Annotated in this window: 124 protein-coding genes, 1 tRNA gene, 1 pseudogene and 1 riboswitch (1 of these 127 only partly in view); of the genes and pseudogenes, 96 read left to right on the top strand and 30 right to left on the bottom strand. The window is 62.5% G+C overall.

Annotated features, from left to right (window positions below; all coding sequences use genetic code 11):
- From ACQKRQ_RS38660 to dsbD, 32 genes and pseudogenes are all read left to right on the top strand, one after another.
- A pseudogene (locus tag ACQKRQ_RS38660) lies at positions 1-95 on the top strand (elongation factor Tu); the annotation flags it as partial.
- Between the two features lie 132 nt (positions 96-227).
- A complete protein-coding gene (rpsJ, locus tag ACQKRQ_RS38665; RefSeq protein WP_006998489.1) occupies positions 228-539 on the top strand; it encodes a 30S ribosomal protein S10 in 312 nt (103 codons plus the stop codon).
- Between the two features lie 201 nt (positions 540-740).
- A complete protein-coding gene (rplC, locus tag ACQKRQ_RS38670; RefSeq protein ID WP_007180137.1) occupies positions 741-1,400 on the top strand; it encodes a 50S ribosomal protein L3 in 660 nt (219 codons plus the stop codon).
- The gene (gene rplD, locus ACQKRQ_RS38675; protein ID WP_007180136.1) at positions 1,400-2,020 is read left to right on the top strand and encodes a 50S ribosomal protein L4; all 621 of its coding nucleotides are present in this window, start codon (positions 1,400-1,402) and stop codon (positions 2,018-2,020) included. The genes rplC and rplD overlap by 1 nt, the downstream gene beginning before the upstream one ends.
- Entirely contained in the window at positions 2,017-2,331 is a 315-nt protein-coding gene (gene rplW, locus ACQKRQ_RS38680) for a 50S ribosomal protein L23 (RefSeq protein WP_007180135.1), read from the top strand. The genes rplD and rplW overlap by 4 nt, the downstream gene beginning before the upstream one ends.
- 2 nt (positions 2,332-2,333) lie before the next feature.
- The gene (gene rplB, locus ACQKRQ_RS38685) at positions 2,334-3,161 is read left to right on the top strand and encodes a 50S ribosomal protein L2 (RefSeq protein ID WP_132376697.1); all 828 of its coding nucleotides are present in this window, start codon (positions 2,334-2,336) and stop codon (positions 3,159-3,161) included.
- 10 nt (positions 3,162-3,171) lie between these two features.
- Positions 3,172-3,447: a 30S ribosomal protein S19 gene (gene rpsS, locus ACQKRQ_RS38690; protein WP_004199273.1), complete on the top strand. Its 276-nt coding sequence runs from the start codon at positions 3,172-3,174 to the stop codon at positions 3,445-3,447.
- Positions 3,448-3,454: 7 nt separating this feature from the next.
- The gene (gene rplV, locus ACQKRQ_RS38695) at positions 3,455-3,787 is read left to right on the top strand and encodes a 50S ribosomal protein L22 (protein ID WP_007180133.1); all 333 of its coding nucleotides are present in this window, start codon (positions 3,455-3,457) and stop codon (positions 3,785-3,787) included.
- A gap of 11 nt (positions 3,788-3,798) precedes the next feature.
- Positions 3,799-4,605 carry a 30S ribosomal protein S3 gene (gene rpsC / locus ACQKRQ_RS38700; RefSeq protein ID WP_011490053.1) on the top strand — a complete coding sequence of 269 codons (807 nt, stop codon included), beginning with the start codon at positions 3,799-3,801 and terminating at the stop codon, positions 4,603-4,605.
- A gap of 2 nt (positions 4,606-4,607) precedes the next feature.
- A complete protein-coding gene (gene rplP / locus ACQKRQ_RS38705) occupies positions 4,608-5,024 on the top strand; it encodes a 50S ribosomal protein L16 (protein ID WP_007180131.1) in 417 nt (138 codons plus the stop codon).
- Positions 5,025-5,034: 10 nt separating this feature from the next.
- Positions 5,035-5,229 (top strand): 50S ribosomal protein L29, encoded by a 195-nt coding sequence (rpmC, locus tag ACQKRQ_RS38710; RefSeq protein WP_007180130.1) that lies wholly within the window; start codon positions 5,035-5,037, stop codon positions 5,227-5,229.
- A complete protein-coding gene (rpsQ, locus tag ACQKRQ_RS38715) occupies positions 5,226-5,498 on the top strand; it encodes a 30S ribosomal protein S17 (protein ID WP_007180129.1) in 273 nt (90 codons plus the stop codon). Before rpmC ends, rpsQ begins: the two co-directional genes overlap by 4 nt.
- 290 nt (positions 5,499-5,788) lie before the next feature.
- The gene (gene rplN / locus ACQKRQ_RS38720; RefSeq protein WP_006052212.1) at positions 5,789-6,157 is read left to right on the top strand and encodes a 50S ribosomal protein L14; all 369 of its coding nucleotides are present in this window, start codon (positions 5,789-5,791) and stop codon (positions 6,155-6,157) included.
- 9 nt (positions 6,158-6,166) lie between these two features.
- Positions 6,167-6,475 (top strand): 50S ribosomal protein L24, encoded by a 309-nt coding sequence (gene rplX / locus ACQKRQ_RS38725; RefSeq protein ID WP_006052213.1) that lies wholly within the window; start codon positions 6,167-6,169, stop codon positions 6,473-6,475.
- A 17-nt stretch (positions 6,476-6,492) separates the two neighbouring features.
- Positions 6,493-7,032 (top strand): 50S ribosomal protein L5, encoded by a 540-nt coding sequence (rplE, locus tag ACQKRQ_RS38730; RefSeq protein WP_006052214.1) that lies wholly within the window; start codon positions 6,493-6,495, stop codon positions 7,030-7,032.
- A gap of 7 nt (positions 7,033-7,039) precedes the next feature.
- Positions 7,040-7,345, top strand: coding sequence for a 30S ribosomal protein S14 (rpsN, locus tag ACQKRQ_RS38735; RefSeq protein WP_006052215.1), 306 nt, complete (start codon positions 7,040-7,042; stop codon positions 7,343-7,345).
- 14 nt (positions 7,346-7,359) lie between these two features.
- Positions 7,360-7,755 (top strand): 30S ribosomal protein S8, encoded by a 396-nt coding sequence (gene rpsH, locus ACQKRQ_RS38740; RefSeq protein WP_006052216.1) that lies wholly within the window; start codon positions 7,360-7,362, stop codon positions 7,753-7,755.
- 18 nt (positions 7,756-7,773) lie between these two features.
- Entirely contained in the window at positions 7,774-8,304 is a 531-nt protein-coding gene (gene rplF / locus ACQKRQ_RS38745; RefSeq protein WP_132376698.1) for a 50S ribosomal protein L6, read from the top strand.
- Between the two features lie 12 nt (positions 8,305-8,316).
- A complete protein-coding gene (gene rplR / locus ACQKRQ_RS38750) occupies positions 8,317-8,682 on the top strand; it encodes a 50S ribosomal protein L18 (protein WP_006052218.1) in 366 nt (121 codons plus the stop codon).
- A 14-nt stretch (positions 8,683-8,696) separates the two neighbouring features.
- Complete coding sequence (gene rpsE, locus ACQKRQ_RS38755) at positions 8,697-9,215, top strand: 30S ribosomal protein S5 (protein ID WP_006052219.1); 519 nt, start codon at positions 8,697-8,699, stop codon at positions 9,213-9,215.
- Positions 9,216-9,225: 10 nt separating this feature from the next.
- Entirely contained in the window at positions 9,226-9,408 is a 183-nt protein-coding gene (gene rpmD / locus ACQKRQ_RS38760) for a 50S ribosomal protein L30 (RefSeq protein WP_007180126.1), read from the top strand.
- A gap of 29 nt (positions 9,409-9,437) precedes the next feature.
- Positions 9,438-9,872, top strand: a complete 435-nt coding sequence (rplO, locus tag ACQKRQ_RS38765) for a 50S ribosomal protein L15 (protein ID WP_011490050.1) — start codon at positions 9,438-9,440, stop codon at positions 9,870-9,872.
- Between the two features lie 46 nt (positions 9,873-9,918).
- A complete protein-coding gene (gene secY, locus ACQKRQ_RS38770; protein ID WP_011490049.1) occupies positions 9,919-11,265 on the top strand; it encodes a preprotein translocase subunit SecY in 1,347 nt (448 codons plus the stop codon).
- Positions 11,266-11,273: 8 nt separating this feature from the next.
- Complete coding sequence (gene infA / locus ACQKRQ_RS38775) at positions 11,274-11,492, top strand: translation initiation factor IF-1 (RefSeq protein WP_004521905.1); 219 nt, start codon at positions 11,274-11,276, stop codon at positions 11,490-11,492.
- Positions 11,493-11,512: 20 nt separating this feature from the next.
- Positions 11,513-11,629, top strand: a complete 117-nt coding sequence (rpmJ, locus tag ACQKRQ_RS38780; RefSeq protein ID WP_004199844.1) for a 50S ribosomal protein L36 — start codon at positions 11,513-11,515, stop codon at positions 11,627-11,629.
- A 41-nt stretch (positions 11,630-11,670) separates the two neighbouring features.
- Complete coding sequence (gene rpsM, locus ACQKRQ_RS38785) at positions 11,671-12,036, top strand: 30S ribosomal protein S13 (RefSeq protein WP_006052223.1); 366 nt, start codon at positions 11,671-11,673, stop codon at positions 12,034-12,036.
- 28 nt (positions 12,037-12,064) lie between these two features.
- Complete coding sequence (rpsK, locus tag ACQKRQ_RS38790) at positions 12,065-12,469, top strand: 30S ribosomal protein S11 (protein ID WP_006052224.1); 405 nt, start codon at positions 12,065-12,067, stop codon at positions 12,467-12,469.
- A gap of 147 nt (positions 12,470-12,616) precedes the next feature.
- Entirely contained in the window at positions 12,617-13,240 is a 624-nt protein-coding gene (gene rpsD, locus ACQKRQ_RS38795; RefSeq protein WP_106284146.1) for a 30S ribosomal protein S4, read from the top strand.
- A gap of 124 nt (positions 13,241-13,364) precedes the next feature.
- A complete protein-coding gene (locus tag ACQKRQ_RS38800) occupies positions 13,365-14,342 on the top strand; it encodes a DNA-directed RNA polymerase subunit alpha (protein ID WP_028199575.1) in 978 nt (325 codons plus the stop codon).
- Between the two features lie 181 nt (positions 14,343-14,523).
- Positions 14,524-14,916, top strand: a complete 393-nt coding sequence (gene rplQ, locus ACQKRQ_RS38805; RefSeq protein ID WP_006052227.1) for a 50S ribosomal protein L17 — start codon at positions 14,524-14,526, stop codon at positions 14,914-14,916.
- Between the two features lie 172 nt (positions 14,917-15,088).
- Entirely contained in the window at positions 15,089-15,421 is a 333-nt protein-coding gene (gene cutA / locus ACQKRQ_RS38810) for a divalent-cation tolerance protein CutA (protein WP_427483085.1), read from the top strand.
- The gene (dsbD, locus tag ACQKRQ_RS38815; protein ID WP_427482975.1) at positions 15,414-17,291 is read left to right on the top strand and encodes a protein-disulfide reductase DsbD; all 1,878 of its coding nucleotides are present in this window, start codon (positions 15,414-15,416) and stop codon (positions 17,289-17,291) included. The genes cutA and dsbD overlap by 8 nt, the downstream gene beginning before the upstream one ends.
- A gap of 42 nt (positions 17,292-17,333) precedes the next feature.
- On the opposite strand, the gene hemB is transcribed toward dsbD, so the two are convergent.
- Together hemB and yihA are read right to left on the bottom strand one after the other, a co-directional pair.
- Entirely contained in the window at positions 17,334-18,332 is a 999-nt protein-coding gene (gene hemB / locus ACQKRQ_RS38820; protein ID WP_132376702.1) for a porphobilinogen synthase, read from the bottom strand.
- 249 nt (positions 18,333-18,581) lie between these two features.
- Positions 18,582-19,235 carry a ribosome biogenesis GTP-binding protein YihA/YsxC gene (yihA, locus tag ACQKRQ_RS38825; protein ID WP_408179039.1) on the bottom strand — a complete coding sequence of 218 codons (654 nt, stop codon included), beginning with the start codon at positions 19,233-19,235 and terminating at the stop codon, positions 18,582-18,584.
- A gap of 265 nt (positions 19,236-19,500) precedes the next feature.
- On the opposite strand from yihA, the gene ACQKRQ_RS38830 reads away from it, so the two are divergent.
- From ACQKRQ_RS38830 to msrQ, 5 genes are all read left to right on the top strand, one after another.
- Positions 19,501-20,154, top strand: a complete 654-nt coding sequence (locus ACQKRQ_RS38830; RefSeq protein WP_427482977.1) for a c-type cytochrome — start codon at positions 19,501-19,503, stop codon at positions 20,152-20,154.
- A 116-nt stretch (positions 20,155-20,270) separates the two neighbouring features.
- Positions 20,271-22,493 (top strand): cytochrome c biogenesis protein ResB, encoded by a 2,223-nt coding sequence (locus tag ACQKRQ_RS38835; protein ID WP_132376705.1) that lies wholly within the window; start codon positions 20,271-20,273, stop codon positions 22,491-22,493.
- 4 nt (positions 22,494-22,497) lie between these two features.
- Positions 22,498-23,703 (top strand): c-type cytochrome biogenesis protein CcsB, encoded by a 1,206-nt coding sequence (ccsB, locus tag ACQKRQ_RS38840; protein ID WP_408179042.1) that lies wholly within the window; start codon positions 22,498-22,500, stop codon positions 23,701-23,703.
- 200 nt (positions 23,704-23,903) lie between these two features.
- The gene (gene msrP / locus ACQKRQ_RS38845; RefSeq protein WP_427482980.1) at positions 23,904-24,899 is read left to right on the top strand and encodes a protein-methionine-sulfoxide reductase catalytic subunit MsrP; all 996 of its coding nucleotides are present in this window, start codon (positions 23,904-23,906) and stop codon (positions 24,897-24,899) included.
- Between the two features lie 11 nt (positions 24,900-24,910).
- Positions 24,911-25,609 carry a protein-methionine-sulfoxide reductase heme-binding subunit MsrQ gene (gene msrQ, locus ACQKRQ_RS38850; protein WP_427482982.1) on the top strand — a complete coding sequence of 233 codons (699 nt, stop codon included), beginning with the start codon at positions 24,911-24,913 and terminating at the stop codon, positions 25,607-25,609.
- Positions 25,610-25,708: 99 nt separating this feature from the next.
- Here msrQ and lysA read toward each other — a convergent pair whose 3' ends face one another.
- The gene (gene lysA, locus ACQKRQ_RS38855) at positions 25,709-26,971 is read right to left on the bottom strand and encodes a diaminopimelate decarboxylase (protein ID WP_427482984.1); all 1,263 of its coding nucleotides are present in this window, start codon (positions 26,969-26,971) and stop codon (positions 25,709-25,711) included.
- Positions 26,972-26,980: 9 nt separating this feature from the next.
- A complete protein-coding gene (gene lptM / locus ACQKRQ_RS38860) occupies positions 26,981-27,322 on the bottom strand; it encodes an LPS translocon maturation chaperone LptM (protein WP_132376710.1) in 342 nt (113 codons plus the stop codon).
- A gap of 35 nt (positions 27,323-27,357) precedes the next feature.
- Here lptM and cyaY point away from each other — a divergent pair, with 35 nt between their 5' ends.
- Positions 27,358-27,675: an iron donor protein CyaY gene (gene cyaY / locus ACQKRQ_RS38865; RefSeq protein ID WP_427482986.1), complete on the top strand. Its 318-nt coding sequence runs from the start codon at positions 27,358-27,360 to the stop codon at positions 27,673-27,675.
- Between the two features lie 117 nt (positions 27,676-27,792).
- Here cyaY and ACQKRQ_RS38870 read toward each other — a convergent pair whose 3' ends face one another.
- Entirely contained in the window at positions 27,793-30,192 is a 2,400-nt protein-coding gene (locus tag ACQKRQ_RS38870; RefSeq protein ID WP_132376711.1) for a penicillin-binding protein 1A, read from the bottom strand.
- Positions 30,193-30,445: 253 nt separating this feature from the next.
- Here ACQKRQ_RS38870 and pilM point away from each other — a divergent pair, with 253 nt between their 5' ends.
- The 7 genes from pilM to ACQKRQ_RS38905 all read left to right on the top strand — a co-directional run bounded on the left by pilM (position 30,446) and on the right by ACQKRQ_RS38905 (position 37,836).
- Positions 30,446-31,438 carry a type IV pilus biogenesis protein PilM gene (gene pilM, locus ACQKRQ_RS38875; protein ID WP_427482988.1) on the top strand — a complete coding sequence of 331 codons (993 nt, stop codon included), beginning with the start codon at positions 30,446-30,448 and terminating at the stop codon, positions 31,436-31,438.
- Entirely contained in the window at positions 31,435-32,157 is a 723-nt protein-coding gene (locus ACQKRQ_RS38880; protein WP_427482990.1) for a fimbrial assembly protein, read from the top strand. The genes pilM and ACQKRQ_RS38880 overlap by 4 nt, the downstream gene beginning before the upstream one ends.
- A complete protein-coding gene (locus ACQKRQ_RS38885; protein WP_427482992.1) occupies positions 32,154-33,086 on the top strand; it encodes a hypothetical protein in 933 nt (310 codons plus the stop codon). Before ACQKRQ_RS38880 ends, ACQKRQ_RS38885 begins: the two co-directional genes overlap by 4 nt.
- Positions 33,086-34,816: a type IV pilus secretin PilQ gene (locus ACQKRQ_RS38890; RefSeq protein WP_427482994.1), complete on the top strand. Its 1,731-nt coding sequence runs from the start codon at positions 33,086-33,088 to the stop codon at positions 34,814-34,816. Before ACQKRQ_RS38885 ends, ACQKRQ_RS38890 begins: the two co-directional genes overlap by 1 nt.
- Positions 34,817-34,922: 106 nt before the next feature.
- On the top strand, positions 34,923-35,474 hold the full coding sequence (locus ACQKRQ_RS38895) for a shikimate kinase (RefSeq protein ID WP_106284162.1): 552 nt from the start codon (positions 34,923-34,925) through the stop codon (positions 35,472-35,474).
- On the top strand, positions 35,474-36,559 hold the full coding sequence (gene aroB / locus ACQKRQ_RS38900; RefSeq protein ID WP_427482996.1) for a 3-dehydroquinate synthase: 1,086 nt from the start codon (positions 35,474-35,476) through the stop codon (positions 36,557-36,559). The genes ACQKRQ_RS38895 and aroB overlap by 1 nt, the downstream gene beginning before the upstream one ends.
- Positions 36,560-36,630: 71 nt before the next feature.
- Positions 36,631-37,836, top strand: coding sequence for a deoxyguanosinetriphosphate triphosphohydrolase (locus tag ACQKRQ_RS38905; RefSeq protein WP_132376717.1), 1,206 nt, complete (start codon positions 36,631-36,633; stop codon positions 37,834-37,836).
- A gap of 121 nt (positions 37,837-37,957) precedes the next feature.
- Here the strand turns inward: ACQKRQ_RS38905 and ACQKRQ_RS38910 are convergent, their stop codons facing one another.
- Both ACQKRQ_RS38910 and ACQKRQ_RS38915 read right to left on the bottom strand, forming a co-directional pair.
- On the bottom strand, positions 37,958-38,338 hold the full coding sequence (locus ACQKRQ_RS38910) for a DUF883 family protein (RefSeq protein WP_132376718.1): 381 nt from the start codon (positions 38,336-38,338) through the stop codon (positions 37,958-37,960).
- 350 nt (positions 38,339-38,688) lie between these two features.
- Positions 38,689-39,414, bottom strand: a complete 726-nt coding sequence (locus tag ACQKRQ_RS38915) for an OmpW/AlkL family protein (protein WP_342960587.1) — start codon at positions 39,412-39,414, stop codon at positions 38,689-38,691.
- Positions 39,415-39,601: 187 nt separating this feature from the next.
- Between ACQKRQ_RS38915 and ACQKRQ_RS38920 the strand changes: the two genes are divergently transcribed.
- The 3 genes from ACQKRQ_RS38920 (at position 39,602) to ACQKRQ_RS38930 (ending at position 46,899) form a co-directional block, all read left to right on the top strand.
- On the top strand, positions 39,602-40,309 hold the full coding sequence (locus ACQKRQ_RS38920) for a transposase (RefSeq protein ID WP_095418067.1): 708 nt from the start codon (positions 39,602-39,604) through the stop codon (positions 40,307-40,309).
- A 295-nt stretch (positions 40,310-40,604) separates the two neighbouring features.
- Positions 40,605-45,308, top strand: a complete 4,704-nt coding sequence (locus ACQKRQ_RS38925; RefSeq protein WP_132376719.1) for a glutamate synthase-related protein — start codon at positions 40,605-40,607, stop codon at positions 45,306-45,308.
- Between the two features lie 121 nt (positions 45,309-45,429).
- The gene (locus tag ACQKRQ_RS38930; RefSeq protein WP_427482999.1) at positions 45,430-46,899 is read left to right on the top strand and encodes a glutamate synthase subunit beta; all 1,470 of its coding nucleotides are present in this window, start codon (positions 45,430-45,432) and stop codon (positions 46,897-46,899) included.
- Positions 46,900-47,358: 459 nt separating this feature from the next.
- On the opposite strand, the gene ACQKRQ_RS38935 is transcribed toward ACQKRQ_RS38930, so the two are convergent.
- The 3 genes from ACQKRQ_RS38935 to ACQKRQ_RS38945 all read right to left on the bottom strand — a co-directional run bounded on the left by ACQKRQ_RS38935 (position 47,359) and on the right by ACQKRQ_RS38945 (position 51,117).
- Positions 47,359-47,721, bottom strand: coding sequence for an immunity 8 family protein (locus ACQKRQ_RS38935; protein ID WP_427483001.1), 363 nt, complete (start codon positions 47,719-47,721; stop codon positions 47,359-47,361).
- Between the two features lie 847 nt (positions 47,722-48,568).
- Positions 48,569-49,840 (bottom strand): D-amino acid dehydrogenase, encoded by a 1,272-nt coding sequence (locus tag ACQKRQ_RS38940; RefSeq protein ID WP_427483002.1) that lies wholly within the window; start codon positions 49,838-49,840, stop codon positions 48,569-48,571.
- Between the two features lie 17 nt (positions 49,841-49,857).
- Positions 49,858-51,117, bottom strand: a complete 1,260-nt coding sequence (locus tag ACQKRQ_RS38945) for an MFS transporter (protein WP_427483004.1) — start codon at positions 51,115-51,117, stop codon at positions 49,858-49,860.
- A 335-nt stretch (positions 51,118-51,452) separates the two neighbouring features.
- Here ACQKRQ_RS38945 and ACQKRQ_RS38950 point away from each other — a divergent pair, with 335 nt between their 5' ends.
- Positions 51,453-52,403, top strand: coding sequence for a tyrosine-protein phosphatase (locus ACQKRQ_RS38950; protein WP_408286926.1), 951 nt, complete (start codon positions 51,453-51,455; stop codon positions 52,401-52,403).
- A gap of 161 nt (positions 52,404-52,564) precedes the next feature.
- On the opposite strand, the gene ACQKRQ_RS38955 is transcribed toward ACQKRQ_RS38950, so the two are convergent.
- Both ACQKRQ_RS38955 and ACQKRQ_RS38960 read right to left on the bottom strand, forming a co-directional pair.
- Positions 52,565-53,836, bottom strand: coding sequence for an ATP-binding protein (locus tag ACQKRQ_RS38955; protein WP_427483005.1), 1,272 nt, complete (start codon positions 53,834-53,836; stop codon positions 52,565-52,567).
- Positions 53,833-54,573, bottom strand: coding sequence for a response regulator (locus ACQKRQ_RS38960; protein WP_132376725.1), 741 nt, complete (start codon positions 54,571-54,573; stop codon positions 53,833-53,835). The genes ACQKRQ_RS38955 and ACQKRQ_RS38960 overlap by 4 nt, the downstream gene beginning before the upstream one ends.
- Before the next feature lie 418 nt (positions 54,574-54,991).
- Between ACQKRQ_RS38960 and ACQKRQ_RS38965 the strand changes: the two genes are divergently transcribed.
- From ACQKRQ_RS38965 to ACQKRQ_RS38980, 4 genes are all read left to right on the top strand, one after another.
- Positions 54,992-55,174 (top strand): hypothetical protein, encoded by a 183-nt coding sequence (locus tag ACQKRQ_RS38965; RefSeq protein WP_427483006.1) that lies wholly within the window; start codon positions 54,992-54,994, stop codon positions 55,172-55,174.
- A 45-nt stretch (positions 55,175-55,219) separates the two neighbouring features.
- Positions 55,220-55,387 (top strand): DUF6726 family protein, encoded by a 168-nt coding sequence (locus ACQKRQ_RS38970; RefSeq protein WP_308706150.1) that lies wholly within the window; start codon positions 55,220-55,222, stop codon positions 55,385-55,387.
- A 3-nt stretch (positions 55,388-55,390) separates the two neighbouring features.
- Positions 55,391-56,104 carry a hypothetical protein gene (locus ACQKRQ_RS38975; RefSeq protein ID WP_427483008.1) on the top strand — a complete coding sequence of 238 codons (714 nt, stop codon included), beginning with the start codon at positions 55,391-55,393 and terminating at the stop codon, positions 56,102-56,104.
- A gap of 86 nt (positions 56,105-56,190) precedes the next feature.
- Positions 56,191-56,862, top strand: coding sequence for a flagellar basal body L-ring protein FlgH (locus ACQKRQ_RS38980; RefSeq protein ID WP_427483009.1), 672 nt, complete (start codon positions 56,191-56,193; stop codon positions 56,860-56,862).
- Between the two features lie 76 nt (positions 56,863-56,938).
- Here ACQKRQ_RS38980 and ACQKRQ_RS38985 read toward each other — a convergent pair whose 3' ends face one another.
- The 5 genes from ACQKRQ_RS38985 to ACQKRQ_RS39005 all read right to left on the bottom strand — a co-directional run bounded on the left by ACQKRQ_RS38985 (position 56,939) and on the right by ACQKRQ_RS39005 (position 61,818).
- Positions 56,939-57,667 carry a response regulator gene (locus tag ACQKRQ_RS38985; protein ID WP_408179060.1) on the bottom strand — a complete coding sequence of 243 codons (729 nt, stop codon included), beginning with the start codon at positions 57,665-57,667 and terminating at the stop codon, positions 56,939-56,941.
- 91 nt (positions 57,668-57,758) lie between these two features.
- Positions 57,759-58,400 (bottom strand): hypothetical protein, encoded by a 642-nt coding sequence (locus tag ACQKRQ_RS38990; RefSeq protein WP_408179061.1) that lies wholly within the window; start codon positions 58,398-58,400, stop codon positions 57,759-57,761.
- A gap of 79 nt (positions 58,401-58,479) precedes the next feature.
- Positions 58,480-58,950, bottom strand: coding sequence for a hypothetical protein (locus ACQKRQ_RS38995; protein ID WP_427483011.1), 471 nt, complete (start codon positions 58,948-58,950; stop codon positions 58,480-58,482).
- A gap of 310 nt (positions 58,951-59,260) precedes the next feature.
- Positions 59,261-60,070, bottom strand: coding sequence for an SDR family NAD(P)-dependent oxidoreductase (locus tag ACQKRQ_RS39000; protein WP_427483013.1), 810 nt, complete (start codon positions 60,068-60,070; stop codon positions 59,261-59,263).
- Positions 60,067-61,818, bottom strand: coding sequence for an ABC transporter ATP-binding protein/permease (locus ACQKRQ_RS39005; RefSeq protein ID WP_132376733.1), 1,752 nt, complete (start codon positions 61,816-61,818; stop codon positions 60,067-60,069). The genes ACQKRQ_RS39000 and ACQKRQ_RS39005 overlap by 4 nt, the downstream gene beginning before the upstream one ends.
- Positions 61,819-62,198: 380 nt before the next feature.
- A riboswitch (TPP riboswitch) is annotated at positions 62,199-62,322 on the top strand.
- Between the two features lie 216 nt (positions 62,323-62,538).
- On the opposite strand from ACQKRQ_RS39005, the gene ACQKRQ_RS39010 reads away from it, so the two are divergent.
- From ACQKRQ_RS39010 to tatC, 29 genes are all read left to right on the top strand, one after another.
- Positions 62,539-63,669: an FAD-dependent oxidoreductase gene (locus tag ACQKRQ_RS39010; protein ID WP_408179065.1), complete on the top strand. Its 1,131-nt coding sequence runs from the start codon at positions 62,539-62,541 to the stop codon at positions 63,667-63,669.
- 81 nt (positions 63,670-63,750) lie between these two features.
- Positions 63,751-63,948, top strand: coding sequence for a sulfur carrier protein ThiS (gene thiS, locus ACQKRQ_RS39015; protein ID WP_427483016.1), 198 nt, complete (start codon positions 63,751-63,753; stop codon positions 63,946-63,948).
- Between the two features lie 56 nt (positions 63,949-64,004).
- Positions 64,005-64,820, top strand: coding sequence for a thiazole synthase (locus ACQKRQ_RS39020; RefSeq protein ID WP_012434521.1), 816 nt, complete (start codon positions 64,005-64,007; stop codon positions 64,818-64,820).
- Complete coding sequence (gene thiE / locus ACQKRQ_RS39025; RefSeq protein ID WP_427483018.1) at positions 64,817-65,920, top strand: thiamine phosphate synthase; 1,104 nt, start codon at positions 64,817-64,819, stop codon at positions 65,918-65,920. Before ACQKRQ_RS39020 ends, thiE begins: the two co-directional genes overlap by 4 nt.
- A 94-nt stretch (positions 65,921-66,014) precedes the next feature.
- Entirely contained in the window at positions 66,015-66,836 is an 822-nt protein-coding gene (locus ACQKRQ_RS39030; RefSeq protein ID WP_132376737.1) for an ABC transporter ATP-binding protein, read from the top strand.
- Positions 66,833-67,600 (top strand): lipid asymmetry maintenance ABC transporter permease subunit MlaE, encoded by a 768-nt coding sequence (gene mlaE / locus ACQKRQ_RS39035; protein ID WP_132376738.1) that lies wholly within the window; start codon positions 66,833-66,835, stop codon positions 67,598-67,600. The genes ACQKRQ_RS39030 and mlaE overlap by 4 nt, the downstream gene beginning before the upstream one ends.
- A 91-nt stretch (positions 67,601-67,691) precedes the next feature.
- Positions 67,692-68,246 (top strand): outer membrane lipid asymmetry maintenance protein MlaD, encoded by a 555-nt coding sequence (gene mlaD / locus ACQKRQ_RS39040; RefSeq protein ID WP_132376739.1) that lies wholly within the window; start codon positions 67,692-67,694, stop codon positions 68,244-68,246.
- Between the two features lie 11 nt (positions 68,247-68,257).
- The gene (locus ACQKRQ_RS39045; RefSeq protein ID WP_132376740.1) at positions 68,258-69,265 is read left to right on the top strand and encodes an MlaA family lipoprotein; all 1,008 of its coding nucleotides are present in this window, start codon (positions 68,258-68,260) and stop codon (positions 69,263-69,265) included.
- Positions 69,266-69,379: 114 nt separating this feature from the next.
- A complete protein-coding gene (locus ACQKRQ_RS39050; protein ID WP_132376741.1) occupies positions 69,380-70,012 on the top strand; it encodes an MlaC/ttg2D family ABC transporter substrate-binding protein in 633 nt (210 codons plus the stop codon).
- Positions 70,009-70,302 carry an STAS domain-containing protein gene (locus ACQKRQ_RS39055; protein WP_427483019.1) on the top strand — a complete coding sequence of 98 codons (294 nt, stop codon included), beginning with the start codon at positions 70,009-70,011 and terminating at the stop codon, positions 70,300-70,302. The genes ACQKRQ_RS39050 and ACQKRQ_RS39055 overlap by 4 nt, the downstream gene beginning before the upstream one ends.
- A 170-nt stretch (positions 70,303-70,472) precedes the next feature.
- Entirely contained in the window at positions 70,473-71,405 is a 933-nt protein-coding gene (locus ACQKRQ_RS39060; protein WP_132376743.1) for an ABC transporter ATP-binding protein, read from the top strand.
- Positions 71,402-72,157 (top strand): ABC transporter permease, encoded by a 756-nt coding sequence (locus ACQKRQ_RS39065; protein WP_427483021.1) that lies wholly within the window; start codon positions 71,402-71,404, stop codon positions 72,155-72,157. Before ACQKRQ_RS39060 ends, ACQKRQ_RS39065 begins: the two co-directional genes overlap by 4 nt.
- 15 nt (positions 72,158-72,172) lie before the next feature.
- Positions 72,173-72,412 carry a BolA family protein gene (locus ACQKRQ_RS39070; RefSeq protein WP_006052280.1) on the top strand — a complete coding sequence of 80 codons (240 nt, stop codon included), beginning with the start codon at positions 72,173-72,175 and terminating at the stop codon, positions 72,410-72,412.
- A 111-nt stretch (positions 72,413-72,523) separates the two neighbouring features.
- The gene (gene murA, locus ACQKRQ_RS39075; RefSeq protein ID WP_342960588.1) at positions 72,524-73,786 is read left to right on the top strand and encodes a UDP-N-acetylglucosamine 1-carboxyvinyltransferase; all 1,263 of its coding nucleotides are present in this window, start codon (positions 72,524-72,526) and stop codon (positions 73,784-73,786) included.
- Positions 73,783-74,481, top strand: a complete 699-nt coding sequence (hisG, locus tag ACQKRQ_RS39080) for an ATP phosphoribosyltransferase (protein ID WP_132376745.1) — start codon at positions 73,783-73,785, stop codon at positions 74,479-74,481. The genes murA and hisG overlap by 4 nt, the downstream gene beginning before the upstream one ends.
- 53 nt (positions 74,482-74,534) lie before the next feature.
- Positions 74,535-75,857, top strand: coding sequence for a histidinol dehydrogenase (gene hisD / locus ACQKRQ_RS39085; protein ID WP_132376746.1), 1,323 nt, complete (start codon positions 74,535-74,537; stop codon positions 75,855-75,857).
- Between the two features lie 179 nt (positions 75,858-76,036).
- Complete coding sequence (gene hisC / locus ACQKRQ_RS39090) at positions 76,037-77,107, top strand: histidinol-phosphate transaminase (protein WP_408317069.1); 1,071 nt, start codon at positions 76,037-76,039, stop codon at positions 77,105-77,107.
- Between the two features lie 115 nt (positions 77,108-77,222).
- Positions 77,223-77,810, top strand: a complete 588-nt coding sequence (hisB, locus tag ACQKRQ_RS39095; protein ID WP_064267519.1) for an imidazoleglycerol-phosphate dehydratase HisB — start codon at positions 77,223-77,225, stop codon at positions 77,808-77,810.
- A gap of 90 nt (positions 77,811-77,900) precedes the next feature.
- Positions 77,901-78,521 carry a MarC family protein gene (locus ACQKRQ_RS39100; protein ID WP_132376748.1) on the top strand — a complete coding sequence of 207 codons (621 nt, stop codon included), beginning with the start codon at positions 77,901-77,903 and terminating at the stop codon, positions 78,519-78,521.
- On the top strand, positions 78,518-79,159 hold the full coding sequence (gene hisH / locus ACQKRQ_RS39105; protein ID WP_408179073.1) for an imidazole glycerol phosphate synthase subunit HisH: 642 nt from the start codon (positions 78,518-78,520) through the stop codon (positions 79,157-79,159). The genes ACQKRQ_RS39100 and hisH overlap by 4 nt, the downstream gene beginning before the upstream one ends.
- Before the next feature lie 214 nt (positions 79,160-79,373).
- On the top strand, positions 79,374-80,126 hold the full coding sequence (gene hisA / locus ACQKRQ_RS39110) for a 1-(5-phosphoribosyl)-5-[(5-phosphoribosylamino)methylideneamino]imidazole-4-carboxamide isomerase (protein ID WP_042329166.1): 753 nt from the start codon (positions 79,374-79,376) through the stop codon (positions 80,124-80,126).
- A gap of 153 nt (positions 80,127-80,279) precedes the next feature.
- A complete protein-coding gene (hisF, locus tag ACQKRQ_RS39115) occupies positions 80,280-81,053 on the top strand; it encodes an imidazole glycerol phosphate synthase subunit HisF (RefSeq protein ID WP_013589770.1) in 774 nt (257 codons plus the stop codon).
- 1 nt (position 81,054) lies between these two features.
- On the top strand, positions 81,055-81,465 hold the full coding sequence (gene hisI, locus ACQKRQ_RS39120; RefSeq protein ID WP_207915672.1) for a phosphoribosyl-AMP cyclohydrolase: 411 nt from the start codon (positions 81,055-81,057) through the stop codon (positions 81,463-81,465).
- Entirely contained in the window at positions 81,462-81,857 is a 396-nt protein-coding gene (locus ACQKRQ_RS39125) for a phosphoribosyl-ATP diphosphatase (protein ID WP_132376750.1), read from the top strand. The genes hisI and ACQKRQ_RS39125 overlap by 4 nt, the downstream gene beginning before the upstream one ends.
- A 92-nt stretch (positions 81,858-81,949) precedes the next feature.
- The gene (locus ACQKRQ_RS39130) at positions 81,950-82,345 is read left to right on the top strand and encodes a DUF4870 family protein (protein ID WP_408179074.1); all 396 of its coding nucleotides are present in this window, start codon (positions 81,950-81,952) and stop codon (positions 82,343-82,345) included.
- A gap of 81 nt (positions 82,346-82,426) precedes the next feature.
- Positions 82,427-82,792: a histidine triad nucleotide-binding protein gene (locus ACQKRQ_RS39135; RefSeq protein WP_342960584.1), complete on the top strand. Its 366-nt coding sequence runs from the start codon at positions 82,427-82,429 to the stop codon at positions 82,790-82,792.
- Positions 82,793-83,020: 228 nt separating this feature from the next.
- The gene (tatA, locus tag ACQKRQ_RS39140; protein ID WP_132376752.1) at positions 83,021-83,260 is read left to right on the top strand and encodes a Sec-independent protein translocase subunit TatA; all 240 of its coding nucleotides are present in this window, start codon (positions 83,021-83,023) and stop codon (positions 83,258-83,260) included.
- 39 nt (positions 83,261-83,299) lie between these two features.
- Positions 83,300-83,827, top strand: coding sequence for a Sec-independent protein translocase protein TatB (gene tatB / locus ACQKRQ_RS39145; protein ID WP_132376753.1), 528 nt, complete (start codon positions 83,300-83,302; stop codon positions 83,825-83,827).
- A 34-nt stretch (positions 83,828-83,861) separates the two neighbouring features.
- Positions 83,862-84,647 (top strand): twin-arginine translocase subunit TatC, encoded by a 786-nt coding sequence (tatC, locus tag ACQKRQ_RS39150; RefSeq protein WP_132376754.1) that lies wholly within the window; start codon positions 83,862-83,864, stop codon positions 84,645-84,647.
- Between the two features lie 141 nt (positions 84,648-84,788).
- Here the strand turns inward: tatC and ACQKRQ_RS39155 are convergent, their stop codons facing one another.
- The gene (locus ACQKRQ_RS39155; protein ID WP_408179076.1) at positions 84,789-86,009 is read right to left on the bottom strand and encodes a Do family serine endopeptidase; all 1,221 of its coding nucleotides are present in this window, start codon (positions 86,007-86,009) and stop codon (positions 84,789-84,791) included.
- Positions 86,010-86,028: 19 nt separating this feature from the next.
- Between ACQKRQ_RS39155 and ACQKRQ_RS39160 the strand changes: the two genes are divergently transcribed.
- The 8 genes from ACQKRQ_RS39160 (at position 86,029) to ACQKRQ_RS39195 (ending at position 92,684) form a co-directional block, all read left to right on the top strand.
- Positions 86,029-86,775, top strand: coding sequence for a Nif3-like dinuclear metal center hexameric protein (locus ACQKRQ_RS39160; RefSeq protein WP_106284204.1), 747 nt, complete (start codon positions 86,029-86,031; stop codon positions 86,773-86,775).
- Positions 86,776-87,006: 231 nt separating this feature from the next.
- Positions 87,007-87,627: a ubiquinol-cytochrome c reductase iron-sulfur subunit gene (gene petA, locus ACQKRQ_RS39165; RefSeq protein ID WP_012434493.1), complete on the top strand. Its 621-nt coding sequence runs from the start codon at positions 87,007-87,009 to the stop codon at positions 87,625-87,627.
- Positions 87,627-89,006 (top strand): cytochrome b, encoded by a 1,380-nt coding sequence (locus ACQKRQ_RS39170; protein WP_132376756.1) that lies wholly within the window; start codon positions 87,627-87,629, stop codon positions 89,004-89,006. Before petA ends, ACQKRQ_RS39170 begins: the two co-directional genes overlap by 1 nt.
- Before the next feature lie 22 nt (positions 89,007-89,028).
- Positions 89,029-89,784 (top strand): cytochrome c1, encoded by a 756-nt coding sequence (locus tag ACQKRQ_RS39175; protein ID WP_408317076.1) that lies wholly within the window; start codon positions 89,029-89,031, stop codon positions 89,782-89,784.
- Positions 89,785-89,879: 95 nt separating this feature from the next.
- Positions 89,880-90,491 (top strand): glutathione S-transferase N-terminal domain-containing protein, encoded by a 612-nt coding sequence (locus ACQKRQ_RS39180; RefSeq protein WP_006052302.1) that lies wholly within the window; start codon positions 89,880-89,882, stop codon positions 90,489-90,491.
- Between the two features lie 70 nt (positions 90,492-90,561).
- Positions 90,562-91,071, top strand: coding sequence for a ClpXP protease specificity-enhancing factor (locus ACQKRQ_RS39185; protein WP_132376758.1), 510 nt, complete (start codon positions 90,562-90,564; stop codon positions 91,069-91,071).
- 19 nt (positions 91,072-91,090) lie between these two features.
- A tRNA-Thr gene (locus tag ACQKRQ_RS39190) sits at positions 91,091-91,166 on the top strand.
- Positions 91,167-91,559: 393 nt separating this feature from the next.
- Complete coding sequence (locus ACQKRQ_RS39195; RefSeq protein ID WP_427483029.1) at positions 91,560-92,684, top strand: methyltransferase; 1,125 nt, start codon at positions 91,560-91,562, stop codon at positions 92,682-92,684.
- A 44-nt stretch (positions 92,685-92,728) separates the two neighbouring features.
- Here ACQKRQ_RS39195 and ACQKRQ_RS39200 read toward each other — a convergent pair whose 3' ends face one another.
- Positions 92,729-94,009, bottom strand: coding sequence for a TIGR03862 family flavoprotein (locus ACQKRQ_RS39200; protein ID WP_427483031.1), 1,281 nt, complete (start codon positions 94,007-94,009; stop codon positions 92,729-92,731).
- A gap of 381 nt (positions 94,010-94,390) precedes the next feature.
- On the opposite strand from ACQKRQ_RS39200, the gene ACQKRQ_RS39205 reads away from it, so the two are divergent.
- Positions 94,391-94,600, top strand: coding sequence for a DUF1059 domain-containing protein (locus ACQKRQ_RS39205; protein WP_132376761.1), 210 nt, complete (start codon positions 94,391-94,393; stop codon positions 94,598-94,600).
- 90 nt (positions 94,601-94,690) lie between these two features.
- Here the strand turns inward: ACQKRQ_RS39205 and ACQKRQ_RS39210 are convergent, their stop codons facing one another.
- A complete protein-coding gene (locus tag ACQKRQ_RS39210; RefSeq protein ID WP_012434486.1) occupies positions 94,691-95,011 on the bottom strand; it encodes a hypothetical protein in 321 nt (106 codons plus the stop codon).
- Between the two features lie 384 nt (positions 95,012-95,395).
- Here ACQKRQ_RS39210 and ACQKRQ_RS39215 point away from each other — a divergent pair, with 384 nt between their 5' ends.
- A complete protein-coding gene (locus tag ACQKRQ_RS39215; RefSeq protein WP_427483033.1) occupies positions 95,396-96,238 on the top strand; it encodes a class I SAM-dependent methyltransferase in 843 nt (280 codons plus the stop codon).
- Positions 96,239-96,283: 45 nt separating this feature from the next.
- On the opposite strand, the gene ACQKRQ_RS39220 is transcribed toward ACQKRQ_RS39215, so the two are convergent.
- Entirely contained in the window at positions 96,284-96,838 is a 555-nt protein-coding gene (locus ACQKRQ_RS39220) for a DUF1415 domain-containing protein (protein WP_427483035.1), read from the bottom strand.
- A gap of 91 nt (positions 96,839-96,929) precedes the next feature.
- The gene (locus ACQKRQ_RS39225; protein ID WP_427483037.1) at positions 96,930-97,577 is read right to left on the bottom strand and encodes a TetR/AcrR family transcriptional regulator; all 648 of its coding nucleotides are present in this window, start codon (positions 97,575-97,577) and stop codon (positions 96,930-96,932) included.
- A 155-nt stretch (positions 97,578-97,732) separates the two neighbouring features.
- Between ACQKRQ_RS39225 and ACQKRQ_RS39230 the strand changes: the two genes are divergently transcribed.
- Together ACQKRQ_RS39230 and ACQKRQ_RS39235 are read left to right on the top strand one after the other, a co-directional pair.
- On the top strand, positions 97,733-99,016 hold the full coding sequence (locus ACQKRQ_RS39230; protein WP_427483039.1) for an MFS transporter: 1,284 nt from the start codon (positions 97,733-97,735) through the stop codon (positions 99,014-99,016).
- A gap of 177 nt (positions 99,017-99,193) precedes the next feature.
- Complete coding sequence (locus ACQKRQ_RS39235; protein WP_132376766.1) at positions 99,194-99,787, top strand: nitroreductase family protein; 594 nt, start codon at positions 99,194-99,196, stop codon at positions 99,785-99,787.
- 54 nt (positions 99,788-99,841) lie between these two features.
- On the opposite strand, the gene ACQKRQ_RS39240 is transcribed toward ACQKRQ_RS39235, so the two are convergent.
- A complete protein-coding gene (locus ACQKRQ_RS39240) occupies positions 99,842-101,317 on the bottom strand; it encodes an MFS transporter (protein WP_427483041.1) in 1,476 nt (491 codons plus the stop codon).
- A gap of 188 nt (positions 101,318-101,505) precedes the next feature.
- On the opposite strand from ACQKRQ_RS39240, the gene ACQKRQ_RS39245 reads away from it, so the two are divergent.
- Entirely contained in the window at positions 101,506-102,756 is a 1,251-nt protein-coding gene (locus tag ACQKRQ_RS39245; protein ID WP_132376768.1) for an Hsp70 family protein, read from the top strand.
- A 111-nt stretch (positions 102,757-102,867) separates the two neighbouring features.
- Here ACQKRQ_RS39245 and ACQKRQ_RS39250 read toward each other — a convergent pair whose 3' ends face one another.
- Entirely contained in the window at positions 102,868-103,071 is a 204-nt protein-coding gene (locus tag ACQKRQ_RS39250; protein ID WP_007180251.1) for a cold-shock protein, read from the bottom strand.
- 482 nt (positions 103,072-103,553) lie between these two features.
- Here ACQKRQ_RS39250 and ACQKRQ_RS39255 point away from each other — a divergent pair, with 482 nt between their 5' ends.
- Positions 103,554-105,149, top strand: a complete 1,596-nt coding sequence (locus ACQKRQ_RS39255) for an APC family permease (protein WP_408432977.1) — start codon at positions 103,554-103,556, stop codon at positions 105,147-105,149.
- Positions 105,150-105,235: 86 nt separating this feature from the next.
- Here the strand turns inward: ACQKRQ_RS39255 and ACQKRQ_RS39260 are convergent, their stop codons facing one another.
- The 6 genes from ACQKRQ_RS39260 to hemA form a co-directional block, all read right to left on the bottom strand.
- Complete coding sequence (locus ACQKRQ_RS39260; RefSeq protein ID WP_427483044.1) at positions 105,236-106,021, bottom strand: DODA-type extradiol aromatic ring-opening family dioxygenase; 786 nt, start codon at positions 106,019-106,021, stop codon at positions 105,236-105,238.
- Positions 106,022-106,178: 157 nt separating this feature from the next.
- Entirely contained in the window at positions 106,179-106,784 is a 606-nt protein-coding gene (locus ACQKRQ_RS39265; protein WP_427483045.1) for a UbiX family flavin prenyltransferase, read from the bottom strand.
- A 44-nt stretch (positions 106,785-106,828) separates the two neighbouring features.
- Positions 106,829-107,140, bottom strand: coding sequence for a Grx4 family monothiol glutaredoxin (gene grxD, locus ACQKRQ_RS39270; protein ID WP_012434475.1), 312 nt, complete (start codon positions 107,138-107,140; stop codon positions 106,829-106,831).
- A 118-nt stretch (positions 107,141-107,258) separates the two neighbouring features.
- A complete protein-coding gene (gene prmC, locus ACQKRQ_RS39275) occupies positions 107,259-108,110 on the bottom strand; it encodes a peptide chain release factor N(5)-glutamine methyltransferase (RefSeq protein WP_427483046.1) in 852 nt (283 codons plus the stop codon).
- 7 nt (positions 108,111-108,117) lie between these two features.
- Positions 108,118-109,200: a peptide chain release factor 1 gene (prfA, locus tag ACQKRQ_RS39280; RefSeq protein ID WP_427483048.1), complete on the bottom strand. Its 1,083-nt coding sequence runs from the start codon at positions 109,198-109,200 to the stop codon at positions 108,118-108,120.
- A gap of 123 nt (positions 109,201-109,323) precedes the next feature.
- A protein-coding gene (hemA, locus tag ACQKRQ_RS39285; RefSeq protein WP_427483050.1) for a glutamyl-tRNA reductase crosses the window boundary here: on the bottom strand, positions 109,324-109,929 show its 3' portion. The gene runs 681 nt beyond the window's last position; only the last 606 of its 1,287 coding nucleotides appear in the window; the start codon falls outside the window, past its right edge; it ends in the stop codon at positions 109,324-109,326.

Here is a 109,929-nt window from a genome sequence, read left to right on the forward strand (position 1 = left end):
TCAACCCGATCGCGATGGAAGAAGGTCTGCGTTTCGCAATCCGCGAAGGCGGCCGTACGGTCGGCGCAGGTGTGGTTGCCAAGATCCTCGAGTAAAATCGCGGATTGACGTATTTGCTGTAAGTGGTGCCCGGAGCCGGGCGCCGGCCCTCAGCGGGCGCCCCGGCTCTACGTTCTTTTTATTGTCTGGCGGTGCAACACCGCCTCGCTCTTTTCCAAGGAATTGTCATGCAGAACCAGAAAATCCGCATTCGCCTGAAGGCTTTCGACTATCGTCTGATCGATCAATCGGCAGCTGAAATCGTCGACACGGCAAAGCGGACTGGCGCAATCGTTCGTGGTCCGGTGCCCCTGCCGACCCGCATTCAACGCTTCGACATCCTGCGTTCGCCGCACGTCAACAAGACCTCGCGCGATCAGCTCGAAATCCGTACGCACCAACGTCTGATGGACATCGTCGATCCGACGGACAAGACCGTTGACGCACTGATGAAGCTCGATCTGCCGGCTGGCGTGGACGTGGAAATCAAGCTGCAATAAGGCTTCCAGCGGTTATCCGGTCCGCCGGACATCGCTAAGTCATTGATTGCTTGCGGAAAACGAAAAGCCTCGCTATAATGCAAGGCTTTTCGCGCATTGGCGCAAAAAAGTCGGTGTGCTGCAGCATGAATTCATGCCCGAAACGGCACCGGCATTTTGTAAATTAGCCCCGACCAATCGCAGTCGGGAATGGAGAAAACGATGAGCCTTGGACTCGTAGGTCGCAAGGTTGGCATGACCCGTATCTTCACGGCAGAAGGGGATTCGATTCCCGTTACCGTGCTGGACGTGTCCGACAACCGCGTGACGCAGATCAAGACTGTTGAAACCGACGGCTACACGGCCGTGCAGGTTGCATTCGGTACGCGCCGTGCATCGCGTGTAACGAAGCCGTTGGCCGGTCATCTCGCCAAAGCCGGTGTTCAAGCCGGTGAAATCCTCAAAGAATTCCAGATCGATGCTGCCAAGGCTGCCGAGTTGTCGAACGGCACCGTGGTCGGCCCCGACCTGTTCGAAGTAGGCCAGAAGGTCGACGTGCAAGGCGTGTCGATTGGTAAGGGCTACGCCGGTACCATCAAGCGTTACAACTTCGCATCTGGCCGTGCATCGCACGGTAACTCGCGCTCGCACAACGTGCCGGGCTCGATCGGTATGGCGCAGGATCCGGGTCGTGTTTTCCCGGGTAAGCGCATGACCGGTCACATGGGTGACGATACGGTAACCGTGCAAAACCTCGAAATCGCTCGTATCGACGCTGACCGCAAGCTTTTGCTGGTCAAGGGCGCCGTTCCGGGTGCGAAGGGTGGCAAGGTATTCGTTACGCCGGCCGTGAAGACGCGTGCCGTGAAAGGAGCGAAATAATGGAACTTAAGCTCCTGAATGCCAATGGTCAGGAAGGTGCAGGCGTTAGCGCGTCGGACGTCGTGTTCGGCCGCGATTACAACGAAGCCCTGATTCACCAGGTAGTGGTTGCGTACCAGGCGAATGCCCGTAGCGGCAACCGCGCGCAGAAGGATCGTGAGCAAGTCAAGCACACGACCAAGAAGCCGTGGCGCCAGAAGGGTACGGGCCGTGCCCGTGCCGGTATGTCGTCGAGCCCGTTGTGGCGCGGCGGTGGCCGGATCTTCCCGAATTCGCCCGAAGAAAACTTTTCGCACAAGGTCAACAAGAAGATGCATCGCGCAGGTCTCTGCTCGATCTTCTCGCAGCTGGCCCGCGAAGGCCGCATCTCGGTGGTCGACGAGCTGACGCTCGAAGCGCCGAAGACGAAGCTGCTGGCCGAAAAATTCAAGGCGATGGGTCTCGACTCCGTGCTGGTGATTACCGACACGGTTGACGAAAACCTGTACCTCGCGTCGCGCAACCTCGCCCATGTGGCAGTTGTCGAGCCGCGTTACGCCGACCCGCTGTCGCTGATCTACTTCAAGAAGATCCTGATCACGAAGGCTGCGGTCGCCCAGATCGAGGAGTTGCTGTCATGAGCGAGATTCGCAAGAACGATCATCGTTTGATGCAGGTCCTGCTCGCGCCGGTGATCTCCGAAAAGGCGACGCTGGTGGCCGACAAGAACGAGCAAGTCGTGTTCGAAGTCGCGCCCGATGCCACGAAGCAGGAAGTGAAAGCTGCAGTCGAGCTGCTGTTCAAGGTGGAAGTCAATTCCGTCAACGTGCTGGTCTCGAAGGGCAAAGCCAAGCGCTTTGGCCGCTTCATGGGCAAGCGCAAGGACGTGAAGAAGGCGTACGTCTGCCTGAAGCCCGGCCAGGAAATCAACTTTGAAGCGGAGGCCAAGTAATCATGGCAATCGTTAAAGTTAAGCCGACTTCGCCGGGCCGCCGTGCGATGGTCAAGGTGGTCAACAAGGATCTGCATAAGGGCAAGCCGTACGCACCGCTGCTCGACTCGCAATCCACGACCGCCGGCCGTAACAACAACGGTCACATCACCACCCGTCATAAGGGCGGTGGTCATAAGCATCACTATCGTGTCGTCGACTTCCGTCGCAACAAGGACGGCATTCCGGCAAAGGTCGAACGTCTTGAGTACGATCCGAACCGTAGCGCGAACATCGCGCTGGTTCTGTACGCAGACGGCGAGCGCAAGTACATCATCGCTCCGAAGGGTGTGACGGTTGGCCAGCAACTGATGTCGGGTTCGGAAGCTCCGATCCGCGCAGGCAACACGCTGCCGATCCGCAACATTCCGGTCGGTACGACGATTCACTGCATCGAAATGCTGCCGGGCAAGGGCGCGCAAATGGCGCGTTCGGCTGGCACGTCGGCGATGCTGCTGGCTCGTGAAGGCATCTACGCACAGGTCCGCCTGCGCTCGGGTGAAATCCGCCGCGTTCACGTTGAATGCCGCGCGACGATTGGTGAAGTTGGCAACGAAGAGCACAGCCTCCGTCAAATCGGTAAGGCTGGCGCGAACCGCTGGCGCGGTATCCGCCCGACGGTGCGTGGCGTTGCAATGAACCCGGTCGATCACCCGCACGGTGGTGGTGAAGGCAAGACGGCTGCAGGTCGCGATCCGGTGAGCCCGTGGGGCACGCCTGCTAAGGGTTATCGCACCCGCAGCAACAAGCGCACGACGAGCATGATCGTCCAGCGCCGTCACAAGCGTTAAGGAGTAGGCAATGGCACGTTCTGTAAAAAAAGGTCCGTTCTGCGACGCCCATTTGCTGAAGAAAGTTGAGGCGGCAGCAGCTTCGCGGGATAAGAAGCCGATCAAAACCTGGTCGCGTCGCTCGACGATCCTCCCGGATTTCATCGGTCTGACGATCGCCGTTCACAACGGCCGTCAACACGTTCCGGTGTACATCTCGGAAAACATGGTCGGCCACAAGCTTGGCGAGTTCGCACTGACCCGTACGTTCAAGGGTCATGCAGCCGACAAGAAGGCTAAGAAATAAGGGGCTCATGATGGAAGTGAAAGCAATTCATCGCGGTGCCCGCATCTCGGCGCAGAAAACGCGCCTTGTGGCTGACCAGATCCGCGGTTTGCCGGTCGACAAGGCGCTGAACGTTCTGACGTTTTCGCCGAAGAAGGCTGCGGGAATCGTGAAAAAGGTCGTGCTGTCGGCGATCGCGAATGCGGAGCATAACGAAGGCGCCGATATCGATGAGCTCAAGATCACGAGCATCTACATCGACAAGGCTGCGTCGCTCAAGCGTTTTACCGCGCGCGCTAAAGGCCGCGGTAACCGCATCGAGAAGCAATCCTGTCACATCACTGTGACGGTCGGGAATTAAGGGGTCATACGATGGGACAGAAAATTCATCCGACTGGCTTCCGTTTGGCCGTCAGCCGCAATTGGGCGTCGCGTTGGTACGCGAACAACAACAATTTCGCGGCGATGTTGCAGGAAGACATCGGTGTTCGTGAATACCTGAAGAAGAAGCTGAAGAACGCTTCGGTTGGTCGCGTCGTCATCGAGCGTCCGGCAAAAAACGCGCGCATCACGATTTATAGCTCGCGTCCGGGTGTGGTCATCGGTAAGAAGGGTGAGGATATCGAGCTGCTGAAGTCGGAACTGCAACGCCGCATGGGCGTTCCGGTCCACGTCAACATCGAAGAAATCCGCAAGCCGGAAACCGATGCGCAACTGATCGCGGATTCGATCACGCAACAGCTCGAGCGCCGGATTATGTTCCGCCGCGCGATGAAGCGTGCGATGCAAAACGCAATGCGTCTGGGTGCTCAAGGCATCAAGATCATGAGCGCTGGCCGCCTGAACGGTATCGAAATCGCTCGTACGGAATGGTATCGCGAAGGTCGCGTGCCGCTTCATACGCTGCGTGCTGATATCGACTACGCAACTTCGGAAGCGAAGACGACGTACGGCATCATCGGCGTGAAGGTGTGGGTCTACAAGGGCGATACGCTCGGCCGCAACGACGCACCGGTGGTTGAAGAAGTCGCCGAAGAAAAGCGTCCGCGCCGCAACGCACGTCCGGGTGGCGATCGCCGTCCGCGTCGCGATGGTGAAGGTGGTGGCCCGGCAGGTGCACGCCGTGGCGCTCCTCGTCGTGCTGGCGGTGCCGGCGACGGCGGGAAGACTGGAGAATAACGATGCTGCAACCGAAACGCAGAAAGTATCGCAAAGAGCAGAAGGGTCGTAACACCGGTATCGCTACCCGCGGCAACGCGGTGTCGTTCGGTGAGTTCGGCCTGAAGGCTATCGGTCGTGGTCGCTTGACCGCGCGCCAGATTGAAGCGGCACGTCGTGCAATGACGCGTCACATCAAGCGTGGTGGCCGCATCTGGATCCGCATCTTCCCGGACAAGCCAATCTCGCACAAGCCGGCTGAAGTACGTATGGGTAACGGTAAAGGTAACCCTGAGTACTACGTCGCAGAGATTCAACCGGGCAAGATGCTGTACGAAATGGACGGCGTAACCGAAGAGCTGGCACGCGAAGCGTTCCGTCTGGCTGCAGCTAAGCTGCCGCTCAAGACGACGTTTATCGTGCGTCAGCTCGGCGCCTAAGGAGCAAATGATGAAGGCTTCCGAACTTCACCAGAAAGATCAGGCCGCGCTCAACAAGGAGCTGTCGGACCTGTTGAAGGCGCAATTCGGCCTGCGCATGCAACTCGCGACCCAGCAGCTCACGAACACGAGCCAGCTGAAGAAGGTTCGTCGCGACATCGCACGTGTGCGGACCGTCCTGACTGAGAAGGCGAACCAGAAATGAACGATAGCGTAAAAACCTCGCTCAAGCGGACGCTGGTCGGCAAGGTCGTCAGCAACAAGATGGACAAGACGGTCACCGTGCTGGTTGAGCACCGCGTGAAGCACCCGATCTACGGCAAGTACGTTGTGCGTTCGAAGAAGTACCATGCGCACGACGATGCGAACACGTACAACGAGGGTGACCTCGTTGAAATCCAGGAAACGCGTCCGATTTCGAAGACGAAAGCTTGGGTTGTGGCTCGCCTGGTCGAGGCTGCTCGCGTCATCTGACGCCGCAAAGTTGTAGAAGTAATTGAAATCGCAGTAAGTTTCGCTTGCAAGACCGGGATTATTTGTTATAATCTCGGTCTTCCCTCTTTTATGGGAGCCCCGTCGCGGGCGAAGTTGGTGGGGGAAGCGGTTCAGGCGCCAGTCTGTTCCGAAGGATTCACCGGATTGCGATGGCGGGTTTCGTTTGCCGTCGCTGCTGTTCATACCCAAGCAGCCGATTGGCTGACGGGACCAAGACTGACCGGGTACGCCATGGTGGTGTGGCCGGATTAAGTTGGGAAAGATAAACCATGATCCAGACCGAAACTCGGCTTGAAGTGGCCGACAACACGGGTGCGCGTGAAGTCATGTGCATCAAGGTGCTCGGCGGCTCGAAGCGTCGTTATGCCAGCATTGGCGACATCATCAAGGTGACCGTCAAAGAAGCAACGCCGCGCGGGCGCGTGAAGAAAGGCGAAATTTACAACGCTGTGGTGGTTCGCACCGCCAAGGGCGTACGCCGTCAGGACGGCTCGCTGATCAAGTTCGATGGCAACGCCGCTGTGTTGTTGAATGCCAAGCTCGAACCTATTGGCACCCGTATTTTCGGGCCTGTCACGCGCGAGTTGCGCAGCGAACGATTCATGAAGATCGTTTCGTTGGCACCTGAAGTGCTGTAAGGAGTCGCGATGAACAAGATTCGCAAGGGTGACGAAGTTATCGTCATCACCGGCAAAGATAAAGGCAAGCGCGGCGTCGTGCTGTCCGTTGGCGAAGGCAAAGTGATTGTCGAGGGTATCAACCTCGTCAAGAAACACGTCAAGCCGAACCCGATGAAGGGTACGACGGGCGGTGTGGAAGCCAAGACGATGCCGCTGCAAATTTCGAACGTCGCATTGGTCGACGCGAATGGCAAGGCGTCGCGTGTAGGCATCAAGGTCGAAGGAGACAAGAAAGTCCGTTTCCTTAAGACGACCGGTGCCGAGCTGAGCGCCTGACGCTGCGGAGTAAAAAAATGGCTCGTTTGCAAGAGTTTTACAAAGAGAAGGTTGTACCCGGCCTCATCGAGAAGTTCGGTTACAAGTCCGTGATGGAAGTGCCGCGCATCACCAAGATCACCCTGAATATGGGCCTTGGCGAAGCGGTTGCTGACAAGAAGATCATCGAAAACGCCGTCGGCGACCTGACGAAGATCGCAGGCCAGAAGCCGGTGATCACGAAGGCACGCAAGGCAATCGCTGGCTTCAAGATCCGTCAAGGCTATCCGATCGGTGCAATGGTCACGTTGCGTGGTCAGGCAATGTACGAATTTCTGGACCGTTTTGTGACGGTCGCGCTCCCCCGTGTGCGTGACTTCCGTGGCGTGTCGGGTCGTGCGTTCGATGGTCGCGGCAACTACAACATCGGTGTGAAAGAGCAGATCATTTTCCCCGAAATCGACTACGACAAGATCGACGCACTGCGTGGGCTGAACATCAGCATCACGACGACTGCGAAGACCGACGACGAAGCAAAGGCTCTGCTCGCCAGCTTCAAGTTCCCGTTCAGAAACTGAGGTTACCGTGGCTAAACTGGCACTGATCGAACGTGAAAAGAAGCGTGCTCGCCTGGCCGCTAAGTACGCTCCCAAGCGTGCTGAGCTGAAAGCGATTATCGGCGATATGAGCAAGTCGGACGAAGAGCATTACGCAGCACGTCTGGAACTGCAACAACTGCCGCGCAACTCTAACCCGACCCGTAAGCGCAACCGCTGCGCAATTACCGGTCGCCCGCGTGGCACGTTCCGTAAATTCGGGCTGGCGCGTAACAAGATTCGCGAAATCGCGTTCCGCGGCGAGATCCCTGGCCTGACCAAGGCGAGCTGGTAATAGGAGAAACGTAAATGAGCATGAGTGATCCTATCGCCGATATGCTGACTCGCATCCGCAATGCGCAGATGGTTGAGAAAGTCTCGGTGACTATGCCCTCGTCGAAAGTCAAGGTTGCGATTGCGCAGGTCCTGAAGGACGAAGGCTATATCGATGATTTCGCAGTGAAGTCCGAAGGTGCGAAGTCTGAATTGAACATCGTGTTGAAGTACTACGCTGGCCGCCCGGTCATCGAGCGCATTGAACGCGTTTCGAAGCCTGGTCTGCGTGTGTACCGCGGCCGTAACGACATCCCTGTGGTCATGAATGGCCTCGGCGTGGCAATCGTGTCGACGCCGAAGGGCGTGATGACGGACCGCAAGGCGCGCGCAACGGGCGTTGGCGGCGAAGTCATCTGCTACGTCGCTTAAGGCCGAAAGGAGAGAAACATGTCTCGAGTAGGTAAAAGCCCGGTCGCGCTGCAAGGCGCCGAAGTGGCCCTGAGCGACGATCGCATTACCGTCAAGGGCCCGCTGGGTACGATTTCGCAGGCTGCTAACAGCCTCGTGAAGGTGGTGAACGACAACGGCACGCTGAAGTTCGAGCCGGTTGACGAAAGCCGCGAAGCGAATGCGATGTCGGGCACGATGCGCGCACTGGTTGCGAACATGGTGAACGGCGTGACGAAGGGTTTCGAGCGCAAGCTGACGCTGGTTGGCGTTGGTTACCGCGCACAAGCGCAAGGCGACAAGCTGAATCTGTCGCTGGGTTTCTCGCACCCCGTGGTGCACCAGATGCCGGAAGGCGTCAAGGCTGAAACCCCGACGCAAACCGAAATCGTGATCAAGGGGATCAATAAGCAACAAGTTGGCCAGGTCGCTGCAGAAGTGCGCGGCTATCGCCCGCCGGAGCCCTACAAGGGCAAGGGTGTGCGTTACGCCAACGAGGTTGTGATCCTCAAAGAAACGAAGAAGAAGTAAGGGTGCGCAATCATGGATAAGACTCAATCTCGCCTGCGCCGCGCTCGTCAGACGCGTATCAAGATCGCTGAGCTGCAGGTCGCGCGTCTCGCCGTGCATCGCACGAACACGCACATCTATGCGCAAGTGTTCTCGCCGTGCGGCACCAAGGTGCTCGCCAGCGCGTCGACGCTCGAGGCCGAAGTGCGTGCGCAACTGGCTGATCAAACGGGCAAGGGCGGCAACGTCGCCGCTGCTACGCTGATCGGCAAGCGCATCGCAGAAAAGGCTAAGGCTGCCGGCATCGAATCCGTCGCCTTCGACCGTTCGGGTTTCCGTTACCACGGCCGCGTGAAAGCGCTGGCTGATGCGGCGCGCGAAGCCGGACTCAAGTTCTAAGGGAAGAATTCGTCATGGCAAAGATGCAAGCGAAAGTTCAGGCTGACGAACGCGACGACGGCCTTCGTGAAAAAATGATTTCGGTCAACCGCGTGACCAAGGTCGTGAAGGGTGGCCGGATTCTCGGTTTCGCCGCACTGACCGTGGTTGGCGACGGTGATGGCCGCGTCGGTATGGGCAAGGGCAAGGCGAAGGAAGTGCCGGTCGCTGTTCAGAAGGCGATGGAACAGGCTCGCCGCAACATGTTCAAGGTGCCGCTCAAGAACGGTACCCTGCAACACGAAGTGCACGGTAAGCACGGCGCATCGATGGTCCTCCTGGCCCCGGCCAAGGACGGTACCGGTGTGATCGCTGGCGGCCCGATGCGCGCAGTGTTCGACGTGATGGGCGTGCAGAACGTTGTGGCCAAGAGCCACGGTTCGACGAACCCGTACAACCTCGTTCGTGCAACGCTCGACGGTCTGCGCAAGCAGTCCACGCCGGGCGACATCGCGGCGAAGCGCGGCAAGTCCGTCGAAGATATTCTGGGCTAAGGTGGACACCATGTCTGATAAAACTGTCAAGGTCCAGCTCGTCAAGAGCCTGATCGGCACCCGTGAAACGCACCGTGCAACGGTGCGTGGCTTGGGCCTGCGCCGACTCAACTCGGTTAGCGAGTTGCAGGACACGCCGGCTGTGCGCGGCATGATCAACAAGGTTTCGTACCTCGTTAAGGTCATCAGCTAAGCGGCTGACCAGGACTCAAGGAGTTGATAATGGAATTGAATAACCTGAAGCCGGCTGAAGGCGCGAAGCACGCAAAGCGTCGCGTTGGTCGCGGCATCGGCTCCGGCCTCGGCAAAACCGCTGGCCGTGGTCACAAGGGTCAGAAGTCGCGTTCGGGCGGCTTTCACAAGGTTGGCTTCGAAGGCGGTCAAATGCCGCTGCAACGTCGCCTGCCGAAGCGTGGCTTCACCTCGCTGACGAAGGAATTCGTCGGTGAAGTGCGTCTCTCGGATCTGGAAAAACTGCCGGTCGACGAAATCGATCTGCTGGCTCTGAAGCAAGCCGGCCTGGTCGGCGAGCTGATCAAGAGCGCCAAGATCATCGCGACGGGCGAGCTCAAGCGCAAGGTCGTTGTGAAGGGTCTGGGTGCGACGAAGGGTGCGCGCGCTGCTATTGAAGCAGCCGGCGGCTCTTTTGCCGAGTAACGTGCAAGTTATTTGCCGTCACTAGCATTTGCATCGGAGAAGGTACTTGGCTAACAGCCCGAGTCTCGCAAAACCCGGTCGCAGCGCGGCGAAGTTCGGCGATCTGCGTCGGCGAGCAGTGTTCCTGCTGCTGGCGCTGATCGTCTACCGTATCGGCGCGCATATTCCGGTGCCGGGTATTGACCCGGACCAGCTGGCAAAGTTGTTCCAAAGCCAGTCGGGCGGCATCCTTGGCATGTTCAACATGTTCTCGGGTGGCGCACTTTCGCGGTTCACGATTTTTGCGCTGGGGATCATGCCGTATATTTCGGCGTCGATCATCATGCAGTTGCTGGCGATTGTCTCGCCGCAGCTCGAAGCGCTGAAAAAAGAAGGGCAGGCAGGTCAACGGAAGATTACGCAGTACACGCGTATCTTTACGGTCCTGCTGGCAACGTTCCAGGCCTTCGGCATTGCCGTGGCGCTGGAAAATCAGCCTGGCCTCGTGATCGACCCGGGGATGGTTTTTCGGTTGACGACGGTCGTGACGCTGGTGACCGGCACGATGTTCCTGATGTGGCTAGGTGAGCAGATCACGGAACGCGGGCTTGGCAACGGTATCTCGATCATTATTTTCGGCGGGATTGCAGCGGGTTTCCCGAATGCGATCGGTGGTCTTGTTTCGCTGGTGCAAACCGGTTCGATGAGCCCGATATCCGCGATTATCGTCGTCGCGCTGATTGCTGCTGTGACGTATCTGGTGGTGTTCATCGAACGCGGCCAGCGCAAGATTCTTGTGAACTACGCAAAGCGGCAAGTCGGTAACAAGATTTACGGCGGACAGTCTTCGCATCTGCCGTTGAAGCTGAACATGTCGGGCGTGATTCCGCCGATCTTTGCATCGTCGATCATTCTCTTCCCGGCAACTATCCTGAACTGGTTTAGTTCGGGGTCGCGTACCGGCTGGTTCGCAGACACGTTGCACAACGTGGCCGAAGCCCTCAAGCCCGGTCAACCCGTGTACGTGTTGCTGTACGCGTTGGCGATCGTTTTCTTCTGTTTCTTCTACACCGCACTGGTGTTCAACAGCAGAGAGACGGCCGACAACCTGAAAAAGAGTGGCGCTTTCGTCCCAGGCATCCGCCCGGGCGATCAAACGGCGCGATATATCGACCGCATCCTCACGCGTCTGACGCTGGCCGGTGCGATCTACATCGTGTTTGTTTGTCTGCTGCCCGAGTTTTTGGTGCTGCGCTGGAACGTGCCGTTTTATTTTGGTGGAACGTCGCTGCTGATCATTGTCGTCGTCACAATGGATTTCATGGCGCAGGTGCAGTCGTACGTTATGTCGCAACAGTATGAATCGCTGCTGAAGAAAGCTAATTTCAAAGGCGGCGGCGTCCCGATGCGTTGAAAGGACTTATGGCCAAAGACGATGTTATCCAGATGCAGGGTGAAGTCATCGAAAACCTGCCTAACGCTACCTTCAGGGTGAAGCTGGAAAACGGCCATGTCGTATTGGGACACATATCCGGGAAGATGCGGATGCACTACATCCGAATCTTGCCGGGCGACAAGGTGACGGTTGAATTGACGCCTTACGATCTGTCGCGTGCGCGGATCGTGTTCCGGGCGAAGTGATTTGAAAAAAGGGTAATATCATGAAAGTGATGGCATCGGTTAAGCGCATTTGCCGCAATTGCAAGATCATCAAGCGCAAAGGCGTTGTGCGCGTGATTTGCAGCTCTGATCCGCGCCACAAACAGCGTCAAGGCTGAACGCCGCGCTTTTGCTTGCGCTTTTTGTTTGAGGAAAAACAATGGCTCGTATCGCAGGGGTTAACATCCCGAATCACCAGCATACCGAAATCGGCCTGACGGCTATTTACGGTATCGGCCGCACGCGCTCGCGCGACATTTGCGTCGCTGCTGGTGTGGCATTTTCGAAGAAGGTCAAAGACCTGAACGACGCAGACCTCGAAAAGCTGCGTGAAGAAGTCGGCAAGTTCATCGTTGAAGGCGATCTGCGCCGTGAAACGACGATGAACATCAAGCGCCTGATGGATCTCGGCTGCTACCGTGGCGTTCGGCATCGTAAGGGCTTGCCCCTGCGCGGCCAACGTACGCGTACGAATGCCCGTACGCGCAAGGGTCCGCGTCGTGCAGCGCAATCGCTGAAGAAGTAAGCGGAACTGACAGTTACAGGAAAACGTAATGGCTAAGGCTTCGAACAACTCCGCGGCGCAACGCGTTCGCAAGAAGGTCAAGAAGAACGTCGCCGAGGGCGTGGTTCACGTTCACGCGTCGTTCAACAACACCATCATCACGATCACCGATCGTCAAGGCAATGCACTTGCTTGGGCAACGTCGGGTGGTCAGGGCTTCAAGGGTTCGCGTAAATCGACCCCGTTTGCAGCCCAGGTGGCAGCCGAATCGGCTGGCCGCGTGGCGATGGAATACGGCGTGAAGAACCTCGAAGTGCGGATCAAGGGCCCCGGTCCTGGCCGTGAGTCGGCGGTGCGCGCGTTGCATGGTCTTGGCATCAAGATCACCGCGATCTCCGACGTGACCCCGGTCCCGCACAACGGCTGCCGTCCGCCGAAGCGTCGTCGTATCTAAGACGCTAGTATTGCTTGCGCCTGTTGCCGCCCTGCGCGGCGGCAGGCTGCTTGCGCTATTGAATTGACTAAGCCCACCGTTCGGCCCAAAGGGTTCGGACTAGCGCGAGTGCACGCATTCGCGTGATTAATCATTGAAGGAATCAACGTGGCACGTTATATCGGCCCTAAGGCCAAGCTGTCCCGCCGTGAAGGCACTGACCTTTTCCTGAAGAGCGCCCGTCGTTCGCTCGCTGACAAGTGCAAGCTTGACAGCAAGCCCGGCCAACACGGCCGCACCTCGGGCGCACGTACGTCCGACTACGGCACGCAGCTGCGCGAAAAGCAAAAAGTGAAGCGCATCTACGGCGTCCTCGAGCGTCAATTCCGTCGTTACTTCGCTGAAGCCGACCGCCTGAAGGGCAACACGGGTGAAAACCTGCTGCAGTTGCTCGAATCGCGTCTGGATAACGTCGTGTATCGCATGGGCTTCGGCTCGACGCGCGCTGAAGCACGTCAGCTCGTGAGCCACAAGGCGATCGTCGTGAACGGCGTGGTGTCGAACATCCCGTCGATGCAAGTGAAGGCAGGCGACGTCGTCGCGGTGCGCGAAACGAAGAAGAAGCAGGCGCGGATTCTCGAAGCGCTGTCGCTGGCTGAGCAAGGCGGTCTGCCGAGCTGGGTCGCTGTCGATTCGAAGAAGTTCGAAGGCACGTTCAAGCAGAAGCCGGAACGCAGCGACATCGCTGGCGATATCAACGAAAGCCTGATCGTCGAATTGTATTCGCGGTAATCGGATTAACGGCCGGGGCACCCTGATTGCGCTGAGCAAGGGGGCGCCTCGGCTGTTTATTTTCAGGTTGTTACCGGTCAGCCTTATCGGTGTAACGAGCCGAGGGTATTGAAAAGGAAAACCTATGCAAACCAGTTTGTTGAAGCCCAAGATCATCGCTGTTGAATCGCTTGGTGAGAGCCATGCGAAAGTGGTCATGGAACCGTTTGAACGCGGTTACGGCCACACCTTGGGTAACGCGCTCCGGCGCGTGCTGCTGTCGTCGATGGTGGGCTATGCGCCGACCGAAGTGACGATCGCAGGCGTCGTACATGAGTATTCGACGCTCGACGGTGTGCAAGAGGATGTGGTCAACCTGTTGTTGAACCTGAAGGGCGTGGTCTTCAAGCTGCATAACCGCGACGAAGTAACGGTTACGCTGCGCAAGGAAGGCGAAGGCGTTGTCACCGCTGGCGACATCGAACTCGCGCACGATTGCGAAGTGATCAACCCGGATCACGTGATTGCGCATCTGTCGAAGGGCGGCAAGCTCGACGTGCAGATCAAGGTCGAGAAGGGCCGCGGCTATGTGCCGGGCAACGTGCGTCGTTACGGCGAAGAGTCGGCCAAGATCATCGGCCGTATCGTGCTGGACGCGTCGTTCTCGCCGGTTCGCCGCGTGAGCTACGCCGTTGAAAGCGCTCGCGTCGAACAGCGTACCGACCTCGACAAGCTCGTGATGAACATCGAAACCAACGGTGTGATTTCGCCGGAAGAAGCGATCCGTCAATCGGCGCGCATTCTGGTCGATCAACTGTCGGTCTTCGCTGCACTGGAAGGCACCGAAGCAACGGCTGAAGCGCCGTCGCGTGCGCCGCAGATCGATCCGATCCTGCTGCGTCCGGTCGATGATCTCGAACTGACGGTTCGTTCCGCGAACTGCCTGAAGGCCGAGAACATTTACTACATCGGCGACCTGATCCAGCGCACGGAAAACGAGCTGCTGAAGACGCCGAATCTGGGTCGCAAGTCGCTGAACGAAATCAAGGAAGTACTGGCGTCGCGTGGTTTGACGCTCGGCATGAAACTCGAAAACTGGCCGCCGGCAGGGTTGGACAAGTAAGTCGACAAGTAATTCCGGGACAGAACCCGCCGCTGCACTGGCAAAGACGCGGATTTTCCTTTAAAATCCGCGTCTTGTCTTTTTTCACTACCGGCCCGTGCACTCGCTACCATTGGGAAACCGCAGGTAGTTCGAGCGCGATAGAAGAGCTGGACCAAAACTCTGAATCGAAGGAATTAACATGCGTCACCGTCATGGTTTGCGGAAACTGAACCGCACGAGCAGCCACCGTCTGGCAATGCTCCGTAATATGTCCAATTCGCTGATCGAGCACGAAGTCATCAAGACCACGCTGCCGAAGGCGAAAGAACTCCGTAAAGTTGTCGAACCGCTGATCACGCTCGGCAAGAAGCCGTCGCTGGCAAATCGTCGTCTGGCGTTTAACCGCCTGCGCGATCGTGACTCGGTCACGAAGCTGTTCGAAGTTCTGGGCCCGCGTTACGCTACCCGTCCGGGCGGCTACCTGCGCGTTCTGAAGTTCGGCTTCCGCGTCGGCGACAACGCTCCGATGGCACTGGTCGAACTGCTCGATCGTCCGGAAGTTGAAGAAGTTGAAGTGCAAGAAGCTGAGTAAGCTTCGTCGCATCCAAAAAAAGCCAGGCGCCAAGCCTGGCTTTTTTGTTTATAGCGCCAGAACGCAATGGTTGCGGCCATTTGCCGCGTGGCCGCTGCAGAGCCCTCAGCGGTCGGACAAGGCTAGGTGATACGATATCGGCACCTGAATCGTGCCTTTGCTGGAGCCATCTGTGAGCGTGAATGTGACCTTGATTCTGACAACGGTACCGGATGCGGCCGTGGCTCAGAAGCTTGCCGCAGATGCCTTGGCCGCGCGGCTATGCGCCTGTGCCGCGCAGTTAGGCACCGTGCAGTCCAGCTATCACTGGCAGGGCGCGATCGAAACAGCGCAGGAAATCCAGTTGCTGTTCAAGACCAGCGCCGCACGCGCGCTCGAACTCGAGCAGTACATTCAGGCTCGCCATCCCTACGACACGCCGGAAATCCTCTCATGGCAAGCGACGGCATCGGCCGCGTACGGCCAGTGGATCACTGCTGAAACCCAACGTCCTCTTCATGTTTAACGGCCTCGATCGGCGCGCGCGCAATGCACTGCGCACCGTATTCTTCCTGCTTGGTTGCCTGATCTTCGCGCAGTTCGGCACGCTCGCCCGCGCGGCCGACGATTTTCTCGATCCTGCGGTCGCGTTCAAATTCAGCGCGTCGGAGAAACCCGGCGAAGTCGACGTAACCTACAAAATCGCGGATGGCTACTACATGTATCGTGAGCGCTTCGCCTTCGCGACGCGCAACGGCACTACCACGATCGGCGAGCCGCAATTACCGGCTGGCCACGTCAAGTTCGATCAGACCTTTAACAAGAACGTCGAGACGTATCGGAACGAACTGACGATCCGGATTCCCGTTAAACAGGCGGCCGGACCGTTCGACCTGGCGGTGACGTCGCAGGGTTGTGCCGATGCCGGCATCTGCTATCCGCCGATGGAGCGCGTGTATCACGTGAGCGGCGCGGCTCTGCAGTCGGCCGGCAGCGCGGCTGACGCCGGCGCCGAAGTTGCGCAGAAATCCGCTGCCGTGGCCACCTCGTGGTACGACCGCGCCACCAGCGCAGACTACGCGCAGTCGCTGCTACAAGGCGGTGGTTTCTTCGCGATCGTCGGACTCTATTTCGTCGCCGGCGCCGTGCTCAGTCTGCTCCCGTGTTCGTACCCAATGATTCCGATTCTCTCGGCGATCGTCATCGGCGAAGGCGCGCGCGTGACGCGTGCACGTGGATTCGCACTGTCGCTGGCCTATGTGATCGGCATGGCGCTCGTGTACACGGCGCTCGGCATCGCTGCCGCGCTTGTCGGGCAGAGTCTCGGCGCGTGGCTGCAAAACCCTTGGGTGCTTGGCGCTTTTGGCGTCCTGTTGGCCATTTTCGCGCTGACCCTGATTGCAGGTTTCGACATTGCGCTGCCGCAGCGTTGGCAGGACGGCGTCTCGCGTGCATCGACCGGGCGCTCCGGGGGCAAGTTTGCGGCCGTTGCCGTGATGGGCGCTCTGTCCGCGTTGGTGGTCGGCGCCTGCATGACCGCACCGCTCTTTGCGGTGCTGGCGTTCATCGCGCATACAGGCGACGCCGTGCTCGGCGGTGCGGCGCTGTTTTCGATGGGATTGGGATTGGGCGTGCCGCTGCTGATCCTCGGTCTAGGCGCGGGCACACTGCTGCCGCGCGCCGGCGCATGGATGGACAGCGTCAAGGTGTTCTTCGGCGTCGTGCTGCTTGCGGCCGCCCTGTGGATCGTCTGGCCGGTGCTCGGCGCGACTGCGACGATGCTACTGAGCGCGCTCTGGCTGCTGATCGCCGCGGCCTCCCTCGGCTTGTTCTCGGCACCCACAGCGGAGGCTTCCGTGTGGCGCCGGCTCGGTCGAGGCATCGGTGCGGCGTTTGCCATCTGGGCGGCGGTCCTGCTGGTCGGGCTGGCGGCGGGCTCATCCGATCCGCTGCGCCCGCTTGCGGTGTTGGCGGCGCGTGGCGGAGAAGCGGGCGTCGCGAACACTTCGAATAAGCCGGACAGCGAGCCGCAGAGCGATTTGACGTTCGCCCCGGTGCGTTCATCGAATGAACTTGACCAGGCCGTCAAAACGGCTGCACAGCCCGCCATGCTCGATTTTTACGCGGACTGGTGCGTCAGCTGCAAAGAGATGGAGAAATTCACCTTCAGCGATCCACGTGTTCGGGCGAAATTGAAGCAGATGAACCTGTTGCGCGCCGACGTGACCGCCAACAATGTCGACGATCAGATGCTGCTAAAGCGCTTCAGTTTGTTCGGGCCACCGGGGATCATCTTTTTCGATCAGAGTGGCAAGGAGGTGCTGCGCGTCGTCGGCTACGAGTCCGCGGATAAATTTTTGCGCAGTCTGGATCGGGTGAACGCGCCGGGTGCGTAACGCAAACCGGCGGTTCGTCACGGCGCCGGGCGGCGCGTCGCCTTACTTCTGCGAGCGCAAAATCCGCGCGGCATCCAACGCAAAATAGGTCAGCACGCCGTCCGCGCCCGCCCGCTTGAAGGCAAGCAGCGATTCCATCATCGCCTTGTCGTGATCGAGCCAGCCATTCTGCGCGGCCGCCTTCAGCATCGCGTACTCGCCACTCACCTGATACACATAGGTCGGGAACTGGAACTCGTCCTTCACGCGACGCACGATATCGAGATACGGCATGCCCGGCTTGACCATCACCATGTCCGCGCCTTCGTTGATGTCCGCTTGCACTTCGCGCAGCGCCTCATTCGAATTGGCCGGATCCATCTGGTAAGTCATCTTGTTGCTCTTGCCGAGGTTCGTCGCGGAACCGACGGCGTCGCGGAACGGGCCGTAAAACGCCGACGCGAACTTGGCCGCATAAGCCATGATCCGCGTATGGATATGGTCTTCGCTCTCGAGCATTTCGCGGATCGCGCCAATGCGGCCGTCCATCATGTCCGAAGGCGCAACGATGTCGACGCCGGCTTCAGCCTGCGCGCGCGCCTGTTCGACCAGAATCTCGACGGTCTCGTCGTTGATCACATAGCCGGTTTCGTCGAGCACGCCGTCCTGACCGTGGCTCGTGTAGGGATCGAGCGCCACGTCGGTGAGCACGCCCAGCCCGGGGAAGTTCTTTTTGAGTTCGCGAACCGCGCGCGGAATCAAACCGGCCGGGTTGGTCGCTTCGCGGCCATCGGGCGTTTTCAGCGACGGCTCGATCGCCGGGAACAGCGACAGCACGGGCACGCCCAGTTCGACGCATTGTTCAGCCACGCCCATCAGCAGATCGACCGACACGCGCTCGACGCCCGGCATCGACGGCACGGCTTGCCGCACGTTGGTGCCTTCGACGATAAAGACGGGATAAATCAGATCGTTGGTGGTGAGGATGTTTTCCCGCATCAGACGGCGCGAGAAGTCGTCGCGGCGCATGCGGCGCGGACGGTAGTGCGGATAGAAGCTCATAGCGAATCGAAGAAACGTGGATGTGTGGAGTGGACAAGTAACGCCTGCCTCCGCTGCCGGAAACTTTTCGAGACAATGGTATATCATACCGATCGAGCAAGGCGCCTTGCGCTGACCTCCCCGCTTCTCCTCCCTGAGCGGGTGCCTGTCGTTTTTCGATTAGGCTGTTTGACCCGCCGTTAAAGCGGCGGGTTTTTTTATGGGCGGCCGGAATGGCGTTTTTGCCTTGTCCGGCGGTGTTCGCCTCGCTTACTGAGCGGCGTCCGTTTCGCCCTTCGCCTCGGGGATCAGCCAGCTTTCGATCAGCTCGTGCGCTTCATCGATGCCGACGCGTTTGAGCGCCGAGAACAGCTGGGCGGTTAGTTCGCCCTGGTAGCCGGCGGTGCGATACTCAGCCAGACCTTTCTGGGTCGCGCGCAGCGCGTTCACGCTTTCCTGACGCGTCAATTTGTCGCATTTGGTCAGGAGCGTGTGGATCGGCTTGCCGGTCGGCGCGAACCACTCGATCATGCGGCGGTCCAGATCGGTCAGCGGGCGGCGTGAATCCATCATCAGGATCATGCCGCGCAATTGCGAGCGCGATTGCAGGTAGGTGGACAGTAGCGCTTCCCAATGCGCCTTGGCCGCACCCGGCACTTCCGCGTAGCCGTAGCCCGGCAGGTCGACCAGGTGCGCGGTCGGCTCGTCCGCCTTGCCCACCGAAAAGTAATTGATATGCTGCGTGCGTCCCGGCGTCTTACTGGCGAAGGCCAATCGCTTCTGATTGCACAGAATATTAATGGCCGTCGACTTGCCTGCGTTCGAGCGTCCCGCAAAGGCGATCTCGGGTTGCGAAGTGGCCGGCAGATCGCGCAAGTGATTGACGGTCGTGAAAAAGCGGGATTGGTGGAGCAGGAAGGACATGATCAGGCCAGGATTCGAGACGCCGGGGAACCCGGAGTGGGGACGGGTCAAGCCCGACTGGCGTCTTAGCGATTAGCGAGTTATTGTACAATACGATGGTTTACTGAAAACCTGAGGGGGCCAGCCCACGTGCCTTGGCGGCTCCTGGCGGTCACTCGGTCGCCGTCGTATTTTGCAAAACCTTCAAGAAAAACGCCGGGCCTGGCGCGAAGCGGCAGGTTTGGGGGCGCTCTAAAAATCCCACAAGACGAGACAGGGTGTGCGAATGAATCGACTGAGCAAGACTCTGATGGTGCTTCATGTAGCGGCAGGTCTTTCAGGTTTGGCAATTCAGGCACGAGCAGCAGAACCGGCAAAGCCGGACGTCAATCGGGGGCAGGCAATCGCGGTGCAGGTGTGCGCGTCGTGTCACGGGGCAGACGGCAACAGTGCCGGCGGCGCGTATCCGAAGCTGGCGGGCCAGCACCCTGAGTATCTCGTCAAGCAACTCAAGGACTTCAAGACCCAGTCGGGTGCCAAGCAGCCAGCGCGCAACAATGCGATCATGGCGGGCATGGCGGCGGCACTGTCCGATCAGGATATGGTCAACGTCGCAGCTTATTTCGCGGCGCAGACCCCGAAGCCGGGCTACGCGCACAACAAGGACACCGTGCCGCTCGGCCAGAAGATTTATCGCGGCGGCATTGCCGACAAGGGCGTGCCGGCGTGCGCAAGCTGCCACGGGCCGACCGGGCAAGGGATTCCGTCGCAGTATCCGCGGCTGTCGGGGCAGTGGGCGGAATACACGGTGGCGCAGTTGACCGCGTTCACGCAAGGTCCTGGCGCACGTAACAACAACGAGGCGATGCATGCTATTGCAACGCGTCTGTCGGACAGCGAGATCAAGGCTGTAGCCGATTACATCGCGGGCTTGCACTAGGAAGTCCGCACGCAAGTGCAACCGGCCCGGCGAGGCCGGTACAAAACAAGAAAAGGGTGAGGGCGTCGTGCCTACGACAGCCCTTCACCCTTTTTTGCTGTTCAGTCGGAGTATGAATGAGCGTCACCACGTCGGGTTTGCAGTCGAAGTCGGGCAATCGCGTCATGCGCAGCGTCGTCGAAGTCTTGAGTTCGATGCGTTTTGCCATTTCGTTGCTCGTGATTCTGTCGATCGCCAGCATCATCGGCACCGTCCTCACGCAGGACGATCCGTATCCCAACTACGTCAATCAGTTCGGCCCGTTCTGGGCGGACATCTTCCGCTCGCTGAGCCTGTACACGGTGTACAGCTCGTGGTGGTTCATGCTGATTCTCGGCTTCCTGATGGTGTCGGTGTCGCTGTGCGTGATTCGCAATGCGCCGAAAATGGTCGCCGACGCGAAGAGCTGGAAGGACAGGGTTCGCGAAGGCAGCCTGCGCGCCTTCCATCACAAGGGCGAATTCGCGGTGCATGCCTCCCGCGCGCAGACCGCGACGTTGCTCGCCAAGCTCTCGGCGAAGCTCGGCTACAAGTTCGTCACGCGAGAGTCCGAAGGCGCGACCTTGATCGCCGCCAAGCGCGGCGCCTTGACCAAGTTCGGCTACATCTCTGCTCACATTGCGATCGTGGTGATCTGTCTCGGCGGCCTGCTGGACAGCAATCTGCCGATCAAGCTGCAAATGTGGCTGTTCGACAAGTCGCCGATCCGCGCCAACACGGTGATCAACGACATCACGCCGGACCATCGCCTGTCACAGTCCAATCCGACGTTCCGCGGCTACGCGTGGGTGCCGGAAGGCCAGCACGTGTCCACGGCGATCCTCAACCAGCCGGACGGCTCGCTGATTCAGGACCTGCCGTTTTCGATCGAACTGAACAAGTTCATCGTCGATTACTACTCGACGGGCATGCCGAAGCTGTTCGCGAGCGACATCGTGGTGGTGGATCACAAGACCGGCGCGCGCGTTCCGGCGCGCGTTGAAGTGAACAAGCCGTTCACCTACGACGGCGTATCGATTTATCAGTCGAGCTTCCAGGACGGCGGCTCGCAGATGCAGATGACGGCCTACCCGATGAGCGGTGCAAGCGCGAAGACCGCGCCGTTCGGCGGCACGATCGGCGGCAATGCGCCGTTGGGCACGGCCACGCCGCTCGCCGACGGCCAGACGGTCGAATTCACCGATTTCCGCGCGATCAACGTCGAAAACATCCAGAACGGCAGCGGCCAGACCGACGCCCGCGGCGTCGCGGCGCAGCGCACGCTGAAGGAAGCATTCGACGAGCGCCTCGGCTCCGGCGCGAAGACCTCGAAGCCGCTCGATCTGCACAACGTGGGCCCGTCGGTGCAATACAAGGTGCGCGACAAGGACGGCCAGGCGCGCGAGTACAACAACTACATGCTGCCGGTCGACGTATCCGGCGAAAAGATGTTCCTCGCCGGCATGCGCGTGAATCCGGACGATCCGTTCCGCTACCTGCGCATTCCCGCCGACAACGGCGGCACCGTCAAGGAATGGATGAACCTGCGCGCCACGCTCGAAGATCCGGCCATGCGCGCCTCGGCGGCTCACCGTTTCGCGCTGCGCTCGGTGCCCGGTTCGAACGCGGAATTGCAGCAGCATCTCGAAGAAAGCGCGCTGCGGGTGCTGACCCTTTTTGCGGGTGCGGACAACGGCATCAAGATGCCGAACGGCCAGACGGTCGGCGGCTTCCAGGCTATTGCCGGTTTTATCGACCATTCGGTGCCGAAGGGCGAGCAGGAAAAGGCCGCCGGCCTGCTGTTGCGCATGCTCGAAGGCGCGACGTGGGACCTGTATCAACTGTCCCGCCAGCAACTCGGCGAGCCCGAGGCGCCGGCCAATCCGGACGCCAGCCGCTTCATCCAAAGCTCGATCAACGCGATTTCCGACAGCTTTTTGTATGGATCGCCGGTCTATTTACAGCTTGACTCATTCAAGCAGGTGCAAGCTTCGGTATTTCAGTTGACGCGCGCGCCGGGCAAAAAAGTCGTGTATCTTGGCAGCCTGCTCCTCGTGTTGGGCATCTTTTCGATGTTCTACGTCCGCGAACGGCGCCTCTGGTTCTGGCTTAAAGACACCGAGCACGGCACGAACGTCGTAATGGCGATGTCGAGCGCGCGCAAGACGCTCGACTTCGAGAAAGAGTTCGTCCAGACGCGCGACGCGGTAGGCGCCGCGTTGGGCGCCAAACTCGTTGAAGCACCCGACGCCGCCGGCGCCTCCGCTCAATCCGGCAACGCCGGCGCGCCGTCCGCAAGCTCACAAGATTCGACCCGGTAAGATCATGGACTTGACTCAGGTTTCCCAATCTCCCTCTTCGCGGCCCCAAAAGGCGCTGGCAGGCGAGTCACTCAACATCGGCGAGTACGACGAACGGCCGTTCCTGAAGCGGCTCGGCGTTGTCGACTGGCTGTTTGCCGTCGCGATGGTCGCGGGCGCAGGGTTCGCGCTGTCGCGCTATCACCCGTTCATGAATTACTACGACAAGCTGGTGCTCTGCTGCGCGGTGCCGGTTTTTGTGGTGCTCGGCTGGCGCTGGAAACCGGTGCGTCCGCTGATGGTGGGCATCGCTGCGCTGTCGCTGCTGGCCATCCAGATCTATCACGGCGATCTCAGCCGCGCGGATAACGCCTTCTTCCTCAAGTATTTCCTGTCGAGCCAGTCCGCAATTCTGTGGATGAGCGCGCTCTTCGTGTTCGCCACCGTGTTCTACTGGATCGGCCTGCTGTCGCGCTCGCCGACCGGCGCGGCGATCGGCTCAAAAATGACGTGGGCGGCAGTGGTGATGGGCTTCGTCGGGCTGATGGTGCGCTGGTACGAGTCGTACCTGATCGGCGCGGACGTCGGCCATATTCCTATCTCGAACCTGTACGAAGTGTTCGTGCTGTTCAGCCTGATCACCGCGCTTTTCTATCTGTACTACGAGCAGCACTACAACACCCGTGCGCTCGGCGCATTCGTGCTGCTGGTGATCAGCGCCGCGGTCGGTTTCCTGATGTGGTACTCGGTGGCGCGCGACGCGCAGCAGATCCAGCCGCTGGTTCCGGCGCTGCAAAGCTGGTGGATGAAGATTCACGTGCCGGCGAACTTTATCGGCTATGGCAGCTTCGCGTTGTCGGCCATGGTGGCTGTCGCGTATCTGTCGAAAGAGCGCGGCGTGCTGGCCGATCGCCTGCCGGCGCTCGAAGTGCTCGACGACGTGATGTACAAGTCGATCGCCGTCGGTTTCGCTTTCTTCACGATCGCGACGATTCTCGGCGCGCTGTGGGCCGCTGAAGCCTGGGGCGGCTACTGGAGCTGGGACCCGAAGGAAACGTGGGCGCTGATCGTCTGGCTGAACTATGCGGCGTGGCTGCACATGCGTCTGATGAAGGGGCTGCGTGGCGCGGTCGCGGCATGGTGGGCGCTGACCGGCCTGCTGGTGACGACCTTCGCCTTCCTCGGCGTCAATATGTTCCTGTCGGGCCTGCATAGTTACGGCAAGCTGTAAGATCTGCCGTTCTGAACCGACTCAAAACCGCCGTGTGCTTCGCACCGGCGGTTTTTTTACGGCCAATGGAATATTGGCTGCCTCCAGAGTGTTCGCCCTGACAGTACCCATGGATGGCTGAAAGACGGACGCCCGGACGAGCGATCATCAATATGGCCCCTTAAGATGCATAGACCGATGGGCCGGCAAGGAGCAGCACGATGTGGATCAAGCGTAGCGACAGAATTCAACTCACTGGCGACGACATTGCGCGCAGCGAAATCACGCCGCAGCGCGTTTTCCAGAACCGGCGGCGCGTGTTGCAGGCGGCCGGCGCGGTGGCGCTCGGCAGTCTGATCGGGGTGAACGGCGAGGCGCTGGCGGCTTACACGTCGCCGGACCCGAAGGCGCAAAAGCTGGCGGCGAAGACCAACCCCAAATTCGTCGCGCTCGACAAGATCACGCCGTACAAGGACATCACCACGTACAACAACTTCTACGAGTTCGGCACCGACAAGGCCGATCCCGCGCACAATGCCGGGACGCTGCGGCCGCACCCGTGGAAGGTGAGCGTCGAGGGTGAGATCAAGAATCCGAAGGTCTACGATATCGACGAATTGCTCAAGCTCGCGCCGCTCGAGGAGCGCGTGTACAGGTTGCGTTGCGTCGAAGGCTGGTCGATGGTGATTCCGTGGATCGGCGTGCCGCTCTCGGAGTTGATCAAGCGCGTGCAACCGACGGGCAATGCCAAATACGTGCAGTTCATCACGCTGGCCGATCCGTCGCAAATGCCCGGACTGTCGACGCCCGTGCTCGATTGGCCGTACTCCGAAGGTCTGCGCATGGACGAAGCGATGAATCCGCTGACGTTGCTGACGATGGGCCTCTACGGCCAGGTGCTGCCCAATCAGAACGGCGCGCCGGCGCGGGTCGTGGTGCCGTGGAAGTATGGCTTCAAGAGCGCGAAGTCGCTGGTGAAGATCCGCTTCCTCGACAAGCAGCCGCCGACCAGCTGGAATACGTACGCATCGAACGAATATGGGTTTTATTCGAACGTGAATCCGAACGTCGATCATCCGCGCTGGAGTCAGGCGACCGAGCGACGCATCGGCGAAGACGGTTTCTTCACGCCCAAGCGCAAGACATTGATGTTCAACGGCTACGGCGATCAGGTCGCGTCGCTTTATCAGGGCATGGACCTGAAGAAGAATTTTTGAGCGGCGCGAACATGGCTTCCGATACGCAATCCGCTACCCAGGCCGAACGAAAAACGCCGCGCGCACAAGCGTCCGCGTCGGCGGCGGCGAAGCGCCCCGCAGCCGGCGCGCGTTGGATCGTGCCGGCCAAGATCGCGGTGTTTATCGCGGCATGGTATCCGCTCGCGCGCATCGTGCTATTTGGCTTGACCGACCGGCTCGGCGCGAATCCGATCGAGTTCATCACGCGCTCGACGGGTCTCTGGACGCTCGTCTTTCTCTGCATCACGCTGGCCGTGACGCCGTTGCGCCGACTCACCGGCGTCGCCGCGTTCGTGCGTTTTCGGCGGATGCTCGGACTCTATGCGTTCTTCTACGCGACGCTGCATTTCACCACTTACCTGTGGTTCGATAAATGGTTCGATGTCGCTGACATCATCAAGGACATCGGCAAGCGACCGTTTATCACGGTGGGGTTCGCGGCGTTCGTGTTGCTGATCGTATTAGCCGTGACGTCGCCGCGCGCGATGGTGCGCAAGCTCGGGCGCCGCTGGCAGATGTTGCATCGGTCCATCTATGTAATCGGCGCGCTGGCGATCCTGCACTTCTGGTGGATGAAGGCCGGCAAACACGATCTGATCCTGCCGAAGATTTACGGCGCGATCATGTTGGCGTTGCTGGGCTGGCGCTTGATCGTTTGGGCGCGTGACAGGATGTCGAAGACGCGTTGATCGGCGCTGAGCTGACGTAGATCGCGCACAACGACGTAAACACAAAAAGGCGATGCCGCGGTGGCATCGCCTTTTTGATGTTGGGGCAGTTGTTGAAGGTTACGCCGGCAAAACCGTTTCGCCCGCAAACAACTGCTTCACCTCTTCGCGTGCGCGAACCACATGCACCTGTGTACCATCAACCATCACCTCCGCCGCGCGCGGACGTGTGTTGTAGTTCGAGCTCATCACGAATCCGTATGCGCCGGCCGAGCGGATCGCCAGCAGATCGCCCGGTTCGACCGCCAGCAGGCGTTCACGTCCGAGCCAATCGCCGCTCTCGCAAACCGGACCGACCACATCGTATACGTGGGCCGGCACGTCGCGCTCCGCGACCGGGTCGATCGCGTGATACGCCTCGTACATGGCGGGGCGCGCGAGATCGGTCATGGCCGCGTCGACGATAGCGAAGTTCTTTTCCGCGCCCGGCTTCAGAAACTCGACGCGCGTGAGCAGCACGCCCGCGTTGCCGACCAGCGAACGGCCCGGCTCGAAATACACTTCGCGATGGCCGTGACCGCGCGCTTCGATGCGATCGAGCACGGTGCGCACGAACTCGCCGATTTCCGGCGGCGTTTCATCGTCGTACGTGATGCCGAGACCACCGCCCACGTCGATGTGACGAATCTTCACGCCGTCCTGCTCGATCTGCTCGACCAGCTCCAGCACCTTGTCGACCGCGTCGAGATACGGCGCGACTTCGGTGATCTGTGAGCCGATATGGCAGTCGATGCCGACCACTTCGAGATTCGCCATGGCCGCGGCCGCCTGATACGTGGCGCGCGCGTCTTCGAATGCGACGCCGAATTTGTTCGACTTCAGGCCGGTGGAAATATACGGATGCGTCTTGGCGTCGACGTCCGGATTCACGCGCAGCGAGACGGGCGCTTTCTTGCCCATTTTCGCGGCAACCGCATTCAGGCGATCGAGCTCGGGAATCGATTCGACGTTGAAGCATTTCACGCCGGCTACGAGCGCGTCGCGCATTTCGTCCGCGTTCTTGCCGACGCCGGAAAACACGGTGTTTTCCGCTTTGCCGCCGGCAGCCAACACACGCGCCAGCTCGCCGCCCGACACGATGTCGAAGCCGGCGCCCAGGCGCGCGAAAACGTTCAGCACGGCGAGGTTGCTATTGGCCTTCACGGCGACATGCACACTCGCGCGACGCCCGGCGCAAGCACCCGCGTAGGCGTTCCACGCCTCGGTGAGCGCGGCGCGCGAATACACGTACAGCGGCGTGCCGAACTGCTCGGCGAGGGAGACGGCGGACACGCCTTCGGCGTGCAGCACGCCGTCGACGTAGTCAAATGCGGATCGAGTCATGCGAAAGTCTTATTGAACAGGTGTGGCGGCGGAAGCAGGCAGCGGAGCCGCCGTAGCTGATGCAGCGGAGGCGGGCGGCGTGGCGAGTTCGTTTTCCGGCGCCAACGAAAGCGGTGTGCCGGAGGTATCCGGGACGGTGCTCATGTCGGTGGATGTTGCCGAAGCCGGTTGCGCAACGTTCGGCGGCGTTTGCGTGCGATCGATCGGCTTGGCCGGTAGCGGCGGCACGGTGGGCAAATAGAGCGAACCGCGTTGTCCGCAGCCGGCAAGTGCACAACCTGCGAGAATGGCTAAACCCGCTACAATCGCGCGGCCGGGCGCCGCCGCGCGCATCCGAGATACGACTCGCATGACTGTCCCTGAATAAATAATCGATGGAGTTTAGCATGTCCGATAGTGAATACCTGACCCGCGCGGAAGCCGCGCTAGCCGCCATCGAACGCGCGCTCGACGACACGGATGCCGACATCGAACTGGAGCGCAGCGGCAACGTCCTGACCCTCGAATTCGAGAATCGCTCGAAGATCATCGTCAACCTGCAGCCACCTATGAGCGAGATCTGGATCGCCGCGAAAGCGGGTGGTTTCCACTTCCGTTTCGTCGACGGCGAATGGCGCGACACGCGCAGCGGCACGGAGTTTTTTGCCGCGCTGTCGGAGTACGCCACGCAGCAGGCGGGCGAGACGGTTCACTTCGAAGCGTAAGACCCGCCGGTCGGGTGAGGGCCGCCAACGCGGCTGAGTTGATTACCCGAACCGCACAAAAAACGGCCGCGCATTTAGCGCGGCCGTTTTGCTTTCCGCGGGACTTCGGGCGGAGCGTCAGTGTCCGCGGAACAGATTCATGATGTCCTGCTTCTCCTGCTCGCCGACCTGCTCGGGCGCTGCGGCCGACGCGCCGCTCGCCTCGGCGTCCAGCGCCGCCTGACTGATGCCGACCGTAGCGATGAAGCCATGCCCCGGCGTGAAGTCGTCGAAATAAAGCTCCGAGCCGACTTCGGTCACGTCGTCGGGCATCGGCATCTTGTACTCCGGCACGCCCTTGAGCGCACGACCCATGTATTCGACCCACACGGGTAGCGCGAGGCCGCCGCCGGTTTCCTTGTCGCCGAGACTGCGCGGGTTGTCGTAGCCGATCCACGCAATGGCCGTGAGCGTGTGCTGATAACCGGCGAACCACGCGTCGCGCGAATCATTGGTCGTGCCCGTCTTGCCGGCGAGGTCAGTGCGTTTCAGTACGTTGGTCTTCGCGCCCGTGCCGCGTTGCGCCACGCTTTGCAGCAGGCTGTTCATCACGTACGCATTGCGCGGCTCGATCGCGTGCGGCGCGCTTTGCGCGGCCACGAGCGGTTGTGCGTGCGCGACCACCATGCCGCGCTGATCGGTGACTTCAGCGATCAGATACGGATTGATCCGATAGCCGCCGTTGGCGAATACCGAGAACGCGCCCGCCATCTGCAACGGCGTGACGAGACCGGCGCCCAGCGCCATCGGCAGATAGGCCGGATGGCGATCCGCGTCGAAGCCAAAACGCGTGATGTACTGCTGCGCGTACTTCGTGCCGATCTGGTTCAGGATACGAATCGACACCAGGTTCTTCGAGCGTTGCAACGCGGTGCGCATGGTCATCGGGCCGTCGAAGCCGCCGCCGTAGTTCTTCGGTTCCCACGCCTGGCCGCCTGTCTCAGCCGCGCTGAAGAAGAGCGGCGCGTCGTTGATCACGGTTGCCGGCCCAAGCCCCTTTTCGAGCGACGCCGAATAGATAAACGGCTTGAAGCTCGATCCCGGCTGACGCCACGCCTGAGTCACGTGATTGAACTTGTTCTTGTTGAAGTCGAAACCGCCGACCAGTGCGCGAATCGCGCCATCTTGCGGGATGACCGAAACGAAGGCGCCTTCCACTTGCGGCAATTGCGTGATCGACCAGTTGCCGTCGTCGTTCTTGACGAGCCGGATGATCGCGCCGGGCCGCACGCGTTGATTCGGCTGGGCGCGCGGACCGAGCGCAAACTGCGCGAAGCGCAGGCCGTCGCCCTGAATCGTCGCGACATTGCCGTCGATGAAAGCGGCCTGCACCTGCTTCGGACTCGCCGAGGTGACCACGGCGGCAATGATCTCGCCGTTGTCCGGGTGTTCGAGCAGAGCGTCGTCGATGGCCTGCTCGCGATCATCGGCATCGGACGGCAGATCGATGAACGCCTCCGGACCGCGATAACCGTGGCGCCGTTCGTAGTCCATCAGACCTTTGCGCAGCGCCCGGTACGCGACGTCCTGATCCGCCGAATCGATCGTGGTCACCACGTTCAGACCGCGCGTATAGGCTTCTTCACGGTATTGCGCGTACATCATCTGACGCACCATTTCCGCGACGTATTCCGCGTGCACGCTGAATTCCTTGCCCGCGCCCTTGACCACGAGCGGCTGTTTGCTCGCTTCGTCGTATTGTTCCTGGGTGATGTAGTGCAACTCGTACATGCGTTGCAGAATGTACTCCTGACGCACCTTCGCACGCTTCGGATTGACGACCGGGTTATACGCGGACGGCGCCTTCGGCAAGCCGGCCAACATGGCCGATTCCGCCAGCGTCAGATCCTTCAGATCCTTGCCGAAGTACACTCGCGCCGCGCTCGCGAAACCGTAGGCGCGCTGGCCGAGATAGATCTGATTCATATACACCTCAAGAATCTGATCTTTGGACAGCTTCGACTCGATCTTGTACGCCAGCAGCATCTCGTAGATCTTGCGCGTGTAGGTCTTCTCGCTGGAAAGGAAGAAGTTGCGCGCCACCTGCATGGTGATCGTGCTTGCGCCCTGCGTGGCGTGGCCATTGGTCAGCGCGACGAAGCCCGCGCGCGCGATGCCCGTGAGGTCGACGCCGCCGTGATCGTAGAAGCGCGCGTCTTCGATGGCGAGAATCGCCTTCTTCAGATGATCGGGCACGTCCTGAATATGGACGATGTCGCGCCGTTCTTCGCCGAATTCGCCGATCAGCACATGGTCGGCCGTATAGATGCGCAGCGGCACCTTCGGCCGGTAGTCGGTCAACGCATCGAGCGACGGCAGATTGGGCGTGGCGACGACAAGCGCATAGCCGAGCACCAGCAGCACGCACAGAATGCCTGCGACGATCAGACCCACGAAGCCCAGGATGAGCTTCAGCCACAGCGGGCGTTTGCGCTTCTGCGGCGCGGGCGGCGGGGACGTAGGAGACGTGGATTGCATATAGGCACCAAAAAACAGTCCCGCGATTATAGCCGCCTCGCTTTTCAGCTTTCGGCATGCTTACTGACACTTATTGGCAAGTCTGCGCGCCGCGCGGGAATGACTTCACTGTAGCCGCTTTGATGGCATACAGGACGTGCGTTGCTCAACGTTAGCCATTTGGCTGAGTGTCGCGCGGCGGCGCGGCTACGCACAATTCTTCCTCATCACTCGCGTTCGAATGGTTCGTCGCGTGAGTCAGAGGGAGGGCGTCATGGCGTTGAAAAGATCTTGGCTTCAGGCAGTGCAACCCGGTGCGCAGCGTTTTGCTGCGGGGATCGATGTCGGCTCGCAGACCGTGCGTCTGATCGTGCTGAGTCAGCGCGTGCGTTCACCCGGCGCGTTGCACATCGAATATGTGAGCACCGTTCCGCTTGCCGCCGGCGCGATGGCTGGCAGTGAGGTCGCTGACCGGCACGCGGTGGCGCGTGCGTTGCGCGAGGCGTTCGCCGGTCTGCCGTACGCGTGCGCGACACATGCCTTGCGATGCGCGATGGCGCTGCCCGCGTCGGCCACCATGACCACTACGGTGCCGCTCACGCGGCTTGCCGCGCAGAGCGGTTGCGGGGAAGACGGCGGGCATCAACTGGCCGAACTGGAGCCGGCGGTGATGAGCGAGGTCGAGCGCATTGCCGGCCTCGAGCGGCATGCTCTCGCCGTCGACTGGTATCTCGACGAAACGTATTCGCCGGTCCGCTCCGTGACCATTGCCGCTACCGCGCGGCAACATCTCGAAGCGCGAATCGAATGCGCGGCGATTGCGGGTATCTCGCTCACCGTCATCGACGGCGAGCCGCATGCGGCGCTGCGCGCCATGCGCTACGCGGCGAGTTACGAGCTCGATCCGCACGAGCCGTATGTCGCGTTGTGGATCGGTACGGACGGCGTGTATGGCTGGCGGATCGTCGACGACGTCATCTGCTGCGAAATGCGCTATCCCGCACCGGAACACGCCGATCTCGCGGATGCGTTGCGCGACCTGGCCCAAGGCCCGGAACTCGACTGCGCGTTGTTGAGCGGCGAGGTCGATCTGCTCGACGGCGTGGGTTTCTCGAGCGCGGATATCGCCGACGTGTTGAGCTGCGCAGTGCTGCCGTTCGAATGCGCGGCGCTGGGCGGTCTCGTCCGGCCGTTGGACGATTCGCTGTTGCACGAGCCGTCCGGCGCGGTCGCGTTCGGGCTTGCGTTGCGCGGGGTGCTCGAATGACGGGCGGCCTGTTGCACGCAACGGCCTCTAACACCCGAGCGCCGGTACGCGGCACGCGCTTCGCGCGGTCGTGGCTCGGCGGTTTCAATCTGCTCCCGTACCGGCAAACCAACGCGCGGCTCGCGCGCCGACGGCGCGTGCTCGAATGGGTTGCCGCGGTCTGCGCCGGGTTTGCCGCCGTTTTCGCATTGGGCGGTTGGCAGGTAATCGAGAGAGCGCGGCTCGATGCGCAGCGCGTGTCGATCGAACACACGCTCACGCAACTGTCGGCACCGCTCGCGGAGCACGCGGCGTTGCTGCGCGCGCGAGACGAACAGCGCCGTGACGTCGCACGCGCAAAGAGCGTGTCTGAGCCGCTCACGCATCTGCGCGATCTGCTCGACGCGCTGAGTTTCGAACCGGGCGACGGCGTGGTGCTGCAGCAGTTGCGCCACCGTGAGGACGAGACCGAGTTGCTGGCGTCATCGCGTGGACATCTCGCTTCGGCCGAGTGGCTCAAGCGGCTGAGTGCGATCCGTGGCGTGAAGGGGGCGGAGGTGAGCGATCTCCATCGTTCGGTTTCACGCGGCGGTGCGGCTGCTGCGCAGGTGAGCGTTGCCGGTCCGATCGAATTCGGTGCGCATCTGCGGTGGAACGAGCCGGCGCAGAAAGCGGCTCGCCCGGCTGGGTCCACGACGCAGCGTCCTGTGAAGTCTGAACAATCAAGAGGTGCGAAATGAGTACGGTCTTTGTCGAGTTCGGCGGCGCGGCAAACGCGCGGCTTTCTCTTTCCCATTGGATGAAGCGCGTGCGCTTGCCGCTCGATGCATGGAGCCGGCGTCGTCGCTGGGTGGTCGCGTTGCTGATCGCGGCATTGGTGTTCGGTCTTGGCGCGCATGGCTGGGTCGTGGCCGATCTCGGTGGTGTCGAAGCGAGCCGCACTGCGTTGGAAGCCAGTAGCTTGCATCTCGCCAACGCGCGGCGCGCGCTTGCGCAATTGCCCGCGCTGCGCCGTGATGCCGCCGCCGCGCCGGTTGCTGCTTCGACCACGAGCACATCCGCGTCGTGGAGTTCCGCCGACGACGTGCGCATCGTCTCCGAACTGGCCGCGCAAAATAACGTCGCATTGCTGGCGGTGGAACCCGGCGTGGTCAGCGGCGCGGGCGTTGAAAGCATGCGCCCGCTGCAACTGACCGCGCGTACGGACTTCGTTCACCTGATGGCATTTTTGCGCGGACTGTCCGATCTGCCGGTGCTGATCGTGCCGGTCGATGTGACCGTCAAGCGTGATGCCGCGGCGTTGTCGGTGAGCGCTACGCTGCAAGTGTTCGACGCGCTGCGGCCGGCGCCATCGACAACCTCCGCGGACGCATTCGCCGACGACAGCCTTGACTCCGACGACGATGAAGACATCGTTTTCTTCGATCCGTTTTCGCAGCCGCAGATGCAGGCTGCCGGCGATCTGCCTGATGTCTCGCAACTACGTCTGGTCGGATTGCTGAGCGATCGTACGCGCGGGCTGGCCTTGCTCGATACACCGGACGGCGTGGCAACCGTCGAGTCCGGAGAGCGAATCGGCGCCGAGCGAGTCACGAAGCTGGACGCGTCCGGCATTACGCTCGCGAAGGACGGTGCGACACGCATGCTGGCGATGATGGAGGCTTCCTGATGAGACTGGTGAAGCCCTTTCCCTTTGCATTGTCGAGAGTTGATCCGCGTGCGTCGCCTCGCCTCATTGTGTGTCTCGGCCTGTATCTCAGCGCGACGCTGGGCGCCAGCGTCACGCAGGCGTCGACTCCACCACTGCCGCCGTTGCCTGCCTACATGCCGCTCGGCGACGCGGTATCGCCGCGCGACGCTTCGTACAGCGGCACACCGCCGCTGCCACGTGATGTTTCGGCCGAAGTGCCCAACCCGTTTCGTCAAGATTCAACAGACGATCCAGAGGCATCGCGCGGGAGCACTGCGGCGGCCAACGCCGGCACGGACGAGCGTGCCGACGCCGCTGCAACGCAATCCACGGCTCCGGATCTCGGCGATGCCGACGCCGACGGCTCCGTCCCGCTGCGAAGGCAATCCGCCGCTCCGGCTCGCGCCGAAGCCGCCGGCACCGCCGCGCTCGAAGGTCCGCCGGTGCCGCTGCCACCGCTCGCCCGTCTGAGCAACGCGCCACGCAGCGCCGCCGACGCAGCCCTCGCGCCCGACGACAAACCGATCTCGCTGAATTTCCAGCGTGCCGAACTCGGCGCCGTCCTCAATGCGTTCGCCAAGTTCACCGGGCTGAACATCGTCGCGAGCGAAAGAGTGCGCGGCGCGGTCTCACTGAAGCTCGACAAAGTGCCGTGGCGCACTGCCTTCGACACCTTGCTCGACGTCAACGGACTGGCGATGGAGCGCCACGGCAACGTGATCTGGGTCGCGCCGATTGCGGATCTGGCGGCGCGCGAGCGGCAGCGCTTCGAAGCGCACGCCCGAGCCGCCGATCTCGAGCCGCTCGCGAGCCGCACGTTCGAGCTGCACTACGCGCATGCCGAAGACGTCAGACGCCTGCTGACCGGTTCGGGCGCGCAACGCGTCTTGTCCAAGCGCGGTGCCGCGACTGCCGATCCGCGCACCAATCTGCTGTTCGTGACCGATCTCGAAGGGCGCCTCGCGCAGATTGCGGCGCTGCTCGCTTCCGTCGACCGGCCAACGCGCCAGGTGTTGATCGAAGCGCGTATCGTCGAAGGCGAACATGGTTTTTCGCGCAATCTCGGCGTGAAGCTCTCCATGGCGGCCACGAACGCTGATGGCACCGCGAAAGGCTTGACCGGCGCGGGCTATGATCTGTCGGCCCGCCCGATTTCCGGCTTCGACGCCGCGACCGCCGGCCTGACCCTGTTCGCCGCCGGCGCGACGCGGCTGCTGAACATCGAGCTGAGCGCGCTCGAAGCGCAGGGCCGCGGCGAAATCGTCTCGAGTCCGCGCGTGGTCACGGCCGACCGGATGAAGGCGGTGGTCGAGCAGGGCACCGAGCTGCCGTATCAGGCGAAAGTGGGGCAGGGCGTGTCGGGCGTGCAGTTTCGCCGCGCCACGCTCAAACTGGAGGTCGAGCCGCAGATCATGCCGGACGGCCGTGTGGTGCTGGACCTCGACGTCGCCAAGGACAGCGTCGGCGAACAGACCGACGCCGGGCCCGCGATCAACACCAAGCACGTGCAAACACGCGTCGAGGTCGAGGATGGTGGTACGGTGTCGATCGGCGGAATTTATGCGACCGACGACCGGGACGATGTGACGCGAGTCCCGGTCCTGGGCAAAATACCGGTTTTAGGTGCGCTTTTCCGCCATCGGGCTCATCGCGACCAGCGCAGCGAACTGGCTGTTTTCATCACGCCGCGCGTCGTTCAGACAAATTAGGGGCATGCTGCCGCCGCTTGCGAGCGGGGGCGCGCAGGCTCGACAAGGCAGCCGCTTTGCCAGTAAGCTGCGGCACGAACCATACCGGATTAGCCAGAGGACACCGTTGCAAGCGCGGGACGCACACGCCAATGTATTTTTTGTAGGGCTCATGGGGGCAGGGAAAACCACCGTGGGCCGGGCCATTGCGCGCCGTCTCGATCGCCCGTTCTTCGATTCCGACCATGAAATCGAGGCGCGCACGGGCGCGCGCATCCCGGTGATCTTCGAGCTGGAGGGCGAAGCGGGCTTCCGCGAGCGCGAAGCCAGCGTGATTTCCGACCTCACCGGGCGCGACAATATCGTGCTCGCGACCGGCGGCGGCGCGATACTGCGGCCGGAAAATCGCGAAGCACTGCAGAATCGCGGGGTGGTCATCTACCTGCGCGCCAATCCGCACGACCTTTGGCTGCGCACGCGGCGCGACAAGAATCGCCCGCTTTTGCAGACCGAAGACCCCAAAGCGCGCCTCGAAGCACTCTATGAAGTGCGCGACCCGTTGTACCGGGAATGCGCGCATTTCGTGATCGAAACCGGCCGGCCTTCGGTCAACGGACTCGTCAACATGGTTCTGATGCAGCTCGAGATGGCCGGCGTCGCCAAACATCCTGCGTCATAATGGACCGTATGATTACCGTCAACGTTGAACTGGGCGAACGCGCCTACCCCATCCATATCGGTGCCGATCTGATTGGCCAGACGGCGCTGTTCGCGCCGCATATCGCCGGCAGCTCGGTCACCATCGTCACCAACGCCACCGTCGACCCGCTGTATGGCGACAAGCTGCGCGCCGCGCTGGCGCCGCTCGGCAAACAGGTATCCACGGTCGTGTTGCCGGACGGCGAGGCGTACAAGAACCTCGAAACCCTGAACCTGATTTTCGACGCGCTGCTCGGCGGCCGCGCCGATCGCAAGACCACGTTGATCGCATTGGGCGGCGGCGTGATCGGCGACATGACGGGTTTTGCGGCCGCCTGCTACATGCGCGGCGTGCCGTTCATTCAGGTGCCGACCACGTTGCTGTCGCAGGTCGATTCTTCGGTGGGCGGCAAGACGGGCATCAATCACCCGCTCGGCAAGAACATGATCGGCGCGTTCTACCAGCCGCAGGCCGTGATCGCCGACATCGGCGCGCTGCGCACACTGCCGGCGCGTGAACTCGCGGCGGGCGTCGCCGAAGTGATCAAGACGGGCGCCATCGCCGACGCGGGCTTCTTCAACTGGATCGAAGCCAATATCGAAGCATTGAACCGCTGCGAACCCGAAGCGCTAGCTGAGGCGGTCAAGCGGTCTTGCGAAATCAAGGCGTCGGTGGTCGCGCAGGACGAACGCGAAGGCGGACTGCGCGCCATTCTCAATTTCGGTCACACCTTCGGCCATGCGATCGAAGCCGGCCTCGGCTACGGCGAGTGGCTGCACGGCGAGGCGGTCGGCTGCGGAATGGTGATGGCGGCGGATCTGTCCGTGCGCTTGGGCTATCTCGACGAGGCCGCCCGCAAGCGCTTGGTCGACGTAATCGTCGCCGCGCATTTGCCGACGCGGGCGCCCGCTCTTGGCGACTCGCGCTATGTCGAACTCATGCGGGTCGACAAGAAGGCGGAAGCCGGCGCGATCAAATTCATTCTGCTGAAGCGTTTCGGTGAGACGCTGATCACCCAGGCGCCCGACGCCGAGGTGCACGCCACGCTGGCCGCCGCCGTCTGAGTCTCGCGGGGCATCCAGCAACGCAACACGCACCAGCGTCACGAGGCGCCGCCCTTGTTTCGGAGAACCCGGTGACTGACAGGCGCAGCGACGATGTAAAGCATGACCCGGCGGCAGGCGCGTCGACGATCGGCGTGCCTTCGCAGGAAGCACTCGAAGCGCACCTCGCGCCGTACGCGGCGCACTCCGCGCAATCGCGCGGCCGCCGCTATCCGGAAGCCGCGCCCAGCGCGCGCACCGAATTTCAGCGGGACCGCGACCGCATCGTCCATTCGACGGCATTCCGCCGGCTCGAGTACAAAACTCAGGTGTTCGTCAACCACGAGGGCGACCTGTTTCGCACGCGTCTGACGCACAGCCTGGAAGTCGCGCAGATCGCGCGGTCGGTCGCGCGCAATCTGCGGGTGAACGAAGATCTCGTCGAAGCCATTTCGCTCGCCCATGATTTAGGCCATACGCCTTTCGGCCACGCCGGGCAGGACGCGCTCAACGAATGCATGCGCGAGCACGGCGGCTTCGAGCACAATCTGCAGAGCCTGGCGGTGGTCGACGATCTGGAGGAACACTACGGCGCGTTCAACGGCTTGAACCTTTGCTTCGAAACGCGTGAGGGGATTCTCAAGCACTGTTCGCGCGAGAACGCGCGGCGGCTCGGTGCATTGGGCGAGCGCTTTCTGGAAGGGCGGCAGCCGTCCATCGAGGCACAGATCGCGAATGTCGCCGATGAGATCGCGTACAACAATCACGACGTCGACGACGGCCTGCGTTCGGGCCTGCTCACTGTCGAGCAACTCGCCGAAGTGGAGTTGTGGCAAGTGCACTATGAGGCGGCGCGCCGCGATTTTCCGCAGATCGAAGGGCGCCGGCTCATTCACGAAACGGTGCGCCGCATCATCAATACGTTGATCGTCGATCTGATCGACACGACCAAGCTGAATCTGGACCGGCACGCACCGGCCTCGCTGGATGCCGTGCGCTTGTCGCCCGCGCTCGTCGCGCACAGCGACACGATTGCCGCGCAGGCCGCGGCGCTCAAGCGCTTTCTGTTCAAGAACCTGTATCGCCATTACCGCGTGATGCGCATGGCCAACAAGGCACGCCGCGTCGTCGCGGGTCTGTTCGACGCGTTCACGGACGATCCGCGGCTACTACCGCCGAGCTACCAGTCGACCGACGCGACGCAGCAACCGCGCCTGATCGCCCACTACATCGCGGGCATGACGGATCGCTACGCGGTCAAGGAATACCAGCGGCTGTTCGTGATCGACGACAACTGAGCAGCGCGGCGCGAGGCTGCGCCGGCACGGACGGCACGCGAGCCGGCACCAGTGCGCGGCGCCGGTTCAGCGCACCTGCAACAACCGCCGAGCCGACGGCGCGCCCCGCGCTGTAGCCGTCTTAACGCAGCCGCGACGCGAACAACGCGCCCGCAATCAACGCGACGCCGCCGACGATCGCAATCGTCTGCCACGGATTCTCATGCACGTAATCGTCGGCATCGGCGATCGCCACTTCGGCGCGTTCGCGCACGGCTTCGCGCGTGTCGTTCAAGCGGGCGCGCGCGACCTCGAGTTGTTTGCGAAGTTTGCTGCGCAACGCCACCGCGTCGGCCTGGGTGCCGTCCGCCAGCGTGGATTCGAGTTCCGACATTAGCGTGCGCAGTTCGCCTGCGATATCTTCGGCCGCGTGGCGGCTGTGGCGAGCGATACGCCGCGCACGGCGGCTGGTGCTGGTCCAGGATTCGCCGAGGGCGTCTCGCGTATTCGGAAGTGCAGTCATGGTCGCTCCGTCGATGAGGTGAAAAGGGTCCCGCGCGTTGTCACTAAGACGCAGTTTCACGTCGCGACGCGGGAAACACCATGCGAACGCAACTTCGATGCCAAACCCGAGAGGCCCCACCCGTCGTGGTTGGGACGCGGATTCGTCAGCACATATTGCACTGGCTGACGCGAATCCGGGTCAAATTTACAACGCTGACAGCCGGTCGGCGCGTGGCTTCCACGAGCGCCGAACTGGGAGCCATGAAGCGCCCACAAAAATAAAACGCCGCCATTGGATGTATGACGGCGTTGTCCAAGCCACGAAAATTCGACTACCCTAACTCTACGGCCCCTAATTTTCTCGAAGCGTTAGAAACGGTAACCGATGTTGACGTAGGTAACGATCGGGTTCAGCTTGATCTTGGTTTCAGATTGCACGTTCAGCGTGCCGACCGGCGTGTTCGCCGCGGTATTCAGCTTGGCAGTCGTGCTGAGCGGCAGGTAGGAAACGGAAAAGCCGGCGAACCAGTGCTGGTTGAAGGCGTAAGTGAAGCCGGCATTAAACACCGGCTCCCACGAACTATCCGTAGTGACGCTGGTCGGACCATGCAGTACGTTTGCCTCGAATGCGCTGTTGGTGATCTTTTCGTCGGTGAACCAGATGCGGCTCACGCCGACGCCGAGATACGGGCGGAAAGCGGCAGTCGGGGCGTTGAAGTAGTACTTGAACAGCAGAGTCGGGCTCCACTGTTTTGCCTGGCCCAGCTTGCCGAATTGGGCGAGGCTGCCCGAGCCTTCCAGGTCGAACGAAGGCGGGACGCCAATCACGAACTCGGCTGCGATGTGATCGGTGACGAAGTAGCCGGCAGTGAAGCCGATGGTGTCGGCGGAACTGAGTGTTGCACCGGTGTTGGCTTCGGTGATGTTGGTCGGGCTGCCGCCGATGCTTGTCACCTTCAACGGTTCGCTGCTCGATTGAGGCGCTAGATGGAACCAGCCTGATGTGACGAAAAAGCTACCGGCCGATTGCGCATGCGCTGCCGTTGTCATGCAGGCTAGCGCCGCGATCCCCGTTACGGCCTGTTTTAATTTCATATGTGCTCCTCCAAAAAAGGCCCGCTCATTATGACTACAACGTTTGAAACAAACCATACGCGGCGGTTAGAGCTTTCTCCCTAAGCTCCGCGCGGTTTCTGGCTTTGCCGCGCCGCGCCGAACCTTTGGCGCATGCGGTTCTTCGGACCTTCGGGTATGTACCAACGCGACTATCGGATACTCCAGCATGGCACGGCTTGCACGTCTCTATGTCCCTGACCAGCCGCAGCACGTCATCCTCCGCGGGCTCGATCAGCAGCCCGCATTCGTCGACGACCAGGACTACGAGCTCTTCATCGATTGTTTGAAAGCGGCTTCTCGCGACCATCACTTATCCATCCACGCCTATGCGTTGATGCCGGGCGCGGTGCAACTGCTCGTCACGCCCACCGAGGAGTCGAGTCTGCCCAAGGCGATGCAGGCGGTCGGGCGCCGCTACGTGGCGCACTTCAACCGGCGCTACGCGCGCCGCGGCACCTTGTGGGAAGGCCGCTACCGCGCCACGGTGATCGAAGGCGAGCGCTACTTCCTGCTGGCGAGCCGCGTCGTCGAGATGTGCCCGGTGCGCGCGGGGCTCGTGGGCGCGCCGGAAGACTACCGCTGGTCGAGCTACCGCCATCACATCGGCCTCACGCTCGACAGCCTGATTACCGACCATCCGCTGTACTGGTCGCTCGGCAATACGCCGTTCGAACGACAGCGTGCGTACCGCGAACTGTGCGAGCAGCCGCTCGACGAACGCGAAGCCAGCCAGCTTCAACAGGCCACACTGAAGGGCTGGGTTTTGGGGAGCGATACATACCGTGAATGGGCGGCACGGGCCGCCAACCGACGTGTGTCGCCGCTGCCACGCGGACGGCCGCGCAAGGTGCGCGAGACGCCGCAGCAGCAATAAAGCGTTTCGCATCAAAGGGCTGCATCGAAACGGCATCTTCGCATGCCGTTTTCTTTTGCACGATTTTGATGTGGCACCAATAAAAATAAGGTGCAATGCACCAACATGATAATTGGGGTTCGATGATCACGTTTTATTTGCTATTCCATTGATTCGTCGCGTATATTCCGAATTCCGGCGCTTTTTGACGCGCGTAGCATCGAGCGTTGAGCGCGTCGTCGCGGTTGTGAATCGCACTGCGGCAATAGAAAAAATGGTTTAACGGCCTGTCCGGCCCCTCACAGACGGTGTCCCCATGAACGACCACCAGCAACCGACTCATCCGGTTCCCGCCGCACAAGGTCTGTACGACCCGCAAAACGAGCACGACGCCTGTGGCGTCGGCTTTGTCGCACACATCAAGGGCAAGAAAAGCCACGAGATCATCGAGCAGGGCCTGAAGATTCTCGAGAACCTCGACCACCGGGGCGCCGTCGGCGCCGATCCGCTGATGGGCGACGGCGCGGGCATCCTGATCCAGATTCCGGACGGCTTCTATCGCGAGGAAATGGCCAAGCAGGGCGTAGTGCTGCCGCCGCACGGCGAGTACGGCGTCGGCATGGTCTTCCTGCCGAAGGAACACGCGTCGCGTCTCGCTTGCGAACAGGAGCTGGAACGCACGGTGAAGGCCGAGGGCCAGGTCGTGCTGGGCTGGCGCGACGTGCCGGTCGACCACACCATGCCGATCTCGCCCACCGTCAAGGCGAGCGAGCCGCTGATCCGCCAGATCTTCATCGGCCGCGGCAAGGACATCATGGTGACGGACGCGCTCGAGCGGAAGCTGTATGTGATCCGCAAGACCGCGAGCCACCGCATCCAGGCGCTCAAGCTCAAGCACGGCAAGGAATACTTCGTGCCGTCGTGCTCGGCGCGCACGGTCGTCTACAAGGGCCTGCTGCTGGCCGGCCAGGTCGGCGTGTATTACCGCGACCTGCAGGACGAGCGCACGGTGTCGGCGCTGGCGCTGGTGCACCAACGCTTCTCGACCAACACGTTCCCGGCGTGGGAACTGGCTCACCCGTACCGCATGATCGCCCACAACGGCGAAATCAACACGGTGAAGGGCAACGTCAACTGGCTGAACGCGCGTACCGGCGCAATCGCGTCGCACGTGCTCGGCGACGATCTGCCGAAGCTCTGGCCGCTGATCTATCCGGGCCAATCGGACACCGCCTCGTTCGACAACTGTCTCGAGCTGCTGGTGATGGCCGGCTACCCGCTCGTCCACGCGATGATGATGATGATCCCGGAAGCCTGGGAACAGCACACGCTGATGGACGACAACCGCCGCGCGTTCTACGAATACCACGCCGCGATGATGGAGCCGTGGGACGGCCCCGCTGCGATCGCCTTCACCGACGGCCGCCAGATCGGCGCCACGCTCGACCGTAACGGCCTGCGTCCGGCGCGCTACATCGTCACGGACGACGACCTGGTCATCATGGCGTCGGAAGCCGGCACGCTGCCTATCCCCGAGTCGAAGATCGTCAAGAAGTGGCGTCTGCAGCCGGGCAAGATGTTCCTGATCGACATGGAACACGGCCGCATCATCGACGACAAGGAACTGAAGGACAACCTCGCGAACGCCAAGCCGTACAAGAGCTGGATCGACGCCGTGCGCATCAAGCTCGACGAAATCGAGCCGAAGGCCGAAGACGTCGTGACGGAGCGCCGCGAAGCCGCTGCTTTGCTGGATCGTCAGCAGGCGTTCGGCTACACGCAGGAAGACCTCAAGTTCCTGATGGCGCCGATGGCGCAAGCCGGCGAAGAAGCCGTCGGCTCGATGGGCAACGACTCGCCGCTGGCGGTCATGTCCAACAAGAACAAGACGCTCTACCATTACTTCAAGCAACTGTTCGCGCAAGTGACGAACCCGCCGATCGACCCGATCCGCGAAAACATGGTGATGTCGCTGGTGTCGTTCGTCGGTCCGAAGCCGAACCTGCTGGACACGAACAACATCAACCCGCCGATGCGTCTCGAAGTGTCGCAGCCGGTGCTCGACTTCAAGGACATCGCCAAGATCCGCGCGATCGATCAGTACACGGGCGGCAAGTTCAGCTCGTACGAACTGAACATCTGCTATCCGGTGGCGTGGGGCAAGGAAGGCATCGAAGCGCGCCTCGCCTCGCTGTGCGCGGAAGCTGTCGATGCGGTCAAGTCCGGCTACAACATGCTGATCGTGTCGGACCGCAAGACCGACCGCGACAACGTCGCGATTCCGGCGCTGTTGGCTACCGCCGCAATCCACACGCACCTCGTCCAGCATGGTCTGCGCACGAGCGCGGGCCTGGTCGTGGAAACCGGCTCGGCGCGTGAAACGCACCACTTCGCGTTGCTCGCGGGCTACGGCGCCGAAGCCGTGCACCCGTACCTCGCGATGGAAACGCTCGGCCAGTTGGCGGCCGGCCTGAAGGGCGACCTGTCGGCGGAGAAGGCGGTCTACAACTTCACCAAGGCAGTCGGCAAGGGCCTGCAAAAGGTCATGTCCAAGATGGGCATTTCGACCTACATGTCGTACACCGGTGCGCAGATTTTCGAAGCCGTCGGTCTCGCTGAAGATCTGGTGCAGAAGTACTTCAAGGGCACGTCGTCGAAGGTCGGCGGCATTGGCCTGTTCGACGTCGCGGAGGAAGCGATCCGTCTGCATCGCGAGGCGTTCGGCGACAACCCGGTGCTCGCGAACATGCTCGACGCGGGCGGCGAATACGCTTACCGCGTGCGCGGCGAAGAACACATGTGGACGCCGGATGCGATCGCCAAGCTGCAACACTCGGCACGCAGCAACTCATATCAGACGTACAAGGAATACGCGCATCTGATCAACGATCAGACCAAGCGTCACATGACGTTCCGCGGCCTGTTCGAGTTCAAGTTCGACCCGACCAAGGCCATCCCGCTCGACGAAGTCGAATCGGCGAAAGACATCGTCAAGCGTTTTGCCACCGGTGCAATGTCGCTGGGTTCGATCAGCACGGAAGCGCACGCCACGCTGGCAGTCGCGATGAACCGCATCGGCGGCAAGTCGAACACCGGCGAAGGCGGCGAGGACGTGAACCGTTATCGCAACGAACTGCGCGGCATTCCGATCAAGAACGGCGACACCATGAAGTCGGTGATCGGCGACGAAGTGATCGTCGACATTCCGTTGAAGGAAGGCGATTCGCTGCGCTCGAAGATCAAGCAGGTGGCGTCGGGCCGTTTCGGCGTGACCGCGGAATACCTCGCGTCCGCTGATCAGATCCAGATCAAGATGGCGCAGGGCGCGAAGCCGGGCGAAGGCGGCCAGTTGCCGGGCCACAAGGTGTCGGACTACATCGGCAAGCTGCGTTACTCGGTGCCGGGCGTCGGCCTGATTTCGCCGCCGCCGCACCACGACATCTACTCGATTGAAGACTTGGCGCAGCTGATCCACGATCTGAAGAACGCCAACTCGGCGGCCAGCATCTCGGTGAAGCTGGTGTCGGAATCGGGCGTCGGTACGGTTGCCGCAGGTGTCGCCAAGGCGAAGGCCGATCACGTCGTGATCGCCGGCCATGACGGCGGCACGGGCGCGTCGCCGCTGTCGTCGGTGAAGCATGCCGGCACGCCGTGGGAACTCGGTCTCGCCGAAACGCAGCAAACGCTGGTGCTGAACCAGTTGCGCGGCCGTATCCGCGTGCAGGCCGACGGTCAGATGAAGACCGGCCGCGACGTCGTGATCGGCGCGCTGCTCGGCGCGGACGAGTTCGGTTTCGCGACGGCGCCGCTCGTCGTCGAAGGCTGCATCATGATGCGCAAGTGTCACCTGAACACCTGCCCGGTCGGCGTCGCGACGCAAGATCCGGTGCTGCGTGCGAAGTTCCAGGGCCAGCCGGAACACGTCGTGAACTTCTTCTTCTTCGTTGCGGAAGAAGCGCGCGAAATCATGGCGCAACTGGGCATCCGCAAGTTCGACGACCTGATCGGCCACGCCGAACTGCTCGATATGAAGAAGGGCATCGAGCACTGGAAGGCGAAGGGTCTCGACTTCTCGCGCGTGTTCTATCTGCCGCAAGTGTCGGCCGAAGTGGCGCGCAAGCATGTGGACGTGCAGGACCACGGTCTGGACAAGGCACTCGACCACACGCTGATCGAGAAGGCGAAGGCGGCGATCGAGAAGGGCGAGCACGTCTCGTTCATCCAGCCGGTGCGCAACGTGAACCGTACGGTCGGCGCGATGCTGTCCGGCACGATCGCCAAGAAGTACGGCCACGACGGCCTGCCCGACGACTCGATCCACATCCAGTTGAAGGGCACCGCGGGCCAGAGCTTCGGCGCGTTCCTCGCCAAGGGCATCACGCTGGACCTGGTCGGCGACGGCAACGATTACGTCGGCAAGGGCCTGTCGGGCGGCCGCATCATCATCCGTCCGACCAACGATTTCCGCGGCAAGTCGGAAGAGAACATCATTTGCGGCAACACGGTCATGTACGGCGCGATCGAAGGCGAATCGTTCTTCCGCGGCGTCGCGGGCGAGCGCTTCTGCGTGCGTAACTCGGGCGCGACGGCGGTTGTCGAAGGCACGGGCGACCACGGTTGCGAATACATGACGGGCGGCACGGTGGTCGTGCTCGGCGAAACGGGCCGTAACTTCGCGGCCGGCATGTCGGGCGGCGTCGCCTACGTGTACGACCCGGACAGCACGTTCGCAGGCAAGTGCAACAAGTCGATGGTCGCGCTCGATCCGGTCCTGCAAACGGCCGAACAGGAACGCACGGTCGACAAGGGCCTGTGGCACACCGGCACGACCGACGAAGCGCTGCTCAAGGGACTCATCGAGCGTCACTTCCAGTTCACGGGTTCGCCGCGCGCCAAGGCGCTGCTCGAAAACTGGGACGCGTCGCGCCGTCAATTCGTGAAGGTGTTCCCGACCGAATACAAGCGCGCGCTGGGCGAAATGGCCGCGAAGAAGGCGAACAAGGAAGTGCTCGCCGCCTGATTCGCAACTGGCCTCCAGCCAAAGACGTCACATACAAGCCGTACCCGCCGCCCCCCACCGTTCAACGGTGCACGCGGCGGGTGAAGATCACCCCACCTGATTAGATAGAGAAGAGAACCATATGGGCAAGGCAACCGGTTTTCTCGAGTTCGAACGCCGCCACGAGGCGTACGAAGCTCCGCTCACGCGTGTGAAGCACTACAAGGAATTCGTCGCCGCACTGACCGACGACGAAGCGAAGATTCAAGGCGCGCGTTGCATGGACTGCGGCATTCCGTTCTGCAACAACGGCTGCCCGGTGAACAACATCATCCCGGACTTCAACGACCTGGTGTTCCATCAGGACTGGAAGAACGCGATCGAAGTGCTGCACTCGACGAACAACTTCCCCGAGTTCACGGGCCGCATCTGCCCGGCGCCGTGCGAGGCGGCGTGCACGCTCGGCATCAATGACGACCCGGTCGGCATCAAGTCGATCGAACACGCGATCATCGACAAGGCATGGGCTGAAGGCTGGGTTGCGCCGCAGCCGCCGAAGCACAAGACCGGCAAGAAGGTCGCCGTGGTCGGTTCCGGCCCCGCCGGTTTGGCCGTCGCGCAGCAACTCGCGCGCGCGGGGCACGATGTCACCGTGTTCGAAAAGAACGACCGCATCGGCGGCTTGCTGCGTTATGGCATTCCCGACTTCAAGCTGGAGAAGTGGCTGATCGATCGCCGCATGCGTCAGATGGAAGCCGAAGGCGTGACGTTCCGCGCGGGCGTGTTCATCGGCAAGCCAGATTCGCTGCCGGCGCACATCGGCAACACGGCGAAGGAAACCGTCACGCCGGATCAGCTGAAGGAAGAATTCGACGCCGTGGTGATCGCTGGCGGTTCGGAAACGCCGCGCGATCTGCCGGTGCCCGGCCGCGAGCTGGAAGGCATCCACTATGCGATGGAATTCCTGCCGCAGCAGAACAAGGTCAACGCCGGCGACAAGGTCGCGAACCAGCTGCTCGCGAAGGGCAAGCATGTGGTCGTGATCGGCGGCGGCGATACGGGTTCGGACTGCGTGGGCACGTCGAATCGTCACGGCGCGAAGAGCGTCACGCAGTTCGAACTGCTGCCGCAACCGCCGGAAGAAGAGAACAAGCCGCTCGTGTGGCCGTACTGGCCGATCAAGCTGCGCACGTCGTCGTCGCATGACGAAGGCTGCTCGCGTGATTGGGCGGTCGCGACCAAGCGCCTCGAAGGCAAGAACGGCAAGGTCGAGAAGCTGATCGCGGCGCGCGTCGAATGGAAGGACGGCAAGATGCAGGAAGTGCCGGGCTCCGAATTCGAAATGAAGGCCGATCTGGTGCTGCTCGCCATGGGTTTCACGCAGCCGGTGTCGCCGGTGCTGGAAGCGTTCGGCGTCGACAAGGATAATCGCGGCAACGTGCGTGCCTCGACAGAAGGCGACAAGGCGTATTACACATCGGTGGACAAGGTGTTCACCGCGGGCGACATGCGCCGTGGTCAGTCGCTCGTGGTGTGGGCGATTCGTGAAGGCCGTCAGTGCGCGCGTTCGGTCGACGCGTTTTTGATGGGGCATTCGGAACTGCCGCGGTAAACGTCTCCGGCTGGTTTTCGTGCTTCGGCGCGCAAGCCGGCTACTGCTTGCAGGAAGAGGTGGAGACGACAAGGTGCCGCGTCAGCGGCGCATCAAGCTGTGAAAAAACAAAGCCGGGCACCTGAGAGGGTGACTCGGCTTTTTAGTTTCAGCACGCGGCCGCGGTACTCACGTGACTTACTGAAACGCGTCTCGAAAGTCATGGCGGAAATGACCCGGCGACATCTCAACCAGTTCAACCACCTCTCCGCGCTGGCGAAGGCTGTTCAGGGGGCTCGCGGAAATCGACGCTCTCGCGTTGTTCGCTCGTTAAAACCGGCACCTTGTGAGTTCTCGATGGCGACGCATGCGCCACCGTTTTGTCCCTCGCGAGAGGGCAGACCGTCACGTGAATGAATCCAAGGAAACGTGAAGGATTACTCGCGCTTTCTTCCGAGCGACGGATCCGTATCCGATCGCCTACATTTGGTAGTCTTCGAACTCCCATGCAGCGAACCGGGCGATCTTTACTGCGATGCTTCGCCAGTCGGGCCCGGCGCATTGTTGCACCATGCGCTGAAGTTGACCGGTAATCACCGCAAGATCATAGTCAATCACGATCAACGAATGACGGCCCCAACGTGTACCTGCTTCTCGCTTGAGTTCCTCGGAAAGCCATTGCGGCGTACAAACTAAAAGTTCGAAATTGTCAGTACCCGGTTGACCAACCGCACCTATTGAAAGACGGATCCAGGTTCCGAAATTGTCTGGCTCGGCAGGTTGATAGCGTACCAAGTCATCTTCCACTTCGAGAGAATAGAGTTTTCTAATTTCTGCGTTCATGGTGCTATGTTCAAGTGTCCATTCGCGTAGGGACGACCGGTTGGCGACATTTTCGATTCAAAGTTCGCTTGAACACCTGTCGTTGCATACGGACTGTTAGGTTTTGAAGAAGGATAGCGGTAGACGCGCAAGCCGTCGGCGCTGACCAAGCCAGAACCATCGCTTGTCTCGCGGGCCCCCGGTCCAACCCAAGCTTCACCAAGTGCCTGCGCATCTTGTTACGCCTGCGAAGGCGTAAGCACTTTTAAGGAGAATGAAATATTTTGGAATCCGACAATTCCAAAAAATCTGATTGTTTTGACGTTGGGGTGGGGCAATCGCATGAAGGTGAAGCGGAGCAGGCTTGCGCGATATAGATTGTTGGCGCAGGCCTTGAGGCGATGCATCCTCAGTCTCGCCTTGGTGTCGACATTGCGCTTGAGCGTATGCTAATGCGGCACGCGTTGGCACGCAGGTTCCCGATGCAATGCCGATGGAGCGTCGATTCGACTCTGCGGATTTCGCGCATTTCGTCGATCATGACAACCGAGCGCGCTGAGCATCAAGCAATTGTGGAATCGCGGTGATCTCGTTGCTTTTGTCCGCCGCGCATACCTGCCCCGCGCCATTCCCAAGTCACCGCCGTAGGCCAACACCTTTGGCGAAGAGCCCTTTGATCGCACGATGCGAGCCACGCACTGTCATGCCGTCACGGCTACAATTTGATCGGCCAGCGCTGGGCTCGGATGTGTACTACAAAAACAGGTTTCAAAACTGTCGCGCAACGAGCGCGGCAAAAGCGCTTGCCACCCAGCTACCGGTACCCGGCAGGATTGCAAGCACTGCAACCACCAGCATTTCCGTCAGATCATGTTCCGTTGCCATACCGCGCCAACGTCAGCCCGTCGAGATCGATCTCCGGCTTGCGGTGCGTGATCAGATCCGCGACCACGCGCCCTGAACCCATCGACATCGCCCAGCCCGTCGAGCCGTGCCCGAGGTTCAACCACAGTTTCTCCACGCCGGATGGACCGAGCAGCGGCGCGCCATCGGGTGTCATCGGACGGCGGCCTACCCAGAAATGTGCGGACGTGGGATTGGCCGCGTGCGGGAACCAGTCGCTGAGCACTTTCATCAGCGTTTGCAGCGCCTGTTCGCGCAAGGTGGTCTGCCGATTACCGAGTTCCGCGGTGCCGGCCACCCGAAGATTGTTGCCGAAGCGCGTGATCGCCGTTTTCAGCGATTCGTCCATCAGCGCGCCGCGCGGGGCTTTTTCTTCATCGGTGACGGGCAGCGTCGCCGAGTAGCCTTTCACCGGATAAAGCGGCACCTTCACGCCGAGCCGCGCAAGCAGCGCCGCACTGTCGACGCCCAGCGCCACCACCACGGCATCCGCGTACAGCATCTCCGCGCCGCGTTCGCTCTCGATACGCACCGCGCGCACCGCACCGCCTTGCACATCGAGCGACGTAACGCGCGTGTCGAAACGGAAGCGCACGTCGCTGCGTTCACAGATGGCGCGCAACTCGCGCGTGAAGCGGGCGCAATCGCCGGCTTCGTCCTCGGGTAGATAGAGGCCCGACAGCGGCGCCTGACGTGCCCAGCTCAAACCCGGCTCGATCTCGACACATTGCGCCGCGCTGACTTCCCGATGCGCGATACCCGCGTCACGCAATACGGCGAGCGCAGGCTGCGCGAGTTCGACGTCGTACTCGCTGCGGAACAACTGCAGATAGCCCTGGCTGCGGCCGTAGTCGAAGGGATAGCAGGCGCGGAATTCGTGCAGGCAGTCGCGGCTGTAGTAAGCAATGCGCTGCATGCGCTGCTTGTTGACGCGAAACCGTTCGAGGTCGCATTCGCGCAGCCAGCGCGCGATCCAGCGCCATTGAGCCGGATCGAAGGTCGGACGGAAGATCAGCGGCGAGGCCGGTTTGAACAGGTATTTGAGAATCTTCGTCGGCATGCCGGGCGCGGCCCAAGGCGTCACATAGCCCGGCGCGATCACGCCGGCGTTGCCGAAACTGGTGGAGAGCGCGACGTCCGGCTCGCGCTCGATCACGGTGACTTCGCAGCCCTGCTGGCGCAGGTAAAAAGCCGTGGCGACGCCGATGACGCCGCCGCCCAGAACAATCGTTTTCATGTGTGTGTACTGCGGATTCAGGCGGCGGGGCGGGTCGCGCCGAGTACCTTGCCCTTGGTTTCAGGCAGACACAACGCGGCGACGATCACGAGCAGATAGCCCGAGCCGGCCACGATGCCCATCGCCTTCACCAGCGTCATGGTTTGCGACAGTGTACCGACCAGAATCGGAAAGAACGAGCCGAGTCCGCGCCCGAGGTTGTAGCAGAACCCTTGTCCCGAACCGCGTATCGCGTTCGGATAAAGCTCCGACAGGTAAGCGCCCACGCCCGCGAAAATCCCTTGCACCACGATGCCGAGCGGAAAGCCGAGCGCGAGCATCATGCCGTCGGTGATCGGCAGCATGGTGTAGAACATGCCGAGTACGAAAGAGCCGATCGCAAACAGCACGAACGACGCGCGCCGGCCGATCTTGTCGCACAGTATCGCGCCGACGATATACCCGGTGAACGAACCGACGATCAGCACGATCAGATAGCCACTGGTGTTGAACACCGACAGATGGCGCACGGTTTTCAGATAGGTCGGCAGCCAGGTCGTGATCGCGTAATAGCCGCCGAGCATGCCAGTGCACAGCGCACTGCCGAGCAAAGTGGTTTTGAGGTGATCGCCCGAGAAGATTTGCAGGAAATGCGAGGTGTCGAAACCGCTCTCACGAGCGCGGCGCGTTTCGAGAAAAATATCCGGATCGCTCACGTTGCGGCGAATGTAGATGATCCACGCGGCGGGCAGCAGGCCGATCCAGAAGCAGGCGCGCCATGCGTATTGCTCCGGCAGCAGCGCGAAGAACGCCCAGTAAATGATGGCCGCAGCCGCCCAGCCGAACGACCAGCTGCTCTGCACGGTGCCCACGGCTTTCGCGCGATGCTGAGGCGAGCGAATGGTCTCGGCCATCATGATCGTCACGACCGACCATTCACCGCCGAAGCCGATGCCTTGCAACGTGCGCGTGGTGAGCAACTGCCAGAACGAATGCGTGAAGCCGGACAGAAAGGTGAAGAGCGCGAAGGTGGCGATGGTCCACTGCAGCACCCGGATACGGCCGTAGCGGTCAGCGAGAATGCCGGCAAGCCAGCCGCCCACCGCCGACGAGATCAGCGAACTGGTGGCGATCATGCCGGCTTCGCTTTTGGTCATGCCCCATGTCGCGATCAGCGTCGGAATGAGGAAGGAGTAAATCATGAAGTCGAAGGCGTCGACCGCATAACCGCCGAAGCCGGCGTACAGAGTGCGGCGTTCTCGTTGTGTCAGTTCGGTGAACCATTGGAGAGAAGGCATGTTTTGTTGTGGTCTCCAGGGCTTGTTGGCCTGCCGTTGGCGTGAATGTGGGGTGTTTGTATTCTACGGGGATGGGGCGTCGTGGGGCCAGTCGTGGTCAAAAATGGCAGAGAACGGTAAGAAACCGATAACAGATGAAATGCCGGAGAAATCAGGCCGAGGAAAGGCCAGACCCACAGCCAGGCTGGCGATCGCGCTGTTCGGGCGATACGCGCGAAGATCTTTTTCCTTACCAACTACTACCGTGTAACCCAAACATTATTTGCCGTGGTTAAACTGCGCTCGCAGCGCCGATGCTGCGACTAATCCACTCACGCCCGCGACAGCCACGCCGAATGCCCGCTACCGCAAAAACCTGCTCGCCATCCCGTCGCTCCGCGAGCACGTTCCCGCGGGCAAGCCAGATCTCAGACGAGGCGCCGCTGGCCTCGCGCCGCACTTTTCTGAAGCGCTCAGCCAGTGTGCTGCTGGTTTCCGGCATGGGCAGTTCGCTGCTGTCCGCGTGCGGCGGCGGCAACCTCGACGCCGATCAGCCGGCCACGCCGCGCCTTGCGTCGGTCGACAATTTCCGCGATCTGGCGGGAGCGGCCGCGGGTTATCCGACCGTCGACGGCAAGCAGATGCGCCGAGGCGCGTTCTATCGCGCGAACGCATTGACGCTCAACGCCACCGATCAGGCCACGATAGACCGGCTCGGCATTGCCTCGGTCTACGATTTGCGCACGCCCGGTGAAATCGCGCGTACCGCCGATGTCTTGCCGGGTGGCGCGACTAGCCAGACGCTCAACGTGCTCGGCATCACGGACTTCGTGGCGCAGCCCTTCGATACGGCGGGTGCCGCCGTCGCGTTCATGGAGGCGCAGGCGCGCGGCTACGTCACCGGCGCCGCGCAGCGCGCCGCTTACGGTGCGCTGCTGACGAGGCTCGCCGACGGGCCCGGCGCGCAACTCTTTCACTCCAACGCGGGCAAGGACCGCGCTGGCTGGGTCGCGGCGCTTCTGCTCAGCATTGCGAACGTTCCGCTCGACGTCATCATGCAGGACTATCTGCTGAGCAACGTCTATCTGGTGCCGTCGATCAAGGCGCAAACCGACAGGTTGCGCGCGCAGGACGGCGACGCCGTCGCGTCGGCCGAAGCGCCTTTGATGAATGTTCAGGAAAATTATCTGCAGGCCGGGTTCGACCAGGTGCAGGCAAGCTACGGCACGATGGTGAGCTATCTGACGCAAGGCCTCGGCGTCGCGCAGACGACCATCGACACTTTGCACAGCCGCTTGGTGGTCTGAGACGTCTACGCCGCGCGCTCGAAGCAGGCAAAAAAAGTCCGCCCCAAGTGACTGGGCGGACAGAGAAGGGCGGCATCGAGGTTGCCGGGGGCGACTATAAAGCCGCCGCGCCTGTGATGGTTCATGCAGTAAGGGCGCGTAAGCGCCCGCCCAACTCTCTCTCACGTCAACGCCGGCACCACCGGCAATTCGATCCGCACTTCCAGGCCGCCTTGCGCGTGATTGCGCACGTGACACCGTCCGCCGCGATCGTGCGCGAGCCGCGCGACGATCGCGAGGCCGAGGCCGCAATGGCCTTCGCCGCCACGCGCGGCGTCGAGCCGGACGAACGGCTTCATCGCGGCGGCGATGCGGTCGTCGGGGATGCCGGGACCGTGGTCGCGCACGCTGATCACCCAATGGCCGTCAGTGCGGGCGGTGACGATATCCACCGGCGGCGCACCGTGTTCGAGCGCGTTATCGACGAGGTTCGTGACCAGCCGGTCCAGCAACGTGCGCGGCAGCTTGAACGCCGAACCGGCGCGCAGATCGAGCGTGAAGAGGGGCGTTTCGCTGCTGTCGCTGGCGGAGAACTGTTCCTGCAAAAAGTCGTCGACTTCGACCGGCGGCCCGGTGTCGGCGGACTGGCCCGCGAATTCGAGAAACTGCTGGACGATATTGGTGAGCGAGTCGACATCGCGAATCAGACCGGCGCGTTCGCTTTCGGCGACCAGCACGCTCGCGCGCAACTTCAGGCGGGTGAGCGGCGCCTTCAGGTCGTGCGCGACGCCGGCCAGCATCACGGCCTGGTCGTCGCCCGCTTCGTTCAGGCGCCGCATCATGTCGTTGAACGAACCGATCAGATCGCGCAATTCGCGTGGGCCTTGCACCGTCACGGGTTCCGGACGGCCGCCCGAGCCGAATGCGCGCGCGGCGTCGGCGACGCGCGAGAGCGGCCGCTGCATCTGCCAGACCGCGAACAGCGAGAGGATCAGCGCGGCGAGCAGCATCGAGATCGCCTCGATCAGGAAGCGCGGGCGCGGCGGCACGTCGACCGGCACCACGACCCAGTTCGACTTGCCGGGAAACAGCACCCATAACTGCGGCGGGCGCAGGTCGTCGACGGCGATCTGCGTGCCGGGCGGCAGGTTCTCGCGCAGATGCCGGCTCAGCTCTTCCAGCGGACGCTGGGTCGGCTGGTGCAGATGCACGCTCGCCGGCATGTTCCAGGTGGGCACGAGATGCACGCGCATGGCGGGCGCGAGCGCGGCGCCTTTCATCGGCTCGCCGTTGATGGCCTGCAGCACCAGCAGGATGCCGCGCGCGAAGCCGTCGATTTCATGGCGCGGCGGCTGCATCACCACCAGCACGAACCAGCCGGCCTGAATTGCGAACAACACCGCCGCCGAGAGTAACGCCATTCTGCCGAACAGCGTGTTCAGCGGGTTTTTCATGCGCTTGCGGCGGCCTCGTCGGCGAAGGGCGTGCCGTCGGCGTCGGGCACGAAGACGTAGCCTTTGCCGCGCACCGTCTGCACGTAGCAGGGATTCGACGGGTCGTCTTCGATCACGCGGCGCAGGCGCCAGATCGGCACGTCGAGGCTGCGGTCGCGGAAGGCGAGATTGTCGCGATGCACGAGATCGTGAATCAGCACGCGCGACAGCACCTTGTACGGATTGTTGACGAAGATCTTCAGGAGCGCGAACTCACTGTCGCGCAGCGCCAGCTTCGAGTTGTCGCGGCACAGCGAACGCGTGGCGAAGTCGAGTTCGAACGGGCCGAATCGGTACGGCTTGCGGGCTTCCGGCGCGCTTGTGGTGGACGGCCCGCGCCGGCGCAGCACCGTGTGGATGCGGGCCAGCAATTCGCGCGGATCGAACGGCTTGGTCAGGTAGTCGTCCGCGCCCAGCGAAAGCCCGACGATGCGGTCGGCCACCGTGCCGCGCGCCGTCACGAAGATCACCGGAATGTCGTCGCCGGCGGCGCGCAGCGCGGTGAGCGCGCGCAAGCCGTCGGTGTTCGGCATCATGATGTCGAGCACGACGACGGACGGCCGTTCGCGTTCGAGCCGGCGTTGGAGATGCGTGCCGTCGTGGAGCACGGACGCGTCGAAGCCGTTCGATTGCAGAAACTTGCAAAGTAGATCGCGTACGACCGGATCGTCGTCGACGATGAGGACCTGTGGATTCATGGCGAAATTTTAGACTGGCGCGCGTGACGCGCGGCCGACTGTTTTCTTACCAATGCTTACGGCATGCCGCGCCGCTTCGGGGGGCTCGCTTGTCAGGCCCGCCACGCAAGGCTCGCGGCATATTTCAGCGGCGCCAGATATTGCGAGGCGCGCAACGGCGCTGAATTCGTTTTGCATCGCCAACATCCCTCCGAAGAAAGAATTTGCGCGTATCTGGAACCGGTCGAAACAGGTCGCAACGGGTAGGAACAGGTCGTAAGAACCGGTGGAAAGCGCGCTTTCCTTCGTGCATCGGCACTGCGTGGTCGGCGAGATGATTCGTCGTGCAGTACGTTGCGCCGCATGCTGAAACAGCCTAACGCCTTGGGCCCACGGCAAGCGGCGTGAAATCGAAACCTAGCGCCACGCGAGGCTCACCATGACCGTTCCAAGCAATCTCACTTCAACGCGCTTTTCTTCTCTGGCGCCGATGCCGCCGGCCGAAAGGCCCACAGCCGCCAACAACCCGGGCGTCGCCGGGCAAGCCAGGGAGTCCGCCACCCAGCCGCAGACGTCGCTGCCCGCCGGGCTCGTCGGGCACCACGTCAATACGACAGCCTGACGTACCGAGGCCCATGTGTCGACCCCGAGAATTCTTCACCGCTTCATGCGTGTCGTTGCGTGGTTGACGCTCGGCGCGGCGCTGCTGCCCCTGGGTGGCTGCGCCGTTGCCGCGCTGCCGTGCCGGCTGACTTCGGCCACGCTGAAAATCATCCCGGTCGTCGGCCATGCCGCGGCCTCGCCGTTCGACATGTGCTCATCCGCCATCGACTGAATCATGACACTCAAAAGGATTGTCTGGGCGCTGGCGTTGCTGGGCGGCGTGCTGTCGTCGAGCGCTGAAGCGCAACCGCCCGCGCGCGACGCGAGTGCGGCGAGCGCCGCGTCGAGAGAGCCTTCCGTCGATGCACGGCGGCGCCCGCAAGACGCGCCGTTCGCGTTTCGTGGCATCGCGCTCGGCATCACGCTCGACGAATTCCGCGCGGGCTCGAGCGTGCGGGCGACGCCGCTCGGCAGCGTGCCGGTCTGCGAGACGGACGTGCAGGCGGGCGCGCTCGGCATGCGGCTCAAGTCGCACGACAGTCTGACGGTGGCATGCCGCTGGGCGCATCGCGCGGACAACGGCTGGGCGGTGTCGCAGGCGGTGGTCGACGGCGCACCTGCGTTAGAGCACGTGCTGCGCTTCGCGCGCGTGGACGGGCAAAGCGCGCTGCATCTGTACGAGATTTCTTTCGTGATCGACGAGATCACCGCCGAGGACTTGCGCGACGCGCTCGGGGACCGCTACGGGCCGCCGCGTCTCGCGACGCAGAACGTGTCGGCGTCCGGCGCGATGCCTACCTATGTCTGGGAAAACGCCGTGAGTTCAATCACGTTGTGCTTTCTGCCGGGCACGCGCAACGGCACGCTCACTTATCTGCTGAAGGGCTCGGACGCGTGGGTGAAGTCGGTCGTGCGGCAATGGCAGGCGAGCGGCGCGGAGGCGGGTTGATGCGCGGCACGAGTGTGGCCAATGAGTGGGCCAATGAGTGGGCCAATGAGTATGGCCACCAGGCCCGTTTCGAACAAGGAGCATGCATGACTGCGCTACGTCTGACTGTCGCGCTGGGCGCGGCGGCTTCCCTTGCGGCTTGCGCGAGCCACCAGCAAAACTCGATCGTCGATACGCCGATGGCGCCGCCGCTCGCCTCGGCGCCGCTGAACGTCAACACGCAAGGCGCGATCTATCAGGCGGGCACGCCGTTGCTGCTGTACGAAACGCCGCGCGCCCAGCATATCGGCGACGTGCTGACGATCCGTCTCGCGGAATCGTATAGCGGCAACAACAGCGCGACCGCGGCGGCGAGCCGTTCGAGCAGCATTACCGCCGACGCCGCCGACCAGTCCACCAACGCCGCCGCGCGGCTCGCGCGCCTGTTCAACATCGGCTCGGCGAGCACTGAATACAAAGGGCAGGGCAATATCACCGACATCAGCGGCATGAGCGGCACGCTCGCCGTCACTGTGATCGGCACGATGTCGACCGGTAATCTCGTGGTGTCGGGCGAGAAGGTGATTGCGATGAGCGGCAACCGCGACCGGCTGCGCCTGTCGGGCATCGTCAATCCTAAGGATATCGAAGCGGGCAACTACGTGGCGTCGAGCAAGGTTGCGAACGCGCGCATCGAACAGGCGGGCGTGGGCATGGTGTCCGACTCCACGACGATGGGTTGGCTGCAGCGAATGTTCATGAGCGTGCTGACGTTCTGAGCCGGCGACGACGCGTTGGATACCTGAAACGCAAGAGATGCATGAAGTGAGATGTTCGTCGCACTTCATGCACGCGTCAGGCGCTGCGTTCGGCCGCGCCGATTTCACCGTCCGGCACGAATACGTAGCCGCGTCCCCACACGGTTTGCACATAGCGCGGCTCGGACGGGTCCACTTCGATCAGCCGGCGCAAACGCCAGATCGAGACGTCCAGGCTGCGGTTGCGATGCAGCTCGCTATTGCCGTGCAGTTTCTCCAGCAACTGCGCGCGCGTGAGCACGGTCATCGCGTGGCTGACGAATACCTTCAGCATGGCGAATTCGCTCGAACGCAGCGTGATGCGCTCGCCATCGCGGCGTAATTCGCGCGCCGGGAAATTCACTTCAAAACGGCCGAAGCGGTACGGCGCGCGCTGCTCCGGCGCGCTCGGCGCAATACTGCCGCGACGGCGCAGCACGGTGCGAATCCGCGCGACCAGTTCGCTCGGTTCGAATGGCTTGCCGAGATAGTCGTCCGCGCCGAGTTCGAGGCCGATCACGCGATCGATCGGATCGGAGCGCGCGGTCAGCAGAATCACGGGAATGTCGTCGCCGGCCACCCGCAAGGCGCGCAGCGCGCTGATGCCGTCGAGCTCCGGCATCATGATGTCGAGCACGATCAAGGCGGGACGCTCGTCCTGCAAGCGACGCTGCAGCGCCATGCCGTGCTCGAGCGTGTCAACTTTGAAGCCGCGCCCTTGCAGATAGCCGCTGACGAGCTCACGTACGACGGGGTCGTCGTCGACGACCAGAATGGATTGGTTCATTCAGGTCATCTTAGAGAACGGTGCGGGCGGAGCAAAGCGCGTAACGCTTTCGAATCCTTTCCCGTGTAAGAGAAAGCAAGAGCCCGCGTGCCTAGTTCGCCTGGGAGGTCTGAATGGTCTGCAGCGGCTGCCGCGCGAAGTCGGTTCGATCGACCACCATTCGCTCGATCAGGCCGTTGAGCTTGGTTGACGCCGAAGAGAAGCGATCGGTGTTCAGGCCGCCGGTCTGATAACGGGCCGTGACGAGAATGCGGCCGTTCTGAATCAGCGTCAGGTCGATGATCGACAGATACTGGATCGTTTCGTCGCTGAACGAGCGGCGGCCGTAATCGATCGCGGCGTTGTAAACGAGGCGCGCCTCGCAGCCGGCGGGCGAGGTGCCCGGATTGTAGACGTCCGAACGAATCCCGCGCCGGTCGAGCGCGAGTTGCAGCGCCGGCACGAAATCGCCGACCGACACGTTCTGATTCACTTCGATGCAGACGTTACTCACCTCGGCCGGCCGGCCGTTGACGAAGGTCGGCGACGAATAGTTCGCGGCGATCGCGTAGCCCGCCTGAATCACGGAGCCGGTGGCATCGGCGGCCTGGATCAGCGTCCAGGCGCAGCCGTTCAGACCGACCGCCAGTGTGGCGGAAACGGCGAGCCACGCGCAGGGACGCCGCAACGTGACCCACGCGGCGCGCGAGGCTCGCGTGAAAGCATAAGCGCGCATGCTCGGCATGAAGGTCATGAGGCGATGCCTGGTGGCGGTCAGTGGATGCGGTGAATCGCGGCGAATCACCGCGGATAGCTGCGCGCTGGATCGAGCGTCAGCGCGTGACGCGCAGGCGCAGTTCGTTTTGACCTTGCACGCTTGCCGTGACGCTGATGCGCCGCTCGGCGGTGGTGACGATGAAATGCTGGCGCGTCGGTGTGTTGACGTCGTGCACGACGTTCGGGAAGCAGGCAGCGATATCGGCGCCGAACTCTTCAAGCGGATCGGTGACGACGCCGTCGGCTTGCCAGTGCGCGCGCCAGTGGCAATCGTAGGCGTGCGTGTTGGCGCGGCAGTCGTCGGCGCTCGACGTGCCCGGCAGTTGTGCGGCGGCTTGAGTCGGCAACTGCCGGAAATCGGCGGCGTCGACGATGTGCTTGAGCGCGGGGCAAACGTCGGCCGGCTCGTTGGCCGGATTTGCCTGAGTCGCCTGGGCTGCGTGCGCGGCGCTCGTGACGAGCAGCGCGGCGCCGAGAGCCAGCGCGAGACGCTGGGTCAAAGGATGGGAACTGCGATCGAATGACATGGGCGGAGAATCCAGTAGCGATGAATGACGTGGGGCAGGACGTGGTATGGCCCGCACGACTATCGTCGCCGCTGGGGGGCATTTCCAAAGCGCGGAACAGCTTGCCCGCTTCGCAAATGCTTTCGAACTCTTCTCGCGTGTTTCGGGATGTTGCGGGGTATTGCCTGGGATCGAGAAGGGATGCGGCGGTGGCCGCTGCGATCTGGCGTGGCTGGGTGATGCGGTCAGGCGGTGCGGCGTGAGCGAGCGTTGCGGCTGAGTGGCCGCGCCTGTGGCTCGTACGGTCGGCGTGGCGCAGTTCGCCAGTCACTCAACCAAGCGTGAGACCACCGTCTACATGAATCACCTGGCCGGTGATATGACGCGCTTCGTCAGAGAGCAGGAACGCGATCAACGCGGCGACATCCGCCGGTTCGGCGACATGCCCGAGCGGCGTCGCTTCAGCAGCCCGAGTCCACACCGATGCATTATCGGCACTCGGCCCGCGATCTTTACGGGTGTAGCCGGGCGCCACGCAATTGACCGTCACGCCGTGCGGTGCCAGTTGGGCGGCTGCGGTTTTCGCCAGCGACTCGAGCGCTGCTTTGGCGGCGGCCGTCGCGGCAAACGGCGCGTCCGCGCGATAGCGGTGCGCAACGAACGAACTGAGCGCGATCACGCGGCCGCGCTTCGAGGTTTCCAGTGCGGGTGTCGCGCGTTTGACGAGCGCCGCGAAGGCGGCGGGCATCGCCGCAAAGGCTGCGCCGAGCGCGTCGGGATCGAGCGCATTCAGCGTTTGGCGCTGGGCGTGCCCCGCGTTGGCGACGAGTTGATCGAGTCCGCCAAAGCTCGCCAGCGTTTGATGGACCACATGTTCCGCGGCCCCGCGTTCGGCGAGGTCGCCGAACACCGTCGCGCAGCGTGCGCCGTTCGCGCTGCAATCGGCGGCGACTTGCGCGAGCCGTTCACGCGCGTCGTGATCGGCGCCGCGTGCGTGCAACATCAAGGCCGAGCGTGGCGCGGCGATGCGCCGGGCCAACGCCGCGCCGATGCCGGAGCCCGCGCCGGTGATCAGCACGACGCGTTCGAATCCGGCGCTGCCGGTGTCGTTCAGGTCACTCACGCGGCTCATGGTGGTCATGCCGCGACCGCTTCGCCCGAGCGCTCGACTTCGAGCGTCTCATCATGGAACGCAGCCAGCGACTCGCGATGCGCAACGCTGACAATCGCCGCCTTCGGCAGCCGTTCCGTGAACAGGCGATACAGACGCGCTTCGTTTTCCGCGTCGAGCGCGCTGGTGGCTTCGTCGAGGAACAGATAGTCCGGCTTGTGCAGCAGCACGCGCGCGGCGGCGAGGCGCTGTTGCTCGCCCGGCGAGAGGATGCGGGTCCAGTGTCCCGATTCCTGCAGACGGTCCGCGTATTCCGACAGATGGCACACGATGAGCGCTTCGCGGCATTCGTCGTCCGTGTAGGTGTCGACGGCGGACGGATAGGCGAGCGCGGCTTTGAGCGTGCCGATCGGCATGTAGCTCACCTGCGGGATGAACATCATGCGCGCGTTGACCGGGGCGTCGATCGAGCCGTCGCCGAACGGCCACAAGCCGGCGAGGGCGCGCATCAGCGTGCTCTTGCCCGAGCCCGACGGGCCGCGCACCAGCCAGCGCGAGCCCGGCTGAATCGCGACATCGCGAATGCGCGACAGCGGGTTGCCGTTGGGCAGGGCGAGCTTGAGGCCGTCGGTGGAGAGCTTGTCCTCGTCGACGAAATGCAGATTGATGCCGCCATGCGCGGTAGCCGGCGAGACCGATTCCTTCAGACGCGGCGCGTGCACGACCCGCTTGAATTCACGCAACCGGTTCACCGTGGCGCGCCATTCGACCAACGTGCCGTAACTGTTGATGAACCACGAGAACGAATCGCTGACGGTGCCGAATGCGCTGGAGATCTGCATCAGCACGCCGAACGTGAAGGCGCCGGCGAAGTAGCGCGGCGCGGCGACCACCAGCGGGAAGATGATCGCGATCTGACCATAGAAGCTCAGCACGAACGTGAGCCGCTTGGTGTACTTCATCACCTGCCACCAGTTGTCGCGGATGCGGCCGAACAGCGAGTGCGCGTTCGTCTTCTCGGTGTCCATGCCGTTGTAGAAGGCGATCTGTTCGGCGTTTTCACGCAGACGGATCAGGCCGAAACGGAAATCGGCCTCGACTTTCTGCGCCTGGTAGTTGATCGGCACGAGCGGATGGCCGACCTTCTGGATGATCAGCGAACCGACCACGGCGTAAAGCGCCGCGGCCCACACCATGTAGCCGGGAATCTCGATCGGCATGCCGCCGAGCGAAATGGTCAGCGCGCCGGCGAGCGACCACAGGATCGTGATGAACGATACCAGCGTGACGACGGTGGACAGCAGGTCGAGCGTCAGCGAAAGGGTGCTGGTGGCGAATGACTGCAGGTCGTCGCTGATCCGCTGGTCGGGGTTGTCGGCGAGGCGATCGCGTTCGATCCGGTAGAACGCGCTGTCCTTCAGCCACTCGTTCAGATAGCGCGTGGTCAGCCACTGGCGCCAGCGGAAGCCGAGCATCTGGCGCAGGTAGCGGCCGTACACCGCAAGTATGATGAAACCGAACGCGAGCGCCGAGAACACCATCAGCAGATGCGGGAAGTCGTGCACGTTCTTGGTTTGCAGCGCGTTGTAGAAGTCGGCGCTCCAGCGGTTCAGGCGCACGTTGATCCACACCACGAGCAGATTCATCACGATGATCGCGATGAGCAGGCCCCATGCCGTTTTTCGTTCTTCGGAAACCCAGTAGGGTTTGATCAGGCTCCAGGCGGAGACTTTTTCGTCCGGCGGCAGCACGGGGGTGGCAGAGGTATTCGGTGTCATGAGCATCCTGAAGTAGTGCTGGCCCATTCGGGGCTGACCCATCGGGGCAGGCCCGTCTGCGGGCTGCCCTGCGGCGGGTTTGCGGTACATGCCCGGGCGTCGTGCTCGACGAACGCACGCCCGGGTGAGCGTCAGATTCTGGCGTGAAGCCCTTAAGCGAAAATTAATTTGCGCCGCGAGGCCCCGCGCCGGTGCCGCTGCGAACATGGCGGGACGGCGTGCCGCCCGCGCCGCGTTCGTGCGGCATCCTGTGCTGGCATTGTGCCAGAGCGCCGCCTTCGGCCGTATTGATAACGTGAAAGATGGTGCCGGATCAAATCGCGCGCGACGCGGCCAGCCGCTGGTTTGCGGGCGCCGCGCCTTTTATGGTCTAATGACCTTCGACGAAACAGGGGTGCTTCGCGCACAGGCGGCATGGTTTTCATGGCGCAGCGGCGAGGCTGAGAGACACCCTTTGCACCCGATCCGGGTAATACCGGCGCGGGAAGTTTCCGGAAGCAGCCAGTCTTCCATTCCCCGCCGGGCAGCGTCCGTCATTGGAACGCGCATTGCCCGGCCGGCCTCACCCGCCGGTTTCGTCCTGGGTACGTGCGTTTTTTTGCCGTACGGAAAGGACTCGATGACCGCCTATTCTTCAGATATGTGTTTTGCTCTTCGTCACGCCGCCGTCGGCGCGCCGTGCTTCAGCTTTGCTTGCCGTCCTGAAACGGAGTGTGCGCGATGACGCGTCCTGCACAACCCGATTTCGCGGTGCTCGGCGGCGGCCTGTGCGGGCGGCTGGTGGCGTGGCGTCTCGCCGGGCAGGGGCATCGCGTGGCGCTCTATGAGCGTGGCGACGCCGCTGGTACGCAGTCGGCCGCGTGGGTCGCCGCGGCCATGCTGGCGCCGCTCGCGGAAGCCGCCAGCGCCGAGTTGCTGATCACGCGCCTCGGCGCGAGTTCGCTCGAAACCTGGCCGCAAGTGTTGGCCGAACTTCCTGAGCCGGTGTTCTTTCAACGCAATGGCACGCTGGTCGTCTGGCATCACGCCGACCGTACCGAAGCACCGCTGTTCGAGCGCCGGGTGCGCTCGAATGCCCCGGCTGAGTTGCTGGACGGTGGCTTCGTCACGCTCGCGGGCGCGCAGCTCGGCGCCGCCGAGCCTGCTTTGGCGGGACGCTTCAATCAGGGCTGGCTGTTGCCGCGTGAAGGTCAACTGGATAACCGTCAGGTGCTGACCGCACTGGCCGCGGGCCTCGCGCAACGTGGTGTCGACACGCACTGGAATACGCCCGTCGACGATCGCGCGCTGCCGCCCGCACGCATCACGATCGACTGCCGCGGCCTCGGCGCGAAGCCCGTGCTGCCTACGTTGCGCGGCATTCGCGGCGAAGTGGCGCGCGTGCATGCGCCCGGTATCAAACTGACGCGGCCGGTGCGGCTGCTGCATCCACGCTACCCGCTCTACATCGCGCCGAAGCAGGACGACCTCTACGTGATCGGCGCGACCGAAGTGGAAGGCGAGGACATGTCGCCGGTCAGCGTGCGTTCCGCGCTCGAACTGCTGAGCGCGGCGTTTTCCGTGCATCCCGGCTTCGGCGAGGCACGCATTCTCGAACTGAATTCGCAGTGCCGCCCAACTTTGCCGGACCACCGTCCGGCCTTGCTGTGGGACGGCGCGCAGACACTGCGCGTGAACGGCCTGTACCGGCACGGCTACATGATCGTGCCCGAAGTCGCCGACGAAGCCGTGCGCTTCGCCGCGGCGCTGCTCGACGGCCGCATCGGCGACGCCGATGCCTTCGCCGACTGGCAACGCGATGCGCGCTGGAGCGAACTCTTTCAACTGGACTCCGCGCGGGAGCCGGCATGAGCGTTGCGCGAAAGGTCTTTACCCAATCGAGCGCTATACGCCACGCTGCTTTCGCCATCGACTGAAACGTATTCGAACACCATGGACATTCATATCAATCAGAAGCCGTTGTCGCTGCCCGAAGGCGCGACTGTCGCCGACGCGCTCACCGCGTTCGGCGCGCGTCCGCCGTTCGCGGTCGCGCTGAACGGCGACTTCGTGGCGCGCACCCAGCATGCGGCGCGCGTGCTGCGCACGGGCGACAAGCTCGATGTCGTGCAACCCGTGGCTGGCGGCTGAGCGCCCGCCACGCATTGCCGGAACGCCGATTGCCGGAGACAAACAGGATTATGCCAATGACTTCCCCCCAAACCGCCGATGCGCTCACGCTCTACGGCCAGACCTTCGCGAGCCGCGTGCTGCTCGGCACTTCGCGCTATCCGTCGCTGCAATCGCTGTCCGATTCGATCGACGCGGCGCGGCCCGGCATGGTGACCGTCGCGTTGCGCCGGCAGATGAACGAAGGCGGCGCCGAAGCCGGCTTCTTCGACCTGCTCAAGCGCCACGGCGTGCCGCTCCTGCCGAACACGGCCGGCTGCCTGACGGTCGGCGAGGCGGTGACGACCGCGCACATGGCGCGCGAAATCTTCGAGACCGAGTGGATCAAGCTCGAACTGATCGGCGACGACTACACGCTGCAGCCCGACCCGGTCGGCCTGATCGAAGCGGCCGCGCAACTGGTCAAGGACGGCTTCAAGGTGCTGCCGTATTGCACCGAAGACCTGGTGATCGGCCGCCGTCTGCTGGACGCCGGTTGTGAGGCGCTAATGCCGTGGGGCGCGCCGATCGGCACCGGCAAGGGCGTGATCAATCCGTACGGCCTGCGCGTATTGCGCGAACGGCTGCCGGACGTGCCGCTGATCGTCGACGCTGGCCTCGGCGTACCGTCGCATGCGGCGCAGGTGATGGAATGGGGTTTCGACGGCGTGCTGCTGAACACGGCGGTTTCACAGGCGACGCACCCCGACGCGATGGCGCGCGCCTTCGCGCTGGGCGTCGAAGCGGGCCGCCAGGCTTTTCTGGCGGGGCCGATGGCCGAGCGCGAAAGCGCGCACGCGAGCACGCCGGTGGTCGGCATGCCGTTCTGGCATCAAGACGGGAGCGCCGCATGACACAGACGTTGACATTGAAAGACCGCGACCTGTTCTGGCCGCCCGCCGACGAACTCACCGAAGCCACCGAGCGCATCCGCGCCCGGCTGGGTGACTGGCCGCCGACGCATGCGCCGTGGCGTATCTGCCTGACCGCGCCGGACGAACCGAACGGCGGCGATCTGATCGTCATCGCCGACGCGCAGCAGCATGGCGAGCAGGTGGCGCGCTGGCTGGTGCGGGGCGCCGGCGTGATCGAAGCCGCTGAAGACAAGGCGACGCTGCATCTTGGCGGCGAAAAATACCGCCTCGAAGGCCATCTGGCGGAAGACTGGATTGCCGCGCTGGCGGCTTTCCTCGACTGCGGCTTCGACCCGCATGACGCGCTGGTGCTCGCGCTGGCCTGGCGCGACGGCGATGAAACCCGCGCCGACGACGCCTTTCCCGCCGATCTCAGCCGTTTCCCGCGTCTCGCCGGCTTGCCCGACGCGCCGGCCCAGGCGTTCGCGCGCTGCCCGGACCGGCTCGGCCTCTATCCGGTGCTGCCGACGGCGGAATGGGTCGAACGCGTGGTGGGCTTCGGCGTGAAGACCGTGCAGTTGCGCCGCAAATCGGCCGAACCCGCCGACGAACTGAAGCGCGAAATCGCCCGCTGCGTGGCCGCCGGCCGTGAGCACGACGCCCAGGTGTTCATCAACGACCACTGGCAGGCCGCGCTCGACGCCGGCGCATACGGCGTCCATCTCGGTCAGGAAGACGTGCATACGGCTGACCTCGCCGCGCTCGCGGCGGGAGGCGTCCGCCTGGGCCTGTCGACCCACGGTTTCTACGAGATTCTGAAAGCGCTGCATTTTCGGCCGAGCTACATTGCACTGGGCGCGGTGTTTCCGACCACCACCAAGGTCATGCCGACCGCGCCGCAGGGCCTGAAGCGTCTAGCCCGTTACGTGCGGCTGCTCGACGGCGTGGTGCCGCTGGTGGCGATCGGCGGGATCGATATGCAGGTGCTGCCCGACGTGCTGGCGACGGGCGTCGGTTGCGCGGCCGTGGTGCGGGCAGTAACGGAAGCAGCGGATCCTGCCGCCGCCGTTTATGCACTGCAACAAGCGTTTGCGCAATAATCGTCACGTTTAGTCAAGGGACGGGGCAGCCTCAGGGCAACTTTTGCACGATGGCCCTATAATTCGCCTTCCGTGTAAAAGGACTGTCCGTTTCGTGTCTTCCTCTCCCGAGACCTTACTCGAGCTGCGCGACGTCGACTTCGGTTATGGCGACCGGCTCGTCCTGTCGAACCTGAATCTGCGCTTCAAGCGCGGCCAGGTAGTCGCGGTCATGGGCGGGTCGGGCTGCGGCAAGACCACGGTGCTGCGCCTGATCGGCGGCCTCGTGCGCGCGCAGCGCGGCCAGATCCTGTTCCAGGGCCAGGACGTCGGCCGGCAAACGCGCGACGGCCTGTACGCGCTGCGCCGCAAGATGGGCATGCTGTTCCAGTTTGGCGCGCTGTTCACCGACATGTCCGTGTTCGAAAACGTCGCCTTCGCGCTGCGTGAGCACACCGACCTCCCCGAAGAACTGATCCGCGACCTCGTGCTGATGAAGCTCAACGCGGTCGGTCTGCGGGGCGCGCGCGACCTGGCGCCGTCGGAGATTTCGGGCGGCATGGCGCGGCGTGTCGCGCTGGCCCGCGCCATCGCGCTCGATCCCGAACTGATGATGTACGACGAGCCGTTCGCCGGCCTCGATCCGATCTCACTCGGCATCACCGCGAACCTGATTCGCGCGCTCAATCAGGCGCTCGGCGCCACCTCGATTCTCGTCACGCACGACGTGCCGGAATCGTTCGCGATCGCCGATTACGTCTACTTTCTCGCCAACGGCGGGGTTCACGCCGAAGGCACGCCCGCCGAACTGCGCGCGTCGACCGATGCCACCGTGCGTCAGTTCATCGACGGCGCGCCGGACGGCCCCTTCAAATTTCACTATCCCAGCAAGACGCCGCTCGCGGCGGACTTCGGCATCGGCGGAGGTCAGTCATGATCAGTGCGATCGGCCGCTCGGTGATCGACGGGCTGGGCACGGCCGGCTACGCCACGCGGTTTTTCTTCCGGCTGCTGCTCGAATTTTTCCCGTTGTTGCGCCGTCCGCGTCTTGTCACGAAGCAGATCCACTTCGTAGGTAACTATTCGCTGGTGATCATTGCCGTGTCGGGCCTGTTCGTCGGCTTCGTGCTCGGCCTGCAGGGCTATTACACGCTGAACCGGTACGGCTCCGAGCAGGCGCTCGGCCTGCTGGTCGCGCTGTCGCTGGTGCGCGAACTCGGTCCGGTGGTCACGGCGCTGCTGTTCGCCGGGCGCGCCGGGACGTCGCTCACCGCCGAGATCGGGTTGATGAAGGCAGGCGAGCAACTGACCGCGATGGAAATGATGGCGGTCGACCCGGTCAAGGTCGTGGTCGCGCCGCGCCTGTGGGCGGGCATTATTTCGATGCCGATCCTCGCCGCGATCTTCAGCGCGGTCGGCGTGTTCGGTGGTTATGTGGTGGGCGTGCTGCTGATCGGCGTCGATGCCGGCGCGTTCTGGTCGCAGATGCAAGGCGGCGTCGATGTCTGGCGCGATGTCGGCGCCGGGGTCGTCAAGAGCGTGGTGTTCGGGCTCGCGGTGACGTTCGTTGCGCTGTTTCAAGGCTATGAAGCCAAGCCGACGCCGGAAGGCGTGTCGCGCGCCACGACCAAGACGGTCGTGTACGCGTCGCTTGCGGTGCTCGGCCTCGATTTTCTGCTGACCGCACTGATGTTCAGCTAAGACTGCGCTGCGCGTTTTCCGCCGGCGACGCGTCACTGGGCGCGCGCGGCGGGGAGTATCGGCGGCGTGGCGGATTCACTTTGGGATGACGATGAAAAAGACTGCTGCTCTCGACTTCTGGGTCGGCCTGTTCGTGGTGCTGGGTTTCGTGGCGTTGCTGTTTCTCGCGCTGAAGGCCGGCAACATGAGCTCGTTGTCGTTCCAGGCAACGTATCCGGTCAAGCTCAAGTTCGACAATATCGGCGGACTGAAGGCGCGCGCGCCCGTGAAAAGCGCCGGCGTGACGGTTGGCCGCGTCGATTCGATCGGCTTCGACAGCAACGCGTACCAGGCCGTCGTCACGATCGACCTCGACAAGCAGTACCAGTTTCCGAAAGACACCTCGGCGAAGATCCTGACCTCGGGTCTGCTCGGCGAGCAATACATCGGGCTCGAACCCGGCGGCGACACCGAAATGCTCAAGGCGGGCGACACCATCTCCATGACGCAGTCGGCGATCGTGCTGGAAAACCTCATCGGCCAATTTCTGTACAGCAAGGCCGCGGATTCGGGTGCGTCCAAACCTGGCGCGGCGACGGGCACGCCCGCGCCTGCGGCGGCGCCGGCGGCGCCGAGCTTGCCCGCCTCCGGCGCGGCCGCTCAATAAGGAGAACAAGAATGCAGACCACACGCATCAGCGGCGCGCGCGCCTTCCAGGCCGGTAAGCTGGCGGTAGCCGCAGCGCTGCTCGCCGGCTGTTCCACGGTGCAGACGCCGACCAAGGGCGACCCGCTCGAAGGTTTGAACCGCACCATCTTCACGGTCAACGACAAGCTCGATCAGTACGCGCTCAAGCCGGTCGCGAAGGGCTACGTGTTCATCACGCCGCAGCCGGTGCGCGACAGCGTGACGAACTTCTTCTCGAACATCGGCGACGTCTACATTGCGGCAAACAACCTGCTGCAGTTGAAGATCACCGACGGTGTCGAAGACATCATGCGGATCGTGATCAACACCGTGTTCGGCGTGGGCGGCCTGTTCGACGTGGCGACGCTCGCCAAGCTGCCCAAGCACGACAACGACCTCGGCCTCACGTTGGGCCACTACGGCGTGCCGGCGGGCCCGTATCTCGTGCTGCCGCTGTTCGGGCCGAGCACCGTGCGCGACGCGGTCGGCTCGATCGGCAACTACTATGTGAATCCGCTCAGTTACATTCATCCGGATGGTCTGAGCTGGGCGCTGTACGGCTTGAACATCGTCAACACGCGCGCGAATCTGTTGAACGCGAGCGATGTGCTGGAAGGCGCCGCGCTCGACAAATATTCGTTCGTGCGTAACGCGTATTTGCAACGCCGTCAGTATCTGCTGTCGGATGGCAAGCAGTCTGCGGCGCTCCCCAACTACGGCGACGAAGCGCCGCTGCCGAAGTACGACGACGTCGACAGCGGCGCGGCGGCTGGTGCGGCGGGCACGCAGGGTGCTGCTGCCGCGAAGGCGGCTTCGGGTGCGACCGCGGCAACGCCGCCGCAAGCCGCATCGGCCACCGCTGCCGCGCCAGAGGCCGCTTCGGGTAGCTCGGAATCACCGCCGCTGGACCTGAACGGCGGCCCTGAGACGACGCAGATCCCGGCCGGTCAACTGGTCCCGCCCACGCGTTTCAACTTTCCGTCATTCAAATTGCGTTGATCGTACGGCCGTAACAGATCGATACGACTCTCGCAGTTTGCGCATGGATTGCTGCTGAACTCGCGTGCTAATGTCGGTGCAAACGGTTGCACTATTTTTAAGGCAAGGCTCCAAATGAAAAAATTCTTCCTGATTCCGCTGTTCGCCGCGTTGTTCTCGTTTGCTAGTGCCGGTGCATCGGCACAAACGGTCGACACCAATTCGCCCGACGGCATGGTCAAGACGGTCACCCAGCAGGTGATCGACGCAATTCGTGCAGACAAGTCGATCCAGCAAGGTGACATCTCGCACATCACCAAGCTGGTCAACGAAAAGATCCTGCCGTACACGGATTTCCGCCGCACCACGCAACTGGCGATGGGCCGCAACTGGCGCACCGCTACGCCGGAGCAGCAAAACGCGGTGGTCGAGCAGTTCAAGATGCTGCTGATCCGTACGTACTCGGGCGCGCTGGCTCAGGTGCGCGATCAGGAGATCCAGTACAAGCCGTTCCGCATGAACCCGGACGATACCGACACGGTGGTGCGCTCGGTCGTAATGAACAACGGCTCGCCGATCGAACTCGACTACCGTCTGTACAAGACGCCGCAAGGCTGGCGCGTGTATGACATCAACGTGCTCGGCGCATGGCTGATCCAGGCGTACCAGCAGCAGTTCAACGAGCAGATCCAGCAGAAGGGCGTGGACGGACTGATCCAGTTCCTCACGCAGCGCAACCAGCAACTCGCCGCGGGCAAGCAGTCGTGAGCGAAGTGCTGAGCCCGGTCGTCAGCCGCTTCGAGAGCGGCGCGACGCTGACCCACGCGAGCGCGAATGCCGCGCTCGCGGCGGGTTTGCAACGTATCGCGGCGGGCGCGACGGGCGTGGACTGCGCACCGCTCGCGCAGTTCGATTCGTCCGCGCTGGCCGTCCTCCTCGCGTGGCAGCGTGCCGCCCAGGCACGCGGTGCCACGTTCGAGATCGTCAATTTGCCGGCTGGTCTCGCCAGTCTCGCGCAAGCCTACGGCGTCGATACCCTCATCGCCGCGCGACATTGACGCTCTGACGCGTCACATCCAAACACCTCCTGCTGAGATAGGGCTACAGATTTTTGCCCTATAATCAAACGTTTTTTGGGGCACATAACCGGCCCCAATTCCGTTCCTTCCAGCATTTGTGCGCCCTCCCAGGGCTCCTTTAGGCGCCGCGATGCACGCGGCCCACAGTCATGTCAGCCATAGAAATTCGTAACGTCAAGAAGCGCTACAAGGATTTGCAGGCGCTCAAGGGCGTCAGCCTCACAGTTGAAGAAGGCGAGTTCTTCGGACTGCTCGGTCCGAACGGCGCGGGCAAGACGACGCTCATCAGCATCCTCGCCGGGCTCGCGCGCGCCGATGAAGGCAGCATTGCCGTGCGCGGCCACGACGTCGTCAGCGATTTTCGTGACGCGCGCCGCGCGCTCGGCGTGGTGCCGCAAGAACTGGTGTTCGATCCGTTCTTCACGGTCCGCGAAACCTTGCGCATCCAGTCCGGCTACTACGGGCTGCGCAACAACGACGCGTGGATCGACGAGATCATGGCCAATCTCGATCTCACCGACAAAGCCGATGCCAACATGCGCGCGCTGTCGGGGGGCATGAAGCGCCGCGTGCTGGTCGCGCAGGCGCTGGTGCATCGGCCGCCGGTGATCGTGCTCGACGAGCCGACCGCGGGCGTCGACGTCGAATTGCGGCAAACGCTGTGGAAATTCATTTCGCGTCTGAACCGCGAAGGCCACACCATCGTGCTGACCACGCATTACCTGGAAGAAGCCGAATCGCTGTGCGACCGCATCGCGATGCTGCGGCGCGGCGAAGTCGTCGCGCTCGAGCGCACCAGCGCGCTGTTGCAACGCTTCGCCGGCATGCAGCTGTTCCTGCGTTTCTCGCAAGGCGTCTTGCCGGTCGATCTGCGTCCGCTCGAAGTGGAAAGCGGCACGGGCAACGGCAATGGCCGTCAGCATCTGCTGCGTCTGGCGAGCTACGACGACGTCGAAACAATTCTCGCGCAGTGCCGCGCAGCGGGCTGCATCTTCGAAGAAATCGAGGTTCGCAAAGCCGACCTCGAAGATGTGTTCGTTCAGGTGATGAACGGTCCGGAAGTGATCGAGGGGCTTGCATGAGCGGTTTCCGTACGCTGTTTTACAAAGAGCTCCTGCGTTTCTGGAAGGTGGCGTTCCAGACCGTGCTGGCGCCGGTCATCACCGCACTCCTGTATCTGACGATTTTCGGCCACGCGTTGCGCGGCCATGTGCAGGTCTATGCGGGCGTCGAATACACGAGTTTCCTGATTCCGGGTCTCGTCATGATGAGCGTGTTGCAAAATGCATTTGCAAACAGTTCGTCTTCGCTGATCCAGTCGAAGATCACCGGCAACCTGGTGTTCGTGTTGCTGCCGCCGCTGTCGCACTACGAGATGTTCGGCGCCTATGTGCTCGCGGCCGTGGCGCGCGGGTTGGCGGTCGGCTTCGGCGTATTCATCGTGACGATCTGGTTCGTGCCGGTCAGTTTCAGCGCGCCGCTCTACATCATTCTCTTCGCGATTTTCGGCGCGGCGATTCTCGGCACGCTCGGTTTGATCGCCGGTATCTGGGCCGACAAATTCGATCAGCTTGCCGCGTTTCAAAATTTTCTGATCATGCCGCTCACGTTCCTCTCGGGCGTGTTCTACTCCACTCACACGCTGCCACCGGTGTGGCGCGAAGTGTCGCGGCTGAATCCCTTTTTCTACATGATCGACGGCTTTCGCTACGGTTTCTTCGGGATGTCGGATATCAATCCGCTCGCGAGCCTCGCGATCGTTGCCGGTTTCTTTGTGGTGCTGGCCGTGGTGGCGATGCGCATGCTCGCTTCCGGCTACAAACTGCGCCACTGATCAGGAGCTTCTCTCATGTTGCCGACTCCCGAACAGGTCAAGCAATACATCGCGGCTGGGCTCGCCTGCCAGCATCTCGAAGTCGAAGGCGACGGCCAGCATTTCTTTGCGACCATCGTTTCGCCGAGCTTCGAAGGCAAGCGTCTGATCCAGCGACATCAACTCGTGTATGCGGCGCTCGGCGACCGCATGCGCGAAGAAATCCACGCGCTCAGCATGAAGACGCTGACGCCCGCCGAATGGCAGAACGCGTAATCTGGAAATTTAGTGCGAATTACTCAAGAAGGGCGTGACGCCGGTAGCGGCGCGCCGAACACAGTCAAAGCAGCCCCGGCCGAAGTCCGGGTCAATCAGGAACTGACAGGCATGGATAAACTCGTCATTGAAGGTGGCTACCCGCTGTCGGGTGAAGTCGTCGTCTCGGGTGCGAAGAATGCGGCGTTGCCGATTCTGTGCGCGAGTCTGCTCAGCGCGGAGCCGGTGCATCTGGAAAACGTGCCCGACTTGCAGGACGTGCGCACGATGCTCAAGCTGCTCGGCCAGATGGGCGTGCAGATCGAGAGCGGCGACGGGCGTGTGTCGCTGAACGCGTCGAAGGTCGATAACCTCGTCGCGCCGTACGAGATGGTGAAGACCATGCGCGCGTCGATCCTCGTGCTCGGCCCGCTGGTCGCGCGCTTCGGTCACGCGCGTGTTTCGCTGCCGGGTGGCTGCGCGATCGGCGCGCGTCCGGTGGATCAGCACATCAAAGGCCTGCAGGCCATGGGCGCCGAGATCACGATCGAGCACGGCTTCATCGAAGCGCGCGCGAAGCGTCTGAAGGGGGCGCGCATCGTCACCGACATGATCACCGTGACCGGCACCGAAAACCTGCTGATGGCCGCCGTGCTGGCCGAAGGCGAAACCGTCATCGAGAACGCGGCGCGTGAGCCGGAAGTTGGCGATCTCGCGCATCTGCTGGTCGAGATGGGCGCGAACATCGAAGGCATCGGCACGGACCGTCTCGTGATCCAGGGCGTCGACAAGCTGCATGGCGCGAAGCACACGGTGATTCCGGACCGGATCGAAGCCGGCACGTTCCTGTGCGCGGTGGCGGCAGCCGGTGGCGATGTCACGTTGCGCAAAGTGCGTCCGCTGATTCTCGAAGCGGTCACCGAAAAGCTGCGCGAAGCCGGCGTCACGATCGAAGAGGGCGACGACTGGATGCGCGTGCGCATGGACAAGCGGCCGAGCGCGGTCACGTTCCGCACCTCCGAATACCCGGCGTTCCCGACCGACATGCAGGCGCAGTTCATGGCGCTGAACACGATCGCGACGGGCACCTCGCAGGTCGTCGAAACGATCTTCGAAAACCGCTTCATGCACGTGCAGGAACTGAACCGTCTCGGCGCCAACATCACGATCGACGGCAACACCGCGCTCGTGACCGGTGTCGACCAGCTGTCCGGCGCGAAGGTGATGGCGACCGATCTGCGCGCGTCCGCGAGTCTCGTGATTGCCGCCTTGCGCGCCGACGGTGAAACGCTGATCGACCGGATCTATCACCTCGACCGTGGTTACGACCGGATGGAAACCAAACTCACCGCCATCGGCGCGAAGGTGCGCCGTGTCTCGGGGAGCCAGGCATGAGCGCCATGGCGCAAACTTCGTCGTCGCCGGCGGTGAGCGCACCGCTCACGCTGGCGTTGTCGAAAGGGCGTATCTTCGAGGAGACCTTGCCGCTGCTCGCCGCAGCCGGCATCGAAGTGGCCGAAGACCCGGAAACCTCGCGCAAGCTGATCTTGCCGACCACGGACGCGAACCTGCGCGTGATCATCGTGCGCGCCACCGACGTGCCGACCTATGTCGAATACGGCGCGGCCGACTTCGGCGTGGCGGGCAAGGACGTGCTGCTCGAACACGGCGGCAGCGGCCTATATCAGCCGGTCGACCTGGATATTGCGCGTTGCCGCATGTCGGTCGCGGTCGCCGCCGGTTTCGATTATGCGAATGCGGTGCGCCAGGGCGCCCGTTTGCGGGTGGCGACCAAGTACGTTGAAACCGCCCGTGAGCATTTTGCCGCCAAGGGCGTGCACGTCGATCTGATCAAGCTGTATGGTTCGATGGAACTGGCACCGCTGGTCGGTCTCGCCGATGCGATCGTCGACCTGGTGAGCTCGGGCAATACCTTGCGCGCCAACAATCTGGTCGAGGTGGAGGAGATCATGCAGATTTCGTCGCGCCTCGTTGTGAATCAGGCGGCGCTGAAGCTCAAGCGCGCCGCGTTGCGGCCGATTCTCGACGCGTTCGAACGCGCGTCGAAAGCCGGCGCCGCAACGGCCTGATCGTGTCAGTGTGACCACGTTCTAAAGCGCGCCTTACCGAAACGGATACCCGTATGTCTATCAAGATTCGCAAACTCGATTCCACCGCTCCCGACTTCCAGAAGTCGCTGCACGCGGTGCTCGCGTTCGAGGCGAGCGAAGACGAAGCAATCGAGCGCTCGGTCGCGCAGATTCTGAACGACGTGAAGGCGCGCGGCGACGCTGCGGTGCTCGAGTACACGAAGCGCTTCGACCGTGTCGAGGCGAAGAGCGTCGACGCGCTCGAACTGCCGATGTCTGAACTGGAAGCGGCGCTCGAAAGCCTCGAGCCGAAGCGCCGTGCGGCGCTCGAAGCGGCGGCGGCGCGGGTGCGTGGTTACCACGAGAAGCAGAAGATCGAATGCGGCAGCCATAGCTGGCAGTACACGGAAGCCGACGGCACCGTGCTCGGCCAGAAGGTCACGCCGCTGGATCGCGCGGGTATCTACGTGCCGGGCGGCAAGGCGGCGTATCCGTCGTCGGTGCTGATGAACGCGATTCCGGCGCGGGTGGCCGGCGTGCGTGAAATCGTCATGGTCGTGCCGACGCCGGACGGTGTGAAGAATCCGCTGGTGCTCGCGGCCGCGCTGCTGGGCGGCGTGGACCGCGTGTTCACGATCGGCGGCGCGCAGGCGGTCGGCGCGCTGGCCTACGGCACGGCAAGCATTCCCGCGGTCGACAAGATCTGCGGTCCCGGCAACGCGTACGTCGCATCGGCCAAACGCCGGGTGTTCGGCACGGTCGGCATCGACATGATCGCCGGGCCGTCGGAAATCCTCGTGTTGTGCGACGGCACCACGGACCCGCGCTGGGTCGCGATGGACCTGTTCTCGCAAGCCGAGCACGACGAGCTCGCGCAGTCCATTCTGCTGTGCCCGGACGACGCGTTCATCGGCCGCGTGAAAGACGCGATCGACGAACTGCTGCCCACCATGCCGCGCCGCGACGTGATCCGCGCGTCGCTGGAAGGCCGCGGCGCGCTGGTCAAGGTGCGCGATATGGAGCAAGCCTGCGCGATCGCCAACGACATCGCCCCGGAACACCTCGAAATCTCCGCGCTGGAGCCCCATCAGTGGGGCCAGCTGATCCGCCATGCCGGCGCGATCTTCCTCGGCCGCTACACCAGTGAAAGCCTCGGCGACTACTGCGCGGGGCCGAATCACGTTTTGCCTACGTCTCGTACCGCACGGTTCTCGTCTCCTTTGGGCGTCTATGATTTCTTTAAGCGTTCAAGCGTGATCGAGGTCAGCGCGGAAGGCGCGCAGACGCTCGGCGAGATCGCCGCCGAGCTCGCTTACGGCGAAGGCCTGCAGGCGCATGCCCGCAGCGCCGAATACCGGATGCGGCAAACCGGCTGAGCGCGGTTGATCCGACGCTGAAACCGCGGGCACGCGGGCATCGAGCCGGTGCCCGCGAACGCCGGCGACGGATTGCGCGCGGTTCTCCGTTTAATAAAGACAACACAGACCAACCTGGGGCGGCCCGCATGCCGCCGACGCCGGGCCGGCGTTCCCCCCGCGGCCCGCTCACCTGACCTATGACGACACCTCAAGACATCATCCGCCGCGACGTGCTCGCGATGACGAGCTATCCGGTCCCCGACGCCACGGGCTACATCAAGCTCGACGCAATGGAAAATCCGTTCACGCTGCCGCCGGTGCTGGCCGCGCATCTGGGCGAGCACCTGGCCGGCATCGCGCTGAATCGCTATCCGGCGCCGCGTCCGGATGCGTTGATCGAGAAGATCAAGCGTGTGATGGGCGTGCCGGCCGGCTGCGACGTGCTGCTCGGCAACGGCTCGGATGAAATCATCAGCATGGTGTCGGTCGCGTGCGCGCAGCCGGGCGCCAAGGTGCTCGCGCCGGTGCCGGGCTTCGTGATGTATCAGATGTCGGCGAAGCTGGCGAATCTCGAGTTCATCGGCGTGCCGCTGCAAGCGGACTTCACGCTCGACACCGAAGCGATGCTGGCCGCCATCGCCGAGCACCAGCCGGCGATCATCTATCTTGCCTACCCGAACAACCCGACCGGCACGTTGTACGACGACGCCGACATGGAACGCATCATCGCTGCGGCAACCAGGAGCCTCGTGGTGATCGACGAGGCTTACCAGCCGTTCGCGCAGAAAAGCTGGTTGCCGCGCGCCGACGCGTTCGACAACGTCGTCGTGATGCGGACGGTGTCCAAGCTCGGCCTCGCCGGGATCCGTCTCGGCTATCTGGTCGGCAAACCGGGCTGGCTGACCGAATTCGACAAAGTGCGGCCACCGTACAACACCAACGTGCTCACGCAAGCCGCCGCAGATTTCCTGCTCGACCACGTCGACGTGCTCGACTCGCAAGCCGCGCAATTGCGCGACGAACGTACGAAACTGGCGCACGCGGTGTCCCAATTACCGGGCGCCGAAGTGTTCCCGAGCGCCGGTAATTTCCTGCTGGTGCGCGTGCCCGACGCGTCGGTGCTGTTCGAAACGCTACTGACGGCGCGGGTTCTCATCAAAAACGTGAGTAAAATGCATGCATTGCTGGCCAATTGCGTGCGTTTGACCGTCGGTTCGCCGGAAGAAAACGCCCAACTGATCGCTGCACTGAAACTCGTGCTGAACTGAACGGCGTGCAGAACGGCCGCGCAAGTGTTTTCCCATATTGCGGAAAAGCGCGCGTGGCCCGCTGTTTTCCCATCCCACCTACCTATCGCTTTCTAGCTAGATTCGAGGAATTACCATGCGCCTTGCGGAAGTCGTTCGCAACACCAGCGAAACGCAGATCCGTGTGAAGATCAATCTGGACGGCACCGGTCAGCAAAAGCTGGCCACCGGCGTGCCGTTTCTGGACCACATGCTCGACCAGATCGCGCGGCATGGATTGTTCGACCTCGAAATCGAAGCGCATGGCGACCTGCATATCGACGACCATCACACGGTCGAAGACACCGGGATCACGCTCGGCCAGGCCGTCGCGAAAGCGATCGGCGACCGCAAGGGCATCCGCCGCTACGGTCATTCCTACGTGCCGCTCGACGAAGCGCTGTCGCGCGTCGTGATTGATTTTTCCGGCCGTCCGGGCCTCGAATTCCATGTGCCGTTCACGCGCGCGCGCATCGGCACGTTCGACGTCGATCTGTCCATCGAGTTTTTCCGCGGCTTCGTGAACCATGCCGGCGTCACGCTGCATATCGACAACCTGCGCGGCCTGAACGCCCACCATCAGATGGAAACGGTATTCAAGGCGTTCGGGCGTGCGTTGCGCATGGCCACTGAACTGGACGAACGCGCGGCGGGGCAGATTCCGTCGACCAAGGGCAGCCTTTAAGCGCTCACTAGCCGGCTCGTTGGTCGGCTCACTGGCCAACTCACTTACCAGGACCGGGACCAGCGCCGATGCGCTCGCGCCCGGTGTGCGATGGACATTCTGAAGTCGTTTATTTCGCTGCTGGCACTGATCAACCCGGTCGGCGCGATCCCGTTCTTCATGAGCCTGACGGCGAATCAGAGCGATGCCGAGCGGCGTAGAACCATTCGCATTGCGGCGATTTCGGTGTTCTGCGTGATCACGATCACCACGCTGCTCGGGCAGCAGATCATCAGCTTCTTCGGTATTTCGGTCGGCTCGCTCGAAGTGGGCGGCGGGATCATCATGCTGCTCATGGCGATCAACATGCTGAACGCGCAGATCGGCAACAGCCGTTCGACGCCGGAAGAGCGCCATGAAGCCGAGCAGAAGGACAACATCGCGGTCGTGCCGCTGGCGATTCCGCTGTTGACCGGTCCGGGCGCGATCAGCACCACGATCATCTACGCGGCCGGCTCGGCGCATTGGTACGACCGGATCAGCCTCGTCGCGATCGGCGCGGTGCTGGCGGCGATCTGCTTTTTTTCGCTGCGGCTCGCCGAACCGATTGCCCGCTGGGTCGGTCGCACGGGTATCAACATCGGCACGCGGCTCATGGGTTTGATGTTATCGGCGCTGGCGGTGGAATTCATCGTCGACGGATTGAAGGCATTGCTGCCTAACTTGAAATGAAAACTTCGATAGCGATTGTGGATTACGGAATGGGCAACCTGCGTTCGGTCGCCCAGGCACTGCGCAAAGCCGCGCCGGAAGCGGACGTGGCGATCGTCGACCAGCCTGAAGCGATTCGCGCGGCCGACCGCGTCGTGCTGCCCGGCCAGGGCGCGATGCCGGACTGCATGCGCAGCCTGGCCGAATCCGGCCTGCAGGAAGCGGTGATTGAAGCGTCGCGCAGCAAGCCGCTGATGGGCGTATGCGTCGGCGAGCAGATGCTGTTCGACTGGAGCGCGGAGGGCGGCACGCCCGGCTTGGGCCTCTTGCCCGGCAAAGTGCTGCGCTTCGACCTGGAAGGCCAGTTGCAGGACGACGGTTCGCGCTTCAAAGTCCCGCAAATGGGCTGGAACCGCGTGCGTCAGGCGCAGCCGCACCCACTGTGGGACGGCGTCGCGGACAACGCCTTCTTCTACTTCGTGCACAGTTATTACGTGGTGCCGGACAACGCCGCCCATACCTCGGGCGAAACGGTGTACGGTGTGCCCTTTACCTCGGCGGTGGCGCGGGATAACATCTTCGCGACCCAATTCCACCCGGAAAAGAGCGCCGAAGCGGGGCTGCGCGTGTATCGCAACTTCGTGCACTGGAACCCGTGAGCGCCTTTCTTCATCCTGTTGCCATGCGCCGTTTCGCCACAAGCGGAGCGTGTGCCGCGCGCCGCAATCGCAACATCACGATTTCGCTCACCCACGACGCCGCGCAAGGGCGTCGAAAGAGTTGTACTAAACTAGCGAAACGGCGCCCCGGCGGGCTGGACCACCAGCCGCCGCCGCCGACCTTCAACCCCTTCCCAGACAACACCCGATTGCTATGCTGCTGATTCCCGCCATCGACCTGAAAGACGGTCAGTGTGTACGCCTCAAACAGGGCGATATGGACCAGGCGACGATATTTTCCGAGGAACCGGCGGCGATGGCCCGACATTGGGTCGATCGCGGTGCTCGGCGTCTGCACCTCGTCGACCTGAATGGCGCGTTCGCCGGCAAGCCGAAGAATGAAGACGCGATTCGCGCGATCATCGAGGAAGTGGGCGGCGAGATTCCCGTGCAGCTGGGCGGCGGCATCCGCGACCTGAACACGATCGAGCGCTATCTGGACGACGGTTTGTCGTACGTGATCATCGGCACGGCGGCGGTGAAGAATCCCGGCTTCCTGCAGGACGCCTGCACGGCGTTCGGCGGCCATATCATCGTCGGGCTGGATGCGAAAGACGGCAAGGTCGCGACCGACGGATGGAGCAAGCTGACCGGCCACGAAGTGGCCGATCTCGCGCGCAAGTTCGAGGACTACGGCTGCGAGTCGATCATCTACACCGATATCGGCCGTGACGGCATGCTTCAGGGCATTAACATCGAAGCGACGGTGCGCCTTGCGCGCGCGGTGAAGATTCCGGTGATCGCGAGCGGTGGCTTGTCCAACCTCGCCGACATCGAATCGCTGTGCGAAGTCGAAGACGAAGGCATCGAAGGCGTGATCTGCGGCCGGGCGATTTACTCGGGCGATCTCGACTTCGCGGCGGCGCAAACCCTCGCGGACCGGCTGCGCGAATCGGACGACGCTTAAGGGTCGTTCAAGCGGCGTCGCGTTTGGCTCATCATTCGCGCAGAGGCGCCTCAGGGCGCCCGGCGCGCGCGGCTCGCCGCGCCGGCACTGTGCCGTTCGTCTGAAATTCAAAGCGAGCGGCCTCATCAGCGGTATTGGCAGAATTGCAAGATCATGGCTCTAGCTAAACGCATCATCCCCTGTCTCGACGTCACGGCTGGCCGCGTGGTCAAGGGCGTCAACTTCGTCGAACTACGCGATGCGGGCGACCCGGTCGAAATCGCCCGCCGCTACGACGATCAGGGCGCCGACGAACTCACCTTCCTCGATATCACCGCGACCTCGGATCAGCGCGATCTGATCCTGCCGATCATCGAAGCGGTCGCCTCGCAAGTGTTCATTCCGCTGACGGTCGGCGGCGGCGTGCGCGCCGTCGAAGACGTGCGGCGCCTGCTGAACGCGGGCGCGGACAAGATCAGCATGAACTCGTCGGCGGTGGCGAATCCGCAGCTCGTGAAAGACGCGACGGACAAATACGGCTCGCAGTGCATCGTCGTCGCGATCGACGCAAAGCGCGTCTCCGCGGACGGCGAGCCGCCGCGCTGGGAAGTCTTCACGCACGGCGGACGCAAGGCCACTGGCCTCGAAGCCGTCGAATGGGCGCGCAAGATGGCCGAACTCGGCGCTGGTGAAATCCTGCTCACCAGCATGGACCGCGACGGCACGAAGAGCGGTTTCGACCTCGCACTCACGCGCGCGGTGTCCGACGCAGTGCCGATTCCGGTGATCGCTTCGGGCGGCGTGGGCAATCTGCAGCATCTGGCCGACGGCATCAAGAGCGGCCACGCGGACGCAGTACTCGCCGCGAGCATCTTCCACTACGGCGAACACACCGTGGGCGAGGCCAAGCGCTTCATGGCCGATCAGGGCATTTCGGTGAGGTTGTGACGTGGTGAATCCCTCGGCAGTCAATTGGCTCGACAAGGTCAGGTGGGACGCGAACGGCCTCGTGCCGGTGATCGCGCAGGAGGCGTCGACGAACGACGTGCTGATGTTCGCGTGGATGAACCGCGAAGCCCTTGCCAAGACCATCGAAACGAACCGCGCAGTGTATTTCTCGCGCTCGCGTCAGCGTCTGTGGTTCAAGGGCGAAGAGTCCGGCCATGTGCAGCATGTGCACGAGGTGCGGCTCGATTGCGACGAAGACGTCGTGCTGCTGAAAGTGGAGCAGGTGTCGGGCATTGCCTGTCACACCGGCCGCCACTCGTGCTTTTTCCAGAAATTCGAAGGCGCGGTGGACGATGGCGACTGGGTCGCCGTCGATCCCGTGCTGAAAGACCCCGAACACATCTACAAATGACGCAATCCACGCAAACCACGTCGTCCGACCCCGCGACCACGAATGACACGCTGCTGCGCCTCGCGGCGATCATCGACAGCCGCAAGGGCGGCGATCCGGACGTGTCGTACGTGTCGCGCCTGTTCCACAAGGGCGACGACGCGGTGCTGAAGAAGATCGGCGAAGAAGCCACCGAAGTCGTGCTGGCCGCCAAGGATGCGCGCCACGGCGGCGCGCCGAAGGCGCTGGTCGGTGAAGTCGCGGACCTGTGGTTTCACTGCCTCGTGATGCTGTCGCACTTCGATCTGAGCCCGGCGGACGTGCTCGCCGAGCTGGAGCGCCGCGAAGGCATGTCGGGCATCGAGGAGAAGGCGCTACGCAAGAGCCGCGACCGCGAGCAGAACGGCGACTGATCGTCGTTGGGCCGCTCGCGTCTTGAAGTGGGGAGCACCGGCGCCCATATTGCACTGAACGCATCTGATCGCATCCTTGGGAGGACGCAAGCATGGAACAGTCGCACGAAAGCTATCCGCCGCCGGTCTATCGCAATGCTATCGAGCCAGAGCGCGAACGCAGCCTGCGCACGCTCACCCACGTTCTGTACGCGCTGTATGCGGTCCACTGGCTGACAGGCGGCCTGACGATCCTGATCGCGATCATCATCAACTACGTGAAGCGGCCCGACGTGGTGGGCACGCCGTACGAAGCCCATTTCGAGTGGCAGATCCGCTCCTTCTGGATGGCCTTGCTGGGTTATGCGATCGGCGGCGTGCTGCTGTTCGTGGTGATCGGCATTCCGGTCCTGTGGGCCGTGAGCATCTGGATGTTGTACCGTATTATCAAAGGCTGGCTGTATCTGTACGATAACAAGCCGCTCGCGAATCCGCGCGCCTGGTTCTGAGTTTCGTCCGACGGTTGCCGGGCCTGACATGAATCGCGCCGCGTACGCTTCGCGCTTCAGCCATACTGTGTCAGGAATACGATGAGCCACGACCCGAACTGCCTTTTCTGCAAAATCGCCGCCGGCGCGATCCCGTCGACCAAAGTCCATGAAGACGACGAATTCGTCGCCTTCCGCGACATTCGTCCGGCCGCCGAGACGCATGTGCTGGTCATTCCGCGCAAGCACATCGCCACGCTGTCGAATTGCACCGAAGGCGATGCGCCGCTGCTTGGTAGAATGCTAGTTTTGGCGGCACGTCTGGCCGATCAGCTGGGCGTGGCGTACACCGGCGGCGAAACGGGTTTTCGCACGGTAATCAATACCGGGCCGGGCGGCGGGCAAGAGGTGTATCACCTGCACGCACACATTCTCGCGGGGCCGCGCCCCTGGCAGCGCATGGGCTGACGCGGCTGCGCTGCGAGTTTTGGTCACGCACAATACCGCGGCCGTTGTTTTTGCCGCATTGTAACGACGCCGACGCGATCGTCTGGTCACAATGACATACCGTGTCGCGGGTTGAGTCGGAAGGGCTCGCGGTAATGTTCAGATGAAGCGTACGCGCTTCGATTCATGCCGCAAGGCGTACGAGGTTCACCGCATTACGGTGCGGTGTCGGGTTTAAGGAGAGTAGTCATGGGTTCGTTGAGTATTTGGCATTGGTTGATCGTGTTGTTGATCGTGGCGCTCGTGTTCGGCACGAAGAAGCTGCGCAATATCGGCACCGATCTGGGTGGCGCGGTGAAGGGCTTCAAGGAAGGCATGAAGGAAGCCGAAACGCCGGGCGGCGAAGCGCAGCAGCGCGAACTGCCGCGCAACGGCGCCGTGGATGTGGAAGCGAAGGAAAAGACGCCGCGTTCGGGCGATTACCGCTAAGCCGCGGCTTAACCGCGTTACTGACGGACATTCCACTTCATGCTGGACCTCGGTCTAACCAAGATGGCGCTGATCGGCGTCGTCGCGCTGGTCGTACTCGGGCCTGAGCGCCTGCCACGCGTCGCCCGTACAGCCGGCGCGCTGTTCGGCCGTGCGCAGCGGTATATCAACGACGTGAAGGCCGAAGTCACGCGCGAAATCGAACTCGACGAACTGCGTCGCATGAAAAGCGAGTTCGAAGCCGCCGCGACCAACGTCGAAACCTCCGTTAAGGACAATCTGCGCAAGCACGAGACCGAACTGAACGACGCGTGGAACAGCGGCACGTCGGTGTCGCCGAGCATTGCCGGTGGCGCGCTTGAAGACGTCGGCAATGCAAGTAACACCTCGTGGCCGAGCAGCACGCCAGCTGCGGGGCCCAAACGCAAGAACTGGCGTGTCAAGCAGACGGCCATGCCCACCTGGTACAAGCGCGCGACCACGCGCCGCACGCGTGTGCAGTCGGGTGCGGCGCGCGTGGCGCGGCATACGCCGGCCAGCATGCGTCGCCCGACGCGGTTTTTCTGATGATCAGAACGACAATCTCTAACCGAGGGCCGGTGTGAGCGACCCCCAGCATACCCAGGACGAAGGCACTGAAGAGACCTTCATTTCCCACCTCGTTGAATTGCGCGACCGTATCATTCGCGCCGGCCTTGCCGTCGTCGTGGTGTTCGTCGGGCTCGTGTACTGGGCGCCGGATATCTTCCGGTTGCTGGCGCGGCCTTTGATGCAGAACCTGCCGAAGGACGGCAAGATGATCGTCACCGACGTCACCGGCTCGTTCTTCGTGCCGATGAAGGTGACCATGCTGGTGGCCTTCGTGATCGCGCTGCCGATCGTGCTGTATCAGATCTGGGCATTCGTCGCGCCGGGTCTTTATCAGCACGAGAAGAAACTGGTCGGGCCGCTGGTGGGCAGCAGCTACACGCTGTTCCTGTGCGGCATGGCGTTCGCGTATTTCGTGGTGTTCCCAACTATCTTCCGCGTGATGGCGCACTACAACGCGCCACTCGGCGCGGAGATGACCACGGACATCGACAATTACCTGAGCTTCGTGTTGACCATGTTCATCGCATTCGGCGTGACGTTCGAAGTGCCGATCGTCGTGGTGCTGTTGGTGCGCATGAACGTGGTGACGCTCAAGAAGCTCAAGGAGATTCGTCCCTATGTGATCGTCGGCGCCTTTGTTATCTCGGCCGTGGTCACGCCGCCGGACGTGTTCTCGCAATTGATTCTGGCGATTCCGCTGATCGTGTTGTACGAGGCAGGGATCATCGCGGCCCGGTTGATTGTTGGCAAGCAGCCGGTGGTGATCGAAGACGCGAGCCCGCCGCCGAGTCAATGACGTAGCGCTTCGGCCGCTCACGCAAAGACAAAAGGGCAGTCCGTTATGGACTGCCCTTTTTGCCTGATGCGCGGCGCGTTGCTTGTGCTTGCAGCTGCCGTTGAGGCGTTGCCCTCGCGATTGCGCTCTTCGCTCTATACGTCAGCCCCCGTCATCATCTTGCTCACCACCACCGCCGTTGTCCTCGGCCGGTTGCTTCGGCGGAGGCGGCCGTTTGCCGATCGTGACTTCCAGATCCATCTCGCGGCTCTTGCGCACGAGATGCACCTTCGCGGCCGTGCCCGGCTTGATCTGCGCGATCACATTCAGGAGACGCGTGGTGTCGGTGATTTCCTGGCCATTCACGCTCATGAGAATGTCGCCCGGCTTGATGCCCGCGCGGTCCGCGGGACCGTTCTTCAGCACGCCCGCGACAATCGCGCCCGACTTCTGATCCAGCCCAAACGATTCGGCGATTTCCGGCGTGACGTCCTGCGGTTCGACGCCGATCCAGCCGCGCGTGACCGAACCCGTGGTGATGATGCTCTCGAGCACGCTGCGCGCCGTCGAGACGGGAATCGCGAAGCCGATGCCGAGCGAGCCGCCCGAGCGCGAATAGATCGCGGTGTTGATGCCGAGCAGATTGCCGTTCACGTCGACGAGCGCGCCACCCGAATTGCCGGGGTTGATGGCCGCGTCGGTCTGAATGAAGTTTTCGAACGTGTTGATGCCGAGGTGGTTGCGCCCGAGCGCGCTGACGATACCCATGGTCACCGTCTGGCCGACGCCGAACGGATTGCCGATCGCCAGCACCACGTCGCCCACGCGCGTCTGATCCATGCGGCCGAGCGTGATGGTGGGCAGATTGGTCATGTTGACCTTGAGCACGGCCAGATCCGTTTCCGGATCGACGCCGATCACCTTCGCATTCGTGGTGCGGCCGTCGGCCAGCGCGATTTCGATCTGATCGGCGCCGTCCACGACGTGCTGGTTCGTTAGAATGTAACCTTCCGAACTCACTATCACGCCGGAGCCCAGATTGGACGCGGGCTGTTCCTGCTGCTTGCGGTTCTTGTCGCCGAAGAAGTAGCGGAACAGCGGATCTTTTGCGCGCGGGTCGGGTGGCAGTGAGCCATCCTTGCTGGAGAACACATTGACGACCGCGGGCATGGCCTTTTGTGCGGCGTCCGCGTACGACGCCTGAGCTGGGCCGCTGCCGATGCCTGGCGCTACTTCCCGCAGGGCGACGATCGGTTCGGCGAGTTGCTTGCCGAATTGCCCTTGACGCTGGAGCCACTGCGGTTTGAGGGTCGCAATGATGAACATGAGCGCCAACAGCACGGTCACCGCTTGGGCAAAGAACAGCCAAAAGCGTCTAAGCATCTGAAGACTAGAGGTTTATATGGATCGGATCGAACTTGAATTGTACTTGAACAATCTCCTTGAAACCGCGCGCTTCAAGGACTATTGCCCCAATGGACTGCAGGTCGAAGGGCGTCGCAAGATCAATAAGCTCGCGACCGGCGTGACCGCTTCGGCGGCCTTCCTGGAGGCGGCGCTCGATTGGGGTGCGGACGCCGTGCTGGTCCATCACGGCTACTTCTGGCGCAACGAAGCGCCGCAGATCACCGGCCGCAAACACGCGCGGCTGAAGCTGCTGATCGCCAACGACCTGAACCTGTTCGCCTATCACCTGCCGCTCGACGACCATCCCGAGTTCGGCAACAACGCGCAGATCGGCCAGAAGATGGGCTGGATCAGCGACGCGCGCTTCGGCGAGAACGATCTCGGCTGGCTCGCCACGTTTCCCATGCCAATCACGCTCGCGCACTTCACCGCGCAAGTCGAACAGACGCTCGGCCGCACGCCGCTCGTGTTCGGCGACGCGGACCGCGAACTGCGCCGCGTGGGCTGGTGCACGGGTGCCGCGCAAGGCATGTTCGACGCGGCCATCAACGCTGGCGCGGACGTTTATCTGACCGGCGAAGTGTCGGAGTCGGTGATGCACACATCGGCGGAAAGCGGAGTGGCTTTTCTCGCGGCGGGCCACCATGCCACCGAGCGCTTCGGCGTGCAGGCGGTGGGCAAGCATCTGTCCGAGCAGTTCGATATCGAGCACCTCTTTATCGATATCCCCAATCCCGTTTGAATCGCAAGAATCAGGTAAAACGCATTAGCGTAGAAAAAGGCACGAATAACGGAGGGGGCACTTAAAAGGAGGTGCAAAAAGGTTTGCGATTCGTACGGAGAAACCCTGATTTATCAAAGGCTTCGCACGGTTTTTGGCAATCGGCCCTTGTAAATGGCGACTCCATTCGCGCAAACTAGCGGCGGTAGAAGAGACGTGAAGGAAAAATCCAACTCAGAAGTGGGGCGTGTGATGCGAGACAAGGAAGATGAACGCGTCGACGGCAGCCGCCGTACCTGGCTGATAGCGACGACCGTAGCAGGTGGCATAGGAGGCGTTGCCACTGTCGTACCCTTTGTTAGTTCGTTTGCACCATCTGAAAAGGCCAAGGCAGCAGGTGCCCCGGTCGAAGTCGATATCAGCGATCTCAAGCCCGGCGACATGAAGACCGTTGCCTGGCGCGGTAAGCCGGTGTGGATCATCAACCGCACCGACCGGATGCTCGCCGATGTCCAGAAAGCCGATAACGAAGTAGCGGATCCCCACACCAAGAATCCTTTTTCGATGCCGTTGCCGGAGTACTGCAACAACGAGTTCCGTTCACGCACTGACCACAAGAACCTTTTCGTCGCCGTCGCCGTGTGCACCCATCTGGGTTGCACGCCGACGCCGCGCTTCCAGGAGGGCGCGCAGCCCAATCTTCCAGACGACTGGCCAGGCGGCTTCCTGTGCCCTTGCCACGGCTCGACCTATGACATGGCCGGCCGCGTCTTCAAGAACAAACCTGCGCCGCAGAACCTCGACATCCCGCCTTACATGTTCACCTCGGCCACCGGCCTCGTGATCGGCAAGGACGAGAAAGGAGAAGCGTAATGGCGATCGAACACGAAGTAGAGACGACCGGGCTGGTCGGCTGGATCGACCGGCGCTTTCCGATGACTTCCACCTGGAAGAAGCACGTTTCCGAGTACTACGCGCCGAAGAACTTCAACTTCTGGTACTTCTTCGGTTCGCTTGCGCTCCTGGTGCTGGTCAACCAGATCGTCACCGGCATCTTCCTCACCATGAACTACAAGCCCGACGCGACGCTTGCGTTCTCGTCGGTCGAGTACATCATGCGCGAGGTGCCGTGGGGCTGGCTGATCCGCTATATGCACTCCACGGGCGCGTCGATGTTTTTCGTCGTCGTGTATCTGCATATGTTCCGCGGGCTGATGTACGGCTCGTACCGCAAGCCGCGCGAACTGGTGTGGATCTTCGGCTGCGCGATTTTCCTGTGCCTGATGGCCGAGGCCTTTTTCGGCTATCTGCTGCCGTGGGGGCAAATGTCGTTCTGGGGCGCGCAGGTGATCGTGAACCTGTTCTCGGCGATTCCGTTCATCGGGCCGGATCTGTCGCTGTGGATTCGCGGCGACTATGTGGTCTCCGATGTCACGCTGAACCGCTTCTTCGCGTTTCACGTGATCGCGATTCCGCTGGTGCTGATCGGTCTGGTGGTCGCCCACCTGGTCGCGCTGCACGAAGTGGGATCGAACAACCCGGACGGCATCGAAATCAAGGCGAAGAAGGGCCCGGACGGCATTCCGCTCGACGGCATCCCGTTCCACCCCTACTACTCGGTGCACGATTTCATGGGCGTGACGGTGTTCCTGCTGATCTTCGCGGCGATCATCTTCTTCGCGCCGGAGATGGGCGGCTACTTCCTCGAAGCGAACAACTTCGTGCCGGCCAACCCGCTGCAGACGCCGCCTGAAATCGCCCCGGTGTGGTACTTCACCGCCTTCTACGCGATGCTGCGCGCCACTACGGATCCGTTCAAGATCGTGCTGATGGTCGTGATCGGGCTGCTCGGCCTGCTCGCGCTGGTGCGCGCGCGCGGGAAATGGAAGCTCGGCCTGCCGGTGCTCGCGGTGCTGGTGATTCTGGCCATGGCGTTCACGGAGTCGAAGTTCTGGGGCGTGGTGGTGATGGGCAGTGCGGTGGTGTCGCTGTTCTTCCTGCCGTGGCTCGACCGCTCGCCGGTCAAGTCGATCCGTTACCGGCCGTTTTTTCACAAGGTGTTCTACGGCATCTTCGTGGCCGCGTTCCTGACGTTGGCTTTCCTCGGCACTAAACCGCCGTCGCCGGCCGCCACGTTGATCGCCCAGATCTGCGCGCTGATCTACTTCGCGTTTTTCCTCGGTATGCCGTTCTGGACGCGGCTTGGCACGTTCAAGCAGCCGCCCGAACGGGTGCGGTTCAAGCCTCACTAATCGCGAGCCAGGAGAACACGAAATGAAAAAACTGCTTACGAAGTGCGCGCTGATCGGCGCGACACTGCTCGCGGTGCTGGCCGCCCCGGCTTACGCGGACGAGAATTTCCCTCTCGACCGCGCGCCGGATAACGCGGAGAATTTCGCTTCTTTGCAGCACGGCGCGCAATTGTTTGTAAACTACTGCCTGAATTGCCACAGCGCGAACCTGATGCGCTACAACCGCCTGACCGACATCGGCATTACGCCGAACGAAATTCAGGCGAACCTGCTCTTCACCACGGATAAAGTCGGCAACACCATGACCGTGGCGATGCGTCCGGCCGACGCGCAAGCGTGGTTCGGCGCGAGTCCGCCGGATTTGTCGGTGGAAGCGCGAGCGCGCGGCAAGGATTGGCTGTACACGTATTTGCGCAGCTTTTACCGCGACAATACGCGGCCGACCGGCTGGAACAATCTGGTGTATGAAAACGTGAGCATGCCTCACGTGCTGTGGCAGCTTCAGGGGCAACGTACCGCGAAGTTCGGTGACGAAACCGACGAAAAAACTGGCGAGACGGTACACAAATTTGTCGGCTTCCAGCAGGTCACTCCGGGGACGATGTCGCCGGTAGATTATGATTCTGCTGTGGCCGACCTTGTGTCGTACCTGTCATGGATGTCCGAACCGACCCAGAAAACCCGCAAACAGCTTGGCGTGTGGGTGCTGTTGTTCCTCGGTATCCTGAGCTTTTTCGCCTGGCGATTGAACGCCGCGTACTGGAAACATATCAAATAATCACGCCGTCACCCGGCGTGGGGCCGGCGCCAGGAAAAACCTGTTGAACGGTTTTTCCGCGCGCTGGCCTTTCAGCTTTTTGAGGAAACGTAAACATGATGGTTCTGTATTCCGGCACAACTTGCCCGTTCTCCCAGCGCTGCCGGCTGGTGTTGTTCGAAAAGGGCATGGACTTCGAGATCCGCGACGTCGACCTGTTTAACAAGCCGGAAGACATCGCCGTGATGAATCCGTATGGTCAAGTGCCGATTCTCGTCGAACGGGACCTGATTCTGTACGAATCGAACATCATCAACGAGTATATCGACGAGCGCTTCCCGCACCCGCAGCTGATGCCGGCCGATCCGGTGCAGCGCGCGCGCGCGCGCCTGTTCCTGCTGAACTTCGAGAAGGAACTGTTCGTTCACGTCGGCACGCTCGAAAACGAAAAGGGCAAGGCCGCCGAGAAGAATCACGAGAAGGCCCGTCTCGCGATTCGCGATCGTCTGACGCAACTCGCACCGATCTTCCTGAAGAACAAGTACATGCTCGGCGAAGAGTTCTCGATGCTCGACGTCGCGATCGCGCCGTTGCTGTGGCGTCTGGATCATTACGGCATCGAACTGTCGAAGAACGCCGCACCGCTGATGAAGTATGCCGAGCGCATTTTCAGCCGCCCGGCTTATATCGAAGCGCTGACGCCTTCGGAAAAGGTGATGCGTCGTTGAGTTTGGCTTTGGGGCGAGGGCGCCGCGCGGCGGAGTGAGCGCGGGCCCGCGCCCGGTAAGAGGACTGTTGATGCAAGAGATTTCCACCAAGCCTTACCTGCTGCGCGCGCTCTACGAGTGGTGCACGGATAACGGCTATACGCCGCATATCGCGGTCCGGGTCGACAATCAGACGCGCGTGCCGCGTCAGTTTGTGCGCGACAACGAAATCGTGTTGAACATCAGCTTCGAGGCGACCAGCCAGTTGCAGATGGGCAACGAGTGGATCGAGTTCAGCGCGCGTTTCTCCGGCAAGTCGCACAAGATCGAGGTGCCGATCGCCAATATTCTCGCGATTTACGCGCGCGAAAACGGGCAGGGCATGGCGTTCCCGGTCGAGTCGACGGGCGGTGAAGCGCAGGATTCGGGCGCCGACGCGGAAGTGGCGGACGAGACCGAGGCGCCCGCGCCACGCGTGGTCGAAACGGCGCCGGCAACGGATGCCGCCACCGCCAAAGCGGATAGCGAGACGGACGGTCCGCAGCCTGACGACGATGGATCGAAAGGCGGCGGAAGGGCTCGCCTCAAGATCGTAAAATGAAGTAGAATCACGGCCTCATGCCGGCTTAGCTCATCAGGTAGAGCGCTTGACTTGTAATCATGAGGTAGCGGGTTCGAGTCCTGCAGCCGGCACCAGTTGTACTAAACGGGGTTTCTGTTCATTCAGAAACCCCGTTTTTATTTGTCCGCGCTTATCGATAAAGGTGACGTATCCGAGCCGCTGCACGGCCATTCAGCCTGCAGAAAGAACCGGCTTCGTGAAGCATCGGTGAGCTGCGAAACGGTCCAAAATCACCATATCTCTTTCACCTTGTCGATCGTGGACTTTTTAGTCCACGAGTTGCCGGTCGAGGCCTGCAGATAGCGCGCCTCACCCGTCCCCGCCGACGAATAGCGCACCGCGAACCCGGACGACAGAGGTACTATGCGGGCGTCAGTCGGCAACGCTATCCAGTACTCCGGCGGGCAACGCCCCCGATGACGCGGCTTATCAGCGCGTCGCTCCCGCAACACCGACCCCACCTCACCATGACCAGCCCTGCAACCATCACCTGGCCCGAAGCCGACGGCCCCCGCTCCGCGCGTTGGCGCTCCGAAGCGGCCGTGCCGCCGCCCAAGCGCGTCATCGTCGCGGACGACCGCACCACCGCCGATTCCGCGTACCGACTCGCGTGTGAAGGCACGGCGCTACTGTGGAACGGCGACTTCCAGAACGCTCGTCAACTGCTGCAAGCGGTCACGCGCCGGCTCGAGCGCAAGCCTCGCAAACACGGCGAAACGCCGATCGACGCGTTCAATCTGCATCGGCAGGCGCAGTCGCAACGCGCGCGCACGCTCGGCATGATCCTGATTCCGCTCGACGCCGCGTATGGTATTCCGCTGCGCCGCGCGCCGGAGGTCCAACAGGCTTGCATCGAGACGTACGGTCCGTCCACTGACGAACCGTCCGTCGTCTCGCTGCGCGAACTGCTCGGCATGATCGGCGCGCATGAATGGCGCAAGAAGGGCGTCGAGATTCCCGCGCTGGGTGACCGGATTCATCCGCACTACGGCGTGTTCTCACCAGTGCGCGGCGAGTATGTGGATCTCGTTGCGCGCACGCCGCTGCCTTCGCTGAATAAGGCGTTCGATATCGGCACCGGTACGGGCGTGTTGTCCGCGCTGCTCGCCAAACGCGGCGTGAAGAGAATCATCGCTACCGATCAGGATCCCCGCGCGCTCGCTTGTGCGCGTGAGAACCTGACGCGTCTCGGCTATGACCAGCAGGTCGAGGTCGTGCAGGCCGATCTGTTTCCGGAAGGCCGCGCGCCGCTCGTCGTATGCAACCCGCCGTGGGTGCCGGCGAGACCCGCTTCGCCGATCGAGTACGCCATCTACGATTCGGAAAGCCGCATGCTGCTCGGTTTCCTGAACGGCCTCGCGGAGCATCTGTCGCCGGGCGGCGAGGGCTGGCTGATCATGTCGGATTTCGCCGAGCATCTCGGTTTGCGCACGCGCGACTGGCTGCTGGCCGCCATCGACAAGGCGGGGTTGACCGTGGTGGGTCGCGAGGACATTCGTCCGCGACACCCCAAGTCGACCGATGAAACCGATGCGCTGCACACGGCGCGCATGGCCGAAGTGACGTCGCTGTGGCGTCTGAAGGCGCGATAAGCGGTGAGATGCGCTGCTCTCGCTTTAAGAGCGAGGGCAACACGTCACGCCGCCGCCTCGCTCCCCTTGAGTTTGCCGACATACGCCGCCGCGCCGCGTCCTGCCGCGAGGCCGCTGGCGAAGCAGGCGGTGAGCAGGTAACCGCCCGTCGGCGCTTCCCAATCGAGCATCTCGCCCGCGCAGAAGGCGCCGGGCAGGCGCTCAATCATCAAGTGCTCGTCGAGCGCCTCGAAGGGAATGCCGCCGGCGGTGCTGATCGCTTCCGCGATCGGCCGGGCGCGCGTGAGGCGCACGGGCAGCGCCTTGATGGCGTGCGCGAGGCCGTCTGCGTCGGCGAAGGCTTCTTTCGACAAAATCTCGTGCAACAAAGCCAGTTTTACCCCGCCAATTCCGATTCTGCCGTGCAGATGGCTCGACATCGAGCGTGAGCCGCGCGGTCGCGTGACTTCGGCGACGACCCGCTCCAAAGGCAAGCCTGGCGCCAGATCCAACGTGACCGTGACATCGCCGTCGGCCAGAATCCGCTCCCGGATTACTGCCGACAAGGCGTAAATCAGACTCCCTTCCAAGCCCGTTTCGGTCAGAAGTATTTCACCTTGTCGATTGTGGACTTTATTGTCTACGCCGGTGAGCGCCATGGCCACCGGCTTGACCGGTTGACCCGCGAAACGCTCGCGCAGATAGGGGCTCCAGTCCGCGTCGAAGCCGCAGTTTGCAGACAGCAACGGCGTTACGGGCACGTTGCGCGAGGCCATCAGCGGAACCCAGGCGGCGTCCGATCCGAGCCGCGGCCAGCTTGCGCCGCCCACCGCGAACACGACGGCATCGAAGGTCACAGTCTGTTCGCCGTCGGGTGTCGCGAAGTGGAGCGTATGCGCCGCGACATCGCCCGCTTCGGTGTCCCAGCCAATCCACTTGTGGCGCATGTGAAACCGCACGCCCGCCTCGCGCAGTCGATGCAACCACGCACGCAGCATCGGCGCGGCTTTCATGTCGGTCGGAAAAACGCGTCCCGAACTGCCGACGAACGTCTCCACACCCAAGCCGTGCACCCACGCGCGCAGGGCGTCGGGATCGAAGGCTCGCACGAGCGGCGCGATCTGTTCGCGGCGCGCTCCGTAGCGGCCGAGGAACGGCTCGAGCGGCTCCGAATGCGTGATGTTCATGCCGCCTTTGCCCGCCATCAGAAATTTGCGGCCGACCGACGGCATGGCGTCATAGACGTCGACCTGCACGCCTTGCTGGACGAGCGCCTCGGCGGCCATCAAGCCGGCGGGGCCGCCGCCGATCACGGCGACGCGGGCGGAATCGAATGAGGATGACATGCGGGCCTGCGGATGAGCGGAAGAGGCGGCGCGCCGGCGATTCGGATGATCCGTCGGCGCGAAGGGCGCTATTTTCACACTGCGAGCAGTGCAGGGCAAACGCGCGGGCAGGTCGGCAGGCCGAAAATGGCTGAGTTCAGGCGGTCTGCGTACGCCTGGTTTGCGTCGACGGCTTTGTTATCGACCGGCGCGACCTATACTTTTCAGACACCTTCCATCGGATGCCGTGCGCGTCTTCCTCGCGTCATACCAACTCGCCGTCTTCCCCGCCACCCGGCGCTATCCGAGCTATCGGAGCCGCCGTGTCACGACCGGTGATGTGGTCCGCGCGTCTGCTGCCTGCGTGGATGTCTGAACGTCATCTTGATCAAGGAGACTGCCATGTCCCGCAAATACATCGATTGCCGTGAGTTTCCGAGCGAAATGAACTGCACCGTCGCCTTGTCTGCCGACAGCGAGAGCGAATTGCTCGACGCCGCCGTGCAGCATGCGGTTGCTGTGCACAAGCATACGGATTCGCCGGAATTGCGCTCGCAACTCAAGGCGCTCTTTCACGACGGCACGCCACCGGTCGAAGCGACGCGCGGGTGAGCTGCCGTCATTTGGGGAGCTACAGAACGAGCGACCCGCGCAAGCGGCGTCTGGCCGCCCGCGCGGGTCGCAGCATCGTTGAACTATGTGTTAGCCGGGGTACGCCTCGTCCACCTTTAGCCCGGCGAGCTTGAAAATGACTCGCAGCGTCTGCGGTTTTATATCGCGCCGCGATGCGAGCGTAGTCATGACGAAGTCGAGCACTTTGGCGTACTTGAGCATGGTCAGGCAGGTTTCCATGTCCACGCTGCCGTCGCGCATGACTTCGGCCAGCCGCAGCATCTCCGTGGAGATGTCGCGGGCCATTTCCAGTTCGAGTTGCTGCTTCTCGGACCACGCTGGGGTGGCGATGAGTTTCGCCAGCATTTCCTGAAATTTCTGTTCGACGTTTCCGTTGGGTACCGTATCCATTGCCGCCTCTTCTATTTTCCGAGCGCGCGTCCGCTTGACGTCTCGGCGCGCTGCTGGTTACGTAACGTTCGGCCCGTGTTCCGGGACCGTCCTCCCCACATTCATTCGGTTCGCGTGGTGAAAGCCACGGCCGCAGCCCGTTGTTATAGGCGGCACGGCCGGCACCATCGGGCCCGGCCGTCACGCAAGCTGCTTTTGCGCCTTTCTGGAACCTTCCGCGTGACACTTTTTTACGCAGGAAGTGTTCCAGTTGATGCCCTTTATCACATGCTTCGCGCGGCTCCTTCGGTCAGCAAGCCGCACTTTGGGTAAACTGGCAGCAACTTTTCCCTTTTTCCGTCACCTGTCGCACGTTCACGTTGCAATTCTTGGCGGTTTTCCCCGATGTCCAGCAAAACGCACGAAATCCGTCCGAACCAGTCCGTCGAGTTGTTGAAGGAGCTTCACATCCTAACGCGCGACGGCAAGATGAATCAGGACAGCCGCCGCAAGCTGAAACAGGTCTACCACCTGTTCCAGTTCATCGAGCCGCTGCTCAAAGACCTCAAGGACAAGCAAGGCGCCGTTACCCTTGTCGATCACGGCGCGGGCAAGTCGTATCTAGGTTTTATCCTGTATGACCTTTTCTTCAAGGAGTTTCAGGAAGATGCGGGTGCTGCGTCACATATATATGGCATTGAGACGCGCGAGGAGCTCGTCGCGAAGTCGGAAGAGCTGGCTGGAAGGCTGGGTTTCACGGGCATGTCGTTTCTGAATCTGTCAGTGGCGGACTCGATCACGTCGGACCGCTTGCCGGCCCAGATCGACATCGTCACGGCGCTGCACGCCTGCAATACCGCGACCGACGACGCGCTGCGCTTCGCGCTCGAAAAGAAGGCGAAGTACATCGTGGTCGTGCCGTGCTGTCAGGCCGAGGTGGCGGGGGTGTTGCGGCAGAACAAGGGCAAATCGCTCGGCAACGCCTTGACGGAGATCTGGCGGCATCCGTTGCACACGCGGGAGTTCGGGAGCCAGATCACGAACGTGCTGCGGTGTTTGCAGCTCGAAGCGCACGGGTATCAGGTCAGCGTGACCGAACTGGTGGGCTGGGAGCATTCCATGAAGAATGAACTGATCATCGCCCAATACAAGGATCTGCCGAGACGCCGGCCGACCGAGCGCTTGAACGAGGTGATGGAAACGCTTGGGATCGAGGAACTGAAGGAACGGTTCTTTGTTTCGGCCTGATCGGACGGCGTGGGCGCGGTGGCTCGTTGCGAGCCGCTGCGTGAACTAGGGCTTCATCAACGCGGCCCAGCCGGCCAGGCCGATTCGCCGGAGCGTTTCCTGATTCCGCTCGTAAATCCCTTCCGCATCCGGAAAAGCCTGAACCGCGCGTTCAATGCTGTCTTCGCGCAGCAGATGCAAGATCGGATAGGGCGCGCGATTCGTGTAGTTCTCGATATCGTCGGGCTCGCTGCCTTCGAACTGGTAAAAGGGATGGAAGCTCGCGATCTGAACGATGCCTTCGAGCCGGAGCTGCTTGAGCATGCGTTCGGCGAAAAACAGGCAGTCGTTGTAGTCGAGAAAATCGCTGAGCGCCTGCGGCACGATCAACAGCGTGGTATCCACGGCATCCGGGTTGGCGGCGACCAGCGTCTGAAGCTCGGTTTCCAGATCGGCCAGCACGCCTTCCATGTCCACCGCATCGCTGACGGCATAGCGAATCTGTCCCTTTACGTGGACAGCTTTCGCGAACGGACACAAGTTGAGCCCGATCACGGCCTCGGTCAGCCAGTGACGAGTAGCGGCAACAACGGCATCGTGGGATTCGGCGGACAACGGCATGGCGGGCGGCGCGGGAGATAAAGCGCCATTTTAACGGGGCGGATGGGCATCGATTCGCGCCTCGCGCAAACAGAACCGCAAAGCAGACAATTCAGTCAGTCGACGCCGACGCCGCGCCGCACGCCGCGGCGATCAACTGCGCGGCGACCTTCGGCGCGGCCAGAATGGGCCCGCAACCGGGGCCGTACGTCTGGCTGGCCGCATACACGCCTTCGATCATCAGACCGAGCGCATTGGCGAGCGCGACCGGATCATCGGCGCCCGCCGCCGTCGTCAGTTCCGTGAGCCGCGCCATCAGGCGCGCTTTGTTGTGAAACACGAACTGCCGCGCCGGATGCGCCGTGTCCGGAAACTCCACCGACACGTTCACGAAGGGACAGCCGCGATAGTCATCGATCGACGCGCGCACGGCGAGGTCGTCGAAATATTGCTGAAGCTGCCGGGCCGGCTCGCCCGGATGTTTGGCGAAGCTCCTCTCCACGTAGCCGAAGAACTGCTCATCCTTGCGGTCCAGATAAGCCATGACCAACTCGTCCTTCGACGAAAACTGCCGGTACAAGCTCATCTTGTTCACGCCGGCGCGCTCGACCACCGCGTCCACCCCGACGGCTCGCACACCTTCGCGATAGAACAGCTCGTCCGCGGCACGGAGCAAGTGCTGTTGCGCCTGCGGCCCGGCGGTCTGCGCGCTGCGCGAGCGACGGGCCGCGGCCGGTTTGAGGGATTCACTGTCGGACATGGAAGACCACCTGAAATCAATTAACGCCTTGACATGTTACCGACCAGTAACTAAGATCGCAACACCTATTGTGACTGATCTGTCACAAATCCTTTACCGAACGCGTAACAATACAAGCGGCGTCGCCTGCGGGGCAGGTGTCGATTGGAGAACCGATGAACTGGGCAGCAAAACTGATTGGCGGACGTTTCCACTACGGCTGGTTGACCGTCGCCGTGGTGTTTCTGGTACTGCTGGCGGCAGCCGGCACGCGCGCCACGCCGAGCGTGATGATGGTGCCGCTCGAGCATCAATTCGGCTGGAGCCGCGCGACGATATCATTGGCGATTTCCGTGAACATCGCCCTGTACGGTCTGATGGGACCGTTCGCGGCGGCGGCAATGCAGCGTTTCGGTGTGCGCCCCACGTTGTTGGCCGCGCTCGGCACGATGGCGGCCGGTGTGGGCCTCTCGTCGCTGATGACGCACCCGTGGCAGATGATATTGATCTGGGGCGTGATGGTCGGCGGCTCGACGGGCGTCGCGGCGCTGTCGTTGTCGGCGACGGTGGTCACACGCTGGTTCACCACGCACCGCGGCCTCGTCATGGGCATTCTCACGGCAAGCTCGGCAACCGGCCAACTGGTGTTCCTGCCGATGCTCGCGGCCATCGCCGAGCACTACGGCTGGCGGCAAGTGGTGTGGGTCGTCGCCATTGCGGCCGCGATCGTGATTCCGCTGGTTGCGTTTCTGTTGCCGGAGCGCCCGGCCGACATGAAGCTGCGTCCTTATGGCGAGCCACACGATTCGCCCATCAACAGCACCGTCACCAAACAGAACCCGCTGGCAATCGCCTTCGGCACACTTGCCATGGCGAGCAAGACCCGCGACTTCTGGCTGCTGTTTTTCAGCTTCTTTATCTGCGGCGCGAGCACCAATGGCTACGTCGGCACCCATCTGATCGCGATGTGCGGCGACTACGGCATGACGGAAGTGCAGGGCGCCTCGCTGCTCGCCGCAATGGGCATCTTCGATCTGTTCGGCACGACTCTTTCGGGCTGGCTGTCGGACCGCTTCAATAGCCGCGTGCTGCTGTTCTGGTACTACGGTCTGCGCGGGTTGTCGCTGATGTTTCTGCCGCACGCGTTCGGCATCGACTTCTTCGGTCTGCCGCTGTTCGCCGTGTTCTACGGCCTTGACTGGATCGCAACCGTGCCGCCGACAGTGCGTCTGGCCACCGACGTCTACGGCAAGGAATCAGCGCCGGTGGTGTTCGGCTGGGTCGTCGCCGGCCATCAACTCGGCGCGGCGTTCGCGGCGCTCGGCGCGGGCATGCTGCGCGCGAGCCTCGGCACCTACACGGTAGCGTCGATGATTTCCGGCGGCTTGTGCCTCGTGGCTGCGGTGATCGTGTTGCGGATCAACCGGCCCGCCAAGGTGCCGGAACCGCAGACGGCATAAAACCGCCGCGGCGATCCGAGCATCGCGAGAACCACGGCCCCGCAAGGGGCCGTTTCGCTATCGCAGCCGGCACTAAACAAACTGCTCGCTTGTTGGCGCACGCGCGCTGAAGCCCGGTTATGCTATGTGACCCCGGGCAGTTGCCCGTCGATCATGAATTTCGACTGAGAGAAGCGCATGACCCATAAACCCGCCCCTACCGCAATTGCCATTCACGAGCTGATTGCAGGCCGCTGGAGCCCGCGCGCGTATTCGAGCGAGCCGGTGAGCCGCGAGCATCTGCAAGCCGTGCTCGAAGCGGCACGCTGGGCGCCGTCTTCGTACAACGCGCAGCCGTGGCGTTTTCTCGTATTCGACCGCAGCGTCGATGAAGTCTCGTTCAAGCAGGCTTTTGCCACACTGGTGCCGTTCAACCAGGGCTGGAATGCGCCGGCGCCGGTGCTGATCGCGGTGACCACACATACGCTCACCAACAAGGGCGACGTGAATCGCTGCGCGCCGTACGATGCGGGCGCCGCGGCGATGGCGCTGGTATTGCAGGCGCATGCGCTCGGACTTGCCGCGCACCAGATGAGCGGCTTCGATCCGAACGCGTTCCGCACGGCATTCAAGCTGCCGAGCGACGTCGACGTGATCGCGATGATTTCGCTCGGCCACTACGGCGATGTCGACAAGCTGGATCCGGTGTTGCGCGAGCGCGAGAAGTCGGTGCGTCAGCGTCTGCCGCTGGCGGAAATCGCCTATGCTGGCGGCTGGAAGAAGGCGTTCTGAGCGGCCTGCGATTTGTGAGTTGAAGTAGAACGCGCGGCGACAACCGCGCGTTTTTTATTCCACATCCTCCGCGACGCTCGACAGCGGCGTAGCTACGCTCTCCAGCGACTTGCGCTCCGCGTCCACGCCCCAGATCGCCGCGATCACCGCCGCCGCGAGCATCAGCCCCGAGCCGACGAGATAGCCCGAAAACACTTCGCTGCGCTGATGCGTGTCGATCAGCCGGCCGAAGAATGCCGGCCCGGCGATGCCGCCGAGCGCCGTGCCGAACGCGTAGAAAACCGCAATGGCCAGCGCGCGAATTTCCAGCGGAAACGATTCGCTGACGGTCAGGTAAGCCGAGCTCGCAGCTGCCGACGCGAAGAAGAAAATCACCATCCACGCGATCGTCTGCGTCACGACGGTGAGCATCTGCTGCTCGAAGAGGTAACCGCTAAGCGTCAGCAGAATGCCGGAGATCGCGTAAGTCGCCGCGATCATCTTGCGCCGCCCGATGACATCGAAGAGCCTGCCGAGCAGCAGCGGTCCGAGGAAATTGCCGAGCGCGAAGGGCAGCAGATACCAGCCGATGTGGTCGCCCGGCACGTGGTAGAAATCGGTGAGCACCAGCGCGTAGGTGAAAAAGATCGCGTTGTAGCAGAACGCCTGCGCGGTCATCAGCGACAGGCCGACCAGCGCGCGCCGTCGATGCACGTTGAAGAGCGTATGGAATACCTCGCGCAGCGGCGTATGTCCGCGAGCACGCAGCCGCAGGCGCAGGAGGCCTTCGTCGGAGAGCGTGTGACCTTCGTGGCGAAAGCGCGTTTCGATGCCTTCGACGATCGCGCGCGCGTCGCGCTCGTCGCCGTGCGTGAGCAGCCAGCGCGGGCTTTCGGGCAGCCAGATGCGCATCGGCAGAATCCCCAGCGCGAGCACCGCGCCGATGAAGAAGCAGGCGCGCCAGCCCCAGTCGGCCGGCAGCAGATGCGGATCGAGCAGCACTAGCGAACCGGCCGCGCCGAGCCCCGCGCCGACCCAGAACGTGCCGTTGATGCCGAGATCGGTCCAGCCGCGCACGCGCGCCGGGGTGAATTCCTGGATCGTCGAATTGATCGCTGTGTATTCACCGCCGATCCCGGCGCCGGTCAGGAAGCGAAACAGCAGAAAGCTGGCCAGATTCCACGACAGCGCGGTTGCCGCAGTCGCTGCCAGATATAGCGCGAGCGTGATGAAAAACAGCTTGCGGCGGCCCAGCCGGTCGGTCAGCCAGCCGAATCCCAGCGCGCCGAGCACCGCGCCGGCGATGTAGGCGCTACCGGCCAGGCCGACGTCGGCGTTGGAAAAGTGCAACGATGGGCTAGACTTCAACGCACTCGCAACCGCGCCCGCCAGCGTGACCTCCAGACCGTCGAGCAGCCACGTCACGCCAAGCGCCACCACGAGCAGCGAGTGAAAGCGGCCCCACGGCAGACGGTCGAGCCGCGAGGGCAGATCGGTTTCGACGACCGTGGCGTTTTTTTCATGAACAGCGGCAGTAGGCGGCGCGCTCATTGCTTGAAGTCTCCTCAATTCCGAAAATTGGCGGCGTATCCTGTCAAAATGAGCAATATTCGTTCCGTCGAGCTGGGTTCTTCCATTATCTGGAGCGTGCCCAAGCGTCAGTTGATGCTTGTTGGGCTTTCGTGTTACAAAGCCGCTCCCCTTTCTGTCCGCGCCAGCCGTGAGCGGCGATTCCTGCCATGAACTATTGCGCGATTGACTTCGGTACTTCCAACTCGGCTGTGGCCGTTCCTGTCGGCGGCGCGCTCAAGCTCGCGCCGGTCGAGGGCGCCTACACGACGCTGCCCACCTCGGTCTTTTTCAACACCGACGAGAACACTCGCGAATTCGGGCGGGCCGCGCTAGCAGCCTACATCGACGGCTTCGACGGCCGCCTGATGCGCTCGATGAAGAGCATTCTCGGCTCGCCGCTCGCCGAGAACTCCACCGACCTCGGCGACGGTTCCGCGATCAAGTACACGGATGTGATCGCGATTTTCGTCGAGCACCTCAAGCGTTCGGCCGAAACAAGCGCTGGCGGCGCGATTCATCGCGCCGTGCTTGGCCGCCCGGTGTTTTTCGTCGACGACGATCCGCGCGCCGATCAGATGGCGCAGCAACAGCTCGAAGCCGCTGCGCGCTCGGTCGGCCTGCGGGAAATTCACTTTCAGTATGAGCCGATCGCGGCCGCGTTCGACTACGAATCGCATCTGACGGAAGAAGGGCTCGTGCTGGTGGCCGACATCGGCGGCGGTACCTCGGACTTTTCGCTGGTACGGGTCGGGCCGGAACGGATGAAGCGCGTTGAGCGCAAGGACGACGTACTGGCGCACCACGGCGTGCACGTCGCCGGTACGGATTTCGACCGGCGCGTGGAACTGGTGACGATCCTGCGCGAACTGGGCTATCAGACGCTGGACCCGGAAGGCCGCGAAATCCCGAACCGGATCTATTTCGATCTGGCGACCTGGCATTTGATCAACACCGTCTACGCCCCGAAGCGCGTCAGTGAGCTCGCGCTGATGCGGCACCTGTTCACCGAGGTCAAGCACCATGACCGGCTGATGCGCGTCGTGGACCGCCGGTTGGGCCACGCGCTGGCGGCGCATGCGGAAGAGGCGAAGATCGGCGTGGCGGCGGGTGGAGAGACCGTGATCGACCTCGATGAAGTGGAAGACGACCTGCGCCTCGCTTTCGACGAGGTGCAACTCATCAAGGCCGGCCACGACGAAACGGTCCGCATCGTGCAGGCGGCGCGCGACACGGTGCAGGCGGCCGGCGTCGCGACACGCGACGTCAACGCGATTTACTTTACGGGTGGTTCGACCGGATTGGCGTTTTTATCGGGCGCATTGGCGGCGGCATTTCCGGATGCCAAAGCAGTATTCGGCGACCGACTTGCGAGTGTCGCGACTGGACTCGGTATTCACGCGCGGCGTCTATTCGGATAACCGAAATCACCAATCGCATACTGCGAAGATAATCACCATTCGCAATAGCGATGGATATAAAAAAACCCCGCCGAGGCGGGGTTTTTTTGCGTCCAGAAGGAAGCGTGTTGCTTACACCGGCTTGATGTTAGCAGCTTGCTTGCCCTTCGGGCCCGTCTTCACTTCAAACGTAACCTTTTGGTTTTCTTGCAGCGTCTTGAAGCCTTCCGTGCGGATTTCCGAGAAATGCGCGAACAGATCTTCGCCGCCGCCGTCCGGCGTGATGAAGCCAAAGCCCTTTGCGTCATTGAACCACTTGACGGTACCGGTTTCCATATTACTTGTTCCTAAAGATGGTAAATAAGGCCGAAGCCCAGAGGGTGCATGAAAATCAAGGAAGGGGGTAATGGGACCAACCGGAGTACCGTTGATGGGCGAACTACGAAAGACCAATTCACTCGCCGCTTGAAATCCTGCCCGAACGTTATACGGCGATTTCGAGAGAAGGTCAACAGTCTCCCCACAACTTTACAAACTTTCGTCAGCTTGGCGTAAAAGTTGCTTACAAAGCTTGCTATTCGTCTGAATTTTTTGCTAGGGAGAACCCTTGGTTTCGCTGCAGAGGCTGGGTGCAACCGTTAAACTACGCGCCTCGCGTCGGTTGCACCTGTCTGGAACGGGCCGTCGCGTACGAATGCGCGTCACCCGTCTGCAACGCCCCAAGGCGCTGTCACGCGGTGCCGTCATGGTTCTGCAGCAAACTTGCATGGGGCGGAGGGAGTGCCGAGGCGCTCACTCCGGCCGACACAGGAGAAGACGTGAAAAGTTCTATACAACGGAACATTGGGCCGTTCGCGCTGATGCTGACGGGCTTGGGTTCGATCATCGGGTCCGGCTGGCTGTTCGGCGCGTGGAAGGCCGCAAAAATTGCCGGTCCCGCTGCCATTTGTGCATGGGTGATCGGCGCGGTCGTGATTCTTGCGATCGCATTGACCTACGCGGAACTCGGCGCGATGTTCCCGGAGTCCGGCGGCATGGTGCGTTACGCGCGCTATTCGCACGGTGCGCTGGTCGGTTTCATTAGCGCATGGGCCAACTGGATCGCGATTGTCTCGGTGATTCCGATCGAGGCTGAAGCGTCCATTCAATATATGAGTACGTGGCCCTATCCCTGGGCGCATGCGCTATTCGTGGATGGCTCATTAACTACGAATGGGTTATTGCTATCCGCTGCGCTCGTGATCATTTACTTCATGCTGAACTACTGGGGCGTGAAACTGTTCGCGCGCGCCAACTCGGCGATTACGATTTTTAAGTTCCTGATTCCCGGCGCGACGATCCTCGGCTTGATGCTGACGGGCTTCCACAAGGAAAACTTCGGCGAAGCGAGCACCTTCGCACCGTACGGCTGGTCAGCGGTGCTGACGGCCGTGTCGACGAGCGGCATTGTGTTCGCGTTCAACGGTTTCCAGAGCCCGATCAATCTCGCGGGTGAAGCGCGCAATCCGGCCAAGAGCGTGCCGTTCGCGGTGATCGGCTCGATCCTGCTCGCGCTGGTGATCTACGTGCTGTTGCAGGTCGCGTATATCGGCGCGGTGAACCCGGGCGACGTGATGAAGGGCTGGAGCCACTTCAACTTCGCTTCGCCGTTCGCGGAACTCGCGATCGCGTTGAACCTGAACTGGCTGGCAATTCTGCTGTACGTCGACGCATTCGTCAGCCCGAGCGGCACTGGCACGACCTATATGGCGACCACGAGCCGCATGATCTACGCAATGGAACGCAACAACACCATGCCGAAGATGTTCGGCAACGTGCACCCGTTCTACGGCGTGCCGCGTCAGGCGATGTGGTTCAACCTGCTGGTGTCGTTCATTTTCCTGTTCTTCTTCCGCGGCTGGAGTTCGCTCGCGGCGGTGATCTCGGTCGCAACGGTGATTTCGTATCTGACCGGCCCAATCAGCCTGATGGCCCTGCGCCGCGCGGCGACGGACCTCGAGCGTCCGCTGCATATCCCGGGCATGAAGATCATTGCGCCGTTCGCGTTCGTCTGCGCGTCGCTGATCCTGTACTGGGCGAAGTGGCCGCTGACCGGCGAAATCATTCTGTTGATGGTCGTCGCGTTGCCGGTGTACTTCTACTTCCAGGCAAAGTCGGGCTTTGCCGGCTGGGGGCGTGATCTGAAGGCGGCGTGGTGGCTGGTCGCCTATCTGCCGGTGATGGCGATTCTGTCGCTGATCGGCAGCAAGCAGTTCGGCGGACACGACCTCATCCCTTACGGCTGGGATATGGTGGTGGTGATCGCGTTTTCGCTGGTGTTCTACTACTGGGGTGTGACGAGCGGTTATCGCTCGGAATATCTGGACGAGCGCACAGAGCACGACGAAGTGCTCGAAGGCATGGGAGCGCATTAAGGTGCTGCGCTGAAGTCTGTAAAAAACCCCCGCCTGAGTTGCTCAGGCGGGGGTTTTTCTTTTCTGCCGCGCTTATTGACTCTGCGTCAGGCGGTGCCGAACACGTAGTTCGTCATGGCCAGCGAGCGCTGGTAGGTCCCAAGCGACTGGATAGCCAGCGAGTAATCGTCGTCCGCCGCGCCCAACGCGGCGAAGACCGGCAGCAGATGCTCGTCGGTGGGATGCATCAGCACGGCATGCGGCGCCTGGCGGCGGTAGTCGAGCAGCGCGTCGATATCGTGCGCGGCGAGCTTTTCCTCGAACCAGTCGGTGAATTCGGCGACGCGCGGATCGGCGTCTTCAGGGCGCGCGGAAAAGTCGGCGGCGCGCAGGTTGTGCGTGATCTGGCCGGAGCCGATCACCATCACGCCGTCGTCTTTCAACGACCGCAGCGCCCGGCCGACGCGGAAGTGATGCGCCGCGTCCATGTGCGGCTGGATCGACAACTGGGCGACGGGTACGTCCGCATCCGGAAACATGAGCAGCATCGGCACCCATGCGCCGTGGTCGAGTCCGTGCGGCTGCGCGCCCGTGAGGATGCCGTTTTCGCCAAGCAGCACCGCCGCGCGGCGCGCCACATCGGGCGCGCCAGGAGCCGAATACTGAATTTCGTACAGCTGACGCGGAAAGCCGTAGAAATCGTGGATTGTCTCCGGCGCCGTGGACGTGCTCGCCACCGGCTGCGCCGTGCCCCAATGGGCCGACAGCATCAGCACGGCTTGCGGACGCGGTAACTGGGCGCTCAGCGCGCCGAATTCGGCGGACGGCAGCGACGGGTCGATCGGCAGCGTGGGCGCGCCGTGGGACAGGAAAAGCGAAGGTAAGCGGTTCATGGCAGCAGCGCAGCCGCGAAAGGCGGCGCAGAGATTGGGTTGCTACCAATGTAGAGCTGAACCGCGATTTGATAAACGGGCGAAAACAGAATTGATTGTGTCGCAGATGTTGTGAATCCGTGTGTATGCACGGTCATCGTACGCTGCGGTTAAGGCGCTATTCCTGCACGCCGCGCAGCCCGGCCCACGCCGGCGACAAAGCCGGTCCGAGCGCGAATAGATCCAGCACGCGCGCCACGGTGTGATCGACCATTTCGTCGATGGAAGCGGGTTGGTTGTAGAAAGCAGGCAGGGGAGGGAAGATCACGCCGCCCATTTCGGTGACGGCCGTCATATTGCGCAGATGCGCAAGATTGAACGGCGTCTCGCGCACGAGCAGCACGAGGCGGCGGCGCTCCTTGAGCGTGACGTCGGCGGCGCGCGTGATCAGGTTGTCCGAGAAACCGTGCGCGACGCTGGCGAGCGTCTTCATCGAGCAAGGGGCGACGATCATGCCGTCGGTGGCAAACGAGCCGGACGCGATGCTCGCGCCGACGTCGCGCACCGAATGAACGACATCCGCGAGCGGATGCACGTCTTCTTTGCTCAACCGGAGTTCGTGCTGAATATTGAGCCAGCCCGCGCTCGAAATCAGCAGATGGCTCTCGACGCCGCCCAGCCTGCGCAGCGTTTCGAGTATCCGGATGCCGTAGATGGCACCGGTCGCGCCGGTAATCGCGACGATCAGCCGGCGTGGCGCCGCAGCCGCAGCGCGTGTTTCCATGGCTCGCGGCGCCTTGGGGATAGAAGCGTGTGGACCGTGGCCGCTCAGGCCGCGGCGAACAGTTGCTGCAGTTCGCCCGATTCGTACATTTCCATCATGATGTCCGAGCCGCCGACGAATTCGCCCTTCACGTAGAGCTGCGGAATAGTCGGCCAGTTCGAGAACTGCTTGATGCCCTGGCGGACTTCGTCGTCTTCCAGGACGTTGACGGTCTTGATCTCGCCGACGCCGCACGCCTTCAGGATCTGGATGGCGCGGCCCGAGAAGCCGCACATCGGGAACTGAGCAGTGCCCTTCATGAAGAGGACGACGTTGTTCTCGTCGACGATTTGCTTGATGCGTTGTTGCGTATCCATGACTGACCTTGCGGTTCCGTTATGTGTAGGGAATAGGCTGAAATGATAGCGGATTTCGATACGGCCGGCCGAGCGCCGCTTTGTCCGTGCAGCGTTTGTGGATATTAGGCGATGCGCGTCAGGTGTCCAAACGCCCGCCGCTGATCCGCTCGATGCCGGCCAGGTCCCGCTCCGAGCGGACTTGCGCGAAACCTTGCGCCGTCAGCAGCGCGCGCACGGCTTCGGCCTGATCGTAGCCGTGCTCGATCCACAATACGCCATCGGCGGCGAGCCGTGTGGGCGCACCGGCGATGATGGCGCGGATCGCGCTGAGCCCGTCGGCTTCGTCGGTGAGCGCGCCGCGCGGTTCGAAGCGCAGATCGCCTTCGTCCAGATGCGGATCGCCGCTCGCGATATACGGTGGATTGCTGACGATCAGGTCAAAGCGCAAGGTGGCGTCGAGCGAGTCGTACCAGTCGCTTTGCGTCAATGCCAAGGCGCCGCCGGGCCGTTTCGCGTCGAGCAGGCGGGCGGCGTTGCGTGTGGCGACCGCCAGCGCTTCGGCGGAACGGTCGAGCGCCCAGACTTGCGCGTCGGGCCGCATCGATGCGATCGCGACGGCAATGGCGCCGGTGCCTGTGCCGAGATCGAGCACGCGAAGCCGCGAGAGGTTTTCCAGCGCCGTCAGCGCAGTTTCGACCAGCAGTTCGGTTTCGGGGCGCGGAATCAGCACGTGTGGTGTGACTTCGAAATCCAGCCCGAAAAATTCCCGGGCGCCGACCAGTTGCGCTACCGGCTCGCCCGCTACGCGCCGTGCTTCCAGCGCCTGGTAACGCTCGACAAACTCGTCGCTGAGCGCTTCGTCGCTGCGCGTAATCAGCTGCGTGGGCCGCCAGTCGAGCACATGCGTGAGCAGGATGCGCGCTTCGAGCAGCGGCAGCGGCGAGGCGCGCAACAAAGCGGCGGGCGTGTTGGGCGTGGTCGAACTCATGCGCGCTTTAGTCCGCGTCGCCCAGCGAGGCCAGCAACTCGGCCTGATGCTCGCTGACGAGCGCCGCGATCAGTTCGTCGAGATCGCCGTCCATGATTGCGTCGAGGCGGTAGAGCGTCAGGTTGATGCGGTGATCCGTCAGACGCCCTTGCGGGAAGTTGTACGTGCGAATCCGCTCCGAGCGGTCGCCCGAGCCGATCAGGCTCTTGCGCGTGGCGGCTTCCTTCGCCTGCTGCTCGTGCGATTGCTTGTCCTTGATGCGCGCGGCCAGCACCTTCAGCGCGCGGTCCTTGTTCTTGTGCTGCGAACGGTCGTCCTGACATTCGACGACGATACCCGTCGGCAAGTGCGTGACGCGCACTGCGGAATCGGTCTTGTTGATGTGCTGCCCGCCCGCGCCGGAAGCGCGGAACGTGTCGATCCGCAAATCGGCCGGATTGATCTCGACTTCGCCGATTTCGTCCGCTTCCGGCATGACCGCGACCGTGCACGCCGACGTATGAATGCGGCCTTGGGTTTCAGTCGCCGGCACGCGCTGCACGCGATGGCCGCCGGACTCGAACTTGAGCTTCGAATAGGCGGCTTCGCCCGCGATCCGCACGATCACTTCCTTATAGCCGCCCAGATCCGATTCGCTCGCCGACATCATCTCGACTTGCCAGCGGTTGCGCTCGGCAAAGCGCAGGTACATGCGCAGCAGGTCGCCCGCGAACAGCGCGGACTCGTCGCCGCCCGTTCCGGCACGGATTTCGAGAAAGATGTTGCGGTCGTCGTTCGGGTCTTTCGGCAGCAGCATTTTCTGCAACTCGGCGCCGAGTTTTTCCATGCGCTCGCGCGCCGCGCGAATTTCATCTTCGGCGAAGTCGCGCATCGACACATCGGCCAGCAATTCCTGCGCGGTGGCCGCGTCGTTCATGGCCCGGCGCCACAGCGCGTAGTGGTCGACCACCGGCCCGAGCTCGGCGTGTTCCCGCGTGAGCTTGCGGTATTGGTCGAGATTCGAGGTGATGTCCTCGCGGCTCAACAGATCATTCAGTTCGGCCAGCCGGGTAGTGAGCTGGTCGAGCTTGCGTTGCATGCTCGTTTTCATCGGACGGGTATCGGAGCGGGCTCCGGCAAGGACGACGACTAGGGGAGTGGGCGGATGCCCTGGTCAGAAGCATGTCGCGGGCCACTTGCGGGTAGCCCGGACAGCGCGGCGGTGGCTGCGCCGCTAACGCTCCGTGGAACCGGAGTGTTTGTAGAAACCGCTCATGAGTTCGATGAGCGTGTCACGGTTCTCGCTGCTCGCGCGATTCAGCGCGTGCGTGGGACCGTGGATCAGTTTATTGGTGAGCGATTGCGACAGCGCTTCGAGCACGGCAGCCGGATCGTCGCCGCGTGCGAGCATTTTCTGCGCGCGTTCGACTTCGGCACGGCGCAGCACGTCGGCTTGCGTGTGCATATGGCGGATCACCGGCACGATGCTGCGCGCGTCCAGCCATTGCATGAAATTCTGCACGCGCGTTTCGATGATCGCTTCGGCCTGCGCGACCGCGGCTTGCCGCGACGCATTGCCTTCGCGGACGATCGCGCCGAGGTCGTCGACGGTGTACAGGAACACGTCTTCGAGCTTGCCGACTTCGGGTTCGATATCGCGCGGCACGGCCAGATCGACCATGAAAATCGGCCGGTGGCGGCGCGCTTTGACTGCCCGCTCGACCGCGCCCAAGCCGATGATCGGCAAGGTGGACGCCGTGCACGACACGATAATGTCGAACTCATGCATGCGCGACGGCAGCTCCGACAGCGGAATGGCCCGGCCGTTGAAGCGCTCGGC

The sequence above is a fragment of the Paraburkholderia sp. NPDC080076 genome (assembly GCF_050281145.1).
Classification (GTDB): domain Bacteria; phylum Pseudomonadota; class Gammaproteobacteria; order Burkholderiales; family Burkholderiaceae; genus Paraburkholderia.

Coding starts and splice junctions, on each gene's coding strand:
- ACQKRQ_RS38870 (WP_132376711.1), bottom strand. CDS start 30,192: ATGCAATCCACGTCTCCTACGTCCCCGCCGCCCGCGCCGCAGAAGCGC.
- rplW (WP_007180135.1), top strand. CDS start 2,017: ATGAGCGAGATTCGCAAGAACGATCATCGTTTGATGCAGGTCCTGCTC.
- ACQKRQ_RS39000 (WP_427483013.1), bottom strand. CDS start 60,070: ATGACCACCATGAGCCGCGTGAGTGACCTGAACGACACCGGCAGCGCC.
- ACQKRQ_RS38970 (WP_308706150.1), top strand. CDS start 55,220: ATGCGTGTCGTTGCGTGGTTGACGCTCGGCGCGGCGCTGCTGCCCCTG.
- ACQKRQ_RS38960 (WP_132376725.1), bottom strand. CDS start 54,573: ATGAATCCACAGGTCCTCATCGTCGACGACGATCCGGTCGTACGCGAT.
- hisC (WP_408317069.1), top strand. CDS start 76,037: ATGACGACACCTCAAGACATCATCCGCCGCGACGTGCTCGCGATGACG.
- ACQKRQ_RS39220 (WP_427483035.1), bottom strand. CDS start 96,838: ATGCCGTTGTCCGCCGAATCCCACGATGCCGTTGTTGCCGCTACTCGT.
- ACQKRQ_RS39195 (WP_427483029.1), top strand. CDS start 91,560: ATGACCAGCCCTGCAACCATCACCTGGCCCGAAGCCGACGGCCCCCGC.
- ACQKRQ_RS38950 (WP_408286926.1), top strand. CDS start 51,453: ATGCCCGCTACCGCAAAAACCTGCTCGCCATCCCGTCGCTCCGCGAGC.
- rpsC (WP_011490053.1), top strand. CDS start 3,799: ATGGGACAGAAAATTCATCCGACTGGCTTCCGTTTGGCCGTCAGCCGC.
- ACQKRQ_RS39135 (WP_342960584.1), top strand. CDS start 82,427: ATGAGCCACGACCCGAACTGCCTTTTCTGCAAAATCGCCGCCGGCGCG.
- mlaD (WP_132376739.1), top strand. CDS start 67,692: ATGAAAAAGACTGCTGCTCTCGACTTCTGGGTCGGCCTGTTCGTGGTG.
- ACQKRQ_RS39045 (WP_132376740.1), top strand. CDS start 68,258: ATGCAGACCACACGCATCAGCGGCGCGCGCGCCTTCCAGGCCGGTAAG.
- ACQKRQ_RS38935 (WP_427483001.1), bottom strand. CDS start 47,721: ATGAACGCAGAAATTAGAAAACTCTATTCTCTCGAAGTGGAAGATGAC.
- infA (WP_004521905.1), top strand. CDS start 11,274: ATGGCCAAAGACGATGTTATCCAGATGCAGGGTGAAGTCATCGAAAAC.
- ACQKRQ_RS38920 (WP_095418067.1), top strand. CDS start 39,602: ATGGCACGGCTTGCACGTCTCTATGTCCCTGACCAGCCGCAGCACGTC.
- ACQKRQ_RS39065 (WP_427483021.1), top strand. CDS start 71,402: ATGAGCGGTTTCCGTACGCTGTTTTACAAAGAGCTCCTGCGTTTCTGG.
- ACQKRQ_RS39245 (WP_132376768.1), top strand. CDS start 101,506: ATGAACTATTGCGCGATTGACTTCGGTACTTCCAACTCGGCTGTGGCC.
- rpsK (WP_006052224.1), top strand. CDS start 12,065: ATGGCTAAGGCTTCGAACAACTCCGCGGCGCAACGCGTTCGCAAGAAG.
- ACQKRQ_RS38890 (WP_427482994.1), top strand. CDS start 33,086: ATGAGACTGGTGAAGCCCTTTCCCTTTGCATTGTCGAGAGTTGATCCG.
- ACQKRQ_RS38835 (WP_132376705.1), top strand. CDS start 20,271: ATGAGCGTCACCACGTCGGGTTTGCAGTCGAAGTCGGGCAATCGCGTC.
- grxD (WP_012434475.1), bottom strand. CDS start 107,140: ATGGATACGCAACAACGCATCAAGCAAATCGTCGACGAGAACAACGTC.
- rplC (WP_007180137.1), top strand. CDS start 741: ATGAGCCTTGGACTCGTAGGTCGCAAGGTTGGCATGACCCGTATCTTC.
- rplV (WP_007180133.1), top strand. CDS start 3,455: ATGATGGAAGTGAAAGCAATTCATCGCGGTGCCCGCATCTCGGCGCAG.
- rplR (WP_006052218.1), top strand. CDS start 8,317: ATGGATAAGACTCAATCTCGCCTGCGCCGCGCTCGTCAGACGCGTATC.
- prfA (WP_427483048.1), bottom strand. CDS start 109,200: ATGAAAACGAGCATGCAACGCAAGCTCGACCAGCTCACTACCCGGCTG.
- ACQKRQ_RS39265 (WP_427483045.1), bottom strand. CDS start 106,784: ATGGAAACACGCGCTGCGGCTGCGGCGCCACGCCGGCTGATCGTCGCG.
- ACQKRQ_RS38910 (WP_132376718.1), bottom strand. CDS start 38,338: ATGACTGCACTTCCGAATACGCGAGACGCCCTCGGCGAATCCTGGACC.
- lptM (WP_132376710.1), bottom strand. CDS start 27,322: ATGCGAGTCGTATCTCGGATGCGCGCGGCGGCGCCCGGCCGCGCGATT.
- rpsQ (WP_007180129.1), top strand. CDS start 5,226: ATGAACGATAGCGTAAAAACCTCGCTCAAGCGGACGCTGGTCGGCAAG.
- ACQKRQ_RS39010 (WP_408179065.1), top strand. CDS start 62,539: ATGACGCGTCCTGCACAACCCGATTTCGCGGTGCTCGGCGGCGGCCTG.
- ACQKRQ_RS39250 (WP_007180251.1), bottom strand. CDS start 103,071: ATGGAAACCGGTACCGTCAAGTGGTTCAATGACGCAAAGGGCTTTGGC.
- hisH (WP_408179073.1), top strand. CDS start 78,518: ATGAAAACTTCGATAGCGATTGTGGATTACGGAATGGGCAACCTGCGT.
- pilM (WP_427482988.1), top strand. CDS start 30,446: ATGGCGTTGAAAAGATCTTGGCTTCAGGCAGTGCAACCCGGTGCGCAG.
- msrQ (WP_427482982.1), top strand. CDS start 24,911: ATGGCTTCCGATACGCAATCCGCTACCCAGGCCGAACGAAAAACGCCG.
- ACQKRQ_RS38940 (WP_427483002.1), bottom strand. CDS start 49,840: ATGAAAACGATTGTTCTGGGCGGCGGCGTCATCGGCGTCGCCACGGCT.
- msrP (WP_427482980.1), top strand. CDS start 23,904: ATGTGGATCAAGCGTAGCGACAGAATTCAACTCACTGGCGACGACATT.
- prmC (WP_427483046.1), bottom strand. CDS start 108,110: ATGAGTTCGACCACGCCCAACACGCCCGCCGCTTTGTTGCGCGCCTCG.
- ACQKRQ_RS39005 (WP_132376733.1), bottom strand. CDS start 61,818: ATGACACCGAATACCTCTGCCACCCCCGTGCTGCCGCCGGACGAAAAA.
- rpsH (WP_006052216.1), top strand. CDS start 7,360: ATGAGCATGAGTGATCCTATCGCCGATATGCTGACTCGCATCCGCAAT.
- ccsB (WP_408179042.1), top strand. CDS start 22,498: ATGGACTTGACTCAGGTTTCCCAATCTCCCTCTTCGCGGCCCCAAAAG.
- murA (WP_342960588.1), top strand. CDS start 72,524: ATGGATAAACTCGTCATTGAAGGTGGCTACCCGCTGTCGGGTGAAGTC.
- ACQKRQ_RS38880 (WP_427482990.1), top strand. CDS start 31,435: ATGACGGGCGGCCTGTTGCACGCAACGGCCTCTAACACCCGAGCGCCG.
- rplN (WP_006052212.1), top strand. CDS start 5,789: ATGATCCAGACCGAAACTCGGCTTGAAGTGGCCGACAACACGGGTGCG.
- ACQKRQ_RS39170 (WP_132376756.1), top strand. CDS start 87,627: ATGGCGATCGAACACGAAGTAGAGACGACCGGGCTGGTCGGCTGGATC.
- rplF (WP_132376698.1), top strand. CDS start 7,774: ATGTCTCGAGTAGGTAAAAGCCCGGTCGCGCTGCAAGGCGCCGAAGTG.
- ACQKRQ_RS38830 (WP_427482977.1), top strand. CDS start 19,501: ATGAATCGACTGAGCAAGACTCTGATGGTGCTTCATGTAGCGGCAGGT.
- tatA (WP_132376752.1), top strand. CDS start 83,021: ATGGGTTCGTTGAGTATTTGGCATTGGTTGATCGTGTTGTTGATCGTG.
- ACQKRQ_RS38885 (WP_427482992.1), top strand. CDS start 32,154: ATGAGTACGGTCTTTGTCGAGTTCGGCGGCGCGGCAAACGCGCGGCTT.
- hisF (WP_013589770.1), top strand. CDS start 80,280: ATGGCTCTAGCTAAACGCATCATCCCCTGTCTCGACGTCACGGCTGGC.
- yihA (WP_408179039.1), bottom strand. CDS start 19,235: ATGTCCTTCCTGCTCCACCAATCCCGCTTTTTCACGACCGTCAATCAC.
- rplO (WP_011490050.1), top strand. CDS start 9,438: ATGGAATTGAATAACCTGAAGCCGGCTGAAGGCGCGAAGCACGCAAAG.
- aroB (WP_427482996.1), top strand. CDS start 35,474: ATGGACCGTATGATTACCGTCAACGTTGAACTGGGCGAACGCGCCTAC.
- ACQKRQ_RS39210 (WP_012434486.1), bottom strand. CDS start 95,011: ATGGATACGGTACCCAACGGAAACGTCGAACAGAAATTTCAGGAAATG.
- ACQKRQ_RS38945 (WP_427483004.1), bottom strand. CDS start 51,117: ATGCCTTCTCTCCAATGGTTCACCGAACTGACACAACGAGAACGCCGC.
- rpsJ (WP_006998489.1), top strand. CDS start 228: ATGCAGAACCAGAAAATCCGCATTCGCCTGAAGGCTTTCGACTATCGT.
- thiS (WP_427483016.1), top strand. CDS start 63,751: ATGGACATTCATATCAATCAGAAGCCGTTGTCGCTGCCCGAAGGCGCG.
- rpmC (WP_007180130.1), top strand. CDS start 5,035: ATGAAGGCTTCCGAACTTCACCAGAAAGATCAGGCCGCGCTCAACAAG.
- dsbD (WP_427482975.1), top strand. CDS start 15,414: ATGTTTAACGGCCTCGATCGGCGCGCGCGCAATGCACTGCGCACCGTA.
- ACQKRQ_RS38800 (WP_028199575.1), top strand. CDS start 13,365: ATGCAAACCAGTTTGTTGAAGCCCAAGATCATCGCTGTTGAATCGCTT.
- ACQKRQ_RS39235 (WP_132376766.1), top strand. CDS start 99,194: ATGACCCATAAACCCGCCCCTACCGCAATTGCCATTCACGAGCTGATT.
- ACQKRQ_RS39260 (WP_427483044.1), bottom strand. CDS start 106,021: ATGAACCGCTTACCTTCGCTTTTCCTGTCCCACGGCGCGCCCACGCTG.
- ACQKRQ_RS38995 (WP_427483011.1), bottom strand. CDS start 58,950: ATGTCATTCGATCGCAGTTCCCATCCTTTGACCCAGCGTCTCGCGCTG.
- ACQKRQ_RS38955 (WP_427483005.1), bottom strand. CDS start 53,836: ATGAAAAACCCGCTGAACACGCTGTTCGGCAGAATGGCGTTACTCTCG.
- thiE (WP_427483018.1), top strand. CDS start 64,817: ATGACACAGACGTTGACATTGAAAGACCGCGACCTGTTCTGGCCGCCC.
- rpsS (WP_004199273.1), top strand. CDS start 3,172: ATGGCACGTTCTGTAAAAAAAGGTCCGTTCTGCGACGCCCATTTGCTG.
- ACQKRQ_RS39205 (WP_132376761.1), top strand. CDS start 94,391: ATGTCCCGCAAATACATCGATTGCCGTGAGTTTCCGAGCGAAATGAAC.
- ACQKRQ_RS38925 (WP_132376719.1), top strand. CDS start 40,605: ATGAACGACCACCAGCAACCGACTCATCCGGTTCCCGCCGCACAAGGT.
- ACQKRQ_RS38965 (WP_427483006.1), top strand. CDS start 54,992: ATGACCGTTCCAAGCAATCTCACTTCAACGCGCTTTTCTTCTCTGGCG.
- ACQKRQ_RS39070 (WP_006052280.1), top strand. CDS start 72,173: ATGTTGCCGACTCCCGAACAGGTCAAGCAATACATCGCGGCTGGGCTC.
- mlaE (WP_132376738.1), top strand. CDS start 66,833: ATGATCAGTGCGATCGGCCGCTCGGTGATCGACGGGCTGGGCACGGCC.
- ACQKRQ_RS38980 (WP_427483009.1), top strand. CDS start 56,191: ATGACTGCGCTACGTCTGACTGTCGCGCTGGGCGCGGCGGCTTCCCTT.
- ACQKRQ_RS39175 (WP_408317076.1), top strand. CDS start 89,029: ATGAAAAAACTGCTTACGAAGTGCGCGCTGATCGGCGCGACACTGCTC.
- ACQKRQ_RS38915 (WP_342960587.1), bottom strand. CDS start 39,414: ATGAAATTAAAACAGGCCGTAACGGGGATCGCGGCGCTAGCCTGCATG.
- rplQ (WP_006052227.1), top strand. CDS start 14,524: ATGCGTCACCGTCATGGTTTGCGGAAACTGAACCGCACGAGCAGCCAC.
- ACQKRQ_RS39240 (WP_427483041.1), bottom strand. CDS start 101,317: ATGAGCGCGCCGCCTACTGCCGCTGTTCATGAAAAAAACGCCACGGTC.
- ACQKRQ_RS39020 (WP_012434521.1), top strand. CDS start 64,005: ATGACTTCCCCCCAAACCGCCGATGCGCTCACGCTCTACGGCCAGACC.
- ACQKRQ_RS39180 (WP_006052302.1), top strand. CDS start 89,880: ATGATGGTTCTGTATTCCGGCACAACTTGCCCGTTCTCCCAGCGCTGC.
- hisD (WP_132376746.1), top strand. CDS start 74,535: ATGTCTATCAAGATTCGCAAACTCGATTCCACCGCTCCCGACTTCCAG.
- ACQKRQ_RS38930 (WP_427482999.1), top strand. CDS start 45,430: ATGGGCAAGGCAACCGGTTTTCTCGAGTTCGAACGCCGCCACGAGGCG.
- rpsE (WP_006052219.1), top strand. CDS start 8,697: ATGGCAAAGATGCAAGCGAAAGTTCAGGCTGACGAACGCGACGACGGC.
- ACQKRQ_RS39225 (WP_427483037.1), bottom strand. CDS start 97,577: ATGTCCGACAGTGAATCCCTCAAACCGGCCGCGGCCCGTCGCTCGCGC.
- cyaY (WP_427482986.1), top strand. CDS start 27,358: ATGTCCGATAGTGAATACCTGACCCGCGCGGAAGCCGCGCTAGCCGCC.
- hemB (WP_132376702.1), bottom strand. CDS start 18,332: ATGAGCTTCTATCCGCACTACCGTCCGCGCCGCATGCGCCGCGACGAC.
- ACQKRQ_RS39215 (WP_427483033.1), top strand. CDS start 95,396: ATGTCCAGCAAAACGCACGAAATCCGTCCGAACCAGTCCGTCGAGTTG.
- rplP (WP_007180131.1), top strand. CDS start 4,608: ATGCTGCAACCGAAACGCAGAAAGTATCGCAAAGAGCAGAAGGGTCGT.
- hisG (WP_132376745.1), top strand. CDS start 73,783: ATGAGCGCCATGGCGCAAACTTCGTCGTCGCCGGCGGTGAGCGCACCG.
- ACQKRQ_RS39100 (WP_132376748.1), top strand. CDS start 77,901: ATGGACATTCTGAAGTCGTTTATTTCGCTGCTGGCACTGATCAACCCG.
- rplD (WP_007180136.1), top strand. CDS start 1,400: ATGGAACTTAAGCTCCTGAATGCCAATGGTCAGGAAGGTGCAGGCGTT.
- rplX (WP_006052213.1), top strand. CDS start 6,167: ATGAACAAGATTCGCAAGGGTGACGAAGTTATCGTCATCACCGGCAAA.
- ACQKRQ_RS39060 (WP_132376743.1), top strand. CDS start 70,473: ATGTCAGCCATAGAAATTCGTAACGTCAAGAAGCGCTACAAGGATTTG.
- lysA (WP_427482984.1), bottom strand. CDS start 26,971: ATGACTCGATCCGCATTTGACTACGTCGACGGCGTGCTGCACGCCGAA.
- ACQKRQ_RS38985 (WP_408179060.1), bottom strand. CDS start 57,667: ATGAACCAATCCATTCTGGTCGTCGACGACGACCCCGTCGTACGTGAG.
- rpmD (WP_007180126.1), top strand. CDS start 9,226: ATGTCTGATAAAACTGTCAAGGTCCAGCTCGTCAAGAGCCTGATCGGC.
- rplE (WP_006052214.1), top strand. CDS start 6,493: ATGGCTCGTTTGCAAGAGTTTTACAAAGAGAAGGTTGTACCCGGCCTC.
- ACQKRQ_RS39200 (WP_427483031.1), bottom strand. CDS start 94,009: ATGTCATCCTCATTCGATTCCGCCCGCGTCGCCGTGATCGGCGGCGGC.
- ACQKRQ_RS39185 (WP_132376758.1), top strand. CDS start 90,562: ATGCAAGAGATTTCCACCAAGCCTTACCTGCTGCGCGCGCTCTACGAG.
- tatB (WP_132376753.1), top strand. CDS start 83,300: ATGCTGGACCTCGGTCTAACCAAGATGGCGCTGATCGGCGTCGTCGCG.
- ACQKRQ_RS39125 (WP_132376750.1), top strand. CDS start 81,462: ATGACGCAATCCACGCAAACCACGTCGTCCGACCCCGCGACCACGAAT.
- rplB (WP_132376697.1), top strand. CDS start 2,334: ATGGCAATCGTTAAAGTTAAGCCGACTTCGCCGGGCCGCCGTGCGATG.
- rpsM (WP_006052223.1), top strand. CDS start 11,671: ATGGCTCGTATCGCAGGGGTTAACATCCCGAATCACCAGCATACCGAA.
- ACQKRQ_RS39130 (WP_408179074.1), top strand. CDS start 81,950: ATGGAACAGTCGCACGAAAGCTATCCGCCGCCGGTCTATCGCAATGCT.
- petA (WP_012434493.1), top strand. CDS start 87,007: ATGCGAGACAAGGAAGATGAACGCGTCGACGGCAGCCGCCGTACCTGG.
- hisB (WP_064267519.1), top strand. CDS start 77,223: ATGCGCCTTGCGGAAGTCGTTCGCAACACCAGCGAAACGCAGATCCGT.
- ACQKRQ_RS39155 (WP_408179076.1), bottom strand. CDS start 86,009: ATGCTTAGACGCTTTTGGCTGTTCTTTGCCCAAGCGGTGACCGTGCTG.
- ACQKRQ_RS39050 (WP_132376741.1), top strand. CDS start 69,380: ATGAAAAAATTCTTCCTGATTCCGCTGTTCGCCGCGTTGTTCTCGTTT.
- ACQKRQ_RS39230 (WP_427483039.1), top strand. CDS start 97,733: ATGAACTGGGCAGCAAAACTGATTGGCGGACGTTTCCACTACGGCTGG.
- ACQKRQ_RS39160 (WP_106284204.1), top strand. CDS start 86,029: ATGGATCGGATCGAACTTGAATTGTACTTGAACAATCTCCTTGAAACC.
- hisA (WP_042329166.1), top strand. CDS start 79,374: ATGCTGCTGATTCCCGCCATCGACCTGAAAGACGGTCAGTGTGTACGC.
- ACQKRQ_RS38990 (WP_408179061.1), bottom strand. CDS start 58,400: ATGACCTTCATGCCGAGCATGCGCGCTTATGCTTTCACGCGAGCCTCG.
- ACQKRQ_RS38975 (WP_427483008.1), top strand. CDS start 55,391: ATGACACTCAAAAGGATTGTCTGGGCGCTGGCGTTGCTGGGCGGCGTG.
- rpmJ (WP_004199844.1), top strand. CDS start 11,513: ATGAAAGTGATGGCATCGGTTAAGCGCATTTGCCGCAATTGCAAGATC.